This window comes from Stenotrophomonas sp. SORGH_AS_0321 (assembly GCF_031453215.1).
Classification (GTDB): domain Bacteria; phylum Pseudomonadota; class Gammaproteobacteria; order Xanthomonadales; family Xanthomonadaceae; genus Stenotrophomonas; species Stenotrophomonas chelatiphaga.
The window spans coordinates 1,478,380-1,592,111 of record NZ_JAVIZG010000001.1 but is presented as its reverse complement, the minus strand read 5'-3'; the positions used below and the strand labels follow the sequence as shown (position 1 = coordinate 1,592,111).

102 protein-coding genes, 7 tRNA genes and 2 pseudogenes (2 of these 111 only partly in view) are annotated in these 113,732 nt (G+C 65.1%); 43 read left to right on the top strand and 68 right to left on the bottom strand.

The features are described from left to right. Positions 1–60, bottom strand: the 5' portion of a protein-coding gene (locus QE373_RS06925; RefSeq protein ID WP_309689607.1) for a phosphate/phosphite/phosphonate ABC transporter substrate-binding protein. It extends 822 nt beyond the left edge of the window; 60 of the gene's 882 nt are visible here — the first part of the coding sequence; it begins with the start codon at positions 58–60; its stop codon lies beyond the left edge, outside the window. A gap of 129 nt (positions 61–189) precedes the next feature. Further along, positions 190–954, bottom strand: a complete 765-nt coding sequence (locus QE373_RS06920) for an RNA methyltransferase (protein WP_057506867.1) — start codon at positions 952–954, stop codon at positions 190–192. Between the two features lie 115 nt (positions 955–1,069). On the opposite strand from QE373_RS06920, the gene QE373_RS06915 reads away from it, so the two are divergent. Then, positions 1,070–1,897: an inositol monophosphatase family protein gene (locus tag QE373_RS06915; protein ID WP_042615229.1), complete on the top strand. Its 828-nt coding sequence runs from the start codon at positions 1,070–1,072 to the stop codon at positions 1,895–1,897. Between the two features lie 432 nt (positions 1,898–2,329). On the opposite strand, the gene htpX is transcribed toward QE373_RS06915, so the two are convergent. Next, positions 2,330–3,205, bottom strand: a complete 876-nt coding sequence (htpX, locus tag QE373_RS06910) for a protease HtpX (RefSeq protein WP_042612066.1) — start codon at positions 3,203–3,205, stop codon at positions 2,330–2,332. 93 nt (positions 3,206–3,298) lie between these two features. Here htpX and gluQRS point away from each other — a divergent pair. The 3 genes and pseudogenes from gluQRS (at position 3,299) to phaR (ending at position 5,771) form a co-directional block, all read left to right on the top strand. Further along, positions 3,299–4,236: pseudogene (gene gluQRS, locus QE373_RS06905) on the top strand (tRNA glutamyl-Q(34) synthetase GluQRS). Further along, positions 4,233–4,973: an acetoacetyl-CoA reductase gene (phbB, locus tag QE373_RS06900; protein ID WP_309684989.1), complete on the top strand. Its 741-nt coding sequence runs from the start codon at positions 4,233–4,235 to the stop codon at positions 4,971–4,973. Before gluQRS ends, phbB begins: the two are co-directional and overlap by 4 nt. Before the next feature lie 207 nt (positions 4,974–5,180). After that, positions 5,181–5,771, top strand: a complete 591-nt coding sequence (phaR, locus tag QE373_RS06895) for a polyhydroxyalkanoate synthesis repressor PhaR (RefSeq protein WP_309684987.1) — start codon at positions 5,181–5,183, stop codon at positions 5,769–5,771. 83 nt (positions 5,772–5,854) lie between these two features. On the opposite strand, the gene QE373_RS06890 is transcribed toward phaR, so the two are convergent. The 6 genes from QE373_RS06890 to QE373_RS06865 form a co-directional block, all read right to left on the bottom strand. Continuing rightward, entirely contained in the window at positions 5,855–6,796 is a 942-nt protein-coding gene (locus QE373_RS06890; protein WP_309684985.1) for a TraB/GumN family protein, read from the bottom strand. Continuing rightward, complete coding sequence (locus tag QE373_RS06885; protein WP_309689604.1) at positions 6,793–7,701, bottom strand: DUF1684 domain-containing protein; 909 nt, start codon at positions 7,699–7,701, stop codon at positions 6,793–6,795. Before QE373_RS06885 ends, QE373_RS06890 begins: the two co-directional genes overlap by 4 nt. A 41-nt stretch (positions 7,702–7,742) precedes the next feature. Further along, complete coding sequence (gene mutL, locus QE373_RS06880; RefSeq protein ID WP_309684984.1) at positions 7,743–9,617, bottom strand: DNA mismatch repair endonuclease MutL; 1,875 nt, start codon at positions 9,615–9,617, stop codon at positions 7,743–7,745. A gap of 287 nt (positions 9,618–9,904) precedes the next feature. Continuing rightward, entirely contained in the window at positions 9,905–11,518 is a 1,614-nt protein-coding gene (locus QE373_RS06875; RefSeq protein ID WP_309684982.1) for an N-acetylmuramoyl-L-alanine amidase, read from the bottom strand. A 75-nt stretch (positions 11,519–11,593) separates the two neighbouring features. Continuing rightward, positions 11,594–12,082: a tRNA (adenosine(37)-N6)-threonylcarbamoyltransferase complex ATPase subunit type 1 TsaE gene (gene tsaE / locus QE373_RS06870; RefSeq protein ID WP_309684980.1), complete on the bottom strand. Its 489-nt coding sequence runs from the start codon at positions 12,080–12,082 to the stop codon at positions 11,594–11,596. Further along, positions 12,075–13,562: an NAD(P)H-hydrate dehydratase gene (locus tag QE373_RS06865; protein WP_057507989.1), complete on the bottom strand. Its 1,488-nt coding sequence runs from the start codon at positions 13,560–13,562 to the stop codon at positions 12,075–12,077. The genes tsaE and QE373_RS06865 overlap by 8 nt, the downstream gene beginning before the upstream one ends. Before the next feature lie 23 nt (positions 13,563–13,585). Here QE373_RS06865 and queG point away from each other — a divergent pair, with 23 nt between their 5' ends. After that, the gene (queG, locus tag QE373_RS06860; RefSeq protein WP_309684976.1) at positions 13,586–14,668 is read left to right on the top strand and encodes a tRNA epoxyqueuosine(34) reductase QueG; all 1,083 of its coding nucleotides are present in this window, start codon (positions 13,586–13,588) and stop codon (positions 14,666–14,668) included. Positions 14,669–14,727: 59 nt separating this feature from the next. Continuing rightward, positions 14,728–16,068, top strand: a complete 1,341-nt coding sequence (gene xseA / locus QE373_RS06855) for an exodeoxyribonuclease VII large subunit (protein WP_309684974.1) — start codon at positions 14,728–14,730, stop codon at positions 16,066–16,068. 194 nt (positions 16,069–16,262) lie between these two features. On the opposite strand, the gene QE373_RS06850 is transcribed toward xseA, so the two are convergent. Together QE373_RS06850 and QE373_RS06845 are read right to left on the bottom strand one after the other, a co-directional pair. Then, positions 16,263–17,165: a M48 family metallopeptidase gene (locus QE373_RS06850; protein ID WP_309684972.1), complete on the bottom strand. Its 903-nt coding sequence runs from the start codon at positions 17,163–17,165 to the stop codon at positions 16,263–16,265. 71 nt (positions 17,166–17,236) lie between these two features. Beyond that, positions 17,237–18,961 (bottom strand): formylglycine-generating enzyme family protein, encoded by a 1,725-nt coding sequence (locus QE373_RS06845; RefSeq protein ID WP_309689602.1) that lies wholly within the window; start codon positions 18,959–18,961, stop codon positions 17,237–17,239. 239 nt (positions 18,962–19,200) lie between these two features. Here QE373_RS06845 and rnd point away from each other — a divergent pair, with 239 nt between their 5' ends. Further along, positions 19,201–20,274: a ribonuclease D gene (gene rnd / locus QE373_RS06840; RefSeq protein WP_309684970.1), complete on the top strand. Its 1,074-nt coding sequence runs from the start codon at positions 19,201–19,203 to the stop codon at positions 20,272–20,274. A gap of 188 nt (positions 20,275–20,462) precedes the next feature. Here rnd and QE373_RS06835 read toward each other — a convergent pair whose 3' ends face one another. The 3 genes from QE373_RS06835 to QE373_RS06825 form a co-directional block, all read right to left on the bottom strand. Next, positions 20,463–22,763, bottom strand: a complete 2,301-nt coding sequence (locus QE373_RS06835) for a TonB-dependent receptor (RefSeq protein ID WP_309684968.1) — start codon at positions 22,761–22,763, stop codon at positions 20,463–20,465. Between the two features lie 130 nt (positions 22,764–22,893). Then, the gene (locus QE373_RS06830; RefSeq protein WP_309684966.1) at positions 22,894–25,428 is read right to left on the bottom strand and encodes a Cache 3/Cache 2 fusion domain-containing protein; all 2,535 of its coding nucleotides are present in this window, start codon (positions 25,426–25,428) and stop codon (positions 22,894–22,896) included. A gap of 166 nt (positions 25,429–25,594) precedes the next feature. Beyond that, positions 25,595–25,858: a Rho-binding antiterminator gene (locus QE373_RS06825; protein WP_309684964.1), complete on the bottom strand. Its 264-nt coding sequence runs from the start codon at positions 25,856–25,858 to the stop codon at positions 25,595–25,597. Between the two features lie 103 nt (positions 25,859–25,961). Between QE373_RS06825 and QE373_RS06820 the strand changes: the two genes are divergently transcribed. Then, positions 25,962–26,037 (top strand) — tRNA-Ala (locus QE373_RS06820). 47 nt (positions 26,038–26,084) lie between these two features. Here QE373_RS06820 and QE373_RS06815 read toward each other — a convergent pair. Both QE373_RS06815 and QE373_RS06810 read right to left on the bottom strand, forming a co-directional pair. Next, positions 26,085–26,255: a hypothetical protein gene (locus tag QE373_RS06815; RefSeq protein ID WP_170184005.1), complete on the bottom strand. Its 171-nt coding sequence runs from the start codon at positions 26,253–26,255 to the stop codon at positions 26,085–26,087. A 150-nt stretch (positions 26,256–26,405) separates the two neighbouring features. After that, positions 26,406–27,434, bottom strand: a complete 1,029-nt coding sequence (locus tag QE373_RS06810) for an NADP-dependent oxidoreductase (RefSeq protein ID WP_309684962.1) — start codon at positions 27,432–27,434, stop codon at positions 26,406–26,408. Positions 27,435–27,681: 247 nt separating this feature from the next. On the opposite strand from QE373_RS06810, the gene QE373_RS06805 reads away from it, so the two are divergent. Further along, positions 27,682–27,757: transfer RNA gene (locus tag QE373_RS06805), tRNA-Phe, on the top strand. Positions 27,758–28,271: 514 nt separating this feature from the next. Continuing rightward, positions 28,272–28,454, top strand: coding sequence for a hypothetical protein (locus QE373_RS06800; protein WP_309684960.1), 183 nt, complete (start codon positions 28,272–28,274; stop codon positions 28,452–28,454). 545 nt (positions 28,455–28,999) lie between these two features. Here QE373_RS06800 and QE373_RS06795 read toward each other — a convergent pair. After that, positions 29,000–29,587 carry a phage regulatory CII family protein gene (locus QE373_RS06795; RefSeq protein ID WP_309684958.1) on the bottom strand — a complete coding sequence of 196 codons (588 nt, stop codon included), beginning with the start codon at positions 29,585–29,587 and terminating at the stop codon, positions 29,000–29,002. A 142-nt stretch (positions 29,588–29,729) separates the two neighbouring features. Between QE373_RS06795 and QE373_RS06790 the strand changes: the two genes are divergently transcribed. After that, complete coding sequence (locus QE373_RS06790) at positions 29,730–29,996, top strand: hypothetical protein (protein WP_309684956.1); 267 nt, start codon at positions 29,730–29,732, stop codon at positions 29,994–29,996. Between the two features lie 65 nt (positions 29,997–30,061). On the opposite strand, the gene QE373_RS06785 is transcribed toward QE373_RS06790, so the two are convergent. After that, positions 30,062–30,286: a hypothetical protein gene (locus QE373_RS06785; RefSeq protein ID WP_309684954.1), complete on the bottom strand. Its 225-nt coding sequence runs from the start codon at positions 30,284–30,286 to the stop codon at positions 30,062–30,064. Between the two features lie 199 nt (positions 30,287–30,485). On the opposite strand from QE373_RS06785, the gene QE373_RS06780 reads away from it, so the two are divergent. The 6 genes from QE373_RS06780 (at position 30,486) to QE373_RS06755 (ending at position 35,977) form a co-directional block, all read left to right on the top strand. Next, on the top strand, positions 30,486–30,818 hold the full coding sequence (locus QE373_RS06780; protein ID WP_309684952.1) for a hypothetical protein: 333 nt from the start codon (positions 30,486–30,488) through the stop codon (positions 30,816–30,818). Positions 30,819–31,174: 356 nt separating this feature from the next. Then, entirely contained in the window at positions 31,175–31,900 is a 726-nt protein-coding gene (locus tag QE373_RS06775) for a S24 family peptidase (RefSeq protein ID WP_309684950.1), read from the top strand. Positions 31,901–31,918: 18 nt separating this feature from the next. Further along, positions 31,919–32,674, top strand: coding sequence for a HipA family kinase (locus QE373_RS06770; protein WP_309684948.1), 756 nt, complete (start codon positions 31,919–31,921; stop codon positions 32,672–32,674). After that, entirely contained in the window at positions 32,671–33,510 is an 840-nt protein-coding gene (locus QE373_RS06765; RefSeq protein WP_309684946.1) for a DUF3037 domain-containing protein, read from the top strand. Before QE373_RS06770 ends, QE373_RS06765 begins: the two co-directional genes overlap by 4 nt. Positions 33,511–33,808: 298 nt before the next feature. After that, positions 33,809–34,492 (top strand): site-specific integrase, encoded by a 684-nt coding sequence (locus QE373_RS06760; RefSeq protein WP_309684944.1) that lies wholly within the window; start codon positions 33,809–33,811, stop codon positions 34,490–34,492. 264 nt (positions 34,493–34,756) lie between these two features. Beyond that, complete coding sequence (locus QE373_RS06755) at positions 34,757–35,977, top strand: ISL3 family transposase (protein WP_309683344.1); 1,221 nt, start codon at positions 34,757–34,759, stop codon at positions 35,975–35,977. A gap of 74 nt (positions 35,978–36,051) precedes the next feature. On the opposite strand, the gene QE373_RS06750 is transcribed toward QE373_RS06755, so the two are convergent. After that, positions 36,052–36,354 carry a hypothetical protein gene (locus QE373_RS06750; RefSeq protein ID WP_309684943.1) on the bottom strand — a complete coding sequence of 101 codons (303 nt, stop codon included), beginning with the start codon at positions 36,352–36,354 and terminating at the stop codon, positions 36,052–36,054. After that, positions 36,351–36,767 carry a hypothetical protein gene (locus QE373_RS06745; RefSeq protein ID WP_309684941.1) on the bottom strand — a complete coding sequence of 139 codons (417 nt, stop codon included), beginning with the start codon at positions 36,765–36,767 and terminating at the stop codon, positions 36,351–36,353. Before QE373_RS06745 ends, QE373_RS06750 begins: the two co-directional genes overlap by 4 nt. Positions 36,768–37,162: 395 nt before the next feature. On the opposite strand from QE373_RS06745, the gene QE373_RS06740 reads away from it, so the two are divergent. The 7 genes from QE373_RS06740 (at position 37,163) to dxs (ending at position 44,378) form a co-directional block, all read left to right on the top strand. Next, positions 37,163–37,375, top strand: a complete 213-nt coding sequence (locus tag QE373_RS06740; protein WP_057507978.1) for a ParD-like family protein — start codon at positions 37,163–37,165, stop codon at positions 37,373–37,375. Beyond that, a complete protein-coding gene (map, locus tag QE373_RS06735) occupies positions 37,372–38,139 on the top strand; it encodes a type I methionyl aminopeptidase (RefSeq protein ID WP_309684937.1) in 768 nt (255 codons plus the stop codon). Before QE373_RS06740 ends, map begins: the two co-directional genes overlap by 4 nt. A gap of 348 nt (positions 38,140–38,487) precedes the next feature. Beyond that, entirely contained in the window at positions 38,488–39,039 is a 552-nt protein-coding gene (locus QE373_RS06730; RefSeq protein ID WP_309684935.1) for a lipocalin family protein, read from the top strand. Positions 39,040–39,209: 170 nt separating this feature from the next. Next, positions 39,210–39,686 carry an LEA type 2 family protein gene (locus tag QE373_RS06725; protein ID WP_309684933.1) on the top strand — a complete coding sequence of 159 codons (477 nt, stop codon included), beginning with the start codon at positions 39,210–39,212 and terminating at the stop codon, positions 39,684–39,686. A 58-nt stretch (positions 39,687–39,744) separates the two neighbouring features. Next, the gene (locus QE373_RS06720) at positions 39,745–41,535 is read left to right on the top strand and encodes an acyl-CoA dehydrogenase C-terminal domain-containing protein (protein ID WP_309684931.1); all 1,791 of its coding nucleotides are present in this window, start codon (positions 39,745–39,747) and stop codon (positions 41,533–41,535) included. A gap of 165 nt (positions 41,536–41,700) precedes the next feature. Continuing rightward, entirely contained in the window at positions 41,701–42,366 is a 666-nt protein-coding gene (locus QE373_RS06715) for an HNH endonuclease (protein WP_309684929.1), read from the top strand. Positions 42,367–42,470: 104 nt separating this feature from the next. After that, positions 42,471–44,378, top strand: coding sequence for a 1-deoxy-D-xylulose-5-phosphate synthase (gene dxs, locus QE373_RS06710; protein ID WP_309684927.1), 1,908 nt, complete (start codon positions 42,471–42,473; stop codon positions 44,376–44,378). Between the two features lie 272 nt (positions 44,379–44,650). Here dxs and QE373_RS06705 read toward each other — a convergent pair whose 3' ends face one another. The 3 genes from QE373_RS06705 to QE373_RS06695 form a co-directional block, all read right to left on the bottom strand. Continuing rightward, complete coding sequence (locus QE373_RS06705) at positions 44,651–45,232, bottom strand: DUF3011 domain-containing protein (protein WP_259170498.1); 582 nt, start codon at positions 45,230–45,232, stop codon at positions 44,651–44,653. Between the two features lie 151 nt (positions 45,233–45,383). Further along, positions 45,384–45,587, bottom strand: coding sequence for a hypothetical protein (locus tag QE373_RS06700; RefSeq protein ID WP_057507971.1), 204 nt, complete (start codon positions 45,585–45,587; stop codon positions 45,384–45,386). Between the two features lie 163 nt (positions 45,588–45,750). Beyond that, positions 45,751–45,954, bottom strand: a complete 204-nt coding sequence (locus tag QE373_RS06695) for a hypothetical protein (RefSeq protein ID WP_309684924.1) — start codon at positions 45,952–45,954, stop codon at positions 45,751–45,753. 380 nt (positions 45,955–46,334) lie between these two features. On the opposite strand from QE373_RS06695, the gene QE373_RS06690 reads away from it, so the two are divergent. Next, on the top strand, positions 46,335–46,568 hold the full coding sequence (locus tag QE373_RS06690; protein ID WP_309684922.1) for a DUF1653 domain-containing protein: 234 nt from the start codon (positions 46,335–46,337) through the stop codon (positions 46,566–46,568). 52 nt (positions 46,569–46,620) lie between these two features. Continuing rightward, the gene (locus tag QE373_RS06685; protein ID WP_309684920.1) at positions 46,621–47,397 is read left to right on the top strand and encodes a transporter; all 777 of its coding nucleotides are present in this window, start codon (positions 46,621–46,623) and stop codon (positions 47,395–47,397) included. Between the two features lie 381 nt (positions 47,398–47,778). Here QE373_RS06685 and QE373_RS06680 read toward each other — a convergent pair whose 3' ends face one another. Further along, entirely contained in the window at positions 47,779–49,116 is a 1,338-nt protein-coding gene (locus QE373_RS06680; RefSeq protein ID WP_057507967.1) for an MFS transporter, read from the bottom strand. A gap of 327 nt (positions 49,117–49,443) precedes the next feature. Here QE373_RS06680 and QE373_RS06675 point away from each other — a divergent pair, with 327 nt between their 5' ends. The 7 genes from QE373_RS06675 (at position 49,444) to QE373_RS06645 (ending at position 55,939) form a co-directional block, all read left to right on the top strand. Beyond that, entirely contained in the window at positions 49,444–51,168 is a 1,725-nt protein-coding gene (locus QE373_RS06675) for a sensor domain-containing phosphodiesterase (protein WP_083491966.1), read from the top strand. Positions 51,169–51,460: 292 nt separating this feature from the next. After that, on the top strand, positions 51,461–52,423 hold the full coding sequence (locus tag QE373_RS06670; protein ID WP_309684915.1) for an IS110 family transposase: 963 nt from the start codon (positions 51,461–51,463) through the stop codon (positions 52,421–52,423). A 546-nt stretch (positions 52,424–52,969) separates the two neighbouring features. Further along, a complete protein-coding gene (locus QE373_RS06665; protein WP_309684913.1) occupies positions 52,970–53,335 on the top strand; it encodes a hypothetical protein in 366 nt (121 codons plus the stop codon). Positions 53,336–53,611: 276 nt separating this feature from the next. Next, complete coding sequence (locus QE373_RS06660; RefSeq protein WP_309684910.1) at positions 53,612–54,721, top strand: DUF4062 domain-containing protein; 1,110 nt, start codon at positions 53,612–53,614, stop codon at positions 54,719–54,721. Positions 54,722–55,204: 483 nt separating this feature from the next. Continuing rightward, a tRNA-Gly gene (locus tag QE373_RS06655) sits at positions 55,205–55,278 on the top strand. Further along, the gene (locus tag QE373_RS06650; protein WP_309684907.1) at positions 55,251–55,460 is read left to right on the top strand and encodes a hypothetical protein; all 210 of its coding nucleotides are present in this window, start codon (positions 55,251–55,253) and stop codon (positions 55,458–55,460) included. The genes QE373_RS06655 and QE373_RS06650 overlap by 28 nt, the downstream gene beginning before the upstream one ends. A 230-nt stretch (positions 55,461–55,690) precedes the next feature. After that, a complete protein-coding gene (locus QE373_RS06645; RefSeq protein ID WP_309684904.1) occupies positions 55,691–55,939 on the top strand; it encodes a hypothetical protein in 249 nt (82 codons plus the stop codon). A 244-nt stretch (positions 55,940–56,183) separates the two neighbouring features. Here the strand turns inward: QE373_RS06645 and QE373_RS06640 are convergent, their stop codons facing one another. After that, positions 56,184–56,720 carry a hypothetical protein gene (locus tag QE373_RS06640; RefSeq protein ID WP_309684901.1) on the bottom strand — a complete coding sequence of 179 codons (537 nt, stop codon included), beginning with the start codon at positions 56,718–56,720 and terminating at the stop codon, positions 56,184–56,186. A gap of 431 nt (positions 56,721–57,151) precedes the next feature. Between QE373_RS06640 and QE373_RS06635 the strand changes: the two genes are divergently transcribed. After that, on the top strand, positions 57,152–58,249 hold the full coding sequence (locus QE373_RS06635; RefSeq protein WP_309684897.1) for a tyrosine-type recombinase/integrase: 1,098 nt from the start codon (positions 57,152–57,154) through the stop codon (positions 58,247–58,249). A gap of 310 nt (positions 58,250–58,559) precedes the next feature. After that, positions 58,560–58,826, top strand: a complete 267-nt coding sequence (locus tag QE373_RS06630; RefSeq protein WP_309684894.1) for a hypothetical protein — start codon at positions 58,560–58,562, stop codon at positions 58,824–58,826. Positions 58,827–59,103: 277 nt separating this feature from the next. On the opposite strand, the gene QE373_RS06625 is transcribed toward QE373_RS06630, so the two are convergent. The 11 genes from QE373_RS06625 to thrS all read right to left on the bottom strand — a co-directional run bounded on the left by QE373_RS06625 (position 59,104) and on the right by thrS (position 70,137). After that, the gene (locus QE373_RS06625; protein WP_309684891.1) at positions 59,104–60,885 is read right to left on the bottom strand and encodes a DUF2326 domain-containing protein; all 1,782 of its coding nucleotides are present in this window, start codon (positions 60,883–60,885) and stop codon (positions 59,104–59,106) included. A gap of 204 nt (positions 60,886–61,089) precedes the next feature. Then, positions 61,090–62,076: an ABC-three component system protein gene (locus tag QE373_RS06620; protein ID WP_309684888.1), complete on the bottom strand. Its 987-nt coding sequence runs from the start codon at positions 62,074–62,076 to the stop codon at positions 61,090–61,092. A 313-nt stretch (positions 62,077–62,389) separates the two neighbouring features. Continuing rightward, positions 62,390–62,466 (bottom strand) — tRNA-Pro (locus QE373_RS06615). A 68-nt stretch (positions 62,467–62,534) separates the two neighbouring features. After that, complete coding sequence (locus QE373_RS06610; RefSeq protein WP_042612987.1) at positions 62,535–62,891, bottom strand: MerR family transcriptional regulator; 357 nt, start codon at positions 62,889–62,891, stop codon at positions 62,535–62,537. Then, positions 62,872–63,171, bottom strand: a complete 300-nt coding sequence (locus QE373_RS06605; RefSeq protein WP_042612988.1) for an integration host factor subunit alpha — start codon at positions 63,169–63,171, stop codon at positions 62,872–62,874. The genes QE373_RS06610 and QE373_RS06605 overlap by 20 nt, the downstream gene beginning before the upstream one ends. A 28-nt stretch (positions 63,172–63,199) precedes the next feature. Further along, complete coding sequence (gene pheT, locus QE373_RS06600) at positions 63,200–65,581, bottom strand: phenylalanine--tRNA ligase subunit beta (protein ID WP_309684878.1); 2,382 nt, start codon at positions 65,579–65,581, stop codon at positions 63,200–63,202. A 48-nt stretch (positions 65,582–65,629) separates the two neighbouring features. Further along, the gene (locus QE373_RS06595) at positions 65,630–66,625 is read right to left on the bottom strand and encodes a phenylalanine--tRNA ligase subunit alpha (protein WP_309684875.1); all 996 of its coding nucleotides are present in this window, start codon (positions 66,623–66,625) and stop codon (positions 65,630–65,632) included. Between the two features lie 189 nt (positions 66,626–66,814). Further along, on the bottom strand, positions 66,815–67,174 hold the full coding sequence (rplT, locus tag QE373_RS06590; protein WP_003484828.1) for a 50S ribosomal protein L20: 360 nt from the start codon (positions 67,172–67,174) through the stop codon (positions 66,815–66,817). An 11-nt stretch (positions 67,175–67,185) separates the two neighbouring features. Beyond that, a complete protein-coding gene (rpmI, locus tag QE373_RS06585) occupies positions 67,186–67,383 on the bottom strand; it encodes a 50S ribosomal protein L35 (protein ID WP_002811096.1) in 198 nt (65 codons plus the stop codon). A gap of 261 nt (positions 67,384–67,644) precedes the next feature. Beyond that, complete coding sequence (gene infC, locus QE373_RS06580; RefSeq protein ID WP_309689600.1) at positions 67,645–68,172, bottom strand: translation initiation factor IF-3; 528 nt, start codon at positions 68,170–68,172, stop codon at positions 67,645–67,647. Between the two features lie 63 nt (positions 68,173–68,235). Then, entirely contained in the window at positions 68,236–70,137 is a 1,902-nt protein-coding gene (gene thrS, locus QE373_RS06575) for a threonine--tRNA ligase (RefSeq protein ID WP_057507964.1), read from the bottom strand. Positions 70,138–70,524: 387 nt separating this feature from the next. Here thrS and QE373_RS06570 point away from each other — a divergent pair, with 387 nt between their 5' ends. The 4 genes from QE373_RS06570 to QE373_RS06555 are packed head-to-tail and all read left to right on the top strand — an operon-like array spanning position 70,525 to position 73,652. Continuing rightward, positions 70,525–70,839 (top strand): hypothetical protein, encoded by a 315-nt coding sequence (locus QE373_RS06570; RefSeq protein ID WP_057507963.1) that lies wholly within the window; start codon positions 70,525–70,527, stop codon positions 70,837–70,839. After that, positions 70,839–71,102: a hypothetical protein gene (locus QE373_RS06565; protein WP_057507962.1), complete on the top strand. Its 264-nt coding sequence runs from the start codon at positions 70,839–70,841 to the stop codon at positions 71,100–71,102. Before QE373_RS06570 ends, QE373_RS06565 begins: the two co-directional genes overlap by 1 nt. A gap of 10 nt (positions 71,103–71,112) precedes the next feature. Continuing rightward, a complete protein-coding gene (locus tag QE373_RS06560; protein ID WP_123699672.1) occupies positions 71,113–72,678 on the top strand; it encodes a PepSY-associated TM helix domain-containing protein in 1,566 nt (521 codons plus the stop codon). Then, positions 72,675–73,652 (top strand): hypothetical protein, encoded by a 978-nt coding sequence (locus QE373_RS06555; RefSeq protein ID WP_309684869.1) that lies wholly within the window; start codon positions 72,675–72,677, stop codon positions 73,650–73,652. The genes QE373_RS06560 and QE373_RS06555 overlap by 4 nt, the downstream gene beginning before the upstream one ends. A 51-nt stretch (positions 73,653–73,703) precedes the next feature. On the opposite strand, the gene QE373_RS06550 is transcribed toward QE373_RS06555, so the two are convergent. The 28 genes and pseudogenes from QE373_RS06550 to QE373_RS06415 all read right to left on the bottom strand — a co-directional run bounded on the left by QE373_RS06550 (position 73,704) and on the right by QE373_RS06415 (position 103,915). Further along, a complete protein-coding gene (locus QE373_RS06550; protein ID WP_309684866.1) occupies positions 73,704–75,134 on the bottom strand; it encodes an insecticidal delta-endotoxin Cry8Ea1 family protein in 1,431 nt (476 codons plus the stop codon). 312 nt (positions 75,135–75,446) lie between these two features. Next, on the bottom strand, positions 75,447–77,555 hold the full coding sequence (gene pnp / locus QE373_RS06545; protein WP_057507958.1) for a polyribonucleotide nucleotidyltransferase: 2,109 nt from the start codon (positions 77,553–77,555) through the stop codon (positions 75,447–75,449). A 151-nt stretch (positions 77,556–77,706) separates the two neighbouring features. Beyond that, positions 77,707–77,967, bottom strand: coding sequence for a 30S ribosomal protein S15 (gene rpsO / locus QE373_RS06540; RefSeq protein WP_057507957.1), 261 nt, complete (start codon positions 77,965–77,967; stop codon positions 77,707–77,709). A gap of 171 nt (positions 77,968–78,138) precedes the next feature. After that, the gene (gene truB, locus QE373_RS06535; RefSeq protein ID WP_309684860.1) at positions 78,139–79,050 is read right to left on the bottom strand and encodes a tRNA pseudouridine(55) synthase TruB; all 912 of its coding nucleotides are present in this window, start codon (positions 79,048–79,050) and stop codon (positions 78,139–78,141) included. A 98-nt stretch (positions 79,051–79,148) separates the two neighbouring features. Next, positions 79,149–79,532, bottom strand: coding sequence for a 30S ribosome-binding factor RbfA (gene rbfA / locus QE373_RS06530; RefSeq protein WP_123699669.1), 384 nt, complete (start codon positions 79,530–79,532; stop codon positions 79,149–79,151). An 89-nt stretch (positions 79,533–79,621) separates the two neighbouring features. Further along, positions 79,622–82,270 carry a translation initiation factor IF-2 gene (gene infB / locus QE373_RS06525; protein ID WP_057507954.1) on the bottom strand — a complete coding sequence of 883 codons (2,649 nt, stop codon included), beginning with the start codon at positions 82,268–82,270 and terminating at the stop codon, positions 79,622–79,624. 92 nt (positions 82,271–82,362) lie between these two features. Beyond that, positions 82,363–83,874, bottom strand: a complete 1,512-nt coding sequence (nusA, locus tag QE373_RS06520) for a transcription termination factor NusA (protein WP_042613002.1) — start codon at positions 83,872–83,874, stop codon at positions 82,363–82,365. Positions 83,875–83,878: 4 nt separating this feature from the next. Further along, complete coding sequence (gene rimP, locus QE373_RS06515; protein ID WP_042613003.1) at positions 83,879–84,463, bottom strand: ribosome maturation factor RimP; 585 nt, start codon at positions 84,461–84,463, stop codon at positions 83,879–83,881. 333 nt (positions 84,464–84,796) lie between these two features. Next, positions 84,797–84,873: transfer RNA gene (locus tag QE373_RS06510), tRNA-Met, on the bottom strand. Positions 84,874–85,679: 806 nt separating this feature from the next. Next, positions 85,680–85,756 (bottom strand) — tRNA-Met (locus QE373_RS06505). A 122-nt stretch (positions 85,757–85,878) separates the two neighbouring features. Continuing rightward, on the bottom strand, positions 85,879–87,339 hold the full coding sequence (gene nuoN / locus QE373_RS06500; RefSeq protein WP_057508458.1) for an NADH-quinone oxidoreductase subunit NuoN: 1,461 nt from the start codon (positions 87,337–87,339) through the stop codon (positions 85,879–85,881). A gap of 36 nt (positions 87,340–87,375) precedes the next feature. After that, positions 87,376–88,884, bottom strand: coding sequence for an NADH-quinone oxidoreductase subunit M (locus tag QE373_RS06495; RefSeq protein ID WP_057508457.1), 1,509 nt, complete (start codon positions 88,882–88,884; stop codon positions 87,376–87,378). A gap of 23 nt (positions 88,885–88,907) precedes the next feature. Then, a complete protein-coding gene (nuoL, locus tag QE373_RS06490; RefSeq protein WP_309684849.1) occupies positions 88,908–91,109 on the bottom strand; it encodes an NADH-quinone oxidoreductase subunit L in 2,202 nt (733 codons plus the stop codon). Positions 91,110–91,116: 7 nt separating this feature from the next. Next, entirely contained in the window at positions 91,117–91,422 is a 306-nt protein-coding gene (gene nuoK / locus QE373_RS06485; protein WP_042614969.1) for an NADH-quinone oxidoreductase subunit NuoK, read from the bottom strand. Continuing rightward, on the bottom strand, positions 91,419–92,090 hold the full coding sequence (locus tag QE373_RS06480) for an NADH-quinone oxidoreductase subunit J (protein WP_057508455.1): 672 nt from the start codon (positions 92,088–92,090) through the stop codon (positions 91,419–91,421). Before QE373_RS06480 ends, nuoK begins: the two co-directional genes overlap by 4 nt. Before the next feature lie 9 nt (positions 92,091–92,099). Then, positions 92,100–92,588, bottom strand: a complete 489-nt coding sequence (gene nuoI / locus QE373_RS06475) for an NADH-quinone oxidoreductase subunit NuoI (protein ID WP_042614967.1) — start codon at positions 92,586–92,588, stop codon at positions 92,100–92,102. Between the two features lie 4 nt (positions 92,589–92,592). Further along, complete coding sequence (nuoH, locus tag QE373_RS06470; RefSeq protein ID WP_123699667.1) at positions 92,593–93,687, bottom strand: NADH-quinone oxidoreductase subunit NuoH; 1,095 nt, start codon at positions 93,685–93,687, stop codon at positions 92,593–92,595. Beyond that, positions 93,684–95,918: an NADH-quinone oxidoreductase subunit NuoG gene (gene nuoG, locus QE373_RS06465; RefSeq protein WP_309684841.1), complete on the bottom strand. Its 2,235-nt coding sequence runs from the start codon at positions 95,916–95,918 to the stop codon at positions 93,684–93,686. Before nuoG ends, nuoH begins: the two co-directional genes overlap by 4 nt. Next, entirely contained in the window at positions 95,915–97,255 is a 1,341-nt protein-coding gene (gene nuoF, locus QE373_RS06460) for an NADH-quinone oxidoreductase subunit NuoF (protein WP_309684838.1), read from the bottom strand. Before nuoF ends, nuoG begins: the two co-directional genes overlap by 4 nt. Before the next feature lie 3 nt (positions 97,256–97,258). Next, entirely contained in the window at positions 97,259–97,786 is a 528-nt protein-coding gene (nuoE, locus tag QE373_RS06455) for an NADH-quinone oxidoreductase subunit NuoE (RefSeq protein ID WP_042614963.1), read from the bottom strand. A gap of 97 nt (positions 97,787–97,883) precedes the next feature. Further along, complete coding sequence (locus QE373_RS06450) at positions 97,884–99,113, bottom strand: NADH-quinone oxidoreductase subunit D (RefSeq protein ID WP_197974278.1); 1,230 nt, start codon at positions 99,111–99,113, stop codon at positions 97,884–97,886. 89 nt (positions 99,114–99,202) lie between these two features. Continuing rightward, positions 99,203–99,949 carry an NADH-quinone oxidoreductase subunit C gene (locus tag QE373_RS06445; RefSeq protein WP_309684831.1) on the bottom strand — a complete coding sequence of 249 codons (747 nt, stop codon included), beginning with the start codon at positions 99,947–99,949 and terminating at the stop codon, positions 99,203–99,205. A 33-nt stretch (positions 99,950–99,982) separates the two neighbouring features. Beyond that, positions 99,983–100,537 carry an NADH-quinone oxidoreductase subunit B gene (locus tag QE373_RS06440; RefSeq protein ID WP_057508450.1) on the bottom strand — a complete coding sequence of 185 codons (555 nt, stop codon included), beginning with the start codon at positions 100,535–100,537 and terminating at the stop codon, positions 99,983–99,985. After that, entirely contained in the window at positions 100,528–100,884 is a 357-nt protein-coding gene (locus tag QE373_RS06435; protein ID WP_042614960.1) for an NADH-quinone oxidoreductase subunit A, read from the bottom strand. The genes QE373_RS06440 and QE373_RS06435 overlap by 10 nt, the downstream gene beginning before the upstream one ends. A 115-nt stretch (positions 100,885–100,999) precedes the next feature. Beyond that, a tRNA-Leu gene (locus QE373_RS06430) sits at positions 101,000–101,084 on the bottom strand. 51 nt (positions 101,085–101,135) lie between these two features. Beyond that, positions 101,136–101,591 carry a preprotein translocase subunit SecG gene (secG, locus tag QE373_RS06425; RefSeq protein WP_309684825.1) on the bottom strand — a complete coding sequence of 152 codons (456 nt, stop codon included), beginning with the start codon at positions 101,589–101,591 and terminating at the stop codon, positions 101,136–101,138. Between the two features lie 29 nt (positions 101,592–101,620). After that, positions 101,621–102,376, bottom strand: coding sequence for a triose-phosphate isomerase (gene tpiA / locus QE373_RS06420; protein WP_309684823.1), 756 nt, complete (start codon positions 102,374–102,376; stop codon positions 101,621–101,623). Positions 102,377–102,978: 602 nt separating this feature from the next. After that, positions 102,979–103,915, bottom strand: a pseudogene (locus tag QE373_RS06415) (2-oxoglutarate and iron-dependent oxygenase domain-containing protein). Positions 103,916–104,219: 304 nt separating this feature from the next. On the opposite strand from QE373_RS06415, the gene QE373_RS06410 reads away from it, so the two are divergent. From QE373_RS06410 to QE373_RS06400, 3 genes are all read left to right on the top strand, one after another. Next, positions 104,220–105,365, top strand: a complete 1,146-nt coding sequence (locus QE373_RS06410; protein ID WP_309684820.1) for a glycosyltransferase family 4 protein — start codon at positions 104,220–104,222, stop codon at positions 105,363–105,365. Further along, positions 105,358–106,215 (top strand): polysaccharide deacetylase family protein, encoded by an 858-nt coding sequence (locus QE373_RS06405; RefSeq protein WP_309684818.1) that lies wholly within the window; start codon positions 105,358–105,360, stop codon positions 106,213–106,215. Before QE373_RS06410 ends, QE373_RS06405 begins: the two co-directional genes overlap by 8 nt. 117 nt (positions 106,216–106,332) lie before the next feature. Continuing rightward, positions 106,333–108,201: a sulfatase-like hydrolase/transferase gene (locus QE373_RS06400; RefSeq protein WP_309684814.1), complete on the top strand. Its 1,869-nt coding sequence runs from the start codon at positions 106,333–106,335 to the stop codon at positions 108,199–108,201. Positions 108,202–108,260: 59 nt separating this feature from the next. Here the strand turns inward: QE373_RS06400 and glmM are convergent, their stop codons facing one another. The 4 genes from glmM to trpB form a co-directional block, all read right to left on the bottom strand. Continuing rightward, positions 108,261–109,625, bottom strand: coding sequence for a phosphoglucosamine mutase (gene glmM / locus QE373_RS06395; protein ID WP_309684810.1), 1,365 nt, complete (start codon positions 109,623–109,625; stop codon positions 108,261–108,263). Further along, complete coding sequence (gene accD / locus QE373_RS06390) at positions 109,625–110,500, bottom strand: acetyl-CoA carboxylase, carboxyltransferase subunit beta (protein ID WP_309684808.1); 876 nt, start codon at positions 110,498–110,500, stop codon at positions 109,625–109,627. Before accD ends, glmM begins: the two co-directional genes overlap by 1 nt. A 356-nt stretch (positions 110,501–110,856) precedes the next feature. Continuing rightward, positions 110,857–111,666: a tryptophan synthase subunit alpha gene (gene trpA, locus QE373_RS06385; RefSeq protein ID WP_309684806.1), complete on the bottom strand. Its 810-nt coding sequence runs from the start codon at positions 111,664–111,666 to the stop codon at positions 110,857–110,859. A gap of 39 nt (positions 111,667–111,705) precedes the next feature. After that, positions 111,706–112,923 carry a tryptophan synthase subunit beta gene (trpB, locus tag QE373_RS06380; RefSeq protein WP_309684803.1) on the bottom strand — a complete coding sequence of 406 codons (1,218 nt, stop codon included), beginning with the start codon at positions 112,921–112,923 and terminating at the stop codon, positions 111,706–111,708. Positions 112,924–113,019: 96 nt separating this feature from the next. Between trpB and QE373_RS06375 the strand changes: the two genes are divergently transcribed. Further along, on the top strand, positions 113,020–113,732 hold the 5' portion of the coding sequence (locus QE373_RS06375) for a LysR family transcriptional regulator (RefSeq protein WP_123699661.1). It continues 181 nt past the right edge of the window; 713 of the gene's 894 nt are visible here — the first part of the coding sequence; it begins with the start codon at positions 113,020–113,022; the stop codon falls past the right edge of the window.

The following is a 113,732-nucleotide window of genomic DNA, read 5'->3' as shown; positions in this document are numbered from 1 at the left end:
CAGCACCAGCACGTGACGCTGGTCCGGCCGCCCACTGCCGGGCACCGGCGACGCGGCCATGCACGCGCCTGCCAGCAGCAGGCACGCCAGGCCCAGCAGTCCCCACTGCATGCGTCCCAGCCAAGCGTTCACGATGTTCCCCCTTGATGTAAGGGAAAGACTACCCGAAAAAGTGAGAACTGCGTCAGGCTATTTTTTGTCGCCGTGTGCCAGACGGGCCATGCGCTGGGCGTCGGCCAGGATGCCGCGCAGCAGGCGGACTTCCTGCTCGCTGGGCTCGCTGCGCAGGAACAACCGGCGCAGTTTGCGCATCGCCGATTCCGGCGCCCTGCCCTTGTGGAACTCGATCTCGTCCAGGGTCTCGCCGAGCTGGCCGAAGAAGCTTTCCATCTGCTCATGGCTGGCCGGCTGTTCACGCAGGCCCGGCTCGACCACCGGCGTAGCGGCATCGCCGAGCAGGCGCATGCGCACCTCGTAGGCCAGCACCTGCACCGCCGCGGCCAGGTTCAACGAACTGAACGCGGGATCGGACGGAATGTGCACCGCGGCATGGCACAGCTGCAGCTCTTCGTTGGTCAGGCCGGTGCGCTCACGACCGAACACGATGGCCACTTCGGCGCCTTCGCCCGCCTTGGCGGCGACCCGGGCGGCGGCCACGGTGGGCAGCAGCTCTTCCAGCTGCACCCGGCGCGCACGCGCGGTGCAGCCCAGCACGAGGGTGCAGTCGGCCACGGCGTCGGCCAGGGTCGCCACTACCGGGGCATCGCCCAGCACGTCTTCGGCGCCGGCCGAACGCCGGAAGGCATCTTCGTCCAGCGGCTTTTCCGGGGCGACCAGCACCAGCCGGGCCAGGCCCATGGTTTTCATGGCACGCGCGGCGGCGCCCATGTTGCCGGGATGCTGGGTCCCGACCAGGACGAAACGGATACGGGGAGCAATGGATGGATCGGACATGAACGCGGTAGTCGAGCTGGACGGCCTGCAATGGTAAACTGTGCGGCCGGCCACTGCGCCGGACCTGCTCTTTTCCCCCGCCGATCCCCCCTCTGCCCTCCCGGGAGCTACCGCCATGCAGAAACCCGCCGTCACCGTCATGGTCAAGGCCGCCCGCCTCGCCGGCAACGTATTGTTGCGCAACATCAACAAGCTCGAGGCGCTCAACGTGGTGCAGAAGGGCCGCATGGACTATGCCAGCGAGGTCGATGCGGACGCGGAAAAGGTCATCGTCAAGGAACTCAAGCGCGCCTACCCGGAATACGGGGTGATCGGCGAGGAAGGTGGCACCCAGGGGGCCAACCGGTACATGTGGGTCATCGATCCGCTGGACGGCACCAGCAACTACCTGCGCGGCTTCCCGCACTACTGCGTGTCCATCGCGCTGGTGGAAAACGGCGAGCCGACCGATGCGGTGATCTTCGATCCGCTGCGCAATGAACTGTTCACTGCCAGCCGCGGTGCCGGCGCGGTGTTCAACGACCGCCGCATCCGCGTGTCCGACCGCAAGGACCTGGAAGGCACGATGATCCACACCGGCTTCGCCCCGCGTGAGCGCGCCCGCGCCAGCGCGCAGCTGAAGGCGGTCGACACGCTGCTGGTGCAGGCCGAAGACGTGCGTCGCACTGGTTCGGCTGCGCTGGACCTGGCCTACGTGGCCTGTGGCCGCGCCGATGCCTACTTCGAGGCCGGGGTGAAGTCCTGGGACATCGCCGCGGGCATCCTGCTGGTCCGCGAAGCGGGCGGCAAGGTCTGCGATTACAAGGGCGCCACGTTGGGGCGGATGGACAACCGCGGCCCGGAAAACCACCAGGTGGTGGCGGGCAACCTGAAGGTGGCCGAGTCGCTGCAGAAGGTGCTGGTCAACACCGGCTACGCCGCCGAGTTCGACGCGAAGTTCTGATTTCGCTTGAATCAGGTGGGTCGGACGGCGCCTTTGGGCGCCGTTCTGCTTTGTGCGGCAACGGCAACGGCAATGGCAAAGTCAAAAGCTGGGGGCCGCGTGCTGGCGGGGCGGGGTGGCCATGGAGCCTTCGGTAGCGCCGACCCATGGTCGGCGGAATGTTCGCGCCAACGGCCCGCTGCGCTCGCCGACCATGGGTCGGCGCTACCGCTTTTCTTTTTTCTTACGCGGCGGGCGGCCCCCGGAACCTGTCAGGGGGTCGGGCGGTGGGGCTGGGCGGGGGCGTTGAGCGCCATGGATGGCGCGAAACGAGGCACGCATGGACGCAGTCGTTGCCGTCCCCCGACCAGCCCCACCGCCCGGCCCACCCGAGCTGCGGCTTCAAAAAAGCCGCCATCCGCGAGGGGGTCCCACCCGTTCGACCAACCCGCTTCAGACCACGGTAGAAGAACGCAGCGCGGCAATCCGCTCATCCAGCGGCGGATGGCTCATCATCAACTTGCGCAGGCCCTGCCCCATGCCGCCGGCGATACCGAAGGCAGCCACCTGGCTCGGCAGCGTGCTCTGCCCGTGGTTGACCTTCAACCGCTCCAGCGCGGCGATCATCTTCTGCCGACCGGCCAGCTGGGCACCACCGGTATCCGCGCGGAACTCACGATGACGCGAGAACCACATCGCGATCATGGTGGCGAAGATGCCGAACACCATTTCCAGCACGAACACGATCACGAAATAGCCGATACCGCGGCCGCCACCTTCGCGGTTGCCGGACATCGCACTATCGATCACCCCACCGACCACCCGGGCCAGCACGATGACGAAGGTGTTGAGCACGCCCTGCAGCAGCGCCATGGTGATCATGTCACCGTTGGCGACGTGGGCGATTTCATGGCCTAGCACCGCCTCGGCTTCATCTTCGCTCATGTGGTGCAACAGGCCGGTGGAAACCGCGACCAACGCCTTGTTGCGGTTGGCACCGGTGGCGAAGGCATTGATCTCCGGACCGTCATACACCGCGACCTCCGGCATGCCGATGCCGGCTTCGCGCGCCTGGCGCTCGACCGTCTTCAACAACCAGCGCTCGGTGTCGTTGCGCGGCTCGGTGATCACCACCGCACCGGTGGAGCGCTTGGCCATCCACTTGGACAGCAGCAGCGAAATGAAAGAGCCGCCGAAACCGAAGATCGCCGCCATCACCAGCAGGCCGCTCATCTGGCCGGGATTGACCCCCAGCACCGACATCACGATACCGGCGAGGACCAGCACCGCAAGGTTGGTAAGGAGGAACAGGGCTATGCGACTGAACATGGGGAAAGTTGGCTCTGGAGAGGGTAACGGTGCTAAATCTGCGGTGACTTCAGCTTGAATTCAAGCGCCAACCTGACCGACGATTCAGCCAGCATGATTTCCCCCATTCATTGCGGCCGGTTCGCGCCCTCACCCACCGGCCCGCTGCACGCCGGTTCGCTGCTCGCTGCCTTCGCCAGTTGGCTGTTCGCCCATCACCAGGGCGGGCGCTGGCTGCTGCGCGTGGAAGACGTGGATCCGCCCCGTACCGTGCCCGGCGCGGCCCAGTCCCAGCTCGACCTGCTGCACTTCCTGGGCCTGGAACCGGACGGTCCGGTGCTGTGGCAGAGCCAGCGCAGTGACGTCTACCAGCGCGCACTGGACGCCCTGCTTGCCAGCGGCCGGGCCTTCGCCTGCCATTGCAGCCGCAGTGAACTGGCCGCCAGCGGCGGTATCCACCACCAGTGCGTGGCACGCCAGGCGCGTCCGGACCCTGCCATCCGCCTGCGCGTGGCGCCCGGCAGCGTGGTGACGTTCGACGATGCGCTGCGTGGCCCACAGCGGCAGGACGTGCACGCCGATGTCGGCGATTTCGTCCTGCGCCGTGCCGATGGCTGCTGGGCCTACCAGCTTGCCGTGGTGGTGGATGACGCGGCGCAGGGCATCACCGACGTGGTGCGCGGCGCGGACCTGCTCGATTCAACCGCGCGCCAGATCCTGCTGCAGCGCGCGCTCGGGCTGCCCCCCCCCCGCTATGCGCACCTGCCGCTGCTGCTGGCTGACGACGGCCGCAAACTGTCCAAGTCTGAAGCCGCACCGACGGTCGACGGGGGCGATCCAATGGCCGTGCTGCGGCAGCTCTGGCGGCTGCTCGGCCAGCCGGCCGCTGCACTGGACGGCGCGTCCACCCAGGCCGACCTGCTGCAACGCGCCGCGGCTGCATTTGATCGCACCCGGGTGCCCCTGCATGACATTTCATCGCGGCAGGCGCACAGCGGCCCATGATGTTGCAGAATCCCCCTTCCCCCCTGATTTACGGAAGCGCAGCATGACTCCACGCGTCGCACTGGTCACCGGCGGCACCGGCGGCATCGGTACCGCCATCTGCCAACGCCTGGCCGACCAGGGCCATCGGGTCGCCACCAACTACCGTGACCATGCCAAGGCGCTGGCCTGGCAGCAGGCCATGGCAGCGCGCGGCCTGGCGATCGCGATCTTCCCCGGCGACGTGTCCACCCCGGAGAGTGCCGAGGCGATGGTGCGTGCGGTGGAAGCCGAACTGGGCCCGGTGGAAATCCTGGTCAACAACGCCGGCATCACCCGCGACACCACCTTCCACCGGATGCGTGCCGAGCAATGGCATGAGGTGATCAACACCAACCTCAATTCGGTCTTCAACGTGACCCGGCCGGTGATCGAAGGCATGCGCCGCCGCGGCTGGGGGCGGGTGATCCAGATCAGCTCGATCAATGGCCTGAAGGGCCAGTACGGGCAGGCCAACTACGCGGCGGCCAAGGCCGGCATGCACGGCTTCACCATCTCCCTGGCGCGCGAAAACGCCGGCTTCGGGATCACCGTCAACACCATTTCCCCCGGCTACGTGGCCACCGACATGGTCATGGCGGTGCCGGAGGAGGTGCGCGCCAAGATCATCTCCGACATCCCCACCGGACGGCTCGGCAAGCCGGAAGAAATCGCTTACGGGGTGTCCTTCCTGGTCAACGAGGAAGCGGCCTGGATCACCGGCAGCAACCTGGACATCAACGGCGGCCATCACATGGGCTGGTGAGCGGCACCCGCCCCGCCCGCGCAGTGTGGCGTCCGCCGCACGCGCGGGGCCCGAAAGGCTGAACCGCAGCGAAAATGCTGCGCAACATGAAAAGCCTTGCTGCGCAACATGATCACCCCCGCAGCCCCCGCCACAAGGGCGTCTGGGCGTTGCAACGGGTGCTGCGCTGCGCCATGCTGCGCGTCTACTGTGACGAGTGCTTGCTTCATGGCTGCTACCCGCATCATCAAGAAGTATCCCAACCGCCGTCTGTACGACACCGAGATCTCCAGCTACATCACGATAGAGGATGTGCGCCAGCTGATCCTGGACGGCGAAGACTTCGAGGTCCGCGACGCCAAGAGTGGCGATGACCTGACCCGATCGGTCCTGCTGCAGATCATCGCCGACCAGGAACAGGACGGCGAGCCGATGCTCTCCACCCAGCTGCTCAGCCAGCTGATCCGCTTCTATGGCGATTCCCTGCAGGGCTTCATGGGCAACTACCTGGAGCGCAGCATGCAGGTCTTCCTCGACCAGCAGCAGCAGTTCCGCCAGCAGATGGGCAACCTGCTCGGGCAGACGCCGTGGGCGATGATGAACCAGCTGACCGAACGCAACATGGAGCTCTGGCAGGAGTTCCAGCGCAGCATGGGCAATGGCTTCGGGCCGCGCCCGGGCGGCACGTCCACCGGTACCGGCCCGCGACCGGGCAGCACGCCGGGCGGTGCCGCGCCACGTGCGGGCACCGGTCCCGGCGCTGCGCACAAGCCGACCGAAACCGCCGGCAGCACCGGCGGCAAGGGTCGCTCGCGCTGAGTTTGGCGCGGCCGCTGGCCTGAAGCAGAACGGCGCGCCCCTGCGGACGCGCCGTTTTTCGTTGTGGCAACCGCAGTCGGGCGTCAGCGCTTGGCGCGCACCCGCTCCACCTTGTAGCCCTTGGCCTTGAGCTTCTCCACCACGCCATCGCTGCCCAGCAGGTGCAGCGCGCCGACCACCACCAGCGTGCCGCCCTGCCCGGCCTGCAGGTGCGGCTCCAGCTTCGGCAGCCAGGCGTCGTTGCGGTCGCTGTTGATGCGCTGGTAAAGCTGCGGGTACTGGCGCTTCATGTCCACCGCCATGCGGTTCCACATCAGCACATCGTCACCGCGCCGCCACGCATCGTGCAGCGCGCGGATTTCCGCATCGCCCTTGTCGGACTGTTCCAGTGCTTCTTCCACCATCTGGCGCTGTTCGGCGATGCTCATGCCGGCCAGCACGCCGATCTGCGTATCGATGGTTTCCAGGCCGAGGATCGGTTTGCCCGCCTTGGCCGCCCGGTCCATGAAGTGCTTGTCCAGCCCCAGCGCGGGGTCCAGTCCCATTTTCTGCATCTGCGCGATGCTGATGCTCAGTCCGACGAACCACGGCTTGAGGCCCTGCATCTGCGCCAACGGCAGGGGATTGTTCGTGGCGTACTGCTGCAGCCTGGCCCACGTTGCATCGCCGAGATCCCGGCGCAGTTCGCTGCCATCGGTGCGCATTGCCGCCTGCACCATCTTGCCGGCCAGTTCCGGCGATTCCATGTCCTGGGCCGACAGTTCGAACACCACGCGCTGCGCTGCATCGAAGGCCTTTTCCGCCTCTGCCGCCAGCGGGTAATCCTCCGGCCGCAGCAGGTGGAAGGAACCCAGCAGGTAGACGCGGGCATCACCGGCGCCGGTCACCTTCCACAGCAGCGGTACCGGCGCCGAGCGCGTGGCCGCCGGCTTCGGCGTGGCAGCGGGCGTCGCCGCGACGGTGCCGAAGGCGGTGGCGAGCAGCAACAGCGGGGCGATCATCCAGCGGGTGACGGAACGCTTCATGGCGCACTTTCCTTGGGCGGGTGGTAAGCGCGTTCGCCGGCCTCGATACGCAGGTCCAGCCGGTTTTCCGGCGGTGCCAGCGGGCAGGTCGCGAACGGAGTGAACGCGCAGGGAGGATTGTAGGCGTGGTTGAAATCCACCAGCACATAGCCATCGGCGCCGGGCGCCTCGGTGTCCAGGTAGCGCCCCGCCGGATAACTGCCGTGGCCGCTGGTGCGGTCGGCGAAGATCAGGAACAGCGGCGCACCGGGCTCGGCGATGGCCTCGATCCGGTAGGTCGTGCCGCCCTGCTGGAACTCCAGCAGGCCGGCGTTGGGCATGGCGGTGGTCAGGCCGGTGATGTCCACGATGGGCAGGGTCCTGCCCGCCGGGTGCGGCAGGAAGCGCGCGCGTACCTGCCACTGCGGCCCACCGGGCCAGTACTCCAGCCCGCTGAAGCTGCTGCGCGACGCGGCGTCGGCATGCTTGATGCGCAACGCGAAACGTTGGCCGCGCTGCAACAGGCTCAGCTGCCCTTTCCCCTCGTCGAAGGCGATGCGGGTCGGCTGCGGGTCGTGGTCGCTGTTGAACGCGATCCGCCCGGTGACCGCCGTCCCGTCAACGCTCAGCGGCACGCCGCGTTCGGGAGTGAACGACCAGCGCTCGCCCTGCCGGCTGACCATGCCCAGCTTGTCCGGCCCGACGGCCAGGCGGATGCCACTGCCCGGCCCGCGTCCGATGTAATGGGCCTTGTGCTCCAGCCAATGCAGGCCGACCAGCGTGGTCCAGCCATCCGGCGCGGTCAGCTCCTGGTAACGCTGCATCCGCCATTGCTGCTGTTGCTGGGCGAATGCCGGATCGTCCTGCACGGCCGGCGCCACCTCCGGCGACTTGCCGCCACACCCGCCCAGTGCCAGTGCCAGCATCAAGGCCGCGCCGTAGTACCCCTTCCCCATGATCTTCCCCTTCAGCGTCCGCGCAGGAACCAGCGGTCGATCTCCGCCAGCGAAAAACGTGCCCAGGTCGGGCGCCCGTGGTTGCACTGGCCGGACCGTTCAGTGATCTCCATGTCGCGCAGCAGCGCGTTCATTTCCGGCACCGTCAATCGCCGGTTGGCGCGCACCGCGCCATGGCAGGCCATCGTGGACAACAGTTCATCGCGCGCGGTTGCCACGCGCCGCGACTGGCCATGTTCGCGCAGGTCGCCCAGCACATCGCGCAGCAGGCCTTCCGGCTCGGCGTTGGCGAGCAGTGCCGGGATGCTGCGCACATGCAGTGCGCCGGGGCCGGCGCGGGTCACGTCGAAGCCCAGTGCAATCAACGTCTCGGCTTCGCGTTCGGCGGTGTCGGCGTCGCGCTCGCCCACCGCCAGAGTGATCGGTACCAGCAGCGGCTGGGCATGCAGGCCGATGCCATCGTGGGCATTCTTCAGCCGTTCGTAGCCGATGCGCTCATGCGCGGCATGCATGTCCACCACGATCAGGCCTTCGGCATTTTCAGCCAGGATGTAGATGCCATGCAGCTGTGCCACCGCGTAGCCCAGCGGCGGCACCCCGGCATCGGCGCTGGTCACCGGCAATCCGTATTCGGACGGCATCGGCGGCAACGACTGCTGGCTGCCCGCAGGCCCTGCGTACAGCGCGGCGTAGGCCGCCGGCGCATCGGCCACCTGCAGGCCCAGCGGCGATTGCTGCGCGCCCCAATTACCGTAGCCGCCCCCGCCACCACTGCTACCGCCGCCGGGCTGTCCGCCCGACCAGTGCGTCGCGGCCTGCGCAGGCGCCCCCCCTTCCGTACCCGTACCCGCACCGGCACCAGCACCAATGTCATGCGCGGCCATGCCGGCACGCGTGTCGGCCAGTGCATCCTTCAGGGTGCGGTAGACGAAGTCATGCACCAGCCGCGAATCACGGAAGCGCACCTCGTGCTTGGCCGGATGCACGTTGACATCCACCCGTGTCGGATCCAGTTCCAGGAACAGCACATAGGCCGGCTGCCTGCCATGGAACAGCACATCGCCGTAGGCCATCTTGACCGCGTGCGCCACGCTGCGATCGCGCACCGAACGACCGTTGACATACAGGTACTGCTGGTCGGTACTGGCGCGCGAATAATGCGGCTGCGCGATCCAGCCGTGCAGGCGCAGGCCGGCACCGCTGTGGTCCACGCGCACGGCCTGGTTCGCGAAATCCTCGCCCAGCGTCTCACCCAGCCGCGCATCGGAATACAGATCCCCCGGCTTGTAGCGGCGCGATGCCTTGCCGTTGTGTGAAACGCGCAGCTCCACATCCGGACGGGCCAACGCCAGCGAGCGCAGCCACTCTTCGATATGCCCCAGCTCGGTACGTTCGGCGCGCAGGAACTTGCGCCGTGCCGGCACGTTGTAGAACAGTTCGCGGACTTCCACGGTGGTTCCCGGCGCATGCGCACGCGGCAGCACCTCGCCGAGCTTGCCGCCTTCGATCTGCAGCGCCGAGCCGTGTTCGTCCTGCGCGCGCCGGGAGGCGAGCGTGAAGCGGCTCACCGATGCGATGGACGGCAGGGCTTCGCCGCGGAAGCCGAGCGTGGCCACCGCTTCCAGGTCATCCAGGCTGGCGATCTTGCTGGTGGCATGGCGGGAAACCGCCAGCGGCAACTGCTCGGCGGCGATGCCACTGCCGTTGTCGCGGATCCGGATCAGCCGCACACCGCCTTCTTCCAGTTCGATATCGACGCGGGTGGCGCCGGCATCGATGGCATTCTCGACCAGCTCCTTGACCACCGATGCGGGCCGCTCGACCACTTCGCCGGCGGCGATCTGGTTGATCAGGATCTCCGGCAGCGGACGGATGGTGGCGCTCATGCGCCACCCCACGGACAGGCAATGGAGGCGGGAGGGTTGGGGAGGGAAACGAGTGCTGACTTCATCCGCCGATGATAGCGGATGGCTGGCTCCCGCCGTTCGCCTGCGGTAGTGACGGCCGCTGGCCGTCAATGCTTCACCGCTTTGCCGCTGCGCTCGCCGAGCGTGGCTCGGCGCTACCGCTTCGCCGTTCGCCTGCGGTAGTGACGGCCGCTGGCCGTCAATGCTTCACCGCTTTGCCGCTGCGCTCGCCGAGCGTGGCTCGGCGCTACCGTGTCCCGGCGGGATTACTTGCTGCCGCCGGCCACGGTGCTGGCCGCTTCCATCTCTGCCTGCGCGCGCGCGGCGTACAGCGTTCCCGGCGGCGGCTGGCGGGTGAAGAACACATTGACGCCATCCAGCACGGCCGCCGCGATCTTGCGCTGGTAGGCAGGATCCATCAGCCGGCGCTCTTCGTCCGGATTGGAAATAAAGGCGGTTTCCACCAGCATCGCCGGCATGTCCGAGGTGCGCAGCACGGCGAAGTTGGCGCGTTCGATGTTCGGCTTGTGGTTGTTGCCGATCCGCTTCAGCCCGCCCAGCACATGGCTGGCGGCATCTTCGGACGCCTTCATGTAACCGCTCTGGGCCAGGTCCAGCAGCACGTTGGCCAGCGTGCCTTCGGTGCGCTGCAGGCTGACGCCACCGATCAGGTCGGCCGCGTTTTCCTTGTCCGCCAGCCAGCGGGCGCGCTGCGAGGACGCGCCCTTGGTCGACAGCACATACACCGACGAACCCCGCGCAGCGCGGTTTTCCGCGGCGTCGGCGTGGATCGAAATGAAGATGTCCGCCTTCGCCGCACGCGCTTTCTGCGCGCGCATCGGCAGGGGAATGAACACATCGCTGTCGCGGGTCAGGTAGGCCTTCAGGCCGGGGGTCGAGTTGACCTGGCGTGCGAGTTCGCGCGCCACCGACAGGGTGATGTCTTTCTCACGCTTGCCGCTGGGACCGACGGCGCCCGGATCCTGGCCGCCATGGCCGGGATCGATGGCCACCACCAGCGACCGCATGCCCGGCTTCATGCTCACGCGCGCAACGTCGCTCGGCAGGCTGGGGCGTGGCGCGACAGGGGCCGCTTCGGGCGGCTGCGACGTGTTGCCCGAAGGCGCCGCAACGGCGGCAGCACCGGTCCGGGTCGGCAGGGTGCCGGCGATGGTGGTGCGCACGGGTGCCTGGGTCGGCTGGCCGGCCAGGATGGCCGCCGGTGACGGCGTGGCGGCTTCGGTGCCGGCGCCGGTTCCGGCGACGGTGGCCGTGGTGGTGCTCGGCAGTGTGGCCGGTGCGGCCGGCGCAACGGCGACAGCCGTGGCCTGCTGCTGGACCTGCGCGGTGAGCAGTGCGGTGGCCCGCGCCGCGTCGCTGCGGGTCTGCGCGATATTTACTGCCGTAGCCGGTGGCGGCGCGGCGACCGGCGTGGCTGGCGTAGGCGCGGTCGCCGGGGACGGCGTGTTGGTTGCCGTGGCCGGCGCATCGCCGGGCCATTCGATGACCAGCTTGGACTGTCCGCCCTGCTGCTGCATCTGCGGCTTGAACGGCGCCACCTTGTCGGCCAGGTCGAACACCACCCGGAACGTGCCCGGGACCGGCTGTCCGGTACGCACCGCAGTGACCACGCCCTGCGCGGCCGGCAGCTTCAGTCCGCGCACCGCGGAGGAGTCCGGGAAATCCACCACCAGCCGGTTGGGACCGGACAACGCGATGGTCTTGTAGCCGCCGGCACCGGCCAGTGAAATCTCGGCCCGGGTACCGGTGGCCCCGGCATCCAGGCGCACCTGGTTGATCTCACCCGCCCACGCATCGGCACCCGCCAGGGCGAGTCCGGCGGCAGTACACAGAGCAAGGGTTCGGATGGTTAAGGGCATGGCTCAGGATTCAATCACTGCGCTGAACAGATTGCAAACCTTTTCCCTTAATAATCCGTAACTTTCATCGGTTTGTTATGGTCGATCTACAGAAAGCGAACCTAACTCGCCTCCCTCACACAGTCGCTTCACCCAGGCTTCACCAGAATCGCTCAAGGGAATGAGACTGGCGCGGCGACCCGTGCCCGACATCTGCAGTTCCAGGCGCAGATCGGTCGCCGGCAGCGCCCCTGCCCCGCGTTCCGGCCACTCCACGAGCCACAGCGAAGCGGTGCCCTCGTCCAGGCCCAGGAAGTCCAGTTCCGCCGCGCCCCCGATCCGGTACAGGTCCATGTGCCACGCCTCGCTGCCATCGGCCAGCGGATAGCGCTCCACCAGCGTGTAGGTGGGGCTGCGGATCGCACCGGTGACGCCGAGTGCGCGCAGCAGCGCGCGGGCGGTGGTGGATTTACCCGCGCCCAGGTCACCCTGCAGTTCCAGCAGCGCCTGCGCCGGGCGGGTGGCCGCCAGCGCCTGGCCCAGCAGGTCGGTGTGTTCGGGGGTGGGGAGATGCAGTTCAAGCATGGACAGGATCCGGATTGCAGAGCCGGCGCAGCGGCGCCAGCAGGTCGGTGGGAAGCAGGCCGCGCTGGCCGTCGGCGGCAGCCACGTCGCCAGCCAGCCCGTGCAGCAGGGCGCCGCCGGCTGCTGCCTCGAACGGCGCCAGCCCCTGGGCACGCAGGGCCGCAATGATGCCGGTGAGCAGGTCGCCCATGCCACCGACCGCCATGCCGGGATTGCCGGCGCCGATCACTGCGGTCCGCCTGCCCGGCGCTGCCACCAGGCTGCCAGCGCCCTTCAACACCACCACCGCATGGAAGCGATCGGCCAGTGCAGTGGCGGCGGCGAACCGGTCGGCCTGTACGGCAGCCGTGGTGGTGTCCAGCAGGCGTGCTGCCTCACCGGGGTGCGGGGTGAGGATCGCCTGCGGCAGAGCCTGCGGAGCGCGCGCCAGCAGGTTCAACGCATCGGCGTCCACCACCAGCGGCTTGCCGCTGTCACGTGCATCGTGCCATAGCGCCTGCGCCCACTCGTCCTGCCCCAGCCCGGGACCGATCGCCACCACGCTGGCCCGTTGCAGCAGTGCCTGCAGGTCCGCCTTGCAGTCCACCGCATGGCTCATCGCTTCGGGTAGCCGAACCAGCGCCGCACCGATGTGGTCGGCACGCGTGGCCAAGCTGGCAAGGCCCGCACCGGCTCGCAACGCGGCGTGTGCGGTCATCAACAGTGCACCGCCGCTGCCATGGTTGCCGCCCACGCACAGCACGTGTCCGGAGGTTCCTTTGTGCGCGTTGCGGCGACGCGGCGGCAGCAACGCCGGCAGGCGGTCGCTCTGCCAAAGGTCGGCCGACGCCTGCATGCCGTCCCATGCGGACGCCGGGACCGGCAAGGGCGCCAGGGCGCACTGGCCGGCATGTTCGAGTCCGCCGCCGGTATGCAGGCCACGATGGGCAGCCAGGAACTGCAGCGTCACCGTGGCGCGCACCGCCACGCCCGGCGCACTGCCGCGGTCGGCATCGATGCCACTGGGCACATCCAGCGCCAGCACCGGCGCGGCCTGCGCGTTGATCGCTTCGATCAGCGCCTGGGCCGCGGGCCGCGGCGCCTGCCGCAGGCCGAGTCCGAACAGCGCATCGACCAGCACATCGGCCGTCGGCAGGCTGCCATCGAATACGCTGCTGTGCCCGCCCGCCTGCTGGAACCCGGCGGCCGCCTGCATGCACAGGGCCGTCGCCGGCGCCGTGCCCGGCAGGGTCAGCACGCTGACCTGGCGGCCGGCCTGCAGCGCGTGCAGCGCCAGCACGTAGCCATCGCCGCCGTTGTTGCCCGGCCCCACCACCACGGCGATGTGCCGGGCATCGGGCCAGTGCTGCAGCAGGCAGTGCCACGCCGCCTTGCCGGCGGCGGCCATCAGCGACCAACCGCCGTCAGCGGCCAGCGCGGAAGCGCGCGCATCCAATGAACGGGCGGCAGCGGAATCGAACAGAGCGGAAGGGTCCAGCATGCAGGGATTCTATACTTGTGCGCATGCATCCCGATTCCCCCACCCTGCCCGCCGGCCTGGATCCGGCGCTCGCCGTCCAGCGCATCCGTGCACTGGCGCGTGCGCATGGCTTCCAGCGCTGCGGCATCGCCGGGGTGGACCTGGCCGAAGACGAGGCGCACCTGGCCGACTGGCTGGGCCAGGGGCTGTACGGCACGATGGACTGGATGGCGCGGCACGGCACGTTGCGTGCGCGGCCGGCCGAGCTGCTGCCCGGCACCGTGCGGGTGATCTCGCTGGGCATGGACTACAGCCACAAGGACGACACCGAAGCCTGGGCCACGCTGGCCGATCCCGGCCGGGCCTACGTCGCGCGCTACGCGCTGGGCCGCGATTACCACAAGCTGATGCGCAACCGGCTGCAGAAGCTGGCCGCGCAGATCAGCGATGAAGTGGCCCCGCTCGGCTTCCGGGTGTTCGTCGATTCGGCGCCGGTGCTGGAACGTGCGCTCGGTCGCGATGCCGGCCTGGGCTGGATCGGCAAGCACACCTGCCTGATCGATCGCCACGGCGGCTCGTGGTTTTTCCTCGGCGAGATCTACATCGACCTGCCGCTGCCGATCGACCAGCCGGCCAGCGCGCACTGCGGCACCTGCACCCGCTGCATCGACGTCTGCCCCACCCAGGCGATCATCGCCCCGCAGCGGCTGGATGCGCGCCGCTGCATTTCCTACCTCACCATCGAACATGAGGGCGCCATTCCCGAGCCGATGCGTGCGCTGATCGGCAACCGCATCTACGGCTGCGATGACTGCCAACTGGTGTGCCCCTGGAACAAGTTCGCAAAGCGCACCGACGAAGCGGATTTCCGCGCGCGCAACAACCTGGACCGTGCGCGCCTGGATGAGCTGTTCAGCTGGGACGAAGCGGAGTTCCTGCAGCGCACCGAAGGCAGCCCGATCCGCCGCAGTGGCCATGAGCGCTGGCTGCGCAACATCGCCGTGGCGCTGGGCAATGCGCCCACCTCAGCGCAGGTGGTGGAGGCGCTGACGACCCGCAGCACGCACGATTCGGCGCTGGTGCGCGAACACGTGCAATGGGCGCTGGAGCAGCACGGCGCGGGGTGATCGCCTGCGTCCGACGTGCGACCATGGTGGCCTGATCCGGATTGACCCGTTGAGTGCCCATGCAGCAGCGCAGCATCGATGTCCTTACCCCCAGCCAGCTCAACACGCTGGCGCGTGACCTGCTGGAAGGCAGTTTCCCGGCGATCTGGGTAGAGGCCGAACTGGGCAGCGTGGCGCGTCCCTCGTCGGGCCATATGTACTTCACCCTGAAGGACGCGCGCGCGCAGCTGCGCGCGGCGATGTTCCGGATGAAGGCGTCCACGCTGCGCTTCGTGCCGCGCGAAGGCATGCGCGTGCTGGTGCGCGGCCGGGTCACGCTGTACGACGCACGGGGCGAGTACCAGATGGTGCTCGACCACATGGAAGAAGCCGGCGAAGGTGCACTGCGCCGCGCCTTCGAAGAGCTGAAGGCACGGCTGGAAGCCGAGGGCCTGTTCGACCCGGCGCGCAAGCGCCCGCTGCCCGCCCACGTGCAACGCCTTGCAGTGATCACGTCGCCGACCGGCGCGGCGGTGCGCGACGTATTGAGCGTGCTGGCGCGCCGCTTCCCGCTGCTGGACGTCGACCTGCTGCCGTCGCTGGTACAGGGCGATTCGGCAGCGCCGCAGCTCACCCGCCTGCTGCAGGCCGCCGATGCCAGCGGCCGCTACGACGTGATCCTGCTGACCCGCGGTGGCGGCTCGCTGGAAGACCTGTGGGCGTTCAACGATGAAGCGCTGACCCGCGCGGTGGCCGGCAGCCGCACGCCGGTGGTGTCCGCGGTGGGTCACGAAACCGACTTCAGCCTCACTGATTTCGCTGCCGACCTGCGCGCCCCGACCCCGTCGGTGGCCGCCGAACTGCTGGTGCCCGACCAGCAGGACCTGGCACGCCGCCTGCGCCGTGACGCCGCGCGCCTGCAGCAGCTGCACCGGCATGCGCTGGGCCAGGCGATGCAGCGCGCCGACCGCCTGCTGCTGCGGCTCAACGCCTGCAGTCCGCAGGCCCGGCTGCAGCTGCTGCAGCGGCGTCACGCCGACCTCGGCCGGCGCCTGCAGGCGGTCCGCCAGCAGCAGGCGCAGCAACGCACGGCGCGCCTGCGACATGCAGCAGCGGTGCTGCGAGGCTTCCATCCGCAACGCCAGCTGGAAGGCCTGCAGCGCCGCCTGCTGGCCCTGCGCGGCCGCTCCGAGGCGGCAATGCAGCGCCAACTGCAGAACGACGCGCTGCGCCTGCGTGGCCTGGCCCGTTCAATGGAAGCGGTCAGCCCGCTGGCGACGGTATCGCGTGGCTACAGCATCCTGACCCGCACCGACGATGGCCAGCTGGTCCGCAGCGTCGGCCAGGTCCAGCCCGGCGACGCCCTGCAGGCCAAGGTCGGCGATGGGGTCATCGACCTGCAGGTCACCCGCACCCGCTGATCACGGCCGCCGGCCATCTGCCTGGTAGTGACGGCCGCTGGCCGTCTTGCCCTCAATGACCGCCCCCGGCCATCTTCCCGGTAGTGACGGCCGCTGGCCGTCTGCCTGGTAATGACGGCCCCCGGGCCATCTGCTTGGTAGTGACGGCCGCTGGCCGTCTTGTCCTCAATGACGGTCCCCGGCCGTCTGCCGCCCTACTGCCGCGCCTGCTCGCAGAACCGCTCGCGGTATTCCATCGCCTTCGGCATCAGCGCCTGCAGGTTCTGGATGCGCGTGCCCGGATTGGGATGGGTCGAAGAGAACTCCGGCTGCGACTGCCCGCCGCTGGCCTGGCCCATCCGCTCCCACAGCGGTACCGCTTCGCGCGGATCGAAACACGCCGCCGCCGCCAGCATCAGGCCCACTTCATCGGCCTGCGTTTCATGGCCGCGTGCATACGGCAGCAGGTAGCCGTAGCCCATCGCCGCCATCACCATCTGCTGCTGTTGCGGGTCCATGCCACTGGCCGCACCGGCCATCTGGCCGATCTGCGTCAGCTTCTGCTGCGCCATGCGCTGCGCACCATGGCGCAGCAGCGCATGGGCGATCTCATGCCCCATCACCACGGCCATCGCATCGCGGGTCTGCGCCACCGGCACCAGTCCGGTATACACCGCCATCTTGCCGCCCGGCAGGCAGAATGCATTGGCCTGGTCGGACTGGATCACGTTGACTTCCCAATCGAACCCGCGCGAAAAATGCCCCGGCTGCAGCCCATGCTCTTCGGCCAGCGCGGTTTCCACCACGTCCACCTTGGCAATCAGCCGCTGGGCGATCTCACGCACGTCGCGCGACACCGGCGCGTTCGGGTCCAGCGGGCGTTCCTGCGCGAGGATCTCCTGGTAGGCCTGCAGGCCCAGGGCCTTTTCCTGGTCCACGTCCAGGGTGCTGTCGATCAACACCGACTCGCCGGTGTACGGATCCACCGACCGGTTGGAAAACCAGTAGAAGGCGGCATAGCCGGCGAAGGCCAGCAGCACCAGCCAGCGGACATTGCCGAACAGGCCGCCGCGGCGCCGGCCCTGCTGCGAAGAACGGGAGAAAGGATCGTTGCGCATCGACGTGCGTCCTGGCCAGGCCCGCCGGGGCCGGCGGGTAACGGCTCATCCTAGCCCAGATGCGGTGCAGCTCAGATGCCGCGCACCAGTCGGAAGCCGATCCGCCCGCTGGTGGTGTCTGAATCCTGCGATTGCCGCCAGGCCGCGCGGGTCTGCTCGGGGGCATTGGCCCAGTTGCCGCCGCGGATCACCCGCGCGCGGCAGCCCGGATTGAACCAGGCCGCGCCGTCGGACGGCGCACGCCGGTAACTGGCATGCCAGCAGTCGGCGACCCATTCGCTGAGGTTGCCGCCCATGTCATGCAGGCCCCAGGCATTGGGCTTGAACATGCCGACCGGCGCAGCGCCCCAGTAGCCGTCGCCATAGCCGATGAAGGCATTGGCCCAGCGCCGCCCGGTGGGCGAAACGTCCAGGCTGCCGGTGAAGTTGCCTGAATCCGGCGGCGGCACCCCGGCATTACCCCAAGGATAACGGCCGGAGGACCCGGCCCGCATCGCATATTCGAATTCCGCCTCGCTGGGCAGCCGGTAAGAGCGCCCGGTCTGCTCGGACAACCAGTTCGCATAGGCTTCGGCGTCACGCACGCTGACATGCATCACCGGCTGGTTGGCCAGCGCGCGTGCGCCGTCGTAGTCCGATTGCCAGTCGACCCCGCTGCGGCGGATGAAATTGCCGCTGCGCTCGTCGTAGACGATCGAATGGCCGCGCCGGGTGGCCCGCGGGCGCGCATTGGCGGCCTTCACGAAGCGCGCGAAATCGGCCACGGTCACCTCGGTCATGGCCATCGCGAAGCCACGTTCGAAGCGCACGTAATGCGAAGGCCGCTCGGCATCGCTGGCACCGGGTTCGTGCAGCCCGGCGCCCATCTGGAAGCCACCGTGCGGCACCACTTTCATCTGCGGTCCGCGCCCGCCATCGCGCAGCGGATCACTGAACACCTGCCCGGGGCGGAAACTGCCGTAATGCGTGGCCAGCTCGATGCGCTCGCGCAGCAGCGCCACGTCGGCGTTGCCCGGCAAGGCGATGCGCATGGCCTGCTCCAGCTTCTCACCGGCCGGTTTCAGGCCCTGCGGTGTCGCCAGGTCACGCAGTCCCTGCGCACGCAGGGTGGCAAGCGTCGCCGCACGGATCGCCTCGATGCGTTCGAAGGCATCGGCAATGGTCGGGGCGGCATCGCGCACTTTGCTGGCTTCGGCCAGCCAGGTACCGGCGGCGGCAAAATCGCCCGCCCGTGCGGCGATCTCGGCCCGCCCGATCAGTCCACTTTCAGCCGCTGCCAAGCCCTGTCGGGCCCGGGCATTGTCTTCATCCAGGGCGAGTGCTTCACGGAAATTGACCAGTGCACCGTCGCCATCCTCGCCGATGCGCCCGGCGCGCAGGTCGTCTTCGCCCGCGCGGTTGAATGCCACCGCGCGCTGGGCAACCTCGACCTGGCCCTGCAGCGCACGCGCCTGCGCGTTGTCCGGGGCGATGGTCAGCAGCACCAGCGCGATCTGCGCCGCTTCGGCCAGCGCCACCCGCTGTTGCTGCGGTTGCGCCAGCAACGCCCTGCCCTGCCCCAGCAGCTGGCGCTGCGCCCGCTGCAGGCCATCGCGGGCACGACGGTCCTGCGGATCCTGCTCCAGCAGCGCCAGCCACAGCGGAATCGCCGATTCGCTGGTTTCGAACAGCTGGCCCTCGCGCAGGGCCTGTTCGGCGCGTCGGCGCGCATCGGCGCGCTCGCCGGGGTCAAGGGTCACCGGGGGCGGCGTCCAGCGCTGTATGGTTTCGGCTTCATCCTCGCCGCCGATGGTCACCGTGGCTTCGCCACCGGCCCGGGCATTCTGCGCACGCGGCGCCGGTTCGGCCGCTGCGGCCGCCGGTGCGCGGGCCCCCGGCGATGGCTCTCCGCAGCCGGTCGCCCCCAGCAGGCACAGGGCGGGCAACAGCAGGTACGGGGCGCAGCAGACGCAAAACCAACTCCTTCAGGCCGGGGTGCCGGCCGACGTTAGGCTATTCTCCCCTTCCTGAGCAAACGCGAGAAGTCGAACGCCCCGTGGCAACCTGGATCAACACCCCCGCAGAACTGCAGGCGCGGCAACAGCTGCGTCCCTCCCGCATCGGCCTGGACACCGAGTTCATCCGCGAGCGCACCTTCTGGCCGCAACTGGCCTTGGTGCAGATGGCCGTCGGCGACGAGGTCCTGCTGATCGATCCGCTGATCCCGGGCATGCCCGAAGCGCTGGCGCCGTGGCTGACCGATACCTCCATCATCAAGGTGATGCACAGCGCCAGCGAAGACCTGGTGGCGTTCAAGCACACCTGCGGCGTGCTGCCGCGGCCGCTGTTCGACACCCAGATCGGCGCCTCGCTGGCCGGTATCGGCGGTGGCATGGGCTACCAGAAGCTGGTGCAGGAAATCACCGGCGTGACCCTGGAAAAGGGAGAAACGCGCTCTGACTGGATGCGCAGGCCGCTGTCGGATTCGCAGCTGCAGTATGCCGCCGACGACGTCGAACACCTGTTCGCGCTGCACGATGCCATCGTGGCGAAGCTCGGGGCGCTGGATCGCCAGCAGTGGCTGGCCGACGATGCCGAACGCCTGCTGGCCAGCGTGGAGCATGACGAAGACCGCTGGCCGCACCTGGGCATGCGCTCGGCGCAGTTCCTGGATGCACCGGCACAGCGCCGGCTGCTGCGCCTGCTGCGCTGGCGCGACCAGCAGGCACGCAGCAGCGACCGTCCGCGCAGCTGGATCCTGGACAATGAACTGGCGGCCACCCTCGCCCGCGTCCCGCCGGTGGACGAAGCGGCGTTGGGCAAGCTGTTCGACCAGTTCCCGAAAGCACCGCGCAAGCTGGCAGGTGCGGTGTGGCAGGCATTGAACACCCCGCTGGACGATGAAGCCGATGCGCCGCAGCTGCTGCAGGCCACCGATGCCAACAAAAAGGCGTTGAAGAAGCTGCAGGAAGCGGTTGCGCAGGTGAGCCAGTCACTGGGCCTGCCCGATGGCGTGCTGGCCTCGCGCAAGCACCTGGAAAGCTACCTGGAAAACCGCACCTGGCCCGCTCCGTTGGCCGGCTGGCGGCAGCAGGTGCTGGAGCCGAAGCTGCAGCCGCTGCTGCCCTGACTGTTCTGCCGGATGACGGCCAGCGGCCATCACTACCGGGCAGCCAAGCATCTGCTGGATGACGGCCAGCGGCCGTCACTACCGGGCAACCATGCATCTGCTGGATGACGGCCAGCGGCCGTCACTACCGGGCAACGAGCCCCTGGTAGTGACGGCCGCTGGCCGTCAACCTCACTGCCGGTGCCGCGTCACCAGTTCACGTTCACCGAAACACCCACGGTGCGCGGCTCGTTGTACACCGCCGCCATGTAGTTCTCGATCACGCCCTTGAGGTTCTTCTCGTTGGTGATGTTGCGCGCGAACAGCGCCACTTCGTAGGCGCCGTAGCCGCCGGAGTAGCCCAACTTCAGGCCGCCTTCGAAATCGCCCTTGGAATTGAACTCGGCCGTGTCGTACAGCACGAAGCTGGTATAGCCCTGCTTGTTCCAGTCGGTGGACACGAACACGGTGGCTGCATCGCTGACCGGGAAATCGTAGCGGGCCGCCAGGTTGATGCCGTACTTCGGCGCGTTCGGCAGCGGGTTGCCGTTGATCTGCGCGAAGGTATTGGCACCGACCTTGATGGTCGGGTCGTTCACGGTACACACCACCACGCCGTTCAGCGCACACACCTGGGCGTACACCCGGTCATCCTGGATCTCGCTGTGCAACAGGCTGACGCCCGCACTCAGGGTCAGGTTCGGAATCGGACGCAGTTCCATGTCCGCTTCCAGGCCGTAGGCACGCGCCTTGTCCGCGTTGAACAACACGCCATTGCCATCGGAATCATTGCCGTTGAGCTGGATGTCGTTGACCTGGTAGGTGAAGGCGGTCGCGTTCAGGCGCAGGCGGTTGTCCCACAGCGTGCTTTTGACGCCGGCTTCCCAGGACAGGATGGTCTCCGAATCGGCGGTGGTGAAGTCTGAGTTGAACACCGCCGAGCGGCCCTGGATGGTCGGTCCGCGGAAGCCGCGCGCGACCTTGGCGTACACGCCCACCTGGTCGTTGATCTGGTACATCGCGCTCAGGTCCCAGCTCGGCGTGGTGTCGCTCATTTCCACATCCGTGCGGCCGCGATAGGTCACCGCACCGGCCGCGGTGTCGGCGGTCTTCAGCAGGCGCGTGCGCTTCTCATCGCGGGTCTGGCGCAGGCCCGCGGTCAGCGTCAACTGGTCGGTGGCCTTGTAGCTCAGCTGGCCGAAGCCGGCAACGGAGGTATTGGTATTGCGCAGGCGCACCCAGTTGTTGGGATTGCGCGCAGCACCCTGCAGGAACCAGCCGCGCTGGTAGAAGTCGGTGATATCACGGCCGTCGAAGTAGAACAGGCCTGCCTGCCAGCTCAGGCGATCATCGCCCACGCTGGCCAGACGGACTTCCTGGGTCCACTGGTCGAGGTCGCGCACCTGGCCCATCGACTGGCCGAAACCATTGGCCACGCCGTTGACCGGGAAGTTGGCCGCCGCGCCGCCGTCGGTGTCACCGCGGCTGTAGCCGGACGTGGTTTCGTAGGCGGTGATCGAGGTCAGTTCCACCGCGCCGAAATCGTAGGTCGCCTTGAGCGAGCCACCATAGGTCTTGTAGGCCTGCGGGTTGTTGGCGGCCTCGTCGTAGGCCACGCGGTCGCGCGCGGCGATCGGCTGGTTGGAGCCCTTGACCATGCCACCACGCAGGAACAGCGTGGAGGTGCCTTCGTAGTCCCGCGCATGCGCGGAGGCCAGCACGGAGAAGTTGTCGGTGGGGGTCAGCAGCAGCTGGGCGCGCACGTTGCGGTCGTCGAAGCCGCCCATGGCATCCTTGCGCGGCGCCATCGCGCCATCGGCACTGGGACCGGCATAGGTGTTGTCCACGTAATCATCGCGGTGCTGGTACAGCGCCGACACGCGGAACGCGGCGACCTCGTTGATCGGGCCGCCCAGGCCGGCATCCACGGCGACGCTGTTGTGGGTTCCGTAGCTGGCATTGACCCGGCCGCTGGCCTCCTGGCTCGGCTTGATGCTGTCGAACTTGACGATGCCGGCGGTGGTGTTGCGCCCGAACAGCGTACCCTGCGGGCCACGCAGCACTTCGATCTGGTCCACGTCGTAGACCGGGTTGGACTTCAGCACCACGTGTTCCAGCACCACCTCGTCCTGGATGATGGACACCGGCTGCGAGGCACCCAGATAGAAATCGATGTTGCCCAGGCCACGGATGTAGAAGCGCGGGAAGATGCGCCCGGTGGTGGTCTCGGCATAGAAGCCCGGCACCCGGCCGGACAGTGCCAGCAGCGTGTCATCGCCGCCGGCGGTGTAGTCGCGCAGCTGCTCGCCCTGCAGCACGCCGACCGACACCGGCACGTCCTGCAGGTTCTGCTCGCGGCGTTCGGCGGTCACGGTGATGGCATCCAGCGCGGTGGCGCTGGCCGGCGTGGCAGCCTGCTGCGCGAAGGCCGGGGCGACCAGGCCCACGGACAACGCGGCGCATGCCAGCGCCAACGGATGACGACGGAAGATTCGGTGGTTCAGATGCATGTACGGGGACTCGCGGGAGCGTCCGTGCGGCCTGCGCGAGCCGGGCGGATCAGGAAATCAAAGCGCGCAGGCGCACAGTATGGCGGCCACGTTGCAATCCCGTGGCAGCCGCTCCCCCTTGCCGCCGACCTTACGCTGCCACCACCGCCGCGCGCGCCAGCACGAAGCGCGCCGCCGCTTCGCGCAGCGACGCCGCCTGGGCGGTCATCGACTGCGCCGAGGCAGACGTCTCTTCCACCAGCGCCGCGTTCTGCTGGGTGACCCCGTCCATCTGCACGATGCTCTGGTTGACCAGTTCGATGCCGGCGGCCTGCTCGCGCGATGCCAGCGCGATGCCGCCGATCGCCGTGCCCAGTTCTCCGACCGCGGTCACCACCTGCTGGATCGTCTCGCCGGCGCGCGCCGCCAGCGCACTGCCGGTGCCGACCTGCTCCACCGATTCGTCGATCAGGCCCTTGATCTCACGCGCGGCCTGCGCCGAGCGCTGCGCCAGGGTGCGCACTTCACTGGCCACCACCGCGAAACCACGCCCTTCTTCGCCCGCACGGGCCGCTTCAACCGCCGCGTTCAGCGCCAGGATGTTGGTCTGGAAGGCAATGCCATCGATCACCGTGGTGATGTCGGCGATACGCCGCGAAGACGCCTCGATCAGGCGCATGGTGCGCTCCACCTCGGCCACCGCCTCACCGCCCTGCGATGCCACGCCGGTGGCCTGCACCGCCAGCTTGTCCGCACGCACCGCGTGGTCCGCGCTCTGGCGAACCGCGGCGGTCATTTCTTCCATCGATGCGGCCGACTCTTCCAGGTTGGCCGCCTGCTGTTCGGTCCGGCGCGACAGGTCTTCGCTGGCCGAGGCGATTTCCGCCGCCGCCGCCGACACGCCATCGGCCGAGCGCTGGATGCCAGCGATGATCGTGCCCAGGCTGGACACGGTCTGGTTGGCGTCGTCGCGCATTTCGGCGAACACGCCCTGGAAATCACCTTCGATACGGCTGCGCAGGTCGCCCCGCGCCAGGTTGCGCAGCAGGTCCGACAGCGCCGCCAGGTTGTGGTCGGCCGTGGTCATCAGGGTGTTCAGCCCTTCCACCATGACCCGGAAATCATTGTCGAACGCTTCGGCGTCACCACGCGCACTGAAGTCACCGGCCGCAGCGGCCGCGACCAGGCGCTTGATCTCGCCATTGATGGCCTGCAGGCGGGCGCGCACGCCGTTGACCGACGCACTGATCCGGGCCTTCTCGCCCGGCAGTTCCGGCATCGAAGCCGACAGGTCACCGGCAGCATATTCCTGCACCAGTTCGACCATCTCCAGCGTGGTGCGCACGTGTGCATCGACCAGCGCATTGGTGCCCTCCACCATGCCGCGGAACGCGCCCTGGAACGCGCTGGCATCGATGCGGTGGCTGATGGCGCCTTCGGCGTGGTGCTGGGCCATGCGGTCCTGCGCGGCGGTGACATCGCGCAGGGTCGACTGCATCTGACGCATGGACGACAGCAGGCGCCCCACTTCATCCGGGCGACGCTGCGGGATCTCGCGGTCCAGCCGGCCCGCCGCCACGTCCAGTGCCACCTGTTCGGCCTGCTGCAAGGGACGAGCCAGCAACCGGCGCATGGCCAGCACGGTCGCGCCGATCACCGCCAGCAGCGCCAGCGCGGAAATGCCGGCGATCTGCAGCAGCAGCGTGCGCAGCACGTCCTGCAGCACCGACACCGGCTCCATGCCCAGCACCATCCAGCGCCACGGCGCATGCGCCTGCGCGGAAACGAAATAGCCGCGCGTGTCCTTGCCATCGGCGCTGCGCACCTGCAGCGTGGCCGATGCCTGGCGGCCTTCCAGCAGCGCCTGCAGCAGCGGCAGGTCTTCGGCCACCACGCGCTCGCTGATCTTGCCGCCTTCACCGGCGGGCGCTGCGATCACCTTGCCAAAGCCCTCGCCGGGCCGCGTGTCGATGGCCATGAAGTAGCCATCCTTGCCCAGCGTGGAATCACGCAGGCTGGCCTTCAGCGCGGCCAGCCCGGCGGACTGGTCCTGACCGACGAAGGCGATGCCCACCACCGCACCGGCCGCATCCTTCAGCGGCATGTAGTGCGTCATGTAGTCCGTGCCGAACAGGTGCGCCGGGCCACTGAAGGCTTCGCCGGCGATGATCTTCGGATACGCCAGGTGGGCGCGATCGAGCTTGGTGCCCAGCACGCGCTCACCGGCGGCATTGCGCAGCGAGGTCGCCACCCGCACGAAGTCATCGCCATCGCGCACGAACACCGTCGCCACGCCGCCGGTGGAGGTGGCAAAGCGATCCACCGCCGCATCGTCCAGCGCCAGCGGGCTGCCACCGAACATCAGCTGCGGGGCAACCTGGCCGGCCACCTCCACGCTGCGCGCGGCATCCACGGCGGCATCGCCGGCCGGCAGCGAGGCGCGGAACAGTTCAGCCATGTGGGCGGTGCTCTGGCTCAGGCTGCGGTCGTACAGCGCCACCGAGTCCCGCATCAGGCTGGCCGAGGTGCCCAGCCCGGCCTGCACGCGTGTCTGGTAACTGGCGGCGGTCTGCCGGTAGATCAGCAGGGCCAGCAGCACGAAGGCAGCGGCGGTGATGGCCGCAAGCAGGATCGCCAGACGGGAAGAAATGGACAGCGTGGAACCGGTGGCGGCAGAAGTCGTCATCGAGAGGCACTTGATAGGAAGGGGGGACGCGTGTCGGGCGTCACACTTTTAACGGCACCGAAGTGGTCCTCTTTAGGCTGGATCGATCAAATTTTCGGCAGCGTTCAGCCTCCAAGCGATTGATTTTTCGCATGAAGGTGCTGAAAACGGTTACATCGCGCCACCATCAAGCCGAGAGGACGACCCGCCCGAAGCCGCTTTCTTCATCTAGCGCGGTGATCGCGTGCAGCTGATCCAGCCGCAGGTCACGCAGCCCATCGGCGCTTTCAAGGCGCAGGAACTCTTCCTTGCTCGGCGTGCTCACGGTGGTCAACGCACGGCCTTCCACCTGGGTGCCGTCGGTCAGCTCCACCTGCAGGCGAAGCCGGCGCAGGCAGGCGATCTCCAGATGGTCATGCAGGTCGCAGGAGATCGGGCGGTAAGGTTCCATCGGCTTCCAAGCGTTGGCTGCACGGGTGCGTGACGTCACACTTTCGATCCGCACGCGCGGGCTTGGCAAGCATCCGGCAGTTGGATAGACTCAGGTCCACTGTGGGGCCATAGCTCAGCTGGGAGAGCGCGTCGTTCGCATCGACGAGGTCAGGAGTTCGATCCTCCTTGGCTCCACCACGAATTGAAACAGAAAGCCCCGGGATCGCTCCCGGGGCTTTTTTCGTTCAGGCCGGCTCGCCGCTGCCATCCTTGCGCACCGGCTTCTTCGAGTGCGCATCACGGATCTGCTCGTCCTGCTGGCCGGGACGCTGCTTGGCCACATCATCCTGGCGCTGGTCCTGCTGGCTTTCTTCTACGCCGGCGCGGTCTTGCTGGCTGTTCTTTTCGGTACCCATGCTGCGTGCCTGCTCGTTGTGGTGTGTCGTGGTACTCCACGCTATCGGCGCCGCCGTGATGCGCAGATCACGAGCCCGCGGCCGCCCGTTCAGCCCGGTTGGCCCTGTCACCTGCGCGCGGCACCGTGGCGGCGCTCACTGGAACGCCGCTCAGTCCAGCTTGACCACCAGTTTGCCGAAGTTGCGCCCCTGCAGCAGGCCGAAGAACGCCTCCGGCGCTGCCTCCAGACCGTCCACGATGTCTTCGCGGTACTGGATGCGCCCGTCGCGCAGCCATTGCGCCATCTCTATCTCGAAGCGGGGGAACAGCGCGGCGAAATCGGTCTGGATGAAGCCCCGCACGGTCAGCCGCTGGCGCAGCACCTGGCTGAAGAAGCCCGGCAGGCGGTCCGGCCCCGGCAGCAGCGCACCCCGCGCGTTGTAGGTGGCGATGGTGCCGCACACCGGCACGCGCGCGAAGTCATTCAGCAGCGGCAGCACGGCATCGAAGACCTTGCCGCCGACGTTTTCGAAATAGACGTCGATGCCCCCGGGAGCCGCTGCACGCAGTTGCTCGGCGAAGCCGTCGGCGCGATGGTCCAGCGCCACATCGGCACCCAGCGTTTCCACGTACGCACGCTTGTCCGGGCCACCGGCAATGCCAACCACGCGCGCACCCTGCTGCTTGGCCAGCTGCAGCACGGTGGCGCCTACCGGACCACTGGCTGCGGCCACCACCAGCGTTTCGCCCGGCTGCACGCGGCCAATCTCCTGCAGGCCCGCGTAGGCGGTGAAACCCGGCATGCCATGCACGCCCAGCGCCGTGCTGAGCGGCAGTCCGTGCGCCTGCAGGCGGCGGCTGATGCCAGCGCCGTCCACCACTGCGTGGGTCTGCCAACCACCCGATGCCACCACCAGCGCGCCCGGCTCCAGCCCATCATGGCGCGAGGCCAGCACTTCACTCACCGTGCGCCCTTCCATCACCGCATCCAGGGCCACCGGCGCAGCATAGGACGGGCCTTCTTCCATGCGCCCACGCATATAGGGGTCCAGTGACAGGTAGCGGTTGCGCAGCAGCACCTGGCCCGGCTGCAGTTCGGGCAACGCAGCCTGCTCGCGGCGGAAGTTCGCGGCGGTCGGTGCCCCCTGCGGGCGCGAGGCGAGGACAATGCGATCGGTGGTGAGGGACGAGTAGCACATGCGCTGCATCCGTTCGGTAAAGGAAGTAGCCTTCGACGGTACGCGCAACGCAGCCCGCACGGGGCCCTGAAAAACCAGCGTCCCATTGCCGTGCACGCTGGCGGCAACGGAGGATCAAGCACTTGCACGCGCATGGGCAGTGCGGAGACACCATTGTGAAGTTTTTTGTTCAAAAGGCTTGCCGAAACCGCGCGACCTCCGTAATATGCGCCTCCTCGGCAGCGACATCGCTGCCAACGAAACAAGTGGCCGAGTAGCTCAGTTGGTAGAGCAGGGGATTGAAAATCCCCGTGTCGGCGGTTCGATTCCGTCCTCGGCCACCATTTCTAAAGGGTCTGCGAACTTGCAGGCCCTTTCTTTTTTTCAGTTGCACGGATTTTGCACGGATTTCATTCGGCGCTGTCGCTCATGCTGCTTCGTCATCGAGTGCAGGGCAGAGACGACGCGCAATGTTTTCGAATCGTGCGGCCTCGGTGCGGAGGCGATCGGCGGCGCGGCGGCGGCGTGCCCTTTCCTCCCAACTTCCTGCGCGATCACGGTCCAACTCGGCGGCTTGCTGCCACAGGCCAGCAGCCTTGGTACGCGCCCAGCGCGCCTTACCCGCATTTGTCTTCGTCATGGCAGCTATGGTGCCGGCGACGCGTCGCAGGGGCCGATACGCAGGCAACGCCAGCTGACTGCCTCAGCCCTGCCCTGTAGGTCGTCAGAGTCCACTGCCGGCCGCGAACTGCGCGGGTCGAAGCATCGGCATTCCACATCGCGGATGCGCGACCGTTATACGAAATCGTATGGTCCGGTGTCGGTGAAACACTCGGCGCAAATGAACGGGAGCCGAACATGACCAACCAGTTCAAGGCCGAGATCGAGCGCATGGTGGAAGAGTGGGACCGTGAAGCAGTGACCAGGCATCAAGAAGGGATGACGGCCTCCGCCGACACGCTTCGTGACTGCTCTGATGAAGTGTTGCGGATCATCCTGAGGTACGGGCGAAACGTACCGCGCGTAGGGCGCAGCCAGTGAGGCTGCGCGATGTTCAGACGCGTTCGATATGAACGTTTTTTGCAAGCCGCCTTCCCTATCCTTCTCGCACTACCTGCGCTATACGGACATGCGAGGCTCCTCAGTTCATTGATATAGGCCTGATTGTCGATCAGGTCATCGCCCGAGCCGTAGGTCTCGTGGAAGTTTCGCGAGCCGTCCATCAGGCTCGGGCCGTAGATCTCGCATCCGGGCAAAGTTCTTGCCTTCCATGGGCACCCGTATGTGATGCCATTTACACAGGACGAAGCCGAACGCGTGGCCGCGGCGGATGGTCCTACTCTTGGCGTGGTTGTAGTCGCAGCCGTAGACCACCTGCCACGGCGCCGGCAGCCGCTGCTCGACCAGCGCTAGGCACGCCATGCACGGGCCGACACCTTGGCCAACTCAATCCGGGCGGCCTCTTCCTTCGTCGACGGAGGCGCTTTCGATCACATTAGCGCGCGCCCCTGTCAGCCTGGGCAGGCTGCTCCGGCACACCGTCCGGGATCGGCCCGGCATAGCCGGGGATCGGGATCTGCCGGCAGTCATCGCGCCACACGGTCTGGCCGCGTGACGCGTACAACACGAGCGGTTTCACCCGGTAGCCGTAGCCCTGCACGGCGCCGGACGATGCGATCTGCAGCGACGTGGCTGCCGCTGAAGTCGGTGTTGCGGGCAAGCTGGGCGCTCATGGCACGTACCTCACTGCGGCGGCAGATGCGTGCTGGGAAAACTGGGCGACTATGGCCTGCAGCGTCGTGGAGTGGTGCGCGATAGCCGCAGCCTCGTTCGGGGGTGATGCGGCAGTCTTGTATGGCGTCGGCGATGACCTCGGCGAGGTCGCCCTTGGCGCCGCTGGCGGCCAGCAACGAGCCGATCAGGCTGCCGCTCTCCGGCACCTCCGTGCGCGACAGCGCGTAGCCGTGCTGCGACGCCATGGCGTGGAGGATGCTGTCATCTCCGGTCACGCCCATCACCTCGCTACCTTCGGCCAGCGTTAAGTGGTGCGTGGTGTTGTTCGGGTTGACCTTGTTCCGCTGCACCGCGGCGGACATGCCGATGCGCGGAGACAGCGACTCGCTACCACTCGGATAGGCGTGGACGGTCTTGTGGGCGGCATCTGCGGCGTTCATTGGATGGCCTCGGAAACGTGGATTCGGGCACTACTGCGGCGCAACTTGTGCGTCATGGACATCAGCAACTCATGGACGACAGGCGCCGCCCCCCTTCCGTTACGCTGCAGGCATCACACGAACAGCCCGCAAGGAGGGCGGCATGACGGACGAAAGCAACGCGGTAGCGGAAACCTTCAAAGACATGCACCTGCGCATAGCTCGACTCGAGACATTTGCGCTCACTCTCATGGACGAACTGGTTGCGTCAGGCACCATTACCCGCGGCCTTCCATCGAAGATGAGCTCGAACGCGGAGCAGCACGCAGCGCGCGTGCAAGGGACGGATTACTTCCAGCGCCTGCCGTCTCTGGTTCAGGAGTGGTCAGGGCACATGGAAGATCTGCAGAAGAAGTACGCAGGCCAGTGATTGAAAGCGCCAAGGTGGCGTCCTGCGCCGCCTTGGTTTTGATGAAGCAGGCGGGCGCGCGCATCTCAGGCCACCTCCAGGGTGACGATACGGTCGGCGTCCGGGTCCTGCGAGCCGCGCTGCTGGGCCGGCTGTTCCTCATGGCCCAGCAGCGTCATCACCTGCGGCAGCGCCGGGATGGTGTCCGTCTCGCCCCACCCCTCCACCTGCTCCAGCGGCAGGCCCAGCACCTTTGCCAGGTGCGCGTCCGTCTTGAAGCCGAATTTTTGGCGTAGCGCGCGCTTGCTCATCCGGCGTCGACCAGTGCGGAAATGGCCTGACCCTCAGCTTGGATCGCCATCCTTGCCACCAGCGAGCGTCCGGTCCAGGCGCAAGCCATCAACGCCGCTCCCTTGCAGCAAACATGTAATCGGCAAGTTCCCCCGGTTGATAAGCTGGGGTTTCCACGCCTCCAACCATCAACCGCAACGGGCCACAAGGAAGGGAGACATGAAAATCGCGCGCATCAACGACGGCCTGTACAAGGCCGTTGCAGAAGACAGGTGCATATTCCTGATCGTTGCCCCCATCAGCGGGGACGCACGAAAAGATCCCCTGGCCGAAGCCGCACGCTTGGCGCAACTCCTTGAGCTTCAGGAGAAGCTGCATGACAACTGGAGCCTCAGCGTCGCTATGCCCAGTTCCGGCCTCACCCTCAAAGACGATTTCAGGGAAGCAGTCGATGACGCAGCAGACGGCGCAATCGTCGTGATCTTGTGCAAGAACGAGGGGATCCACAGGGCAGCCCTCCACCTGGTGGAAGCGAGCCATGCAGCCAAATGACGTTGAGGCCTGCACCAACACCCGCCAGTTGCTAGGCAGCACGGTGCACCTCCTGGGCTGGCATCGGCCGAACACCGCCGGCAGGAGCTCGAACCGGCTTACAGCGCCTTCGGTAGCGAGATCGATCTGGATTGCTCGCTCCGCCCTGATGGCGTTAGTTCCCCTCTCCCATTGGGAGACGAGGCCCTGCGTGGCGGGCGTGCCCGTTGCCGTCAGGAGAGCAGCGGACGCCGCCTGAGACAGACCCTTCTCTTTCCGGTAGGTGGCGTTGTTCATGATCTGATAAGCGCCCCTGATATATCAGTCAATAGCGCCACTACTGGTCAACGATGAACGCATTAATTAGCGTTACTCATATGAACACGCCTCGCAAAGCCAAGCCAACGAAGTTCGACGTGGCAGCAGCCATCAAACTGAAAGCAGCTTGGGACGGGCGTGCGCGTGGGCTGGGCATCACCCAGGAGAAGATGGCTCACGAACTTGGTATCACCCAAGGCGCTGTGAGCCAGTACCTCAACGGAAAAATACCTATGAATTACAGGACGTTGAAGGCTTTCACCTCAGCCCTCGGCATCGAGGATGTGGAGGTTAGGACAGATCTTCCCGAGCAACAGTATTCTTCACCTGCCCCGCATGATGATCAGTACGCAGACGTAATCGGCTATTCCCAGGCCGTGGGGCTGGGCGCAGCAGGCGTAGAGGCTGAAGAGTATGCCGAGACCCATAGCCTGAAGTTCAAGAAGACCAGCCTTCGTCGGCGCGGGATATATAACCACCCGTTGGCGATCTACTACGGCAAAGGCGACTCCATGGAGCCCGTCATCCAGGACGGTGATGCGATCCTCTTCGACACATCGGACACACGGGTGGTGGATGGCGTGCTGTACCTGGTTCAGATGCATGGTGCATGCAATGCCGAGTACTTCGTGAAGCGGGCGATGATCTTGGACGGCATCGTCTACTTCACCAGCGACAATCCGAATGGAGACCACCAGTGGCAAAAGCCGCGACGTATGGACTCAGAACGGAATCCGATCACCGTAGTCGGCCGTGTTCACTGGATCGGCGGATGGGCTGACTGAGGCCATGGGAGGCCGAACATGAACGCGCAGGTCGCCGGCAATTTTCTGCCGATTGTTGAGATCACGGATAGGAGCACCGACGGCCGGACAATGCCATTCAAGTGCCGGGCTGAAGATGGACATCTCTACTATGTCAAGGGAAGGTCGGCGACACACGAGAGCCTGATTTGCGAATGGATGGCCGGGCACCTCGCCGCGAGGATGGGATTGAACCTCCCCCGCGTTGCCATCGCCACGGCTCCCGCTGGGTTGGTGCGGCTGCATCCCGAAGGCCGGGAGCTGGGCACCGGGCCAGTGTTCGCATCAAGGGCAGTTGAAGGGCTAAGTTGGATCACCTACGCCTCCAAGTCGCGGGTCCCGTTGCCGATGCGCCGGGATATCCTGGTGTTTGACTGGTGGGTCCACAATGCAGATCGGACCTTGACAGAGACTGGCGGGAACCCAAATCTCCTATTCAACGCTGAGTCCGGAGATCTTGTCGTCATCGATCACAATCTGGCATTCGACGCTGAGTTCGATGAGACGACGTTCTTCCAGACACATATCTTTGGAGATGAATGGAACCCGCTTTGCCAAGACCTGGTAGAGATGGCAAATTATCAGGCTAGGCTCAGCGAGGTGTTGGCAGATTCGTGGGATACTGCTTGGGCTACCGTACCAAGCGAGTGGATTTTTCATGATGATGAACGGACCATACCCGTAAATTTCGACGAGCCGGCATGCAAGACGCTGCTGGCCCGCTGCGCCCATCAAGACTTCTGGAGGCTGGCATGAAGACTAAGGTCGCCTGCCAATACGCGATCGTGAGGTTCATCCCTTACGCCGAAACAGGCGAGTTCGCCAACATCGGGGTGGTTCTCGCGTGCCCGGAGCTTGGGTTGCTGAGGGCCAAATTGGCACCCACGAACCGCACCCAGCGCGTTACCGACTTCTTCCAAGGTCTCGGGGCGAGGATCTATCGCGAGGCAATGAAGTATGTAAAGGCTGAAATTTTCCGTGTTGCTAAGGCAGTGGAAGATGGTCAATTGCAAGCATATTACGCATTTGACTCGATCACTCGCCCAAGAGAGGCATTGATGACCTTCAGTGCCACGCGTGTGATCTTGGCTGAAAGCCCGGACGAAGCTCTGGCTGAGCTGTATGAACGGTTCATTGAGCGCGACTTTGCGACGAAGGAATACCACGAGCAGATCCTGACCAAGGGAGTCGGCAGAATCCTTAGCGGCGCGCGCCTCAAGGCATACTTTGATGACCTCGCAGTAGGCGACGACAGCTTCAGTGTGAAGTTCCCGTTCGTTTCTACCAGTCCTGACACGCCGAAAGTTGCGATCAAACCCCTCTTTCTTGGCCAGGACGAGCCAAACAAGATCTTCGAGCATGGTGGGTTCTGGGTTCACAAAATTGCTCGCTTGAAAAAGCACAATTTGCTTCCCGCGCACACGCTTTTTGCAATTGAAGCTCCCCCTACCGGTGCGGGGATAAGCCTCAAGCGCGTGAACGCGACGCGCGAGATCACCGATGAGCTGCGAGACCTAGATGTTGAGGTGGTCGACGCGACTGACAGGCCGGCTATTCTTAACTTCGCGGAACAGGCCGTACCTAATTACTGAAACTACCCCGCTCCGGCGGGGTTTTTCTTTGCAAGCGTACCGGAGCAACAGCCCAGACGATGAACGCGCTCACTAATCACGCAGACAAATATAAGCGCCACTATTTAATCGGAAATAAGCGTCGCTAATCTTTCCTAGCGCCGAAGACGTCTCATTCTGGGGCCGGGCGCAGGAGACCCGACCATGCCGACGCATGAGCGCCCCATCCGGGCGATGACCGTCGCAATGCGCTGCATCAGCGCCTTCGCTGCGGCTTCATCGCTACCTTCGTCAGCAGCTTCAACAAGGGCCGCTGAGCATGGCCGCCCTCACCCTCGCCTCCCAAGGCCCTATCACCGCTGAGGCCCGCCCCCGCGCCGGCGTCGTCTGCATCCAGCTGCCGAGCGGCGGATACCTGCACGCCAATCCTGAGGAAGCCGCACGGCTTACCCAGGCTGAGGCCAAGCGTCTGCACGACGAACTGGCCGAACACCTGCGACCGCCCTTCCTCTTCGCCTTGGCGACGGGTTGGCGTGAGCAGAACGTGCTGCGGCTGCAGTGGGCGCAGGTCGACCTTGATCGGCGCGTGGCTTGGATCAAGGGCCTGCAGGCCAAAGCGAAGAAGGCCATCGGCGCCCCGCTCAACCGCAATGCCATGGACATCCTGCTGGCACAGCGCGCGAAGCGGGTCCAAGGAAATCCATGGGTGTTCCCCAGTGGATCGGAGAAAGACAGCCAGCCCTACGTGCGAGCCAGCAATACCGGCTGGTACGCAGCGCAGCGCCGGGCGCGGATAGATGACCTGACCTGGCACGACCTGAGGCACACCTGGGCAAGCTGGCACGTCATGGCCGGGACCAGCCTGCGTAGCCTGATGGAGCTAGGCGGATGGCGCTCCTACCAGTCTGTGCTGAGGTACGCTCACCTGTCACCTGAACACCTCGCCGCAGACGCTGAGCGCATCGAAGAAGTTGCACGGAATTTGCACGGGCGGGGTGGGTAGGCTCCGCTATGAATCAAACACTTATCGCTACGGCGTTCCGTTAGCAGGGCTACTAAAGTGCTTGATTTATTGGAGTTTTTTTTCTGGGGAATCGGATTGAAAATCCCCGTGTCGGCGGTTCGATTCCGTCCTCGGCCACCATTGTTTTTGAAGGGTCTGCAGAAATGCAGGCCTTTTTTTTGGTTCTTCTCCCATCTGAGGGGAGAAGGCGCACGGCCGACCAGCTAGATTTGTAGTTGTCGAGACAACAAACCGAGGCCGGCCGTGGCCAAGCTGGATTGTATGCCGTTGCTGGGAGGCTGGGCGGGGTATCGCCTGGATGGGTGGCGCCGCGAGGCACGTGGCGCAGCCACGTGGCTGGTGCTTTCGCTGGTGCCCGATTCACGCCGCCGCCGACGCTGCAGCGGATGCGACAAGTGGGTCGTGGCCGTCCACGACCAGACGCTCCGGCGGGTTCGTGACCTGCCTGTGTTCGATGCGCCGGTCGAGTTGGAGATCCAGCGACAGCGACTGGCCTGTCCTCGCTGCGGGCCAAAGCTGGAGCATCTGGATTGGTTGGAGCGGCATGCCCGGGTAACGCAACGGCTTGCGCAGAGCGTGGCACGCATGTGTGCCACGACCTCGATCCATGCCACCGCAAAGTGGCATGGCTTGGACTGGAAGACGGTCAAGGCACTTGATTTCAGGCATCTGGTGCAGACGCTGGGGCCGGTGGACCTATCGGACGTAAGAGTGATCGCGATGGACGAGTTTGCGATCCAGAAGGGCCATCGCTACGCCACCGTGGTGGTCGAGCCATCACGCAAGCGCGTGCTTTGGGTCGGTCGAGGACGCAGTCGCGCTGACGTGCGCCCCTTCTTCGAGTTACTCGGAAGGGACGGCTGCGAACGCATCCAAGCGGTCGCCATGGACATGAATTCGGCATTCGACCTGGAAGTGAAAGCCCAATGCCCCAACGCCGAGGTGGTCTACGACCTCTTCCATGTCGTGGCCAAGTACGGGCGCGAAGTCATTGATCGGGTGCGGGTTGACGAGGCCAATCGCCTACGCACCGACAAGCCCGCGCGACGGGTGGTGAAGACCTCGCGCTGGCTCCTGCTGCGCAATCGGCAAAACGTCCCAGCCGAGCAGCGCGTCCAACTCGAGGAGCTGCTGGCCGCCAACAAAGCCCTGCTGACCACGTATCTGCTCAAAGACGACCTGAAGCAGCTGTGGCGCTACCGAAGCCAGAGCTGGGCGGAGAAGGCTTGGCGGTCATGGAAGCATCGCGCCCTGCGAAGCGGGCTGGAGCCGCTGCGCATCTTTGTCCGCCGTCTGCAACCATATCTCCCGGGCATCCTGGCCCACTGCCGATGGCCGCTCGGGACGAACCTGGTGGAAGGCATCAATAACAAGATCAAGGTCATCAAGCGCGTCGCCTACGGATACCGAGACGACGCGTATTTCTTCCTGAAGATCCGGGCGGCCTTCCCCGGAGTTGGGTGAAGAACCTTTTTTTTTGCCTGTTGCGCAGCGTCTGCACGGGTGGGCAGTGCGACCCGCCCTCCCCGCCCAGGTCGTCAGGCGGAGCCGCGTTGAATCGGCTCCACCCGCAACTGGATGCCCAGCGCGCGCACCACGCCCAGCACGTTGTCCAAGTACAACGGACGCGACCCGCTCAGCTGCCGTCGCAGGGCATCGTCGCTCAGCCCGCATTCGCGCGCCACGTGGCCGATGCCATGCAGTTCGGACACCAGCAACAGCGAACGCGCGAAGGTCGTTTCATCGTAGTGGATCATGTGCAGGCGATCGTCCAAGTAGTCGGCCATTTCTGCTGCACGCCGGTTTTCCAATTGCGCCTTTGCGGACTCGTAGGGCGTCATGCCTGCCTCCACATCGCATCGGCCGACGAGCGCACCAGTTCGCGTCCGGAGACGATCAGCTCTTCGATCATGAACATGCCGAATCCTGCGTCCGACTGCATTTCCTGACGGCTCAGGTGCACCGCATGCAGCACTTCGAAGATCGACGCCAGCGCCTGCAGGGTACGGATGGACACGGCGACCTGCGCGGTGCCTTTGAGCTCTGGATGGCAGCCGCCTCCCGTCTGCGGCGAATCGGACGACGTGCGCGGCAGAAGCCGCAGGTGCCTCACACAGTGTTGGTTGGTGCGCGAGGTTTCGAACGCTTCCAGCCGCCGTTCGAGGCGTTCGATGAAGTGCGGCGGGAAGTGCTGCATCCGCTCGCCCATCAGGGCGTACAAGCGCTTCGCGCTGAGGGGATAGTGCGATTCCATTGCATACCTCACAAGGCTTGAGGCCACCTGCGCCAAGGCGGCAGGTGGCGGGCGATGCGGGTTGGCATACCGGAGAAGATTTCAAAAAAGCCGGCGGATCAGGGATCCCCCACATCGCCCGCCGTATGACCGGCGCGCGATGCAGTGCATTCTCCGCCGTGCCCAAGGGGCAAAACAGAGCCAAATAAAATCTTCTTGCGGGATGCCAATCCCGGCTGGCGCTCTTCGTCGCCAGCAGCTCCATAGCAGCAGCGACGGCCGCCTGCGTACATGGGCGAAGCTGCAAAAGCGTCGCGATGCGAGCACATCAGTCGAACCATCGGCCGCGTTCCGGGCCAGTTGCGCCACCTATACGCAACGTATACGATTCGTATATTCCCCAGAGAGTCCCGTCCATGGGCATCGTCAACATCGACGACGAACTGCATGACCAGCTTCGCCGCGCCTGCACCGTCAGCCATCGCTCGATCAACGCCCAGGCCAACTTCTGGATCAGGATCGGCATGCTCTGCGAGTTGCACCCGGAACTGAGCTACCAGCAGATCGTCGCCGAGCAGCTGCGCAGCGCCGGCGTGCAGACACCGCGGCTGGCCGAGCGGCACACATGATCAAGTCCGCGCAGGAAATCGAATTGATGGCGCAATCCGGCGCATTGCTGGCCCAGGTGTTCGACCACCTGGACACGCTGGACCTGCGCGGCCGCAGCACGATGGACATCAATGAGCTGGTCGAGCGGATGATCGTCGACGACCTGCAGGCGCGCCCGGCCAGCAAGGGCCAGTACGACTTCCCGTACGTGCTCAATACTTCCATCGACGACGTGGTCTGCCATGGCGTGCCCTCGGCCGACGACGTGCTGCGCGAAGGGCAGATCGTCAACCTGGACATCACGCTGGAGAAGAACGGGTTCATCGCCGACTCCAGCACCACCTACCTGGTCGGCGAGGTTCCCTACCCTGCACGTCGGCTGGTGCAGGCCACCTACCAGGCGATGTGGAAAGGCATCGCCGCGGTACGTCCCGGCGCGCATACCGGCGACATCGGCCATGCCATCGCACGTTTCGCGCGCGAACAGGGCTATACCGTGGTCAAGGAATACTGCGGCCACGGCATTGGCCGTGACATGCACGAAGAGCCGCAGATCCTGCACTACGGGCATCGCGGTAGCGGCGTGGAGCTGCAGGAAGGCATGGTGTTCACCATCGAACCGATGCTCAACCAGGGCAAGGCGGCGATCCGCCACCAGCCGGACGCATGGCCGGTGCATACCCGCGACGGCAAGCTGTCGGCACAGTTCGAACACACCGTGGCGGTTACCGCGACCGGCGTACGTGTGCTGACGCTGCGCAAGGGCGAGCGCGCGCCGAAGTAAGTGCAGAGTGCAGTCAGCGGCAGCGCCGCTGCATTGGTTTCCCGCGTGTCCCCGCCCGGGGCGACGACACGCAGCGGCCCTGGATCAAGCCGGACCGAACCCGCGGGTGGTCTTCTTCTCGTTCTTGTCCGCCTTCTTTTCCTTGGCGGTCTTGGCAGGCTTTTTCTTCTGCTCTTTCTTCTTGTCCAGACCCTTGCTCATTGCGGCATTCCTTTTGTCGGTAGCGACGGCGCGAGCATGCCACATCTGCCACCTGCCAAGGCGCCGGGCCCCCTTTCGCGACGTGCTTCACGTCACCCTCGACGCGGCAACCGCTAAGCTCGGTCCGTCGCCACACGAGCCATGCCGATGCCAACCCTGCCTGCCCTTCGCCGCGCCTGTGCCCTTGCCCTGCTGCTGCCCCTGGCCAGCCTCGCCCACGCCGCCGAACCGGTGCGCGCGGTGGCCGCGCTGGACATCGACCGCTATGCAGGGCAGTGGCACGAAATCGCCCATCTTCCGGTGTCCTTCCAGAAGAAATGCGTCGGCGACATCACCGCGACCTACGGGCTGCGCAGCGATGGCCGGATCTCGGTGCTCAACGGCTGCCGGGTCGAAGACGGCACGCGCATCCAGGCCGAAGGCGTCGCGCGCCCGGTCAAAGGCGAACCGGGTCAGCTGGAGGTCCGCTTCGCACCGGACTGGCTGTCGTGGGTGCCGCTGGTATGGGCCGATTACTGGGTGATCGCGCTGGACCCGGACTACCAGTGGGCCGTGGTCGGCGAACCGGATCGCAAGTACCTGTGGATCCTGTCGCGCTCGCCAAGCATGGAGCACGGGCAGTTCGAAGCGCTCAAGGCCCGCGCCGAAGCGATGGGCTACGACCTCGCCCCACTGAAGGTCCTCGCGCCCCTGCGCTGATCCAGCGGCCAACGCAGCACGCGGCCCAACCGCGCCTGACGCCCCTGCGCCCGCCCGCTGCCCCTGGCTGCGGCGCGCGTTAATCTTGGCGTTCAGGTGAATGCCTGTGCACGCCACCATACGCCGTAGTATCTTTCCCTCCACGCACCCCTTCCGCGAGGACCTGCGCCATGCTCCGCCGCTTCCGTTCCACCCTGATCGTCCTGACCGTCCTCGCCCTTGCCGCCTGTGGCGAAGGGGTGGTCAAGCGCGTTTCCGAACCCGCCAGCAGCCTGCAGCAGCTGACCGTCAACGCCGATGGCAGCTGGAAGGTCGCCCTACGCCTGCAGAACTTCAGCTCCATGCCGATGCGCTTCGATGACATCGCGCTGAAGCTTTCGGTCGGCGATGCCGAGGCCGGCACCCTGACCGCCAAGCCCGGCGTGTCGATCGGCGGCGCATCTGCCGATGTGATCGAACTGCAGCTGCAGCCGGCCGCCCAAGCCCGCCTGATCGTGGCCGACGCGCTGGCCAGCAACCACACGCTGGCCTACACGCTGGAAGGTTCGGTCGCGGCCACGCCCGAAGAAAAGAAGCAACGCACGTTCCAGATCAACAACCGCAGCACCCTCAACCACGCCCCGGGCCTGCCGGGCGTGCTGCGCTGAGGCGACGCCCCGTCATCGCCCCGCCACGCCCCTGCCCCCTGATCGAGATGCTTCAACGATGAGCAGCTATACCGCCCCGCTTTCCGACCTGCGTTTCGCCCTGCATGACGTGCTCAAGGTCGAACCGCTGTTCACCCGCCTGGGCTTCACCGACGCCACCGCCGATGTGGTCGATGCCGTGCTGGAAGAAGCTGGCCGCTTCAGCGCCTCGGTGCTGGCACCGCTGAACAGCGTGGGCGATGAAGTGGGGTGCGTGCTCGACCAGGCCAGCGGCGAGGTCACTACCCCGCCCGGTTTCAAGGCCGCCTACGACCAGTTCGTCGAAGGCGGCTGGACCGGCCTGACCGCCTCGCCGGAGGTGGGTGGACAGGGCCTGCCGCACACCCTGGGCGTGCCGCTGAACGAAATGATCAACGGCGCCAACCTGGCCTGGGGCAACTTCCCGCTGCTGTCGCATGGCGCGATCGAGGCGCTGAAGCAGCATGGCGAAGCCTGGCAGCACGAGGCCTTCCTGAAGCCGCTGATCGAAGGCCGCTGGACCGGCACCATGTGCCTGACCGAACCGCATTGCGGCACCGACCTTGGCCTGCTGAAGACCAAGGCCGAGCCGAACCCGGACGGCAGCTACCGCATCACCGGCACCAAGATCTTCATCACCGCCGGCGAGCACGACCTGACCGACAACATCGTGCACCTGGTGCTGGCCAAGCTGCCCGATGCGCCCCCGGGGGCGAAGGGCATTTCGCTGTTCGTCACCCCGAAGTTCAAGGTCGACCGCGAGGGCACCGTCGGCGAGCGCAATGCACTGCGCTGCGGTTCCATCGAGCACAAGATGGGGATCAAGGGGTCGGTCACCTGCGTGATGAACTTCGATGGCGCCGAAGGCTATCTGGTCGGCCAGCCGCACAAGGGCCTGCAGGCGATGTTTACCATGATGAATACCGCACGCCTGGGGGTGGGCCTGCAGGGTATCGGCCTGTCCGAGCGCGCGTACCAGAACGCGCTGAAGTATTCGCGCGAGCGCCTGCAGTCGCGTTCGCTGAGCGGGGCCAAGTTCCCGGACAAGCCGGCGGACCCGATCCTGGTACATCCGGATGTGCGCCGCATGCTGCTGACGATCAAATCGCTGGTGGAAGGCAGCCGCCTGCTGGCACTGCACGCGGCGACCCTGATCGACGTGGCGCACAGCGCGCAGGATGCGGCCGAACGCGAGCGTGCCGACACCCTGGTGAGCTTCCTGACCCCGATTTCCAAGGCCTGCCAGACCGAGTGGGGTATCGAAAACACCTACAACGCGCTGCAGTGCTTTGGTGGCCACGGCTATATCCGCGAACACGGCATGGAGCAGCTGGCCCGCGATGCGCGCATCACTACGCTGTATGAAGGCACCACGGGCATCCAGGCGCTGGACCTGATCGGCCGCAAGACCGCGTCCAGCCAGGGCGCCGGACTGAAGCTGTTCCTGGCCGAGATCGAGGCGTTCGCCAAGGCGCACGAAGGCGATGAGGCACTGGCCGAGTTCATCGCACCGCTGCGGATCAAGGCGGCCGAATGGGGCGGCCTGACGCTGGACGTGCTGAAGCGCGCGGCGGCCAACCCGGACGAACTGGGCGCCGCCAGCCATGATTACCTGTTCTATTCCGGGTATGTGGTGCTGGCGTACTGGTGGGCCCGCAGCGTGGCGGCGGCCGATGCCAGCGGCCAGACGGCCGCGTTCAAGCAGGCCAAGCGGGAGACCGCGCGGTTCTATTTCGCGCGCGTATTGCCGCGCACGCTGGGCCACGCCGCCGCCATCCAGGCCGGCGCGGATTCGTTGATGGCGATGGACGACGCGCGCTTCGGCGCCTGAGCCGAAGCAACGGCGTGACGGCCAGCGGCCGTCACTACCGGGGATCGGTAGCGCCGAGCCGTGCTCGGCGAGCGCAGCGGCAAGGAACATGACGGCCAGCGGCCGTCACTACCGGGTTGGGGGAATACACAAAATGCAAACATTCGGGTATAAGCTGTTATCCCGATGGAGACAGACACTACACGCTTAGGTCTGATCACTACCGGAGCTGCCTTTCCCGCTCCGGACGCCGGGTCATCGCCCGAGCCCAGCCCCCTGCACCGCCCCGGCAGCGTCCGCCTGCTGTCCCTTGATGCCCATGGCCGGGTCCTTGACTGGATCAACTGGCAGGATGCGTCCTGCCTGTATGCACGTGACGCGGTGGCCTGGACCCTCGGCGATCCCTGCCTGCACATCCACGGCGGCACCAACCGGCTCAGCGGGCTGCGCAGCGGGCTGGACCTGCATCCGATCATCGCCACCCGCGGCCACGCCCGTTCGCGCGCCCCCGATCCCACCCCCAATCTCACCAATGCGGCGCTGTTCGCGCGCGACGCGCATCTTTGCCTGTACTGCGGCCAACAGCATTCGCGACCCGTTCTCACCCGCGACCACGTGATGCCGCTGTCCAAGGGCGGGCTGGATGTGTGGGAAAACGTGGTCACCGCCTGCTTCCACTGCAACTCGCGAAAGAGCAACCGGACCCCGCAGCAGGCCGGCATGCCCTTGCTGGCCGTGCCTTTCCGGCCGAGCTGGATCGAACACCTGATCCTTTCCAACCGCAACATCCTGGCCGACCAGATGACGTTCCTGAAGGCGCAGCTGCCGAAGAAGTCCAAGCTTTCGGCCTGACTGCGCGCGGCTGCAAACTCACTGCGCGATCACGCGTGTCGGGGTCTGCTTGCTCCACCCCGGTTTGAGCGCGAAAATAGCCGGTCAGCACAAGTACGAACATGATGATCGACTCTGCCCGCTATCCCCGCCTCTCGCGCATCCAGACACCGGAAGAACTGCGCACGTTCGACGAATCCGAACTGAGGGCCATCGCCGACGAATTGCGCGCCTACCTGATCGAATCGGTCGGCCGCAGCGGGGGGCACTTTGCTGCCGGCCTGGGCGTCATCGAACTCACCGTGGCGCTGCACTACCTGTACCAGACGCCGCACGACCAGCTGGTCTGGGACGTAGGACACCAGACCTACCCGCACAAGATCCTCACCGGCCGTCGCGACCAGATCCACACGGTCAAGCAGAAGGACGGTGTGGCCCCGTTCCCCAAGCGCGAGGAGAGCGAGTACGACACCTTCGGCGTCGGCCATTCGTCCACCTCCATTTCCGCCGCGCTGGGCATGGCGATCGCACGCCAGCGCGAAGGCGATGACCGCCGCGTGGTGGCGGTGATCGGTGATGGCGCGATGACCGCCGGCATGGCCTTCGAAGCGCTGATGCACGCCGGTGGCATGGAGCCGGAGCCGAACCTGCTGGTGATCCTCAACGACAACAACATGTCGATCTCCGAGGCCGTCGGCGGGCTGACCAAAGTACTCGGCCGCGCCACCGGCAGCCGCACGCTCAACGCGCTGCGCGAAGGTGGCAAGAAGATCCTCGGCGACAAGCGCAACAACCCGGCGCGCTTCGTCAAGCGCTGGGAAGAACACTGGAAGGGCATGTTCGTGCCCTCCACCATGTTCGAAGAGATGGGCTTCCACTACACCGGCCCGATCGACGGCCATGACATGCCGGCGCTGTTGTCCACGCTGAAGACGCTGCGGACGCTGAAGGGCCCGAAGCTGCTGCACGTGCTGACCACCAAGGGCAAGGGCTACGAGCCGGCCGAAGGCGACCAGATCGGCTACCACGCGGTCGGGCCGTTCGACCCGGTCAAGGGCCTGGTGGCCAAGGGCGGCGCCAAGAAGCCGACCTACACCGATGTCTTCAGCGACTGGCTGTGCGACGCCGCCGCCGCCGAACCGCGCCTGCACGGGATCACCCCGGCGATGCGCGAAGGCTCCGGCCTGGTACGCTTCAGCCGCGAATACCCGGAGCGCTACTTCGACGTGGCCATCGCCGAACAGCACGCGGTGACCCTGGCCGCCGGCATGGCGACCCAGGGCGCCAAGCCAGTGGTGGCGATCTACTCGACCTTCCTGCAGCGCGCCTACGACCAGCTGGTGCACGACGTGGCGATCCAGAAGCTGGACGTGCTGTTCGCCATCGACCGCGCCGGCGTCGTCGGCCCGGACGGCGCCACCCATGCCGGCAACCTGGACCTGAGCTTCCTGCGCTGCGTGCCGAACATGGTGCTGATGGCTCCGTCCAACGAAGCCGAATGCCGCCAGATGCTCAGCACCGGCCTGCAGTACGCCGGCCCGGCTGCGGTGCGCTATCCGCGCGGCAGTGGCACCGGCGTCGACGCTGGCACCGATCTGTCCACCCTGCCGGTCGGCAAGGGTGAGATCCGCGTGGAAGGCAGTCGCGTGGCCCTGTTGGCCTTCGGCAGCACCGTGCCGGCGGCCGAGGAAGTGGGCCGTGCACTCGGCCTGAGCGTGGTCAACATGCGCTTCATCAAGCCGCTGGACCGCGAGCTGATCCTGCAGTTGGCCGCACGCCACGAGGGCTTCGTCACCATCGAAGACAACGTGGTGGCCGGCGGTGCCGGTTCGGCCGTGGCCGAACTGCTGAGCGCCGAGGACGTGCTGAAGTCGATCCTGCACCTTGGCCTGCCCGATGGCTTCCAGCACCACGCCAGCCGCGAAGACCTGCTGGGCGAAGCCGGCATCGATGCGGCGGGGATTCGTGCAGCCGTACTGAAGCGCTGGCCGACCCTGCAGGCCGGCAGCGCGCCGCTGAGCGCGGCCGGCTGACCCCGGCCGCGACGGCCGCTGGCCCCGGTAGTGACGGCCGCTGGCCGTCATGCCTTGCCAGGTGGGTGACGACCGTTGGTCGTCACGTTGTTGCCGCTGCGCTCGCCGAGCACGGCTCGGCGCTACCCAGCCGTAAGGGCCGCTGGCCCCGGTAGTGACGGCCGCTGGCCGTCATGCCTTGCCAGGTAGGTGACGACCGTTGGTCGTCACGCGCTGCCGCTGCGCTCGCCGAGCACGGCTCGGCGCTACCTACAACCACGTCAGCCGCGCGATCAGCGCACCATGAACTGCCCACGGCAGCCGTTGCTGACCCACACGCCGTTGCGGTCCCAGCCCCAGCTCTGGCCTTCTATGCAGGCCGTGCCGGACTTCTGCTTCACCAGGCGCGCGTCCTGGCGGATGGTGACATTGCAGCGACGCTGGCGACGGTCGTTGGAATCGCAGTCGATCACCTGCCCCGCCGAACCCCAGCCATTGCCATTACCGCCATGGCCACCGCCCCAGTTGCCGCCGCCATGCCCGGGACGCGACGGACGTCCACGTTCGCCGACGAACTCCGCACGACAGCCATTGCTGACCCACACCCCGCCCCGCGACTGACCCCAGCTGCGGCCTTCCACGCAGGCGGCGCCGGAGAGCTGGCGCACCAGGCGCGGACGCCCGTCCAGGCGGCATTCCTGATTGCGGTTCTTCACCGACTCACAGCGGATCGTGCCGCCGTTGTCGCCGTAGTAGCGATCGTTGTCACGGTACTGCGCACTCGCGGTTCCGGCAGCGCCGGCGCCCAGCAGCAGCGGAAGACAAACGGCCCACAGCATCGAAGGGCGGCGCGAAACAGACAGTTCCTGGGTCATCGTGGTGCGTCCTGGTGTGGCGGTGTGAGCCGAGCATGGCGCAAGTCCGTCGCGCCGCAAAGATGGCGCGCGCGGTCTCGGTCGCCGCCCATTCAAGTAGGCAAGCGAAAGCTGAATGGGTTCACTGGATTCCGGCTCCGATGCCCCGGCGTCAGCCGTAGCTGACGGTATCGACGAAGGTGTCGCTGACCTCCACACGCACCGAGCAGGTCTGGCCGGTACGGGTGTGCAGCTCACGGGCCAGCGCATCGGCGAAATCGAACGCCGCACTGCCCTCGTGGAAGGAAATGGATTCCGGCTTCTGCGGATGCAGCACGCGCCAATGGCGCTGCTCGTTCTGGACGCGGATCAACATAGGGTCTCTCTCCATGATCGGACGGGTTGCCATGAAGGCCGACGATTGCGGGCAGCTACCTTGCCACCGCTGTGCTTCGCCTGACCCATGACACCAATGGCCCCCGCCAGTCAGTGAGGCTAGGGCATATCCGGCGCCTGTGGCATCAGGGTTTTCTGAATTTTCAGCCCAACTGCAGGGCGTCCACGGCTCCGCCGAACGCACCTACCTGCACCGTTACGCGTGCGCCCGTCCGGCCGTGGTGCTCCAGGGCGAGCGCTGCGGCGGCGTCGAAGGCTTCCCGGCCGCAGGGGAAATCCCGCGACAGTCCGTCGTGGGGGTGGACGAGGCGCCAGTGGCGACTGATGTTCTGGACAAGGATGACCATGGCAGGGCTCCAACGGGGCAGGAACGGAGGCGCCGATTGCGACAGCGCCGGTGGAATCCAGCCTAGGTGGCACACCCCTGCGGCCCCATCGGTCCGGTCTGAATTGCCCCGCCCTCACATGACTGACGCTGTTCACAACCGCGCTTCCGTGACGCTTGTCACGGCGCGTTAACCATTTCACACTACGTACACCTTAGGGGGCCCCTTCCACATGCGCACCTTTCTGTACCAGCGTCCTTCCCTGCTCAAGTTCTACTTCGGCGCCAGCTATGTGATCCTCGTCGAGGAGCTGATCCGCGCCACGCTGTTCTGACATGGCGGTGGACGCCGCGCCCGGCGCATTGAACAATCACCGGCTTTCCTGCCTGCGTGAGTGTTCCATGTCCGACCTGCCTGCCCTGCCCGTCCTGCAACCCGGCCGCTACCGCCACTTCAAGGGCGGCCTTTACGAGGTCGTGGACGTGGTCCGCAGCAGCGAGACCCTGCAGCCGATGGTGCTGTACCGGGCGCTGTATGGCGAAGGTGGCCTGTGGGTGCGCCCCTACGCGATGTTCGTCGAGCACGTGCAAGGCGTGGACGGCAGCCAGCCGCGCTTCGCCCGGCTGGACGATTGACCGGCCGGCCACCGCAGCCGCATGATCCGCCCAACTCCTGTTGGATGCTCCGATGCGAAGCACATACCTGGCCGCGGTGGTGTGTGCCGCTCTCTTCGCCAGCAGTCCGCTGAAGGCCCAGCAGGCCGACGAACCGCCGTCGTTTGACCGCCCGGGGATCGGCCTGGGCACTGGAATCGTGCCGCGCGGCGCGTTGGCACTGGAGTTGGGCCTGCCCTCCCATGAGCGCGACCGCGATGCCGATGGGCTTCGCACCGAGCAGATCTCCGGCGATGTCACTCTGCGCACCGGCCTGTTTGAACATTGGGAAGTGCAGTTGTCCGGCTCGCCCTGGCAGCGCCAGCGCAGCCGCCTGCCCGGCACGGACAGCACGCGCACGCGCGGCGGCGGCGATACTCAACTCGCCCTGAAGTGGGCAGTGCCGACCCGCCGCGATACCGACCGTTGGGCACTGCTGGCGTCGGCCACGGTGGCGCGCGGCGATGCAGCGTTCAGCGACGGGCGCCAGTACGCGCTGGCGGGCAGCTATGAACACGACTTCAGCGAGCAATGGACCGGCGCGCTGTATGCCAGTCACAGCCGCGGAGACGGCGAGCGCAGCACGGTATGGTCGCCCAGCGTGTCGCTGGCCCTCACGCCGCGCCTGTCCGCTTTCCTGGAGGCCGGTGTGACCAAGGCGCGCGGAGCACCACGGGAATCGGTGGCCGGTGGCGGGCTGACCTGGATGTGGACCGATCGGGTCCAGTTGGATGCATCGGTGGATGCCGGGCTGGATAATGACAGCCCGGACCTGCAGGCCGGGCTCGGGATTTCCGCCTACTTCGATTGAGAATGAAGCCGACGCGCAGCGCGTCTGCCGTCGGCTGTTCTCCCGCGGTACCGATCAAGGTCGGCACCGACGGGGCGTCAGACAGGCTTATGGTTCCCGGTGATTTACCACGGTGCGAACAGCGTGATCCCTACGATCACCAGCACCACGGCCAACGCAATCATCAGGTAATGGCTCTGGCGCCAGGACGGTTTCTGTTTTCCAGGGGTATTCATCGGTGCTGCTCCAGTGCGTTGGCTTACATGCCCAGAGTGCGGCAACGCCAGCATCGGCACAGTGCACGTCGCGTGCAGGCCGCGTCAGCATGGTGCGCTCCACCGTCGCAATGAAAAGGCCCGCGTCTTTCGGCGCGGGCCTCGTGTTCAACGCATCACGTGCGTGTTACTTGCGGGTACCGTCCAGCCAATTCGGTCCCTTGTTCTTCAGGAAGAAGATGTAGACCACCAGCGACACGGCGATGACCGCCGTGATGTAGATGACGAACTCATCGACGCGCCCGGCCTTCAGCGCGCCCTGGTACAGCAGCGGCGCGGTGCCGCCGAACAGCGAGTTGGCCAGCGCGTAGCCCAGGCCGACACCGAGGGCGCGGATGTGGGCCGGGAACAGTTCCGCCTTGACCACCGCATTGATCGACGTATAGCCGGTCAGGATCACGAAACCGGTCGCCAGGATCAGGAACGCCGACAGCGCCGAAGTCTGCTGCGGCAAGGCAGTGACCAGGTACCACGTGTACAGCACGCCACCCACGCCGAAGAACACCAGCAGGCTCTTGCGGCCGATGCGGTCGGACAGCAGTCCGCCCAGCGGCTGCAGCAGCATCAGGAAGGTCAGCACGCCCAGGTTGATCCAGGTACCGGTGATCACGTCGTCGCCGGCGAAGGCGGTCTGGATCATCTTCGGGCCGTTGATGGTGTAGGTGTAGAACGCCACCGTACCGCCGGCGGTGATCAGGAAGCACAGCAGCAGCGGACGCCACTGGTTGACGAACAGTTCGCGCATCGAACCGCTGGCCTTGGCCTTGCCGTCCTTCGCCGCTTCAATGGACTCCGCGCTCAGCGATTCATCCATCGTGCGACGCAGCCAGAACACCACCAGCGCACCAATGCCGCCGATGCCGAACGCCACGCGCCAGCCCCACTCGGACACGTGCGAGGTATCCCACGACAGCAGCATCACCAGCAGCACGGCCTGCGCCAGCACATGGCCACCGACCAGGGTGACGTAGTGGAACGAGGACAGGAAGCCGCGCCAGCCGGGGACGGCCGCTTCGGACATGTAGGTCGCACTGGCGCCGTACTCGCCGCCGGTGGCAAAGCCCTGCAGCAGGCGTGCGAATAGCAGGATCACCGCCGCCCAGATGCCGATGGACGCCGCGGTGGGTGCGATGGCGATCAGGAAGGAGCAGGCGGCCATCACGCTGACCGACACGGTGAGCGCCAGGCGACGGCCGTAGCGGTCGGCGAAGCGGCCGAAGTACCACGCACCGATCGGGCGCATCAGGAAGGTCGCGGCGAAGATGCCCCAGATGTACATCGTTGAGTTCTTGTCGTCGGCCGAGAAGAACTGCGATTCGAAGTACTTGGCGAACACCGAGTACACGTAGACGTCGTACCACTCGACCAGGTTGCCGGCCGAGCCTTTCAGCGTGTTGGACACCGAGCGTTTCAGCGCAGCGCGCTCCGAAACCGGCGATGCCGCAGTGGATTGGGAAATACTCATGGGGGGAAACGGCCCTCAGGTTGAGCCCCCGGGAGGGGCATTGGATCCGGCACCCATCAACGACGCACCATGGCGCGGTTGGCAGGGTTACCGAGGCAAGTACCTTACCTGAGGACGAGGTGAAGCGCCGTTACACCTTCGGGCTATGGCGTTTCCTGCCGATGCCGTCCGCGCAGCGCATGCGATTCGGCTGAATACGCGACAGATCAACGCGTGGACACCACGTTGATGCGTAAAGGCGCATTCTGTCGTTCGTTACCACCGCGTGAGCACCGAGCCTCTCTGCCCATGACGCAGCTGTCAGAGGAACTGAAAGCCCAGGAAAGAATGACGGCTGTCGGCGCGTTGCAGGTGCTGGATGCGGCAGCGGGCGCATCACTGGACCGCATCACCCAGCTGGCGGCGTTCGCCTTCGACGCTCCCGTCGCCTTCGTATCGATCGTCGGCGTGGATACGCAGCGCTTCATATCGCAGGTTGGCCTGCAGATCACCGGCACCGATATCCGCTCTTCGATCTGCTCTTACACGATCGCATCGCCGGACGTCATGGTTGTACCCGACCTGGCCGCTGACCCGCGGTTCGCACACAATGAACTGGTCTGCGGCGCTCCGCACCTGCGGTTCTACGCCGGGGCACCGCTGATCGCGAAGAACGGTGTCGCCATCGGCGCTGTGTGCGTCATGGGGCCGACGCCGCGCGATCTGAGCGAAGACGATCGCCAGCACCTGAAGACGTTGGCGGCGATGGCGATGAGCCAACTGGAACTGCGGCGCCTGTCCGGTCGCCAGGACCCGGTCAGCGGGTTGTCGAACCGCCATCAGTTCCATATCGATTATGACGGCCTGGTAGCGCGCGCCAGCGCAGGCACCATGTACGCGGTGATGCTGGACGTACTGGATGTGCCGCGGCTGGACGAAGCCGGCCAGGCGCTGGGCATGCCGCCACTGGAAGCGATGCTGCATCGTTCTGGCGTGCGCCTGCGCGTCGCGCTGGAAGACATCACCGATGTCTACCATGTTGGCGTGAGCCGCTTTGCTTTTCTCATCGACCTGCCGACGCAGGACGACGTCGAAGCCCTGCTGCTGGAGCTGAAGCAGCGCATCATCCGCCCGGTGATGGCCGCAGCGGTACCGATGTCGCCGCAGTTCCATGCCGGCATCTGCGCCTTCGATCCCACGACCGACAGCAGCAACGACGTGCTGCGCAAGCTGCTGGTCGGCGTGCAGGCGGCGATCAGCACGCGCAAGGATTTCTGCTGGTATTCCGAGCGCCGCGACGAACTGCTGCGGCGTGGCTACCGGCTGGCGGCCGATGCCGAACGTGGCCTGCGCCGCGAAGAGTTCTACCTGCTGTTCCAGCCCCGCGTGGACACCCTGACCGGCAAGGTGGTGTCCGCCGAAGCATTGATCCGCTGGAACCATCCGCGGCTGGGTCCGGTCGGGCCGGCCGAGTTCATTCCGGTGTTCGAGCGCACTGCGCTGATGCCGGCGGTCAGTGGCTGGGTGGTGGATGCGGCGCTGGACCAGTTGGCGGCCTGGCAGCGCGATGGCATACCGCTGTGCCTGTCGATCAACCTGGCCGCTTCGGACCTGTCCACCGAAGGCATGGCCGAACGCCTGCTGCAGAAGCTGGCCGCACGTGACCTGCCGGCGTCCCTGCTGGAAATCGAGATCACCGAGGGCGAATGGCTGCGTGCCAATACCGTCGCCGGTGAGCAGCTGGCGCGCCTGGCCGGCGTGGGCGTGCGCGTGGCGATCGATGACTTCGGCAGTGGTTACAGCAACTTCGGCTACCTTTCGCGTCTGCCGATTTCCACCATCAAGATGGACAAGTCACTGGTGGACCACCTGGCCGATGATCCGGGCGCGCGGTTGAAAGCCAAAGCCATCATCGAACTGGCCAAGGGGCTGGGTTACACCACCGTCGCCGAAGGCGTGGAAAGCATGGAGCAACGGCAGGTGCTGACCGAACTGGGCTGCGACCAACTGCAGGGGTATCTGTTCGCCGAACCATTGGCGGCGGAGGCCCTGGCGGCGATGGTCGACGCCTGACCGCCCCGCCGCGGTAGTGACGGCCGCTGGCCGTCATGCTCCTGCTGCCCGGCCGCTGCGCTCGCCGGGCATGGCTTGTATGTTCCTTCCGGGCCCTAGCTGGTTAAGTAGGGCCAGGGTGGAGGGACCGTCAACATGACATCTGCGGATCGCAGCCGACAGACGCGCCGAGCGATCCCCATCCCGCACCTTAACGTCGATAAAGGATCTAGCGGCCTTGACCGCCGATGTAGGCAAGCCAACGTGGTGCGGTACCACCCCAGCCCTTCAACCATAGCTGGGAGTTGCGGAAATGTCAGATCATTTGGATGTCGGAGTCAATGTCGACTCAAAGACCTTGATGGTGGCGGTGCACGGCGTGGAAGGTAGTCGCCGGATCGACAATTCAGCTACAAGCATCAAGGCGTGGCTGGCTGAGCTGCCGGCCGGTTGCCGGATCGGGCTGGAGGCAACCAACCGGTACCACGAGGTGCTGGTTCAGCACGCCCAGCACGCCGGCCACACGGTATTTGTGCTCAATCCCCGTGATATCAAGCATTACGCTACAGGCGTTGCTCAGCGGGGCAAGACCGATGCCGGTGATGCCCAGGTCATTGCCCGCTATGTGGCCAAGGAAGGCGACGAGCTTCATGAATACGTATCGCGCAGCCCCCAGCAGGAGCGGCTGCATGTGCTGCTCCAGCAGCGCCAGGCCTTGATCAAGGCCAGGACACAAATCCAGCTTTCGCTGGATGCCAAGTCCACGAAGACGGGCAGGTTTTCCGGCATTTTTCGCGCCATCGATGAGGCGATCAAGGCCCAGGACCGCGCTATCCAGCAGACATCCAGCGCTGGTGAACATGGCGATCTGTATCGCCAGATGCTCACCATTCCAGGCGTCGGTCCAACCGTAGCGGCCTGCCTGACCCATCACATCACGCGCTGGAAATTGGCCAGTGCTGATGCATGGGTTGCCTGCACCGGGCTGGATCCTCGCCCCAATCAATCAGGTGCCCGGGTCGGACGGTGTCACCTGTCCAAACGCGGTAACGCGGGCCTGCGCCAGACGCTGTACATGGCGGCCATGGGCCTGACCCGGGCCAAGGGGGGCAGGCCTTTGTATGAAGCGCTCCAGGCACGCGGCCACAGCAGCACGGCTGCCTTCAACATTCTTGCGCGCAAACTGGACCGGATAAGCTGGGGCGTGTTCAAAAGCGGGCGGGATTTTAATCCCGCCCTGATGGGAATTGGCGACATCCGCTTCGGGAGTGCTTGACCCAGAACATAGGATCTCGGCGCTACCGATGATCCATCACGTTTTCGAACCACAAAAAAGGACCGCGCATTGCTGCACGAGCCTCCTCTTTCATCACAGTGGTCGGGACGGCCGGATTCGAACCGAGCGGGATCATAGCGAGTAGCTATCTGCCTCATCCCCGCGGCCTCGGTACGCAGGCGATCGCCGCATGAACCAGCTCATCCAATGTGCCAACTGCGGCGAACGTCGAGTTGGTGCGCGAGTGCACGCGGCAAGGCGCGGTGCATCGACCGCCCAGGTGGCGTGCGCCATGTGCGGGGCTAAGGGACCGCTGATCACCTCAAACGACGGCACCGCCGTCGATGAGGCAGCCCGGCAGTGCTACCTGAGGTGTCACCGCGCGCTGGAGCCCAGCCCATTAAGTGGCCCGGACCCGAAAGCACGCGTGATCCGCTGGAACTGCTGACACGCATGGTCGTATCGAGCAGCCACCGCATGCCCGTAGAGGGCAGGGTGACAATGCCCCCGTTGAGTTCGGCCGACGTTGCCGGTGCATTGGGGATGATGCGCGATCCGCTGGCGAAGGCGGCGGCATTGGCGGTGGCGTTGCGCGCCGACGGGGTGGACTTGGCCCGGTTTGGTCGGCTGGCACTGCAGCGGGTGATGCGCGCACTGCGCCGTTATGACGGCCACGTGTCACTGCGGCTGGAATGCCCGGCAGATCGGTGGCGACTGCGGCTGGTGCTGCAGGACGCAGCCGATGACCTGGTGTGGCCAGAGCGCAAGCGTCCCTCAGCGGAGGCAGCTCGAGCAGTAAAAATGCGTAAGGGTGACTATCTACTTGTTTATAGAATCGCAACGATCACCGTCCGGCAAGGTCTTGAAGACAGGCGCCGGGAATTCCGAAATCGACTCTTCCTAGATGCATAGTCCGTCGATTAGCTTGTCTAGTCAGACTAAGAGATTGGCTCCATCCAGGCTGCGCGTTTGTTAGGCTCTTAACGTTTGCGAGCACCTCGGCCGCCGCCATAACCTGGGGCGCGACGTTCGGCGCCACCTCTTTGATCTTCTCAGGAGCAAGCTTGTTACAGGGGTCCACTCGCCCTAATATCTAGTCGCATCAAGGAAGAAGTTCGTCGTGCGACGGCTTGTTGACAAGACTAGCTGTCGGACCCGGATTCCGTTGCCAGGCAAACAGGGGGACCTATGGCTAGACCACGCGTATTCGTAAGCTCAACGTATTATGACTTGAAACATCTCCGATCATCGCTGGAGAATTTTATCGAGAGTATGGGCTACGAGCCCGTGCTTGCGGAGAAAGACAATATCGCCTATGCGCCAGATTCACCGCTTGATGAATCTTGTTCTCGCGAGGCGAGAAATAGCGATATATATGTGCTAATAATTGGCGGTAGATACGGATCTGAGGTCAGTGCATCCCGTAACGATGAGGGCAGGCAGAAAGAGTTCTTTGATCGTTACGAGTCAGTAACGAAGTACGAGTACCTTAATGCAGTGGAACGCAACATCCCTATCTACATATTGATTGAGTCGTCCGTTGATGCTGAATATCAGACGTACTTGAAGAACAAGGATAGTGAGGGCATCAAGTATGCGCATGTGGATTCGATAAACGTATTCGTTCTGATCGAAGAGATTCGGCAGCGTAAGCAGAACAATCCGATAAAGCTGTTTTCTCGTTATGCTGAGATCGAAAACTGGCTTCGCGAGCAGTGGGCTGGTCTCTTTCAAGAATTCATTCACCGCCTCTCGACGACGCAGCAGATCCATGACCTCAGCACCAAGATTGAGGAACTTGGGCAGACAACCGAAACTTTGAAAAGATACCTCGAACAGATTGTTGAGAGCGTGTCTGCGAAGAAGCCTGATGCTCTCGAGATGATCAAACAAGAGAACGCGCGCTTAATCGAAGCGAAGCGGGACGCGGAACTCTTAAGCTTCGGTTATGTAAAGCATATCAATAACATCCACAATGTGGATCTTGAGGCTATCCGCAGTTCCTTGCGACGCAGCCAAAACTACTCGCAATTTGTTGAAAGCCTATTTCCAAATCGGAGGCCCATGTGCCTTGGTAGTAGCAGAGCTTTCTCGGAAATAAACGAGGCGCGACTCTTCCTCGATTTACCTATGTTCGAAGATGCGGAGCTCGACATTGTTCGAGAGCAGATTGACGCGGCTAAGCGGCTAATCAAGAACACTGCGGAGCCAAAGTTAGCGCGCAAGCCGCCAGCTAAGCGTCAGTCTGTGGCAAGCTCGGTCCCTTCTCGAAAATCCGTGAAGCCTAAAGCTCACTAGGTGTGTAGCAACACTAGACTGAATTCAAGGTCGGTCGAGCGCTGAGTATTTCGAATCAACGCGAGTGCGCTCGAGTGATCCAATGCAAACGTTGCGGCGATCAGTGACGACTTGGTACCCGCTTTCTTCCCGTGTAGCACTAAACTCGCAGAGTATCTCGTTAGCGCACTGCGTTAAGCAACATTCCCGCAGTTGATTCGGGAACCAGAAGTAGTTCAATCTTGCTACGGTGGGCGAAGGAAGTAACCCGCCATATGAAGCCGTAGGTTCGAGCTCGGGAGGCTCGATCACCTGCGGCTTCTTTCTTTTCGTGCGCTAGCACAGGGGCGAGCTGCCAGATTGGCGCTGGGCCGGACTGTAAATCCGGCGACTAAGCCTCGCGTGGTTCGACTCCACGTAACCCCACCATTCCGAACTACGGGAATTCCCGTAATTTCGACAAGATGACGATCAGGGCCCGGCCACCGGCAGGTTCTTCCATCTGCGGGCTTGGCCGATTGGTCAGGCATCACCCTTCCAAGGTGACCAGGTGGGTTCGATTCCCACGGCCCGCTCCACCATCAAGCAGGGCGGCGTGACCTCGGCAGACGTGCAAGGCGGATATGGAGATGTCTGCAGCATTGCCGAATCGCAAGAAGCTGCTGCGCTTCAAGCCCTCGCACTGATCCAGCAGCACGGGTTCTCCAACCGGCCCTGCTCGCATGCCAGCCCGCATCGCATCAGCGATTGCCCGATCTGAACACACTTGAATCGTGGCTCCTGGCGAAAGCTCTCCAACGAGTACCGCCGGCTGCGGTGCAGTTCGCTCCCAGATCTACGCGAACCGACCAGCTGATCTGAGGAAGAAGAGAAACGCTCGGGCAGCTGCAACGCGCTTCCAGTCGGAGCTGGATCGAGCAGTGAAGACAGAGAACTTCGAGCGAGCCATCGTGTTGCGCTGCGTGAAAGCACTGCGCGCGGAGTCGGCCCATGGCTAACTTCACCAGCCATTTTCACCTGGACGTGCGTGGCGCCCTCTCCAACATGAGCCGTAGGGAGCTGGCCGGCATGTTCACCGAATCCAGCGCCGGCCGGAAGCTCAGCGCTGACGAGGCGCGAGAAGTGCTGATGGATCACCTTGAGGCCGGCCGTAGGGTTATCCCGATTGGCGCGGCCTGCGAGGGTTTCGACTACAGCGGCGGCGGCTGCCCCGGCCATGAGGTGACGGACAATGCGTGAGCCACCCATCCTGTTCAGCGGCGCCATGGTGCGCGCCATCCTGACGGGCGTGAAGACGCAGACCCGGCGGACGATCAGACTGCCTCACCACAACCCGCTGGGACAGTGGGAGGCGTGCGCCTCCGGCGGGCATGGCGCGCGTGACCGCAAAGGCTGCCGTGATCCTGCGCCGCGCGCGCAAGTTCGTGCGGGACAACGTGGACGACATCGACCTGTTTGTGATGAGGGTGGCGGCGTGAATCGTCTAGATCGGGTCTCCGAACACGTGTCGCTCCCGGTCGGGTCCAGCGAGGCCGGTGATGGAACTCATGTTGATCTCCGACATGCGCAGATACTTCCTCAGCCCTTCCAGCTTTTCTCGGAATTCATTCTCAATTTCGTCGGCTTCCTCCTGAGGAAAGATGTCGCCTCGAAGAGCGTCGCGAACCGGGACAAGAGCCAGTTGGCGCGCCATCCAAACAGCGTCGGCGATCGGCGCTGCATCGTCGCCCAGGTGATGCAGCTGATCGTAGAGAGCCAGAAGTTCCTTCGGTACCACCGTCGGATCACGGTACTCATTGTCATCAAGCAAAAAGTACAAGTCTGGCCCGCTCGCGGATTTGGCTCTTACAACCCTGACGCGCCATGCAGCCAGGATCTGGCGCAGTTCGAGTGCGATCCACCGGCCGCGCGAGCGCTCCGCCTTCCGGTCCTTCCTTCCTTGGCCACGGGCGAGCCCGAGCGAAACGACCACCGCCCCAACGGTTCCGATAGCCGACAGAGCGTCCCAGTTCACGTCCATAACGCACCTCACCCCTCGTTAGAGCTGATTCTGCCATGACCTACATCCATCCGAACGACCTGGTCAGCGAGGCCGATGCGATGGCCGAGGGGGGAGTGGGAATCTTTGGCTGTTTCACCCAAAACGGTGGCAAGTACGAGTGCCGATCGCCCCGTGGCGCCTTCGTCCAACGGTAGGACAGCACAGGCGGCGATTGGGACGGCAGCCCATGGGTGTGCGCGATCAGCTTCCGTCAGAACGAGGAACCCAAATGCTCCTGATGACCACACAGCTCTGGCCGGAGAAGTAATTCGAAGAGAGCAGCCGCCCCTCGGAGATCACCTTGTTGCGCTGGCTTAGCGCCGGCAAAATCCCGGGCAAGAAGGTGGGCGAACACGCATGGCTCGCCGATGGGGATTCCCTAGTGGAAGCCGTAGTGAGGGCAGGCTGAGATGGCACCACGACCCCGTAGCAAGAGCCAACAAGGCTGGCCACCCTACCTGTACCCCAACCGGGACGGGTACAAGCACCGCCACCGGGTGACACGGAAAGAGACGTGGATGGGCACCGACAAGGCAAAGGCGTTCGCCGCGGCCAAGAAGCTCAACGCGTTGCTGATGCCCACCAACGATCTGGTCGATCGCGTCGTCGGCTCGAAGGAAACCGTCGCAGATGCGATCGCCGTGTTCCGGCAGGATGACGTGCCAGCGCGTGGCTGGGCGCCGAAAACCGCCGAGGTCTACGAGAGCGTCATCAGGCGCATCGAGGCCGGCCTTGGCCAGCGGGCGGTCGAAGGCGTCACGGTGAAGGATTGCGCCGAGTTCATCCGCGGCGTCACGCCCCCTGATCGTGCCCGGCAGCAGTTCCGTCTGGTCTTGGACTGGATCATGGCTTGCGCTGTTCAGGAGGGGGGGATCGATGCCAACCCGGTTCATGCCACGCGCCGGTTCACCCACGAACGGAAGCGCACGCGCCTGACGAAGGAAATCTACGACGCCATCTGGGCGAAGGCCGAACCCTGGTTGCGGCTGGCGATGGACCTGTCCCTCGTAACCCTGCTCCGCCGGGAGGACATCGTCTCCCTGAAGCTCGCCGACGTGCGTGACGGCTTTCTCTGGGTCGTGCCTCAGAAAACTGAGGGCACCTCACTGGTGAAGCTTAAGATCAAGGTTGGCGACCAACTGGCCACCCTGCTGTCACAGGCCCGCGATTCTGTGGTTTCCCCGTTTGTGGTCCACCGCCTCCCCGATCGGGCGCGGCCATCAGATAAGCGCGCCACAGCGCGCGTGCACCACACCCAGGTGCTGCCGGAGCAGCTGACACGGGCGTTCCAGGATGCCCGCGATGCTGCAGGCGTGGGCGGCGACAGCCCACCAAGCTTCCATGAGATCCGAAGCCTGGGCGGCGCATTGGTCCGCGAAGCCGGCTGGACGACGGAGGAAGTGCAGGCCCTAATGGGACACGCCTCAAAATCCATGACAGAGCATTACGTGGATGGGCACGATGCGCCGTGGACTGAGGTCACCCCGACGCTCACGCTCGGCCGGTGACGCCGCGCCGCGGCAGGCTTGGCTAGCCTCTTGTCGGCCACCCGAGACCGCGCTACAAGTGAGACTCACAACAACGCAAGGAGGCAATATAGAAGTCAATCCACCGTGGACGTGCGACCAGTGTGGGCAACCGATTCTCAGCGTCGAATCTGGATACGTTGAATGGCTTAGCGGGCCCAGTGCCGGCCAGTTTGAGAGTGGGCTCCACGAACTCCGATTGGTACACGATCGCCACGCGTCACCCCGGCCTGACCACAGAAATGCCTGCGGCCACGATGAAGCAAATTGGCGCGCGACCAAAGGCTACTCGTTGGCAGACCTGCCTCTTTCGAGTTTTGTCGGCCCTGACGGTCTGGTGACGCTCCTTGCTTGGCTGGCAGATAAGCGTTTTTCGGATCCCAATCAGGTGCTGGAGTTGATCAAGCGCTTGCATGTCCCTAACTACGAAGCAGTCCGACTGTCGTTCGATGCTGCCATCGCAGACGGTGCTTTTGACGTGCGATCAACGCCGAGGTACTGCGATCAGCACGAGTTGGCCGCGATTCTTGCTTGGCAGGAGCAGCAGAAGAACCATTGAGTCTTACGCGTGAAGCGCTACCCCGCTAGACAAGTCCGGTCTGACTTGGGCGGGGCGCGCCATTATTCGCAATCGACGAGACGGCGGCCATTAACGTCGACTCGGTATTTTTCCACCACCACAGTCGATGGTGTCGCTGCCCCATCGTGGGCAGACCGCGAAACCTTCGGTCGTCTGCCCATTCCGCGCCCTCCTCGACCAATGCGATCACACCTGCCGAATTAGATAACTGCTCGACTTAGACTTAGCTCCGCGTAAGTCAGTCGGACGCACTTCGTTACGGATACTGCCCATTGCCTTCGCCTCCGCTGACCACTTCATCTGGGTCCGCACCATGGGTCTCAACTCGAAGAAGCTTGTCGTCCTGAGATAGTTTCACGACGATGTACTCTTCCTTGTTAAGCGCCTCAGGGAGCTTGTCGCGAAGTATAGATGCCACAAATTGGACATGGTCAGATTGGCGTTCTACTAGATTTCCAATTCGCTCGAGCTGATGGTCATGCATCAGCTCCTTCTTATCGTTCAGAAGGAAGTGATAACAAGGAATACCCTCCTCGTCGGCGAAAAGAGCGTAAGCAATGTCAAAGCATGTAATCTCGCCCTGCTTTTTTCCAGAGCTAAAGTTTGTATTAAAACAGCTGAACTTGAAAATCTGCTGACCACTGCGGTTCTTTGATCGATCTACCTTTAGCGCATACTTCTCGCCATAAAGCTCGTCGGAAACGGCCGAAAAATGTCGATTAAACTTCGCCAATTGCTCTTGAATTTTCGCCCAAGAAGCATCTGAAAAAAGCATGGCATCTAGTTCGTTCAGACGATTTCTCACGTCGTATATAGAAAAGTCGACCGCTGAAATTTGGTCTATCACCGTCTCGTACTCGCCCCTTAGGCGGTGCCGGTCATTTAATGCAGCGACGATATTCTCTAGCTCACCAACGACACCGCTCTGCGATATTTCTTTGACGTACATGGCTTCGGTGGCCGCCAGCGAACGCAGCTCCGACTCCTTGTCAGCCAACTCGTGCTCAAGACGGGGCAAGTCCTTCGCAATGTAGCGAATCTTCTCATCTATCATGCGATTGTGAAAGACAACAAGCTTATCGAACGACTTAACTAGCGGACCGAGCTGTTCCGAGACAGCTGCATAAAGCGCCTCAAGCTCTGGAACATCCACGCCACTCCTGCGCGTGTCCATTTGCTGCGCGGCGTCCTTTACAAGCTCTCGCCGTAGGCGCACGCGGGCGGCCTCTGCGGCAACGACGTTCTTCCTGTATTTTACAGTGCCCAGCGCCGCGATCTTGGCGTCGAGATCAGAACTTTCTGTGAATCTGGATCTCTTTACCTCAAGGTCCCTGATGTCATCAAGAAGAAGACGAAGAGATATCTCGTATGCTGAGCGAGTCTGCTTACTTTCCAGCCGAGCTTTAAAGGCTAGCTCAATTCTGAGTCGCGTAAGCAACTCCTGCTTCTCGTTGCCATGGACGAAATTGCAGCCGAGTAGAAATAGGTAAAGCGCCTCATATTCATCATCACGCGTGTAATCGTGCAACGTACGAAGCGTATTACTTACTGCAGGCTCTCGGTATCTGACGTTATGGGACGTAATCTGAGGGAACGTCGGCTTCTGGCCGAAATGCCCAGGGAACAGATGCTCAGTCAGATATGACTCGAAACCTTCCTCAGTCATCGACTGACCATTTATCCTACGAATCATCTTCTTTCGTGGCAAAAAATTCCGTTCAATTACGAGGTCTCGATCTGATGCATTTGTGAGAGATTCGCACAGTGCCAGCGTGACAACAACGTTCGTATCGAACAAGAACCTCTTAATTTCACCATACTCTACCTTAGGATTCTCGAGATCCGTATAGACACGCTTTGGGTCTGCCCCAAGACACACGTCGATCAACTTGAGAACAGTGGTCTTGCCGACGTTATTTCCCGTGCTCGAAAGCTCGCCCTCCGGCGTCTCGTCGACAATAAGATTGAGCCCCGCATGGAAGGTTATCTCCCGAATGACTCGGTGGTCGTTCTGTATCTTAAGGGACCTTAGGAACATAAAACCAAATCCCCTTGGCCATTGATTTCTACGCAGCTCGCTAAATACAACCAGTCTAGCGAGAGCACAAAGATAGGCATTGTCATACCACCGTATTGCCGTGCCTCGAAGTAGAGCTCTAGAAGGCCAGCGGACCCCAGCTCCTTCAAGGCCTTAATGATCATTGCACCGTTGAAGACCAGCGTGTTCTCTGGACGCACGTTGTCAGGAAGCAGCATTTGTAGCTCCACTAGGCTTCTTGAAGATCTTACATCTGACAAAGGCGTCTACCGCGAGAACATTGACACACAGCTGAAGCTCATCAAGCGGAACCTCTACGTAATTGGCACTCTTTTGCACTTGCGCAATCACATGCTCTGTAATCTGGAAAAAAAGCTCATCACCTGAGTACTGTTTACTGAGCTGGAGGTAAGTGGCACGGAATGCATCAAGTACCGAGCGACTTCTATTGCATCCCGCGTTGTCAAACTCAGCATAGATCCTATCAACCTTGGGATGGAAAATAATGTAATCGTCGATTACACCCGATGCACCATCAAGGCCGTTAAACGCAACCTTATCATCGACGTTGAACGCAGCGACAAGCTCACTGCTCGCACCTTCACTGAGGTCCTCCTTCGCAATGATGTTGATCACGGACGCAAGGTTGGTTTCCACCAGCGCGTGTCCAGATTCCCCAAGTTCCTCTCGAAGAAGCTCATATACTGCATTCTGCTCAGAAAGGCCAAGACCTTGGATCACTTTAAGGAGGTGCGGGACATCGTAAACGTGAAGCGCTGGATCAAATAGGAGCTTATGCGGATTCGTGTACGAGCCAGATCTAAGCTTAGAGGCATCCTTGGAGATGGACATGAATCGAAATCCGTGACCTGCGTACATGGCCAGATCCTTCCCAAGCGCGGAGTTCACCTTCGCTCGAGACGCCGTGGCAGACACTTGTAGCAACAGTTTCGCAACGTCGTCGACCAGATCGACGCCGGCAGCATTTTGCACGCTTGCGTTCAAATTCTTGAGCTGATGCCCAAATAAGAGGTTGAGTAGAGTCGCGTAGAAGTTTTCACAGTGCACGTGGAGATTCAAGACATTGAGCTTGCCTTGCATCTCTACTTTCGTGCATAGAACGGCAAGGTGATGCGAGCAAAGCTCGAACAAGTGACTCCGTTTCACCAGCAGCCTCTCCTGCAGATCCATGGTGCTATCAAGGGGTTCCCAGCATCACCTGGAGAGTCCCGCCCGCATCCTTTGCACCCCGAAGGGCAGCTCCACTCCCGATTCTATCACTTGTTCTGAGGAAGTCCGGATAGTGCGAGTAGTCGTTCAAGTGCTCTCATGTCCCACGTACCGAAAAATACGCTCCTTTGACAGCGCGCTTGTTGTCACCGCTGGCCTGAGCGCGAGGTCCAAGCTTGAAGGCACTAAAGGGTGGGAATAGGGTGGTAATAGGGTGTAAAAAGAAAAAAGGCCCGCACTAGAAAGTGCAAGCCCTTGTTCTTTCATCACAAATTGGTCGGGACGGCCGGATTCGAACCGACGACCCTCTGCCCCCCAGGCAGATGCGCTACCAGGCTGCGCTACGCCCCGAATATCTGCGATGTTGCCCCGCCGTTGAAGCGGGCCGTGAAGTATAGCGGATCAACGCGAAAAAAGAATCAGCGGCGAAGCAGTTGCAGCACTTCTTCCAGTTCCACGCGGACCTGCTTGATGATCTGCTGGCTGAGCGCGGCTTCGCCACGCGCATCGGCGCCATCCAGCCGCAACCGCGCACCGCCGATCGTGTAGCCCTGTTCGTACAGCAAGCTGCGGATCTGCCGGATCATCAGCACGTCATGGCGCTGGTAATAGCGACGGTTGCCGCGGCGTTTGGCCGGCTCCAGGCTGGGAAACTCGGTCTCCCAGTAGCGCAGCACGTGCGGCTTGACGTCGCACAGTTCACTGACCTCACCGATGGTGAAGTAGCGCTTGGCCGGTATCGGCGGAAGCTCTCTGTTACTGCCCGGATCCAGCATACGCTTCCACCCTTTCCTTGAGCTTCTGGCCCGGACGGAAGGTGACTACCGTGCGGGCGGAAATCGGAATTTCCTCACCGGTCTTCGGGTTGCGACCCGGGCGCTGGTTCTTGCGCCGCAGGTCGAAGTTGCCAAAGCCGGACAGCTTTACCTGACGTCCATGTTGCAATGCTTCACGCAGCACATCGAAGAACGCGTCGACGAATTCCTTGGCTTCACGCTTGTTCAAGCCGACTTCGTCGAACAGTTTTTCGGCCATTTCAGCCTTGGTCAGTGCCATCGCCTGCTTACCCCTGGGTGCTGCCCGCTCAACCGCGGATCCGGGCGTGGTGTTCACGCTCGATGGCGGCGACCACCTCGGTCACCACCGCGTCCACGTCGCGGTCCGTCAGAGTGCGCGACTTGTCCTGCAAAATCAAGCCCATAGCGAGACTCTTGAAGCCCGGCTCGACCCCCTGCCCGACGTACCGGTCGAACAGGTTCAGTTCGCGCAGCAGCGGCCCGGCGGCCAGCCTGACCGTGGCCGCCAGATCGGTCCAGGCAACCGCATCGGGGGCCAGCACGGCCAGGTCGCGGCGCACGGCCGGGAACCGCGACAGCTCGCTGGCACGCGGCAGTTCACGGGCAGCCAACGGCGCCAGGTCGAGCTCCAGCGCGTACACGTCCACGTCGATGTCCATCGCCTTGGCCAGGCGCGGGTGGATCTGGCCGATCCAGCCCAGGCGCACCTCGCCGCGGTACACATCGGCCGAACGCGCCGGGTGCCCGTACGGCTGCGCCGAGGGCTTGAAGGTCAGCTCGGCACCGCTGGCGGCGGCCAGGGCTTCCAGGTCGCCCTTCAGGTCGTGGAAGTCCACCTTGCGCGCGGCCAGGCCCCACTGCTCGGCATCGGCATCACCACACACCACGGCGGCCACGCGCTGGGTTTCCAGCGGCGCCGGCGCCCCCTCACCGGCCTGCGCGGCGAACGCACGGCCGATCTCGAACAGGCGCACGCGACCGGCCTGGCGGGCCACGTTGCGGCCCAGCGTGGCGACCAGGCCCGGCAGCAGCGCCGGACGCATCACCGCCAGTTCGGCCGACAGCGGATTGGCCAGCGGCACCAGGTTGTCGACCAGCTGCCACTGCTGCAGCAGCTGCGCATCGACGAAGGCGAAATTGATGGTTTCCTGCAGCTCGCGCGCCAGCAGCTGGCGACGCACGCTGAGCTCTTCCAGGCGGGTTTCGGTGGGCATCGCCACGCGCGCGGCACCGCCGGGCAGCGTGGTCGGGATCTGTTCGTAGCCGTGGATACGGGCCAGTTCTTCGATCAGGTCTTCTTCGATGGCGATGTCGAAACGACGGCTCGGCGCGGTGACCTGCCAGCCTTCGCCCGCTGCCACCACGTCCATGCCCAGCGCGCGCAGGATGCGCTCCACTTCGGCGTCGTCGATGGTGATGCCCAGCACGCGGGTGATGCGTGCACGGCGCAGCGCGATCGGCGACGGCGACGGCAGGTCTTCCGCGCGCAGTGCTTCGGTCACCGGTGCGGCGGTGCCACCGGCCAGTTCCAGCACCAGCGCGGTCGCGTGCTCGATGGCCGCGCGCGGCAGCGCCGGATCCACGCCACGTTCGAAGCGATGGCCGGCATCGGTGTGCAGGCCCAGCTTGCGGCCGCGGCCCATGATCGCCGCCGGCGCGAAGTGCGCCGCTTCCAGGAACACATCGGTGGTGGCATCGGTGACGCGGGTGTCGAAGCCGCCCATCAGGCCGGCCAGGCCGACCGGACGGTCGGCATCGGTGACCACCAGGAAGCTGTCGTCCAGCGCGGCATCGCGGCCATCGAGCAGCTTCAAGCTTTCGCCCGCGCGCGAACGGCGCACGCCGATCGGTCCGCTCAGCGTGCCAAGGTCATAGGCGTGCATCGGCTGGCCCAGGTCCAGCATCACGTATTGGGTGATGTCCACCAGCAGCGACACCGGACGCACGCCGCTGCGGCGCAGGCGTTCGGCCATCCACAGCGGGGTCCTGGCGGCAGCGTTGACGCCTTCGATCACACGGCCCAGGTAGCGCGGCGCTTCGGCGCCGGCATTGAGCTCGATCGCCAGTTCACGCGCGCCGGTGGCCGGCACCGCATCGGCGGCGAACGGCACCACCTGGCTGCGGGTGGCGGCCGCCACATCGAAGGCAATGCCACGCACGCTGAAGCAGTCGGCGCGGTTGGGGGTCAGCTTGATCTCGATGCTGGCGTCGGGCAGGCCGAGGTACTCCACCAGCCCCTGCCCCACCGGGGCATCATCAGGCAGTTCGAACAGGCCGGAGGCATCGGAATCCAGACCCAGCTCCTTGGCCGAACACAGCATGCCGTTGGAATCCACGCCGCGCAGCTTGGCCGCGCCGATCTTCAACGCACCGATCTGCGCACCGACCATCGCCAGCGGAGCGACCAGGCCCGGACGCGCGTTCGGCGCGCCGCAGACGATCTGCAGCAGTTCGCCGCGGCCGGCATCGACCTGGCAGATCTGCAGGCGGTCGGCTTCGGGGTGGCGCACGGCTTCCACGATGCGCGCGACCACCACGTGGTCCAGGCCACCGCCGAGTGCGTCGACCTCTTCCACTTCCAGGCCGATGGCAGTCAGCACGGCGCTGAGCTCATCGCGCGAGGCGGTGGTGGGGACGTGGCTGCGCAGCCAGTTTTCGGAGAATTTCATGTTGTTCCGTCCTCGTTGACGACCAGCGGTCGTCACTACCGATAGTGTTTACGCGAACTGGCGCAGCAAGCGCACGTCGTTCTCGAAGAACGCGCGCAGGTCGTTGACGCCATAGCGCAGCATCGCGAACCGCTCCACGCCCAGGCCGAAGGCGAAGCCGGTGTAGCGCTCCGGATCGATGCCGACGCTGCGCAGCACGTTCGGATGCACCATGCCGCAGCCCAGCACTTCCAGCCAGCGGGTGCTGCCATCGGGCTGCTGCCAGGCGATGTCCACTTCCGCGCCGGGTTCAACGAAGGGGAAGTAGCTGGGACGGAAACGCATCTCGAAATCGCGCTCGAAGAACGCGCGCACGAACTCGGACAGGGTGCCCTTGAGATCGGCGAAGGTGGAGTGCTCGTCCACCAGCAGGCCTTCGACCTGGTGGAACATCGGCGAGTGGGTCTGGTCGCTGTCGCTGCGGTAGACCTTGCCGGCGGCGATCATGCGCAGCGGCGGTGCGTGTTCGCCCATGTAGCGCACCTGCACCCCGGAGGTATGCGTGCGCAGCAGGCGGCCATCGCCGAAGTAGAAGGTGTCGTGCATCGCGCGCGCCGGATGGTGCGGCGGGAAGTTGAGCGCTTCGAAGTTGTGCCAGTCGTCTTCGATTTCCGGGCCTTCGGACAACTCATAGCCCAGGCGACCGAAGATTTCGGTGATGCGCTCCAGCGTGCGGGTCACCGGGTGCAGTCCACCGCGGCCCCCACGACGACCCGGCAGGGTGATGTCGATGGCTTCAGCGGACAGGCGCGCATCCAGGGCGGCGTCTTCGAGCACGGACTTGCGCTCGGCCAGCGCAGTGGTCAGCGTGTCGCGCGCGCGGTTGATGGCTTCGCCGGCGGCCTTGCGCTCGTCGGCCGGCAAGGCGCCAAGCTGCTTCAGCTGCGAGGTGATGCTGCCACTCTTGCCCAGCAGGGCCACGCGCAGCTGTTCCAGCGCATCGGGGCTCTGGGCGGCAGCCACATCGGCCAGTGCCTGGGCGGTCAGGGATTGGATGTCACTCATGGGGTGCCGGAACCTCGGGTCGGATATGCCCTCGCGATGCGCGAAGGGCCGACCCCCGTCGCCACCGCTGTCCGGCCGCCGCGCGCTGCGCTGGCCACCGCACAAAAAAGAATGGGGAAGGACTTGCGCCCTTCCCCATGCATTGCCTTACCTGCGGGCGTTGCGTCAACGGCAACGACCGAGGAGGACTTATGCCGCCAGAGCGCCCTTGGCCTTTTCAGCCAGCGCGGCAAAACCGGCCGCGTCGTGCACGGCGATGTCTGCCAGCACCTTGCGGTCCAGGGTGATGCCAGCCTTCAGCAGGCCGTTCATGAAACGGCTGTAGCTCAGGCCATTGATGCGGGCCGCGGCATTGATACGGGTGATCCACAGCGAGCGGAAATTACGCTTCTTCTGCTTACGACCGATGTACGCGTACTGCTGGGCCTTGATGACGGCCTGCTTGGCAACGCGGAAGACCTTGCGACGGGCATTGTAGTAGCCCTTCGCCAGAGTCAGGATTTTCTTGTGGCGGCGACGCGCCTGTACGCCACGCTTTACTCGTGCCATGTGTTAATTCCTCAGAGGTAAGGGAGCATGCGGTCCAGACGGCCGGCGTCTTCTGCGCGGACGTGATTCGTCTGACGCAGGTTACGCTTACGCTTGGTCGCTTTCTTCGTGAGGATGTGGCTACGGTTGGCGTGGCCGCACTTGTACTTGCCCGAGGCGGTCTTGCGGAAACGCTTGGCCGCCGCCCGGTTGGTCTTGATCTTGGGCATTGCTATGTCCTTGATGGGATTTGACCCTGGTTTCTGACTGATCTGGCGGTGGCCTGGGCCACTCTTTCCGTCCTGCCATGATCCGCGTACGACCCCTCCTGATGGGTCGAGCCGGCAATCATACAGGGGAAATGGGGCTTGGGCAACGCCCCGGCACGCCATGACGCTGGCCGGTGGCCGGAAAAGCAGAAAGGCGCCATCGGCGCCCTCCTCCCGTTGCATTCAGCTGCCAGGCGCCCGCGAAGGGCAGCCCGTGCGGCCTTATGTCTTCTTCTTCGGAGCAATCATCATCACCATCTGGCGGCCTTCCAGGCGCGGACGGGATTCGATCACGATGTCCTCGCCCAGATCGGTCTCGATCCGGTTGGCCATCTCGCGACCCAGTTCCTGGTGGCTCATTTCACGGCCACGGAAGCGGATGTTGACCTTGATCTTGTCGCCCTCTTCGAGGAAACCGCGCATCTTGCGCAGCTTGATCTGGTAGTCGCCCTCGTCCGTGACCGGACGGAACTTCACTTCCTTGATCTCGACCTGCTTGCTCTTCTTCTTGGCTTCGCTGGCTTTCTTCTGGGCTTCGAACTTGAACTTGCCGAAGTCCATCACCTTGCACACCGGCGGATCCGCCTGCGGCTGGATTTCAACCAGGTCCAGGCCTTCTTCCTCGGCCATCGCCAAGGCTTCGTCGCGCGTCAGCACGCCGATCATTTCGCCGTCGCTGCCGATCACGCGTACGCGCGGCACACGGATTTCCTGATTCTTGCGATTCTGTTTATTGTCAGGGGTACTGATATTGCAATCTCCCAAGGGTATCGAACCGGCCCGCGCGCCATTGCGCACGGACCGGACCTTTGATTACGCGCCCTCGGCCTGCAGCCGTTCAATGAAGGCCTGGAGACTCATGCTGCCCAGGTCCTCGCCGGAACGCGTACGCACCGCCACGGCGCCGTTTTCCTTTTCGCGGTCACCAATGACCAGCAGGTACGGCACGCGCTGAAGCGTGTGCTCGCGAATCTTATAACCGATCTTCTCATTACGCAAATCGGCGCTGACGCGGAAGCCTTGATCCGCAAGGCTTTTGGTCACCGCAGAGACGTATTCAGCCTGCGCATCGGTGATGTTGGCCACCACCACCTGGGTCGGCGCCAGCCAGGCCGGGAACTGGCCGGCGTGGTGTTCGATCAGGATGCCGATGAATCGCTCCATCGAACCGACGATCGCCCGGTGCAGCATCACCGGGTGCTTCTTCTGGCTGTTTTCATCCACGTACTCGGCGCCAAGGCGGCCGGGCATCATGAAATCGACCTGCATGGTGCCCAGCTGCCAGGTACGGCCGATGGCATCCTTCAGGTGGTACTCGATCTTCGGGCCGTAGAAGGCGCCCTCGCCCGGCAGTTCCTGCCATTCCACGCCGCAGCTGGACAGCGCCGAGCGCAGCGCGCCTTCGGCCTTGTCCCAGGTCGCGTCATCGCCCAGGCGCGATTCCGGGCGCAGCGCGATCTTGATCTGGATCTCTTCGAAGCCGAAGTGCTGGTACACCGCCAGCGCCTGCTGGTGGAAGGCGGTCACTTCCGCCTCGACCTGGTCTTCGGTACAGAACACGTGACCATCGTCCTGGGTGAAGCCACGCACGCGGAGGATGCCGTGCAGCGCGCCGGAGGGCTCGTTGCGGTGGCAGGCGCCGAACTCGCCGTAGCGGATCGGCAGGTCGCGGTAGCTGTGCAGCCCCTGGTTGAACACCTGCACGTGACCCGGGCAATTCATCGGCTTGAGCGCGTAGGTACGCTTCTCCGACTCGGTGAAGAACATCGCGTCCTGGTAGTTGTCCCAGTGGCCCGATTTCTGCCACAGCGACACGTCCAGGATCTGCGGGCAGCGCACTTCGCCGTAGCCGGTGCTGCGGTACACCTTGCGCATGTACTGCTCGACCACCTGCCACAGCGCCCAGCCCTTCGGGTGCCAGAACACCAGGCCCGGGGCCTCTTCCTGCAGGTGGAACAGGTCCTGCTGCTTGCCGATGCGGCGGTGGTCGCGCATTTCCGCTTCTTCGATGCGCTTGATGTAGGCGTCCAGCTGCTTCTTGTCGGCCCAGGCGGTGCCGTAGATGCGCTGCAGCTGCTCGTTCTGCGCATCGCCGCGCCAATAGGCGCCGGAAATGCGGGTCAGCTTGAAGGCCTTCAGGAAACGCGTGTTCGGCACGTGCGGGCCACGGCACATGTCCACGTATTCCTGGTGGTAGTACATGCCCATCGCCTGGATGTCATCGGACATGTCCTCGATCAGGCGCAGCTTGTAGTCCTCGCCACGGGCCTTGAAGATCTCCACGACTTCGGCGCGCGGGGTGACTTTCTTGACCACGTCGTAGTCCTGCGCGATCAGCTCGCCCATGCGCTTTTCGATCGCCGCCAGGTCATCCGGGGTGAACGGACGCTCGGACTGGATGTCGTAATAGAAACCTTCGGCGATGACCGGCCCGATCACCATCTTGGCGTCCGGGTACAGCTGCTTCACGGCATGACCGACCAGGTGCGCACTGGAGTGACGGATGATCTCCACGCCCTCCTCGTCCTTGGCGGTGATGATGCGCAGGGTGGCGTCCTTGGCGATCACGTCACTGGCATCGACCAGCACGCCATCGACCGAACCGGCGATGGTGGCCTTGGCCAGGCCGGCGCCGATCGACTGGGCCACCTCCATGACGCTGACGGGATGTTCGAATTCGCGGCGGCTGCCGTCGGGAAGGGTGATCGTGATCATCAGGATGGCTTCATGCTGTGCCCGCGCAGCGGGCTGGAATGCGGATCCGGGCTTGGCCCGGGCAATAAAAAAGCGCCACGACGGCGCCTGGAGGGGGCCTTCGGGTGCAGGTCAGCAGGGGGCGATGGTAGTGCTCATGTCACACGCTCGGCCGGCGCTTGGCGCGGGCCACCTGGATCCAGTGGGTTGGCTGTGGTCGATCTTAAACCAGCGCGGCACAAAGCCCAAGCGCAGCGCAGGCAGCCGCCTGAATAGCGGATACTGGATCGCGTAAAAGTCAATGATTACCATACGCGTGCGTTGTGTTGCCTCCCTGCCCTCCGGATCCCCGATGACCCCGCTTTCCGTTCGTCGTTCCACGTCATGCCCGGCCGGAGCTGCACGCTGATGCAGGTACCCACCATCGGACTGTCCTCGCTGGGCTTCTGCTCGCTGGCGCTGCTGGCCACCGCGCTGTCTTCGCTGGCGTTCTATGCCGCCTCCCCGCACTGCCGCTGGCCGCGCCTGCACCGCGCCGGCCGCCTGGGCCGCGAAATCGGCACCGTGGCCGCCGTGGCCGGGCTGTGGCTGTGGATGGCCAACCTGGGCGTCGGCGCCGGGCTGGTGGTCGCCCTGTGCGTGTGGATGGCCACCGCCATGCTGCTGCCCAGCCTGGCCGCCTGGCACCGTCCGGCCGCGTTGCCTGCCAGGAAGCCGCGCTGATGTGGCCGCGCGCGTTTGCCGGACTCATCGCCGGCCTGTTCGTGGCCGCGGCAGTCACCGGCCTGGCGGCGTGGTTGCCGCCCGGCCCGTGGGCCACCGCGCTGGTGCCGAGCCTGATCGCCTTCATCCCGCTGTGGATGCTGGCGGCGGTATGGGCCTTCAGCTTCCGCAGCGGGACGCGCGCCTGGATCGTGATGAGCGCCTGTGCCGCCGGCGGCTTCCTCCTGTTATGGCTGCTGCGCCTGACCGGCGCGGTGCAATGAGAATCACCGCATGAAGTTCAGCTCGCAGACCCTGCGCACCTTCACCACGCTGCATACCTGGGTCGGCCTGGTGGCCGGCTTCGCGCTGTTCGTGGCCTTCTACGCCGGCGCGCTGACGGTGTTCCACCACGACATCCCGCTGTGGCAGACGCCGGCATCGGTGGACCAGCCCGCTGCGACCCTGGCCGACGCGCAGCGCCTGCTGGACGGCGTGCTGGAGCGGCATCCCGCCGCGCGCGCGCACATGGGCATGACCTTCCCCGGCGGTGACCATCCGCAGCCGATCGCCTACTGGCAGGACGCCAAGGGGATCTGGCAATACGCCTGGCTGGACCACTACGACGGCAGCGTCACCCCGCCGCAGACCGGCCTGGCCGAACTGGTCAATGAACTGCATTACACGCTGGGCCTGCCGGTGGCCGGCATCTACCTGATGGGCATCGTCAGCCTGCTGTACGGCGTGGCGCTGCTCAGCGGGCTGGTGATCCACCTGCCGAAGCTGGCCGGCGACCTGTTCGCGCTGCGCCCGGGCCGCAACCTGAAACAGTTCTGGCAGGACGCGCACAACGTCATCGGCGTGCTCAGCCTGCCCTTCCACCTGATGTTCGCGGTCACCGGCGCGCTGCTGTGCCTGGTGTTCCTGCAGATGGCCCTGCTCAACCCGCTGATCTACGACGGCAAGCTGCTGCAGGCAGTGCCGTCGGCGATGGACACCGCGCCGGTACGCCCCGCCAGCGGCGCGCCGGGCACCGCGGTGAAGCTGGCCGACCTGCATGCACGTTCGCTGCAGGTGGCCCGCGACCAGGGCGTGCAGGGCTTCGAGCCGGCCTACCTGAAACTGGCCAATGCCGGCGACGCCAACGCCACGATCGAGATCACCGGCGAATCCGAAGGCACGCTGGGGCCGGCCGGCGCAGTCGCCTTCGATGTCGCCAGCGGCCGCCTGCTGGCCAGCCAGTTGCCGGGCCGCCGCGATGCCAACCACGCCACCCTGAGCGCGGCCTATGCGCTGCACTTCGGTGAGTTCGGCAACGGCGTGGTGGCCTGGCTGTACTTCCTGCTGGGCCTCGGCGGCGCCTTCCTGTTCTACTCCGGCAACCTGTTGTGGATTGAATCGCGGCGCAGGCGCCGGCAGCTCGAACAGGGCCGCGCGCAGGTCAACATGGCACGTGCCACGGTCGGGGTCTGCATCGGCCTGGTGGTGGCGATCTCGGCCGCGTTCGTGGCCGCACAGGTGCTGGAACGCGTGGCACCGCAAGCGGTGGATGCCGGCATCCGCTGGGTGTGCTTCCTGACCTGGGGCGCGTGCGCCGCATGGGCCGCGCTGCGTCGCCCGGCGCAGGCCGCGCGCGAGCTGCTCTGGGCGGCCGCCGTGGTCACTGCGCTGGTGCCACTGGCGCATGGCGCGCTGAGCGGCTGGTGGTGGTGGACCAGCGCCGGGCACGGTCACTGGGCGCTGTTCTGGGTGGATGCGGTGGCATTGGCGATGGCGGTCGGTCTGGCCGTCGTGGCGCGGGCCACCGCGCGCCGCGCCCGCGATGGCGAACCGAACAGCGTCTGGGCCGATCCGCGGTGAGTTCCTCAGCGGATCCGGGCGACGGTACCGCCAGCACGTTGCGCGAACACGCCCATGCGCTGTTCGACGCAGGCGAACTGCACGCTGCCGACGCTGCGTTCGCCCGCCTGGCCGCGCAGCATCCCGATGACGGCGCCCTGCACTACATGCGCGGGCTGGCCAACAAATATTTGCGCGACTGGAGTGCATCGCTGCAGCACAACCTGCGTGCGCAGGCCCTGGAATCCGACTTTGACCCTGCCAGTGCATGGAATGCCGCCATCGCCGCGACCGGGTGCGGCGATTGGGAACAGGCGCGGCGTCAGTGGGCCCGCTGTGGCATCGATTTTCCCGCCGGCGACGGTCCGATCAATGCGGATTTCGGCATTGCCTGCGTGCGCCTCAACCCGTGGGCCGATGGAGAAACGGTCTTCGTCCAGCGCATCGATCCGGTTCGTGCCCGCTTGTTGAATGTCCCGCTGCCGGAATCCGGCCATCGCTTCGCCGACATCGTGCTGCACGATGGCGCGTCCACCGGCACGCGCTGGTCGGGCGAGGCCGACGTACCGGTGTTCAATGCGCTGCAGGTTCTGGAACGCTCCGACCATCGCACCTTCGCGGTGTTCATCCAGTGCCCGGACGCCGATGCGCTTGAGCAGCTGCAGCAGGCCACCCTGCCCGGTATCGGTTACGTGGAAGACTGGACCCTGTCGGTCCGCCACCTGTGCCTGCGCTGCAGCTACGGCGCGCCGCACACCCACGAACGCGACGATGCCGACCTGGAGGAGGCCGGCAACGATGACTGGCACCCCGAGCGCAGTCTCGGCATCGGCGCACAGGGACGCACCGCGGTGATGCGCCTGCTGGGTGACTGGGCGGCGGCGGGAGTCGGCCGCCGCGTGGATTCGGTCAGCGCATGCGGGAACGACCTGCCGCTACCGGCCCAGGGCCGCGCATGGTGGCGCGGCATGGACGAAGACGACGCCCCGCCCTGACCCGCACCGCTGCCTGGCACGCAACCCATCTGGTTCATGACCACGCCGTGCTCAAGTACGCTCGTCGATCCAGTCCAGAAGATGCGGCGCGATCACCGGTGCCACCCGCGCACGCAGTGAGGCGCTGATGGGCCGGAAGGTGCGATTGACGAGGTGGAAGCCCAGAATGCACGCTCCGGCCGACCACTTCGCACTTGCCCGGCCCCGTCCGGTCGGCCGTATGGACGACAGCTGGTGAGATGCCTGACTGCAGGTGTCGATGACATCGAAGTTGTTCTCCCGTCCCACGACCTTGTACTGCCTGTTCCGGGATGTCCGCAACTGCATGGAAACAAGCCCCTGTATGGATCGCCAGTGCGTGGACACCTGCACCACCGCCTCGCCGTCGGCGAGGCGAAACGGACTGGACCGCTCGGCGAGCTGGCCTGCCACCAGTTCCTCGCCGCCGGCGTACTCCATCCGGACGCCATCGAGAAAACCAACCTCTATGTTCTGCACGCGCCGCAGCGTGATCTCCACCGAACGCAGCGGCGACGTCGGGGCTTTCCAGCCGGGAATGGCGTTGCGGTCGAGCTCACTGCCATCCCATACCCCGATGACGCGGCTGTAGAGTTCGCGATCAAGGGTGACCGGGCTGCGCTCGGGATGTTTTTCCGCATCGAAGGCGTGCCAGGTGTCGCGTTGGTCCAGCGCACCGAGCTGCAGCCTGGTGCGACGCTCCAGCAATTGGGAAAGCGGCGCATTGCCCGTTTTTGAATTTGCGCTGCGCACTCTCGCATAGGCTGCCTCTGCCTCACGATCCACGTAATCGGTGTACTGCGCGATTGCTTTCTTCTGCTGGCTCAGCAGCTGCTCGCGGAAGGCAGCGTTGAAACCCAGCGCATCTGCTTTCAGCACCATGTCGCGCAGCAGTGCAAGATGAAGGCTTGCGCCGGTCGCGTAAAGGGGCAGCAATGCCTCGCGCTCGCGGTCGAGCGTGAAGCGCGGCAACGTGGCCACAAAAAGGGAATTGGCCGCGATGCTTTGTGACCGGATCGCGTTCGGGTCACCCGACTTGACGGCATTGCCGTAGAGCTCGGCCACGTTGCTCAGCCCAATCAGATCGGCCCGGACCAGCGTGAACAGCGCTTTGGAGATGCTGCCATCCGTATAGGCGCGCCAGCGCTCTTCCGCGCTCTGGCCTGCGCCTGGAATGAACAGGGCACCAAGATAGGACAGGAATCCGCCCACCACGGGCACCAGGTTCAGCCCGGCCAGAAGCGCTTCACGGATGGGGCCCCACGGGTCGGCTTGGTCGGCAAGGCCTGATGCCTGCCGGTGACCCGCCGCAGGCACGGCGAGCAGCTCAGACTGGGCCCATGTCGCGGGAACCAGCAGACCCGTCGAGGCGGCGCCCGCGCACTGCAGCCACATGCGTCGGGAAGGGTCCTGCAGCCCCACCGGATGGGGAAGGGGAAGCCTGAAAGCAGGAAGTCGAGTCATGGAGATGCTCCGGTCTGGAGAGGTAGGTAGTGAGCCGTGAAGCACGTTGGTTCATGACGCGAGCCAGGGGATCGCCCCCAGACCGCGTGCTGACCAGCATCGGCGTTGCTGGCCCTCTACGGACACGATCAAGCTATCTGCTGGCTGCTGCGATTCCATCCGTCGCAGACGAATCACCAACCAGGCCGCTACGCACTTCCTGCATTGCCAGATACGCGAGCCGGACAGGCGCTGCGTTCCACGCCAGACGACAGGCAAAGAAAAAGCGGGCCGAAGCCCGCTTTTTCATTCCAGCAGTAGCGTGGCGACCGATTACTCGGCAGACACGCCCTCGCCTTCTTCGACGGCCTTCATCGACAGGCGGATACGGCCCTGCTTGTCGACTTCCAGCACCTTGACCTTGACCACATCGCCTTCCTTCAGCACGTCGCCGACCTTCTCGACGCGGTCGCTGGAGATCTGCGACACGTGCACCAGGCCATCCTTGCCCGGCAGGATGGTGACGAAGGCGCCGAAGTCCATGATCTTGGCGACCTTGCCTTCGTAGATGCGGCCCGGCTCGACGTCCGAGGTGATCTGTTCGATGCGGGCCTTGGCAGCCTGCGCAGCGATGGCATTGACCGAAGCGATGACGATGGTGCCGTCATCCTGGATGTCGATCTGGGTGCCGGTTTCCTTGGTGATGGCCTGGATGGTGGAACCACCCTTGCCGATCACTTCGCGGATCTTGTCCGGGTGGATCTTGATGGTCAGCAGGCGCGGCGCGTAGTCCGACAGCTCCTGGCGCGGTGCGGTCAGGCCGTGGGCCATCTCGCCCAGGATGTGCAGACGGCCGGCCTTGGCCTGCTGCAGTGCCTGCTTCATGATCTCTTCGGTGATGCCTTCGATCTTGATGTCCATCTGCAGGGCGGAGATGCCCTCAGCGGTACCGGCCACCTTGAAGTCCATGTCGCCCAGGTGATCTTCGTCACCCAGGATGTCGGACAGGACGACGAAGCGCTCGCCTTCCTTGACCAGGCCCATGGCGATACCGGCAACCGGCGACTTCACCGGCACGCCGGCGTCCATCAGGGCCAGCGAGGAACCGCAGACCGAGGCCATCGACGAGGAGCCGTTGGATTCGGTGATTTCCGACACCACGCGGATGGTGTACGGGAAGGATTCCAGCGACGGCATCACGGCGAGCACGCCGCGCTTGGCGAGACGGCCGTGGCCGATTTCGCGACGCTTCGGGCCCATCATGCGGCCGGTCTCACCCACCGAATAGGGGGGGAAGTTGTAATGGAACAGGAAGTTGTCCTTGTACTCACCGGACACGGCGTCGATCACCTGACCGTCGCGGGCGGTGCCCAGCGTGATGGTCACGATGGCCTGCGTTTCACCGCGGGTGAACAGCGAGGAACCGTGGACGCGCGGCAGGATGCCGGTCTTCACGGCGATCGGGCGGACGGTGTCCAGCGCACGGCCGTCGATGCGGACCTTGGTGTCCAGCACCGAGTTGCGCATGGTGCTGTATTCCAGCTCGCCGAATTCCTTCGACAGCTCGGCCGGGTTCCAGCCTTCAGCGGCCACGCGGCCAGCCAGCGACTCGACCACGTCCTTCTTGATCGCCGAGATGGCGTCACGGCGCTGCAGCTTGTCGCGCACCTGGAAGGCTTCGCCCAGGCGCGGGCCGATGGCTTCCTGCAGGGCGCTGATCAGCACGTCGTTCTTGGCCGGGGCGACCCAGGTCGACGGCTTGGTGCCGGCTTCCACGGTCAGCTCGTTGATCGCGTTGATGACCTTCTGCATTTCGCGGTGACCGAAGGTCACGGCGCCCAGCATCACTTCTTCGGACAGCAGCGCGGCTTCGGATTCCACCATCAGCACGGCATTGGCGGTACCGGCGACAACCAGTTCCAGCTCCGAATCCTTCAGTTCGGTCACGGTCGGGTTGAGGATGTACTCACCGTTCTTGTAACCGACCTTGGCAGCGGCGATCGGGCCCTTGAACGGGGTACCGGCCAGCGACAGCGCGGCCGAGGCACCGATCAGCGCGGCGATGTCGCCGTCGATGTCCGGGTTCAGCGACATCACCGTGGCGATGATCTGCACTTCGTTCTTGTAGTCTTCCGGGAACAGCGGACGGATCGGGCGATCGATCAGGCGCGAAATCAGCGTCTCTTTCTCGGTCGCACGGCCTTCACGCTTGAAGAAGCCACCCGGGATACGGCCACCGGCGTAGAACTTCTCCTGGTAGTCACAGGTCAGGGGGAAGAAGTCCTGGCCCTCACGCGCGCTCTTTGCGGCAACGGCGGAGACCAGCAGCACGGTATCGTCGAACTTGACGATGACGGCACCGCCGGCCTGGCGGGCGATTTCGCCGGTCTCAAGCGTGACGGTGTGTTTGCCGTACTGGAAGGTTTTGGTGATTTTTGCCACGGAGGGTGTCCTTGGGATGCTGTCTGCGAATGGACCGTCGGCGACCCGTGCCGCCTGCGGGTGACCGGTCGTTCCGGTCTGAATGCGATGGGTATTACGGTGCTACAAAACAAAACCGCGGCGCATCGCTGCGCCGCGGAGGATTCGTTGCTTAGCGACGCAGGCCAAGCTTTTCGATCAGACCCTTGTAGCGGGTCACGTCTTTCTTCTTCAGGTAGTCAAGCAGGCTGCGGCGACGGTTGACCATCTGCAGCAGGCCACGACGGCTGTGGTGATCCTTCTTGTGGGTCTTGAAGTGGCCGGTCAGCAGTTCGATGCGGGCGGTCAGCAGGGCGACCTGGACTTCCGGGGAACCGGTGTCGGCGGCGCTGCGCTTGTTGTCTTCAATAACCTTCTGGGTGTCGATCGACATTTTCTTTTCTCTTCTGATGCGGGGCCAGCAGGAACGTGTTCACGCACCGCTTGGCTCGCCGTAGGCTGATGATGATCCTGCACGACGCAGGTTGCCCGTGAAAGGGCCGCAAAATTGTAACGGGAGCGCCCTCCCGGAACAAGGTCCGGGACTGAATGGCCCCGGGCAATGTCACAGATTGAAGCGTCGCTGGGACGCCAGCAGGCCGCTTTCATCAACCTGCCCCAGCCCGCAGGCCGCGCCGTCGGCGCCATGCACCACCACCAGGCCTTGCGGCCAGCGGGTATCGCGCTGGCGCTGGCCGAGGCAGAAGCGTGCCGCCTGCTGTTCATCCAGGTCGACCCGGGGATAGTCCACCAGACCGGCCGAAAGCGGCAGCAACAGGGCATCCATGCCGGTTTCATCACCGGAATCGGCCAGGCTGCGCAGCTGGTCGAGGGTGACCATCGCCGGTTCAGCGAACGGCTCCACCCACAGGCGGCGCAATGCACTGATGTGCGCACCGCAGCCCAGCGCCTCGCCGAGGTCGCGGGCGATGCTGCGGATATACGTGCCGGACCCACAGGTCACGCGCAGCCGCAGGCGATCCGGCTGCTGCTCCAGTACCTCGATGGAGCGCACTTCCACCTCGCGCTCGGGTGCTTCGATGGCATCGCCGCGACGCGCCTTCACATACAGCGGTTCACCGCCCTGCTTGAGCGCCGAATAGATCGGGGCACGCTGGCGGATATGGCCAGTCAGCGCGGCAAGCGCGGCCTGCAGCGTGTCGGCACTGATCTGCGGTACCGGGCGCTGCAGCAGCACCTGGCCTTCGGCATCATCGGTGTCAGTGGTCTGGCCAAGCACGACGTCCGCGTCGTAGGCCTTTGCCGAGCCGAGCAGCAGCCCGGCGATCTTGGTGGCCTCGCCGAAACACAGCGGCAGCAGGCCGGTGGCCAGCGGATCCAGGCTACCGGTGTGGCCGCCCTTTTCAGCACGGAACAGGCGACGGGCGACCTGCAGGGCCGCGTTGGAGCTCATGCCGCTGGGCTTGTCGAGCAGCAGGATGCCGTCCAGGCGACGGAATTGAATGCGGGGTTTCATCGGGGAACGCCAACTTCGGTAGCGCCGAGCCACGCTCGGCGGTCATGATCCGGGAACGGCTGCGCAGTCACCGAGCAAGGCTCAGCGCCGCGCGGGGATCATTCTTCGTCGCTTTCGCGCTTCTTTTCCGCCGCGACGGTGTCGGGCAGTTCACGCAGCAGGTTGTCGATGCGCTCACCGCGATCGACCGAATCGTCGTAATGGAAATGCAGCTCGGGCACATGGCGCAGCTTCATCGCACGCGCCAGCTCCATGCGCAGGTGCCAGGCCAGTTCCTTCAGGCCCTTCATCGCTTCTTCGGAGCGCTCGGCCATCAGCGCGGTCACGAAGATCTTGGCATGGGACATGTCGCGGGTGATTTCCACATCGGACACGCTGACCGAGGGCAGCCCGTGTTCGCGCACGGCGTTGTGCACCAGGGTGCCAAGTTCGCGGCGGATCTGGGCGGAAACACGGTCGGTTCGATGGAAAGTCTTGGGCACGCGGCAGGGCTCTTTTATTTGGGGGGTGACACGGTACACGGTGATGCATTGAAGCAGGACCGGGCCTTTCGGCCCGGTCCCTTGCAGCCTTACAGGGTGCGCGGCACTTCGATACGCTCGAAGCACTCGATCTGGTCACCCGGCTTGACGTCGTTGTACGCCTTCACGCCGATACCGCACTCGGTACCATTGCGGACTTCGTCGACGTTTTCCTTGAAGCGACGCAGCGATTCCAGCTCGCCCTCGAACACCACGACGCTGTCGCGGAGCACGCGGATCGGCTTGTTCCGCTTGACGATGCCTTCCACGATCATGCAGCCGGCGACAGCGCCGAACTTCGAGCTGCGGAAGACGTCGCGGACATCGGCGATACCGATGATCTCTTCGCGGATCTCCACGCCCAGCAGACCGGAAGCCACCTGCTTCACCTGGTCGATCACGTCATAAATGATCGAGAAGTAACGCAGGTCCACGCCGTTGGATTCAATGATGCGACGGGCCGAAGCATCCGCACGCACGTTGAAGCCGATCACGGTGGCCTTCGAAGCGACCGCCGAGTTGGCGTCCGATTCGGTGATGCCGCCCACGCCGGAGTGGATCACGTTGATGCGGATGTCGTCGTTGGACAGACCGACCAGCGCCTGGCTGAGCGCCTGCACCGAACCCTGCACGTCGGCCTTGATGACCAGGTTGAGGACCTGCTGGCCCTCGCCCTTGCCGAGCGTGGCCATGATGTCTTCCATGCGGCTGCCGGCAGACTGCACCAGGCGCGATTCACGGCGCTTGGTTTCGCGCTGCTGCGCCACGTCCTTGGCCAGACGCTCGTCTTCGACCACCACGAAATCATCGCCTGCTTCCGGCACGCCGGACAGACCCAGCACCTGCACCGGAATCGACGGACCGGCCTGGTCCGGCTGCTTGCCGGTTTCGTCGAACAGCGCACGCACGCGGCCGTACTGGATGCCGCACACCAGGTAGTCGCCCTTCTTCAGCGAACCCTGCTGCACCAGCACCGTCGCGACCGGGCCACGGCCCTTGTCCAGCGAGGATTCGATGACCACGCCGCTGGCGCGGCCGTCGGCCACGGCCTTCAGTTCCAGCAGTTCGGCCTGCACGGAAATGGCTTCCAGCAGGTCGTCGATGCCGAGACCGGCCTTGGCCGAGATTTCGACCATCTGGATGTCACCACCGAAGTCTTCGGAGACGACCTGCTCGGTGAGCAGTTCGTTCTTCACGCGCATCGGGTCGGCACCGGACTTGTCGATCTTGTTGATCGCCACGATCAGCGGCACGTTCGCCGAACGCGCGTGCTGGATCGCTTCCTTGGTCTGCGGCATGACGCCGTCATCGGCAGCCACCACCAGCACCACGATATCGGTCAGCTTGGCGCCGCGGGCACGCATCGAGGTGAAGGCAGCATGGCCCGGGGTATCCAGGAAGCTGATCACGCCCTTCGGCGTTTCCACGTGGTACGCACCGATGTGCTGGGTGATGCCACCCGCTTCGCCGGTGGCGACCTTGGTGCGGCGGATGTAATCCAGCAGCGAGGTCTTGCCGTGGTCGACGTGGCCCATGATGGTGACCACCGGCGGACGCGAGACGGCTTCGCCGCGCTCTTCACCGGTAGCGGCCAGCAGTGCCTCTTCGACATCGTCATTGCCAGCGCGGACCACGACGTGGCCGAGCTCTTCGGTCACCAGTGCCGCGGTGTCGTGGTCGATGCTCATGGTGATGGTCGCCATGACGCCCATCTTGAACAGCGCCTTGACCACTTCGCCGCCCTTCAGGGCCAGCTTGGCGGCCAGGTCGGCGACGGTGATGCTGTCGCCGATCGCCACTTCACGCACGACCGGCGCCGTCGGCCGCTCGAAGGCGTGCGGACCACTGTTCTGGCTGCCGCGGCTGTCGCGACGACCCGGCTGCGGACGGCTGCCCGGACGGCCACGGTTGTTGTTGTTGTTGCTGTTGCCACGGCGCGCACGGTCGGCGGCGGACAGGTGCATCTGGCCGGCGAAACGATCGCCACCCGGACGGTCGGTACGGGCCGGACTGCGGTTGTTGCGGTCATCCGAACGCGGCGGAGCGGCGCCACGCGGCGGCGCGGACGGGCCACCGGCCGGCGGACGCGCGGCACGCGCTGCGGCCGGCGCGGCATCGGCAGCCGGACGCGCGGCAGCCGGACGGCTGGCAGCAGCGGCTTCGGCGGCCTTGGCGGCGATGGCGGCTTCTTCAGCGGCCTTCTTCTCGGCCTCGGCGCGTTCCTTGGCGGCAACTTCTTCCTCGCGCTTGCGCACGATGGCTTCATCGCGCAGGCGGTCCTTCTCCGCCAACGCTGCCTGTTCATCAAGATTGCGCTGGCGGGATTCCTCCAGCTTGCGCAGGATGTCGGCGCGCTCCTCATCCGGGGTCATGCGCGCGGCCGCCTTGTCGTAGGTGCGCTTCTGGCGCACTTCCACGTTCACGGTGGTCTTGCTGCGACCCGCGTTCACCGTCACTTCCTGGTGCTTGCGGCGGTTCAGGGTGATCTTCTTGGAAGCCTCGGTGGCTTCTTCGACGGCCTGCTCGGGCTTGCCGTGGGCACGACGAAGGAAGCCCAGGAGCTTCACCTTCTCGGTGCTGGTCACGACCTGTTCGGGACCGCTGAACTTCATGCCGGCACCCGCCAGCTGTTCCAGCAGTTTTTCAACCGGTGTATTGACCAGTTCGGCAAGCTTGCGGATGGTGGTTTGCTGCGACATTCGGATCCTATGATCTTGAGGGCGCCCCCCCGTTTGTGGAGGTAGCGCGGATTCTACGCCCTGATCGGCTCAGGGCCCTGTTCATTGCCGGCTCATTCGCCGCGTTCCAGTCGGGCGATCTCCTCGGCGCGGGCAGACAGGATCAGCGCCGCGGCGCGCTCCTGGTCCAACCCCTCGATGCCGAATTCAACCACCTCGTCGGCAGCCAGGTCCGACAGGTCCTCACCGGTGCGCACGCCATGGCTGGCCAGGGCGTAGGCGGTAACCTCGTCCATGCCTTCCAGGGCCAGCAGGTCGTCGGCAGGAACGCCGTCTTCCAGGCCTTCTTCAACGGCCAGCGCCTCGTTGAGCAGCGCGTCACGGGCACGTGCGCGCAGTTCTTCGACGATGTCTTCGTCGAAGCCTTCCACCGCCAGCAGTTCGCCGACGGGTACATAAGCGATTTCTTCGACGGTACCGAAGCCTTCGCTGACCAGGATGCCGGCGATTTCCTCGTCCACTTCCAGCTTGTCCATGAACAGCTGGCGGGCCGAGGTCTGCTCGGCTTCGGACTTGGCAGTGACCTGGTCCTGGGTCATCACGTTCAGCTGCCAACCGGTCAGTCGGCTGGCCAGGCGCACGTTCTGGCCGCCCTTGCCGATCGCCTGGGCCAGGCGGTCTTCGGCGACCGCCAGGTCCATCGAGTGCTTGTCTTCATCGACGATGATCGACTGCACTTCGGCCGGCGCCATCGCGTTGATGACGAAGTTGGCCGGGTTCTCGTTCCACAGCACGATGTCCACGCGCTCGCCATTGAGCTCGTTGGACACGGCCTGCACGCGCGAACCGCGCATGCCGATACACGCGCCGATCGGATCGGTACGGGTGTCGTGGGCCAGCACGGCGATCTTGGCGCGGTCGCCCGGATCACGTGCGCAGGCCATGATTTCCACCAAGCCCTGGCCGACTTCCGGCACTTCCAGCTTGAACAGCTCGATCATGAACTCCGGCGCGGCGCGGCTGATGAACAGCTGCGGGCCACGCGGTTCGGAGCGCACTTCGGCCAGGTAGCCGCGCACGCGGTCACCGGCACGCAGCACGTCGCGCGGAATGCCCTTGTCCTTCGGGATGAAGCCCTCGGCGTTGCCGCCCAGGTCGACGAAGATGTTGCCGCGCTCGGCGCGCTTGACCACACCGGTGATCAGTTCGCCCACGCGATCCTTCCAGGCATCGACGACCTGCTGGCGCTCGGCTTCGCGCACACGCTGCACGATGACCTGCTTGGCGGCCTGGGCGGCGATGCGGCCGAAGTCCGGGTTTTCGATCTGTTCTTCGACGTAGTCACCCACGTCGACGCCTTCGGCTTCGTCGATGGCGTCCATCAGGCGGATCTGGCGGTCCGGGGACTCCATGACCACGTCGTCGGCCACCACTTCCCAGCGGCGGAAGGTCTGGTAGGTGCCGTCCTTGTGGTCGATGACCACGCGCGCCAGCACTTCCTCGTCGGGGTAGCGCTTCTTCGCCGCCGAAGCCAGGGCGGCCTCGATCGCGTCGAAGATCACTTCACGCGGCACGCCTTTTTCATTGGCGACCGCGTCGACTACCAGCAGAAGTTCCTTGCTCATTGGCTCACTCCGCGCGCGGCTTCTTGGCCGCAGGCTCGTTGGATGGATTTTTGGTCGGCTTCGGACGCTTGGCCGGACCGGTCGGCTTGCTCGGGGCCAGCCCCAGCGCCACCCAGTCGGGCATGATGCGTGCCTTGTCGATGTTGTCAGCCGACACCACCAGGGTGGTCTTGTCGACGGTGAAGCTGATCGTGCCCTGCTCCGCATCGACCGAATCGATCCGGCCCTGCAGGCGGCGACGATTGTCCTGCGGCAGCTTCAACTGCACCTTGGCGTTCTGCCCCAGGTGCTGGCCGAACTGGGCCAGGTTGAACAGCGGGCGATCAACGCCCGGCGAAGACACTTCCAGCGTGTAATTGCCGCTGATCGGGTCTTCGACGTCCATCTGTGCGGACACTTCGCGACTGACGCGCTCGCAGTCCTCGACGTTGATGGTGCGCTCGTCCTGCTCGGCGATCAGCACGTCGATGTACAGACGCAGCGTGGCACCGCCGGGTGCGGGCAGATATTCGACGCCCAGCAGCTCCAGGCCCAGCGCATCGACGGTGGGGCCGAGCAGATTCGCGATTTCGGTTGCCTTGTCGCTCACAGCCTGCCTTGTTGTTGAATGTGGAAGAGATCCGGACCGCGGTGGGCCCGTTCCGGAAATGCAAAAGGGCCCGCTGGGCCCTTTGTCCGGTGAAATCCGGTCATTGGATTCCGGCCGCAGGGCGCGCTGACGCGATCCCCCTGCGAAGCCCAGCTTCTGGTCGAAGCCGGTGGCGGGATGGGTGCGCTCCATGCAGAGCCAACCATCAGATATACCGCCAGCCCGCTGATGATAGACCTTGCACCGCGTTGGTGCAAGCTGCGCGCGGCGTCGCGTGCCCTGAAACGAGAAAAGCGACTCCGTTTCCGGAATCGCTCTCGTCTGATGCCTAGTTGGTAGCGGGGGCAGGATTTGAACCTGCGACCTTCGGGTTATGAGCCCGACGAGCTGCCAGACTGCTCCACCCCGCACCAGAAGCGGAATTATGCAGCATTCTGCTGCGCTGCGCAAGCCCTGTTCGACTTTTCGTGCTGAGCCGGGTGGGCGAACGGGTGAGACCCCCCTCGCGGGTGGCTGCCATTGAGCTGGCTGCTTGGGGTGGGCCGGGCGGGGAGGCTATGCGGGGCACGCGCAAGTACATCCCTGTAGCTCTTCGCCGCTCCTGCGGCTCAAGGCCCCGCATAGCCTCCCCGCCCGCCCCCCTCGCAGATTCCGTTGTCCGCCACCCGCGCAATGAAAATAAAAAATCAAAGGCAGGGGTCAGAGTCCTTTCGCGTAGCGAAAGGACTCTGACCCCGTGGTTCCCCCACCCTTCCCTTCCCAGATCCGCCGACCATGGGTCGGCGCTACCAGGCCGCCATGAACCTGTCGGAGGTGGCACTGCGTGGGTTCGACGGCAGGGGTCAGAGTCCTTTCGCGTAGCGAAAGGACTCTGACCCCGTGGTTCCCCCACCCTTCCCTTCCCGGATCCGCCGACCACGGGTCGGCGCTACCAACGCCGCCAGGGATCTGTCGAAGGTGGGACGGGGTGGGTTGGCGGGACCGCTCATCCGCATGGATGCGGATGGCGAGCCTACACGGACGTATTCACGGCGATTCCCGCCAACCCACCCCGTCCCGCCCAACCAGCAGCCCTGCAGCTTTTGCCGTTGCCGTTGCCGTTGCCGTTGCCGTTGCCGTTGCCGTTGCCGTTGCTTTCGATTCTGCCTGCGCGGCCAGCGCACCCAACCCCCATAACGAAAAAAGCGACCCCGTTTCCGGAGTCGCTTGTTCGTCTTGGTAGCGGGGGCAGGATTTGAACCTGCGACCTTCGGGTTATGAGCCCGACGAGCTGCCAGACTGCTCCACCCCGCATCAGAAGTGGTTGAATTGCTGCCCCGCGAGGGACGCCTCTTGCAACGATGTTCTGGCAGAACCGCTGCAGTCACAACTCAGGAAACGAATATTACACTAATTGCGCAGCTTTGTATCGTTTTTCAGGAAATATGTGCAAATGCCTGCTGGCACCACACCATGATCGGGTTCCACGCCAGGCCCAGGGCCAGCAGCGCCAGCGCGTTCACGCCCAGCACCACACCCAGCACGCGGTCGTTGTTACGCGGCAGGGGCTCGCCCACCGGCTCATCGAAGTACATGACCTTGATCACGCGCAGGTAGTAGAACGCACCGATCACCGCGCACAGCACGCCCAGGATCGCCAGCCACAGCATGCCGCCGTTGACCGCCGCGCCCAGCACAGCCAGCTTGGTCCAGAAGCCCAGGAACGGCGGAATGCCCGCCATCGACGCCATGATGCACAGGATCAGCGCCGCCATCCACGGATTACGGGCATTCAGGCCCTTGTAGTCGTTGATGTTCTCGGCTTCGAAGCCATTGCGCGACATCGCGATGATCGCGCCGAAGCCGGCGGTCGACATGATCGCGTAGCTCAGCGCGTAGAACAGCGCAGCCGAATAGCCCTGCTGGCCACCACCGGCGATGCCCATCAGCAGGAAGCCGATGTGCGAAACCGTGGAGAAGGCCAGCATGCGCTTCAGGTTGTGCTGGGCGATCGCCATCAGGTTGCCGATCACCAGCGACAGCGCGGCCAGGCCACCGATCAGGATCTTCCACTCATCCGACAGCGGACCCACGCCGACTTCCAGCAGGCGGTAGGCCATGCCGAACGCGGCCAGCTTCGGGGCCGAGCTGATGAACAGCGCAACCGGTGCCGGTGCGCCCTGGTACACGTCCGGCAGCCACATGTGGAACGGGGCAGCACCGAGTTTGAAGGCCACGCCGGCAATCATGAACACCGCGCCCGTCAGAAGCAGCATGCGCTCTTCCGACTGCGGGATGGCCGCGTTGATCACGTCCAGGTGCAGCGAACCGGTCGCGCCGTAGATCAGCGACATGCCATACAGCAGCAGGCCGGAGGCCAGCGAACCCAGCACGATGTACTTCATCGCCGCTTCCGACGCCAGGCCGTTGTCACGGTTGCTGGCGACCAGGGCGTAGGAGCACAGCGCCAGCAGTTCCAGGCCCAGGTAGACCATCAGCAGGCTGCCGGCGGACACCAGGATCATCATGCCGGCGGTGGCGAACAGCACCAGCACCGGGATCTCGCCCTGGAACAGGTCGCGTTCGCGCAGGTAGCTCCAGCCGTACACCAGGCTCAGCCCGCTGCACAGCACGATCACCACCTTCATCACGTCGGCAGCGGTGTCACGCACGAACATGCCGTGGAAGACCTCCCCCTGCCCGCCCGTGCCGGTGGCCAGCATGACCAGCACCACCGCCAGTGCGGCGAGCGAGAACAGATGGGTGATCAGCTTGTTCTGCTTGCTGACGAACAGATCGAGGATCATCAGGGCGAAGGCGCTCGCGACCAGCACCAGCTCGGGAGCGAGCGGGGGCAGGTCAGCAGCGGTCAGTGGCAGCAACGGCGAGGTGGTCATTATCAAATCCTGGAATCAGTTCGCTCGGCAGGCCGATCAGAGCAATTTGCTGGAAGCAATCTGCATCGCCAGCTTGGCGATCGACGGCTCCATCAGGTCGGTCAGCGGCTTGGGGTAGATGCCCAGGGCCAGTACGCCAATGGCGAACACGCCCAGCACCAGCCACTCGCGGCCGTTGATGTCCTTCAGTTCGGCGACGTGGGCGTTGGCCACTTCACCGAAGAAGATGCGCTTGTACAGCCACAGCGTGTAGGCGGCGCCGATGATCAGGGTGGTGGCAGCGCCCAGTGCGATCCACGGATTACGCTGGAAGGCGGCCATGATGACCATGAACTCGCCTGCGAAACCGGAGGTACCCGGCAGGCCGGCGTTGGCCATGAAGAACAGCATCGCGAAGGTGGCGAACCACGGCATCACGTTGACCACGCCGCCGTAATCGGCGATGCGGCGGCTGTGCATGCGGTCGTACAGCACGCCCACGCAGGAGAACATCGCACCGGACACGAAGCCGTGCGAGATCATCTGCACCATCGCACCCTGCAGGCCCAGACGGGCGGCGTCGGCATTGCCGGCCTCACGCACCAGCCACAGGGCAATGAAGGTACCCAGGGTGACGAAGCCCATGTGTGCGATCGACGAATAGGCGATCAGCTTCTTCATGTCGTCCTGCACCAGCGCGACCAGGCCGACGTAGATCACCGCGATCAGCGACAGCGCGATCACCAGCCACGCCCATTCCTGCGACGCGTCCGGGACGATCGGCAGGTTGAAGCGCAGGAAGCCGTAGCCACCGATCTTCAGGGCGATGGCGGCCAGGATCACCGAACCGGCGGTCGGGGCTTCCACGTGGGCGTCCGGCAGCCAGGTGTGCACCGGGAACATCGGCACCTTGACCGCGAAGGCGATCAGGAAGGCGAAGAAGATCCAGGTCTGCTCGGTGGCGGTCAGTTGCAGCGCGTACAGGTCGGCCAGCTGGAAGCTGCCGCCCTTCAGGTACAGGTAGACCAGGGCCACCAGCATCAGCACCGAGCCGAGGAAGGTGTACAGGAAGAACTTCAGCGCGGCGTAGATGCGGCGCGGGCCGCCCCACACACCGATGATCAGGAACATCGGGATCAGCATCGCTTCGAAGAACACGTAGAACAGCATCGCGTCGGTGGCAGCGAAGATGCCGACGGTGACGCCTTCCAGGATCAGGAAGGCCGCCACGTACTGGTTCACGCGCTTGTCGATGGCGCTCCAGGCGCCGATCAGCGCGAGCACGCTGACCAGCGTGGTCAGGGCGATCAGCGCGATGGCGATGCCGTCCACGCCCAGGTTGTAACCGATGTCGTAGGCCGGGATCCAGGCGCGGGTTTCGACGAACTGCAGCGCGTCGATGCCCGGGTCGTAACCGGTGAGCAGCGGGATGCTCAGGGCGAAGGTCAGCAGCGCGACACCCAGCGACGCCCAGCGGGCGGTCTGCGCATCACGGATGGCAAGGACCAGGGCGCCACCGATGATCGGCAGCCAGATGAGGACACTAAGTAGGGGCCAGTTCGACACGTTTTCTTATTCCGTACAGGTCATCAACGCAGGTAATGCATCAGCAGGCCCAGAAGGGCAATCAGGCCGATGATCATCGCGAAGGCGTAGTGATAGAGGAAACCGGATTGGGTACGACGCAGCACATTGGCTGCCACGTCCGCCCCACGTGCGACCAGGTTGACGGTGCCGTCGACGATGTTGGTGTCGAGCCAGCGTGCCACCCTGCCCAGCTTGACGCTGCCGCCGGCAAAGCCGTCGATCCACAGCTTGTCCATGCCGTACTTGTTTTCCAGCACCGAAACGACCGGCGCAAAGGTCCTGCGCGCGCGGCCCGACAGGTCCGGCTTCCACAGGTAGAAGATCACCGCGAGCAGGAAGCCGGCCACGGTCAGGAAGAACGGCGGCAGGGTCATGCCGTGCAGCGCGAACTGCACCGGACCATGGAAGTGCTCGCTCAGGAAGCCCACGGTGTTCTTGGCCGGATCGTAGAAGTCCACGATGCCGGTGAAGAAGTTGGTGGCCTGGCCCTTGACGCCTTCATGCGCGTGATGACCTGCCCAGTCGGTGCCATGCAGCATCGGACCGATGCTGAAGAAACCGATGATGATCGACGGGATCGCCAGCAGGATCAGCGGCAGCGTCACCACCCACGGGGTTTCATGCGGCTCATGCGGACCATGGCCATGGCCGTGGTCGTCGTGGCCGGCATGCGCATCGGCGTGGTGCGCATCGGCGGCATGGGCATGGTCGTCATGCGCATGCGCATCGTGGCCATGGCCGTGGTAGCCATGCGCCACGTCGCGGAAGCGTTCCTTGCCGTGGAAGGTCATGAACAGCAGGCGGAAGCTGTAGAAGCTGGTCACCAGCACGCCACCGAGCACGGCCCAGTAAGCATAGGTTGCGACCCAGCTGCTGGACATGTGCGCGTGGATCTCGGCCGCCTCGATGATGGTGTCCTTCGAGTAGAAGCCGGAGAAGAACGGGGTGCCGACCAGGGCCAGCGTACCGATCCACATGGTGATGAAGGTGATCGGCATGTACTTGCGCAGGCCGCCCATCTTGCGCATGTCCTGCTCGTGGTGCATGGCGATGATCACCGAGCCCGCGCCGAGGAACAGCAGCGCCTTGAAGAAGGCGTGGGTCATCAGGTGGAACACCGCGGCCGAATACGCCGAGACGCCCAGCGCGACGGTCATGTAGCCCAGCTGGGACAGCGTGGAGTACGCGACGACGCGCTTGATGTCGTTCTGCACGATACCGATCAGGCCGGTGAAGAACGCGGTGGTGGCACCGATGAACAGCACGAAGTTCAGCGCGGTCGGCGACAGCTCGAACAGCGGCGACATGCGGGTCACCATGAAGATGCCGGCGGTGACCATGGTCGCGGCGTGGATCAGCGCCGAGATCGGGGTCGGGCCTTCCATCGAGTCCGGCAGCCAGACGTGCAGCGGCACCTGGGCGGACTTGCCCATCGCACCGATGAACAGGCAGATGCAGATAACCGTGGCGCTGGCCCAGACCACCGGCTGTTCCAGCACGCCGATGTGCAGGCCAAACAGGTCGATCGAACCGGACCACACCTGGATGGCGCCGTTGGCCAGTTCCGGATCCATGATCTTGGCGAACACGGTGGCGTAGTCCAGGGTGCCGAACACCCACAACACGCCGCCGATGCCCAGCAGGAAGCCGAAGTCACCGACACGGTTGACCAGGAAGGCCTTCATGTTGGCGAAGATCGCGGTCGGGCGCTTGAACCAGAAACCGATCAGCAGGTAGGACACCAGGCCCACCGCTTCCCAGCCGAAGAACAGCTGCAGGAAGTTGTTGCTCATCACCAGCGTGAGCATGGAGAAGGTGAACAGCGAGATGTAGCTGAAGAAGCGCTGGTAACCCGGGTCTTCTTCCATGTAGCCGATGGTGTAGACGTGCACCAGCAGCGACACGAAGGTCACCACCACCATCATCATTGCGGTCAGTTTGTCGACCATGAAGCCGACGTGTGCCGAGTACTGGCCCACTTCGAAGAAGGTGTACAGGTTTTCGTTGAACGGCTGCGCGCCGCCCCACAGCAGCTGGTAGAAGGTGTACATCGACAGGGCGCAGCTGACTGCCACGCCGAGGATGGTGATGGTCTGCGCGCCGAGGCGCCCGACCTGACGACCGAACAGGCCGGCGATGATGCTGCCGAACAGCGGTGCAAGCACCACTGCGATCAACAGACTCTTGGCGAGTGTGATTTCCATCTGTTAATCAGCCCTTCAACGAATCGACTTCGCCGACATTGATCGTTCGACGTGTACGGAACAGGGTCACCAGGATCGCCAGGCCGATGGCGGCCTCGGCAGCGGCGACGGTCAGGATGAAGAACACGAACAGCTGTCCGGCCGTGTCACCCAGTTCGCGCGAGAACCCGACGAAATTGATGTTCACCGACAGCAGCATCAGTTCGATGGACATCAGCAGGACGATGACGTTCTTCCGGTTGAGGAAGATGCCGGCCAGGCTGATGCAGAACAGCACCGCGCCCAGCGCCAGGATGTGGCCCAACGTGATCATGGCTTGGTCTCCTCGCCGGCGGCCGGCACATCGACGGCGGCCTTGGTGTTGCTGTGCACGAACGGCTGTTCGGCGTTCATCTTGACCACCGTCAGGCGGTCACGCGACTTGACCATGGTCTGCTCGCCCGGATTCTGCGTCTTCAGGCCGGTGCGGTGACGCAGGGTCAGCATGACTGCAGCGACCACCGCGACGGTCAGGATGACCGCGGCGAACTCGAACGGCAGCAGGTACTCGGTGAACAGGCTGCGCGCCAGCCAGGTGATGTTGGAGGTGTCGGCAGCCAGCGCGGCGGCGTTGTCGGCCGGGAACGGGTTGACCGCCCTGCCCCGCACGCCGATCAGGGTGACGATCTGCACCAGCATCACCACCGCGACGACCAGTCCGACCGGCAGGTAACGCACCCAGCCTTCGCGCAGGTTGTCGGTGTCGATGTCCAGCATCATCACCACGAACAGGAACAGCACCATCACCGCGCCGACATACACCAGCACCAGGGCCACGCCGAGGAACTCAGCGCCGACCAGGATCCAGATGCAGGCCACGGAGAAGAAGGTCAGCACCAGGCAGAGCACGGCGTTGACCGGGCTGCGCGCACTGATCACCGCCGCGGCCGAAACACCGGCTGCGATGGCGAAAACCCAGAAAGCGATATTTACCCAATCCATGTCTCGACCTCAGCGGTAAGCGGCGTCGGCGGCACGGCGCTCGGCGATTTCGGTTTCAAGCCGATCACCCAGGGCCAGCAGCTGCGGCTTGGTAACGATGTTTTCGCCACGATTCTCGAAGTGGTACTCGAGGATGTGGGTCTCGACGATCGAGTCCACCGGGCAGCTTTCTTCGCAGAAGCCACAGAAGATGCACTTGAACAGATCGATGTCGTAACGCGTGGTACGGCGGGTGCCGTCCTCGCGCTTGGCCGAATCGATGGTGATGGCCAGTGCCGGGCAGACCGCCTCGCACAGCTTGCAGGCGATGCAGCGCTCTTCACCGTTGGGGTAACGGCGCAGGGCGTGCAGGCCGCGGAAGCGCGGGGACTGCGGGAACTTTTCCATCGGGTACATCATGGTGTACTTCGGCTTGAAGCTGTACTTCAGCGTCAGCCACAGACCGGCCAACAGCTCCAGCAGCAACAGGCTCTTGAAGTAATGGGTAATCCTGTTCATTACGTTAGACACCCTTTTGAATCACGCCGAAGAACACCATCACGGCGGTAACCGCGATCCAGAAGATGGTGAGCGGGATGAAGACCTTCCAGCCCAGTCGCATGATCTGGTCATAGCGGAAGCGCGGGAAGCTGGCACGGAACCAGATGTAGGCGCTGGCGAAGAAGAAGACCTTGACGAACAGCCACGGCCAGCCACCGTTCCAGATCCAGTCGATGAACGGCGAGATCTCGCCCGGATTCACCCAGCCCTGGATCGGGCTCAACCAGCCACCGAGGAAGAAGATCGAGATCAGGAAGCTGATCAGGATCATGTTCGCGTATTCGGCCAGGAAGAACAGCGCGAAGGCACCGCCCGAGTATTCCACCATGTGGCCGGCGACGATTTCCGATTCGCCTTCCACCACGTCGAACGGCGCGCGGTTGGTTTCGGCCACGCCGGACACCCAGTACACGACGAACAGCGGGAACAGCGGCAGCAGGAACCAGTCGAAGAAGCCGGAATTACCGGCCTGCGCCATCACGATGCCGGTCAGGTTCAGGCTGCCCGAGGCGATCATCACACCGACCAGGGCAAAGCCCATCGCGATTTCGTAGCTGATCATCTGCGCCGAGGCGCGCATCGCACCCAGGAAGGCGTACTTCGAGTTGGATGCCCAGCCGGCCAGGATGATGCCGTACACACCCAGCGAGGTCATCGCCAGCAGGTACAACAGGCCGGCATTGGCATTGGACAGCACCAGCTGGGCGTCGAAGGGCACCACCGACCAGGCCGCGAAGGCCGGTGCCAGGGTGATCAACGGCGCCAGCAGGAACAGCACCTTGTGAGCGTTGGCCGGCTGCAGTACTTCCTTGAACAGCAGCTTGAAGACGTCGGCGAAGGCCTGGAAGATGCCCATGCCCACGTACATCGGGCCGTGGCGCACGTGCATCCAGCCGATCAGCTTGCGCTCCCAGACCACGTAGAAGGCCACCGAGATGATCACCGGCATGGTGATCACCAGGATCTTCAGGATGATCCACAGCAGGGCGCCGATTTCACCAAGGCCAAGCAGCCACTGGTGCAGCGGGTCCACTGCGTTCAACAGCAATTCGTTCATGCAGCCACCACCGTTACGCGTGCGGCGCCCAGCGGTGCGGTTGCACCGTGGCCCGATTCAATCCAGACCGAACCCGCGGCGACGCGGGCGTCGACCACCACCGGCAGCGTGGCGCGGCCGGCATCGGTGCCGACCTTGGCCATCTGGCCTTCCTGCAGCTGCAGGCGGGCGGCGTCTTCGGCATTGAGCACGATGCGCGGGGCCGTGTTGAGCGGATGCGACTGCAGCGCCGGTGCACGGCGGACCACCGCGTCGGTGCGGTAGATCGCAGCGGTCGAAGCCACTTCCAGGCCTTCGCTGGCAACGGCAGCAGCCGCCGAGGCAGCAACGGTCACGCTCACCGGCGCCAGACTGGCGCGCAGGCCGGCCAGGTCGGTGAACTCGAAACCGGCCAGCGCCATTTCGCCACCCAGGGCACGCAGCACGCGCCAGCCTTCGCGGGCCTCACCCGGCAGCTTGCCGCCGGCACGGGCCGACTGCGAGCGACCATCGAGATTGGTCAGCGTGGCGTCGATTTCCGGCAGCGCGCCGATCGGCAGGATCACATCGGCGACATCGCGGGTCGAAGCGCAGGCGAACTGGCTGAAGGCCACCACCTGGGCACCGGCCAGCGCCTTGCGGGCGGCGGGGGCGTCGGCGAAATCCAGGCCCGGCTCCAGGCCGTAGACCACGTAGGCCTGGCGCGGCTGGGCCAGCATGCCGGCCACGTCCTTGCCGGCCGGCAGCACGCCGGCGCGGGTCAGGCCGATGGCATTGGCGCCCTGCGGGATACGGCACAGCTTGGCACCGGTTGCAGCGGCGAAGTCACGCGCAGCGGCGCGGATCGCGGCGGCCTGCGGGTGGTTTTCGGCGATGCCACCGACGATCAGCACGGTGTTGCGACCGCCCTGCACCGCCGAACGCAGGTCTGCGTTTTCCAGCGCGCCGGCGAAGGTCGACGAAGCGACGATCTGCTTGCTGGCGATGCTGAAGGCGAAGTCGAAGTCGACCGGGTTGACCACGTGGATCTTCGCGCCGTTGCTGGTCTGCGCCTTGCGCAGGCGGGCATGCAGCAGCGGAAGTTCATGGCGGATGTTGCTGCCCAGCACCACGATCTGGTCGGCGCCTTCGATTTCGGCCAGCGGCAGCCCGAACACTTCGGCGGTCGCCGCGTCGGAGAAGTCGCGGTTGTTGATGCGGTGGTCGATGTGGGTCGAACCCAGGCCCGACGCCAGGCGGGCCAGCAGTGCGCCCTCCTCGTTCGAGGTCGACGGGTGCACCAGCACGCCCAGCGCGTCGCCCTGGTTGGCCTTGAGGATGTCGGCGGCAGCGGCCAGGCCTTCGGCCCAACTCACTTCCTTCCACTCGCCATTGACCTTGCGCAGCGGCTTGACCGCACGGTCTTCGCTGTACAGGCCCTGGTGCGAGTAGCGGTCACGATCGGACAGCCAGCATTCGTTGACCAGCTCGTTGTCGCGCGGCACGGTGCGCAGCACTTCGCCGCGACGCACGTGCAGGAACAGGTTCGAGCCCATCGCATCGTGGTAACCCAGCGATTCGCGCGCGGTCAGTTCCCACGGACGGGCGCGGAACTGGAACACCTTGTTGGTCAGCGCGCCGACCGGGCAGACATCGACCACGTTGCCGGACAGTTCGGTGGTCAACGGCTTGCCGTCGTAGGTACCGATCTGCAGGTTCTCGCCGCGGTACATGCCACCCAGTTCATAGGTGCCGGCCACGTCGGCGGTGAAGCGGACACAGCGGGTGCACTGGATGCAGCGGGTCATTTCGGTGGCCACCAGCGGCCCCATGTCCTCGTCCACCACCACGCGCTTGCGCTCGTTGAAGCGGCTGACCGAACGGCCATAGCCGAGCGACACGTCCTGCAGTTCGCACTCGCCGCCCTGGTCGCAGACCGGGCAGTCCAGCGGATGGTTGATGAGCAGGAACTCCATCACCGAACGCTGGAACTTGAGTGCCTTTTCGCTGCGGGTGGCGACCTTCATGCCATCCATCACCGGGGTCGCGCAGGCAGGCGCCGGCTTCGGCGACTTCTCCACGTCCACCAGGCACATGCGGCAGTTGGCGGCGATCGGCAGCTTCTCGTGGTAGCAGAAGCGCGGGATCGGGATGCCGGCCTTGTCGGCGGCCTGGATGATCATCGAGCCCTTCGGCACGACCAGCGACTGGCCGTCGATTTCGACGGTGACGTGGTCCGGTGGCACGTTGGGACTTACGGGTTGCGCGCTCATGCGGCAGCAGCCTCCACCTTCTTGCCGTCAACCATCGAATGACCGTTGACGATGTAGTACTCGAATTCGTCCCAGAACTGGCGCAGGAACCCCTGGATGGGCCATGCCGCCGCTTCACCGAACGCACAGATGGTGTGGCCTTCGATCTGGCCGGCCACGGCCTTCAACTGGTGCAGGTCTTCCATCGTGGCCTTGCCGGCGACGATGCGCTCCAGCACCCGGTGCATCCAGCCGGTACCTTCACGGCACGGGGTGCACTGGCCACAGGATTCCTTGTGGAAGAACTGGCTGATGCGGCAGGCGAACTTGACGCAGCACACGCTGTCGTCCAGCACCACGATGGCGCCCGACCCCAGCCCGGTGCCGAGGGCACGCAGGGTGTCGTAGTCCATCGGCAGGCCCTTCAGCTCTTCGGCCTTCAGCACCGGCATCGACACGCCGCCCGGGACGGCGCCCTTCAGCGTGCGGCCCGGCTTCAGGCCACCGGCCATTTCCAGCAGGTCGTCGAAGGTGGTGCCCAGCGGCACTTCGAAGTTGCCGCCCTGCTGCACGCAGCCGGACACCGAGAAGATCTTCGGACCGCCGTTCTTGGTCAGCGACAGGCCCTGGAACCATTCCGGTCCATTGCGGATGATCGCCGGCACCGAGGCATAGGTCTCGGTGTTGTTGATGGTGCTGGGCTTGCCGTACAGACCGAAGTTCGCCGGGAACGGCGGCTTGTAGCGCGGCTGGCCCTTCTTGCCTTCCAGCGATTCCATCAGCGCGGTTTCTTCGCCGCAGATGTAGGCGCCGGCGCCCAGCGCACCGTAGATGTCGATGTCCACGCCGCTGCCGAGGATGTCCTTGCCCAGCCAGCCGTTGGCGTACGCGTCGGCCAGGGCCTGTTCGAAGTTCTCGAACGGCTCGTGGTGGAACTCGCCGCGCAGGTAGTTGTAGCCCACGGTGCTGCCGGTGGCGTAGCAGGCGATCGCCATGCCTTCCACCACCGAATGCGGGTTGTAACGCAGGATGTCGCGGTCCTTGCAGGTACCCGGCTCGGATTCATCCGAATTGCACAGGATGTACTTCTGCATCGTGCCCTTGGGCATGAAGGACCACTTCAGGCCGGTCGGGAAACCGGCGCCGCCACGGCCGCGCAGGTTGGACTGCTTGACCATCTCGATGACCTGCTCCGGCGAGATCTTCTCTTCGAGGATCTTGCGCAGGGCGGCATAGCCACCGGTCTTGAGGTAGCTTTCATACGACCACGGAGTGTCGTAATGCAGGGTGGTGTAGACCACCTGGTGCGGCAACGGTGCGGGACCGACCGGACCACTGGGTGCGTGATGATGTGCCATGGCTTACTCCAACCCGTCCAGCAGCTCGTCGACTTTCTCGACGGTCAGGCGCTCGTGGTAATGGCCGTTGATGACCATCATCGGTGCACCGGCGCAACCGGCCAGGCACTCTTCTTCGCGCTTGAGGTAGATACGACCGTCCGCGGTGGACTGGCCGGTGCGGCAACCGAGCTTCTTCTCGGCGTGCGCGACCAGGTCTTCGGCACCGTTCAACCAGCAGCTGATGTTGGTGCAGAACGCCACGTTGTGGCGGCCGACCTTTTCCAGCTCGAACATCGAGTAGAAGCTGGCGACCTCGTAGGCCCACACCGGCGGCAGGTCCAGGTACTTGGCCACGCCGGCGATCAGCTCGTCGGTCAGCCAGCCTGCGTTCTGTTCCTGCGCGGCGTGCAGGCCCTGCAGCACGGCCGAGCGCTTGCGGTCCGGCGGGAACTTGGACAGCCAGTGATCGATGTGAGCACGGGTCTTGTCGCTCAGCACCACCATCGGATCGACGTCGCGCGCCGCCTCGAAATTACCTGTCGCCTTCATCGGCCGACCTCAGCGAAATGCATGTCTTGGAATTCCATATGCTGCGGCGCCGGCTTGCGCCGGCTGCCTGCAGGAAAGAGGGTCAGGTCGGCCGGATTCACCGGTCGACCTCGCCGAACACCAGGTCGTAGGTACCAATCATCGCCACCACGTCGGCCAGCATGTGGCCGCGCACGATCGAATCGATCGAGGACAGGTGGGCGAAGCCCGGCGCACGCAGGTGCACGCGGAACGGCTTGTTTGCACCGTCGGACATCAGGTAGCAGCCAAACTCACCCTTCGGCGCTTCGACGGCGGCGTAGGTTTCGCCGGCCGGCACGCAATAGCCTTCACTGAACAGCTTGAAGTGGTGGATCAGCGCTTCCATGTCGTCCTTCATCGCCTCGCGGCTCGGCGGTGCGACCTTGAAGTTGTTGACGATCACCGGACCCGGGTTGGCCTTCAGCCACGCCACGCACTGCTTGATGATGCGGTTGGACTCGCGCATTTCGGCCACGCGGCACAGGTAGCGGTCGTAGCAGTCGCCTTCCTTGCCCAGCGGAATGTCGAAATCGACCGCATCGTACTTGGCGTACGGACGCTTCTTGCGCAGGTCCCAGGCAACGCCGGAGCCGCGCAGCATCACGCCGGTCATGCCCCACTGGTGGGCCAGTTCCGGCGTCACCACGCCGATGCCGACGGTACGCTGCTTCCAGATGCGGTTGTCGGTGAGCAGGGTTTCGTACTCGTCGACGCGACCGGGGAATTCGTTGGTGAAGTTCTCGATGAAATCGAGCAGCGAGCCTTCGCGCGATGCATTCAGCTGCTTGAGGGCATTGCCCTTGTGCCAGCGCGATTCCTTGTACTTCGGCATGTGGTCCGGCAGGTCGCGGTAGACGCCGCCCGGACGGTAGTACGCCGCGTGCATGCGAGCGCCGGACACTGCCTCGTAGCAGTCCATCAGCTCTTCGCGTTCACGGAAGGCGTACAGCATCACCGCCATCGCGCCCAGGTCGAGCGCGTTGGAACCCAGCCACATCAGGTGGTTCAGGATGCGGGTGATTTCGTCGAACATGGTGCGGATGTACTGCGCACGCTCCGGCGCTTCGATCCCCATCAGCGTCTCGATGGCGCGCACGTAGGCGTGCTCGTTGCACATCATCGACACGTAATCCAGGCGGTCCATGTAACCGATGGACTGGTTGAACGGCTTGGACTCGGCGAGCTTTTCGGTACCACGGTGCAGCAGGCCGACATGCGGGTCGGCACGCATGATGGTTTCGCCGTCCATTTCCAGGATCAGGCGCAGCACACCGTGCGCGGCCGGATGCTGCGGACCGAAATTCATCGTGTAGTTGCGGATTTCCTGCCGGCTTTCGGCGGCATTGCTGGCGAAGGCGGAATGCGCCTGTTCGACCGGCTTGATCACTTCAGCACTCACTTCATTGCCTCCTGCGAACGCTCACCGGCTGCGGTCTGCAGGCGGGCGTCGTCACGGATCACGCGCGGCACGCCGACGCGCGGCTCCACCGAGGTGACCGGCTCATAGACCACGCGCTTCTTCTCTTCGTCGTAACGCACTTCGACGTTGCCGATCAGCGGGAAGTCCTTGCGGAACGGGTGGCCGACGAATCCGTAGTCGGTCAGGATGCGGCGCAGGTCCGGGTGGCCTTCGAAGATCACGCCGAACAGATCGAACGCTTCGCGCTCGAACCAGTTCAGCCCCGGCCACACGTCGGTCAGCGAACGCACGACCGGCAGGCCTTCGTTCGGGGCGAAGCAGCGCAGGTGCAGCATCAGGTTGTGCTGGTACGAACGCAGCTGCGCGACCACGGCGAAACGCTGGGCCGGCATGTGCTGCGGCTGGGCGCCACCGGCATCTTCTTCGCTGGGGAACTCGCCCCAGGCGAAGCGGCCGGCGCCCTTGCCTTCGACACCGCGGCTGAAGCCCTGCGAAGACACGTCAGCGGTGTCCCATTCGTCAGAGCCGTAACCGAGATAATCGACGCCGCACAGGTCGACGGATTGCTCGAAACCGAATTCGTCACGCAACGCGAGCGCGGTGGCGTGCCAATCGGAGGCAGGCACTTCCAGCGTCACTTCGCCGCGGGGTTCGACCACGATGACCTTGCCGCTGGTGAAGCGGGCGGAAAGTCGGTCGATGAAGGATGCTTGCTCTGCCATGGGGGCTTGGCGCGCTCTTGTAGTGTGGAAGGGTCAGCGGGCGATGGTCTGCGTACGCCAGATCTTCTTCTGCAGCTGCAGGATCCCGTACACCAGCGCTTCGGCGGTCGGCGGGCAGCCCGGGACATAGATGTCCACCGGCACCACGCGGTCGCAACCGCGGACAACCGAATAGGAATAATGGTAGTAGCCGCCACCGTTGGCGCAGCTGCCCATCGAAATGACCCACTTCGGGTCCGGCATCTGGTCGTAGACCTTGCGCAGCGCCGGGGCCATCTTGTTGACCAGCGTACCGGCCACGATCATCACGTCGGACTGGCGCGGCGACGGGCGGAACACTACGCCGTAACGGTCCAGGTCCAGGCGCGCGGCACCGGCATGCATCATTTCAACGGCACAGCAGGCCAGGCCGAAGGTCATCGGCCACATCGAACCGGTACGGGCCCAGTTCAACAGGGCATCGACGCTGGTGGTGACATAACCCTTGTCCAGCAGCGGATTATCGCCAGCCGGTCGCAGGATGTCGTCAACCCGCCCTTCCGGGCTCGGGTTGTTCATCAGGCCGTCGAGAGTTTGGATCACTCCCATTCCAGCGCTCCCTTCTTCCAGACGTAAATGAAGCCGAGGAACAGCATGCCCACGAACAGGCCCATGGTGACCAGCGAACGCGCGCCGAGCTCCATGAAGACCTGGGTCCAGGGCACGATGAAGATGATTTCCAGATCGAAGACGATGAACTGGATCGCGATCAGGTAATAGCGCACGTCGAACTTCATGCGTGCGTCTTCAAAAGCCTCGAAGCCGCATTCGTACGGCGAGAGCTTCTGCAGATCGGGACGGCGTGGGCCGAGGAATCGTCCAATCAGCATCAGCGTGATGCCGATACCGGTAGCGACGATCAGAAACAGCAGAGACGGCAAATATTCGGCCAGCACAGCGATTCTCTCTTGCCTCTGCCGCCGCGCCTGCAGGCGCTTTGGCATGGGGGAGTGGACGGGACAACGCTACCCGGCGCAGAGCGCGCCGGACGTACCCGCTTTACTTACTAAATGGTGCCCAAGAGGGGACTCGAACCCCTACGACCTAAGTCGCTACCACCTCAAGGTAGTGCGTCTACCAATTCCGCCACCTGGGCTTACGATCACGCTGGACTATCTATCCAGTGCGCGGCGTATTGTAACCGTCTTCAGTCTTTCTGGGAGCCTTCCGGCTGCTTTTCTTCACCAGAATTTGAAGATTCCGCCTGAGCCGGCACAGTCGCGGCCGGAACCGGCTGCTGGACAGGCTGCTGGACCGGCACCGGGTCTGCCGCCGGCACGCTGGCCGGGCGCTCACCCGCCGGAGCCACCGGGACGCTGGCGGCCGGTGCGGCCATCAGGCCGAGGTCCTGCTGCGCGGCCGGGCGGCTGCCGTGGCCGGCGTACCAGGCCATGAACAGGCTGATGCCGAAGAACACCACGGCCAGCCACTTGGTGGACTTGGACATGAAGTTGGACGCGCCGCGCGCGCCGAACACGGTGCCCGAGGCGCCGGCACCAAAGCCCGAACCCGCGGCGGCACCCGAACCACGCTGCATCAGGATCAGCGCGATCATGGCCACAGCGACCAGCACGTAAACGACATTGAGGATCAACATCAGCATCTGGAATCCGTCCTCGGACTACTTCTTCATCAGGTTGCGGCCGCCGCCTGGGCGATGGCCAGAAAATCGGCGGCCACCAACGAGGCGCCGCCTACCAGCCCGCCATCGACGTCGGGCTGTGCGAACAGCTCGGCGGCATTGTCGGGCTTCACGCTGCCACCGTAAAGGATGGTCAGGGAATCGGCGATTCTAGCATCCACCTTGGCCACTTCGCCACGGATGAAGGCATGCACCTGCTGCGCCTGCTCCTTGCTGGCGGTGCGGCCGGTGCCAATGGCCCAGACCGGCTCGTAGGCCACCACGGCGTTTTCAAAGCCCTGCCCGCCCACCAGAGCCAGCACCGGGGCCAGCTGGCTGGCAATCACCACCTCGGTCTGGCCGGCTTCGCGCTGTTCCAGGGTTTCGCCCACGCACAGCACCGGCACCAGGCCGGCGTGCAGCGCGGCGGCGAACTTGCGCGCGACCAGCTCGCTGCTTTCGTGGTGGTACTGGCGGCGTTCGGAATGCCCGACCAGGCCATAACGGGCCCCCACTTCATGCAGCATGCTGGCCGAGACTTCGCCGGTGTAGGCGCCTTTCTCGTTGCTGCTTACGTCCTGGGCGCCGAAGGAAACGGCGGTATCGGCGAAATCATCGGCGAGCTCGCCGAGGTACGGCAGCGGCGGCAGGATCACCAGCTCGACCCCCTGCTCCGGTGCGCCATTGGCGATGTCGGTGACCAGGGTGGTGGCGAACTCACGGGTTCCGTGCAGTTTCCAGTTTCCGGCGACGATCTTGCGGCGCATGGGCGATGGCTCCGTTTCGTATCAGCCGAACATGATAACGAATGAAATTATCCGCCGTTGGGCCGTAATCGGTTACATCTGGTTTGTGGGCCGTCGAACGGGTGATACCCCCTCGCGGCTGGCGGCGTGCAAGCTGCTGCTGGGGGCGGGCCGGGCGGGGAGGCTGTGCGGGGCACGCGCAAGTACGTCCATGTAGCTCTTCGCGGCTCCTGCCGCTCAAGGCCCCGCACAGCCTCCCCGCCCGCCCCCCCCCCCTGACAGGTTCCGAGGGCCGCCAGCCGCGTAAAAAATGAAAAAAAGCGGTAGCGCCGACCCATGGTCGGCGGCTGTTGGGGGAACAGGGTCTGATGGTTTCCGCCGACCATGGGTCGGCGCTACCGAAGATTCCATGGCCACCGCCGACCTGTCGAAGGTGGGGCGGGGTGGGTTGGCGGGGGCGTAGAGCGCCATGGATGGCGCGAATCGAGACCCGCAGGAGCGGCTCTTGCCGTCCCCCGCCAACCCACCCCGCCCCGCCAACCCAACAGCCATGCAGCTTTTGACGTTGCCGTTGCCGTTGCCCTTGCCCTTGCTTCAAAGCACGGCCGCAGGCCGGACACCCTTTACTTCAGCTTGATCTCGCGCAGGCGCTCTTCGAGGAAGCCATGGGCGGTGATCGGCTCCGGGTACCGGCTCGGGTTTTCCGGGGTGATGCACGAGGGCAGCACGTCGATCAGGTAATCCGGGGTTCGGATGCAGGAAGAACGGCACCGAGTAGCGCGGCTGGCGTGCCAGCTCACCCGGCGGATTGACCACGCGGTGGATGGTCGAGGGATACACATGGTTGGTCAGGCGCTGCAGCATGTCGCCGATGTTGACCACGATGGTATCCGCATCCGAAGTGAACGGCACCCACTTTCCATCATGCGACTGCACTTCCAGACCCGCCGCACTGGCACCGACCAGCAGCGTGATGAAGTTGATGTCGCCATGCGCGCCCGCACGCACGTTCGGAATGTCGTCGGTGGTGATCGGCGGGTAATGGATCGGACGCAGGATCGAATTGCCGTTGTTGGTCTTGTCGGCGAAGAAATCCTCCGGCAGGCCGATGTGCAGCGCCAATGCCGACAGCACGCGCGAGCCCAGGTGGTCCAACGCCTGGTACAGCGCGTAACCGCGCTCACGGAACTCCGGCACTTCGCTCGGCCACAGGTTCGGCGCCATCACCTCGCGGTACTTGGAATCATCGGGAATCTCGCGCCCGATGTGCCAGAACTCCTTCAGGTCGAAATGGCTGGAGCCCTTCGCCGTTTCCACGCCGAACTGGGTATAGCCACGTGCACCGCCGCTGCCCGCCACGTGGTAGCGGCGCTTGACCTCTTCGGGAAGCGCGAAGAACGCCTTGAAGACGTCGTACGCCGCGTCGATGTCGGCCTGCGGAATGCCATGGTTGCGGATGCCAGCGAAACCCCACTGACGATACGCGGCACCCAGCTCGGCGACGAATGCGTCACGGTCGGTGTCGAAGCGGGTGATGTCGAGGGTAGGGATCTGGCTCACAGCGGTACCTGGTTGGTCATGGGTCTGGGCAGCGGCACGCGCTGCCGACGGGCCGCGTTCCGTGCCTGCATTGTGACAGATCAGGCATGCGCTCGTTGCCCTCCAGGCTGCATCTGGAGCGCCCCCAGCGTGTCGCATCAGGCATTCCGGCGCACGCGGAACACCGCTCAGACCAGTCCGATGGCGTCCACGGACGTCGCAGTAGACCCTATTGACCTCGGGCCGACGCTACGGCGCTCAAACGCCCGCATCGTCCGCGTCACGCTGGCTTACCCACTCCGATCATTCATACCGGCCCCGTCTCATGCAACGTCCCCTGAGCATCCTGCATACCGAAGCGGCGATGGGCCTGGGTGGCCAGGAGATCTACATCTTCCGCCACATGATCGCGATGCGGGCACGCGGCCATGCTGTCTCGCTGCTGTGCCAGCCAGGCGCCCGCCTAGGTGCATTGGCGCAGGCGAATGGATTTACCGTGCACCGGCTGCGGATGGGCGGGCTGGTCCGGCTGCTTCGGGGAATCGGCCGGGTAGCCGCGCTGGTAAGAGCGCATCGCTTCGATGTCGTGAACACGACCAGCCGGCGCGACGCGCTGATCGCCGCCGCCGGTGCGCGCCTGGCGCGGGCTCCGCTGGTGATCCGCTCACGCCACCTGATGAGTCCGGTCAATTCGCTGCTGACCTACACCGGCCTGCCCCACCGCGTGCTGACCGTCAGCCGCTTCGTGAAGCAGCAGCTGGTGGAGCGCGGGATCCACGATGGGCATATCGGCGTGGTACCCCCCATCGCGATTCCACCGCAGTGGCATGGCGTGCGCGGTCCGGATCCGTGGCAGTGCCTGCAGGATACCCGCGCCCAGGTGCGCGCCGAGCTCGGATTCCATGCCTGCGACGTGGTGGTCGGCTGCGTCGCGGTGCTGCGTCGCCCGAAGGGCCACATGGACCTGCTGCACGCCATCGCCCCGCTCTGCCACGCCCACCCGTCGCTTCACCTTGCGGTGATCGGAGAGGGCGAGCCGGTCATGACCGAACTGCGCACCGCCCGCCAGCGCCTGGGACTGCAGCGACAGGTGCATCTGCTTGGTCACCGGGCCGATGCGCAGCGCCTGATGGCGGGACTGGACGTGTTCGCCCTTGCCACGCACAAGGAGGCGGCTGGCACCGTATTCCTGGAGGCCGCCTTCGTCGGCGTGCCCATCGTCGCCACGCGCGTTGGCGGCGTACCGGAGATGCTGCGCGAAGGTGACAACGCGCTGCTGGTCGAACCGGGTGATGCGGCCGCATTGACCACGGCGCTGCAACGCCTGGTCGAGCAGCCCGGCCTGCGCAGGAAGATGGGCCGTGCCGGCTGGGACTGGCTGCACAGCGACGAACGATTCAGCCCGGACGGGCACTGCCGCGCGACGGAAGCCTGCTACTACCACTGGCTGGAGGAACTTGGACATGCGTAAGGCCCGCAGCGTGCCGGTGTTGATGCACCATCATGTCAGCCCTTCCCCGGGGATGATCACCGTGTCCCCGGCGAACTTCGAAAGCCAGATCGCATGGCTGGCCGACACCGGCTGGACGTCGCTGACGCTTGATCAGTACGCCGGCTTCCTGGCCGGCAAGCCGGTCCCGCCCAAGTCCATCGTCATCACCTTCGACGACGGGTATCTGGACAACTGGGTGTATGCCCACCCGATCCTGCAGGCACATGGCATGCACGCGGTGGTCTTCGCCGTCACCGGCTGGATGGGCCAGGGACCGGCGCGTGCGCACGCCGGCCACGCTGGCGCGGTGCTGCCGGCCACGCCGGACCACCGTGGATGCGAAGACGCGATATTCCGCCAGGGGCAGGCCGACCGGGTGATGATGCGCTGGGACGAAGCACGCGCAGCCATCGCCGCCGGCACCTTCGAAGTGCATTGCCATACACACTCGCACACGCGCTGGCTGCAGCGCGCGGACCTGGACCGCGGCCAGCGCAGGGGCGGGCTGGACGCCGATCTGGCAACGGCGCGCCAGGTGCTGCAGCAGGAACTGGGCAGCGTCTCGGACACGCTGTGCTGGCCCTATGGTGACTTCGACGCGGACCACGTGGAGATCGCCCGTGCGCACGGATTCCGTTACCTGCATACAACACACCCGTTCGGCCGCAACCGGATCGGCGGCGACCCCGGGCACATCTACCGTTTCGCCGTGCGCGACCGCCCGGCCTCCTGGCTGCGCAGGCGCATCGCCTGCAGCTACCACCCGGCCCTGGCCCCCTTGTTCAACGGCTTCAAGGCCCGTCGCAGGGGCCTGCCCGCCGGCCCCTGAGCAGCGCCCAGCGGCAGCGGCCATCGGCGGAACGATTCAAGCCGACAAGCCGATACAATGCGCCCCCTCGATGACAGGCGCCTGCCTGTCGCCCTCCCCTGCACGATGAACCCTGCGATGCCTGCACCCCCTTCTTCCCCGAGCACACCCTCGCGGTGGCAACGCCTTGCATGGGCGAGCGTGATGACCGCCGTGGGCGCTGTGCTGGCAATCGGCATCAGCGCGGTCAATATCCCGTGGACGGCCAATCCCGGCGGAACGATCGGCAAGCTCTATCTGACACTGGCCGTACCCGGTCATTTCCTTGCCTTCGGCGCGCTGGCGATGCTGCCGGCGCTCCTGGTCGGGCTGTGGACACGCAGCACGCGTCCGCTCACGATCACTGCGGTGGTCATGCAGGGTGCCTGGCTGTGCCTGCTGCTGGTGGATGCCAAGGTCTTTGCGCTGTATCGCTTCCACCTCAATGCGATGGTGCTGAACATGGTGTTCGGCGGCGCCCTGCAGGACCAGGTCAGCCTGTCCTGGAGCAACTGGCTGCAGATCGCCGGCGTGGTCGCCGCGGTGTTCGCCGCGCAGGCGCTGCTGGCCTGGGGCTGCTGGCGGCTGCTGCCTCCGCGTCCGCGTCGCGCATGGGTGCTGGCGGGATGGACGACAGCGGCCGTGCTGATGGCTGCGGGCCAGATCGCCACGGCCTACTACGATGCACGCGGCGAGCGCGCGGTGGTCAGCCAATGGGCCTACTTGCCGTGGGCGCAGCCGATCACCGCCAAGCGGCAGATGCGTGCCATGGGCGTGCCGGTGGCCGACCGCGCCGCCCCGCTGACCGATCCGAAACTCAGTGAACTGGCCTACCCGAGCGCCCCGCTGCGCTGCCAGAGCCACCAGCGACCGAACGTGCTGGTGGTGGTGCTGGAGTCGCTGCGTGCCGATGCACTGGATCCGCGCACGATGCCCGGCACCTGGGCGCTGGCGCAGCGTTCGCAGGTGTACGACCACCACTACAGCACCGGCAACGCCACCCGCTTCGGCCTGTTCGGACTGCTGTACGGGCTGCCCGGCGGCTACTGGCAGCCGATGCTGGCCGAGCAGCGCGGATCGGTCCTGTTCGACGTGCTCAAGCAGCAGGGCTACGCGCTGTACCTGCATGGCAGCGCGCCGCTGTACAGCCCGGAGTTCGACCGCACCGCGTTCGCCGACGTGCGCGAACTGCTGCAGACGGCGCCTGCCGCGCTGAGCGTGGCCGAACGGGATCGCCACGTGGTCGACACGCTGCGCGCGGAGATCAGCTCGACCCCTGCCGGTACGCCGTGGTTCGGCTTTGCCTTCCTCGACGCCACCCACGCCCCGTACCACCTGCCCGAAGGCTACCCGGCGCTGGACACGCCGATGGCCGCGGACATCGACTTCCTGGCGCTGGACCAGGACCACGATGCCACCCCGGAGCGCAATCGCTACCGCACCGCCGTCCACTACGCGGACAGCCTGGTCAGCCAGTTGCTGCAGTCACTGCACGAAGCCGGCGTGGAGGACAACACCATCGTGCTGGTCACGGGCGACCACGCCGAGGAATTCAACGACCTCGGGCTCAACTACTGGGGCCACAACGGCAACTTCTCCGACCACCAGCTGCGGGTGCCGTTCGTGCTGCACTGGCCGGCGATGGCCGCCTCGCGCCAGGCCCGCACCAGTTCGCACGAAGACTGGGTGCCCACGCTGATGCGGCATGGACTGGGCTGCGAAAACCCGCTGGAAGACTTCAGTACCGGCCAGGACCTGCTGGCTCCGGCACCGCCGGCCCCGCGTTCGCTGCTGGTGGAAAGCTGGTCGCAGCGCGGCATCCGCCAGGGTCCGGACACCTATGTATTCGACAAGTTCGGCAACAGCACCGCACTGGGGCCTGACTACCTGCCGCTGCCCATGCAACAGCCGGACACCGCCGGCCTGCGCGAAGCCTGGGACGAGCTGACCCGCTTCCGCCGGCACTGAGGCAAACCCTGCGCACACCCGCAGGCGCCACCGTCGACCGGCGGCGCCGCGCAATAGGATCAGGCCGCTGCGGCGGCCTTCACTGCATCGGACAGGCGATCCAGCGTTTCCTGCATCAGCGTTGCCTCGTCGGCCTCCACGGTCACCCGCACCACCGGCTCGGTGCCGGACGGACGCAGGAACGCGCGGCCGCGGCCGGCCACCGCCTGCTGGGCCTGCACGAGCGCCTGCTGCACGCTTGCGGCCTGTACGGTGGCCTTGGCCGACACGTTGCCGAGCCGCACGTTGACCGTCTTCTGCGGCACCCGGGACAGCGGCTGCAGAGCCTCGCGCAGGCTCTGCCCGCTGCGGCGCAGTTCAACCAGCACCTGCAGCGCACTGACGATGGCATCGCCGGTAGTGGCGCGATCCAGGCACAGCAGATGGCCGGACGCTTCACCGCCGAGCACGCCGCCGCCTTCCACCAGCGCCTGGTGCACGTAGCGGTCGCCTACGTTGCTGCGCAGGAACGGAATCTGCAGCTTTTCCAGCGCCTGCTCCAGCCCGAAGTTGGTCATCAGCGTTCCGACCACGGGGCCGCGCAGGCGGCCATTGGCCTGCCAGGCGCGGGCCAGGATGAACAGCAGGTCATCGCCGTCCACCGGGCTGCCCTGGTCGTCGGCCATCAGCACCCGGTCACCGTCACCGTCGAAGGCGATGCCCAGGTCGGCACCGGTTTCGCGCACCTTGGCGGCGAGGTTGTCGATGTGGGTCGAGCCGACGCCGGCGTTGATGTTGACGCCGTCCGGCGCCGCGCCGATGGCGATCACGTCCGCCCCCAGCTCGCGGAACAGCAGCGGTGCGATGTGGTACGTGGCGCCATGCGCGCAATCCAGCACCAGCCGCATGCCGCGCAGGTCGAAGTTGCGCGGCACGCTGGCCTTGCAGAACTCGATGTAGCGACCGATCGCCTCGCGCGCGCGCATCGCCTTGCCCAGCTTCTCCGATTCGGCAGTGGTGAACGGCTCGTCGATGCCTGCTTCCAGCGCCAGTTCAGTGGCATCGTCCAGCTTCTCGCCCTGGGCGGAAAAGAACTTGATGCCGTTGTCGTAGTGCGGGTTGTGCGAGGCGCTGATCACGATGCCGGCGTCCGCGCCGAGCGTACGGGTCAGGAACGCGACCGCCGGCGTGGGCATCGGGCCGAGCAGCTGCACGTCGACCCCTGCGGCGACCAGCCCGGCCTCCAGCGCGGCTTCGAACATGTAGCCGGAAATGCGCGTGTCCTTGCCGATCACCACGATCGGGCGGCGGCCTGCCGCGGCCTGCTGGGCAACCAGCACGCGGCCGAATGCATTGCCCAGCCGCAGCACGAAATCAGCCGAGATCACGCCCTGGCCGACCCGCCCGCGGATGCCGTCGGTACCGAAATACCTGCGTGCACCCATCAGAGCACCTCCGGTGCAGGTTCGCGGCGCATCATCGCCAACAGGTCGGAGAGGCGGTCACGCAGTTCGCGACGGTCACAGATCTGGTCGATGGCGCCGTGTTCGAGCAGGAACTCCGAGCGCTGGAAACCTTCCGGCAGCTTCTCGCGCACGGTCTGTTCGATCACGCGGGGACCGGCGAAGCCGATCAGCGCCTGCGGCTCAGCGATGTTGATGTCACCGAGCATCGCGAACGATGCCGACACGCCACCGGTGGTGGGATGGGTCAGCACCGAAATGTACGGCAGCCCGGCGGCACGCAGCTTGCCCAGCGCCGCGGAGGTCTTGGCCATCTGCATCAGCGAGAACAGGCCTTCCTGCATGCGCGCCCCGCCGCTGGCGGAGAAGCAGACATAGGGTGCACCGATTTCCAGCGCGGTTTCCGCGGCCAGCGCGAAGCGCTCGCCGACCACCGAGCCCATCGAGCCACCCATGAAGGCGAAGTCGAACGACGACGCCACCAGAGGACGGCCCTTGAGCAGGCCGCGCATGGCGATCAGCGCGTCGTACTCGCCGGTGTTCTTCTGCGCGATCTTGATGCGCTCGGCGTACTTCTTCTGGTCCTTGAACTTCAGCAGGTCGTTCGGACCCAGCCGCGCGGCGATCTCGGTCATGCTGTCGGCGTCGAACAGCGAAGCCAGCCGCGCACGCGCGCGGATCGCCATGTGGTGCCCGCAGTTGGGGCAGACTTCCAGGTTCTTTTCCAGCTCCGGGCCGTAGAGCGCGCTGCCGCAGCTGCTGCACTTCTCCCACAGGCCTTCGGGGACGCTGCGCTTCTTGTTGGGGACGTTGTCGGTGCGGATGCCCGACGGCATCAACTTGCTGAGCCAACTCATGCGGGTTGCTACTTCCGTTCAGGGCGGCCCGAAGGCCGCAAAGGCCGACAGTCTAGCTCAGCCCCTCCCCACCCGTGCACCCCCACAAAACCGTGCCCCAGCGTACGTTTGCGGCGAAGCCGCCGGCCATGGCAGGTGTGCCGGTCGTCCTGACCCGCACCCTGCGGGCCGTCGCAAGCTCGGCGCTACCGAGGTCACCATGAACCTGTCGAAGGTGGGGCGGGGTGGGTTGGCGGGGGCGTTGAGCGCCATGGATGGCGCGAAACGAGGCCCGCAGGAGCGGCTCTTGCCGTCCCCCGCCAACCCACTCCGCACCGCCAGCCTGCAGACCAACAGACCAACAGCCCCGAAGCCGCTCAGGCATCCAGCGCCTGCCGCAGCGGCGCCAGGAACGCCCCCGCCGCCTGCACGGCATCCTCCACCGTGGTCGCCTGCGCCAGCACCGACACCAGCGCACTTCCCACCACCACGCCATCCGCCTGGCGCGCCATCGCCGCCGCACTGTCCGCATCCTTGATCCCGAACCCGGCCACCACCGGCACGCTGGCGCGAGCCCGCAGCGCCTGCAGCCGTGCACCCGCCGCATCATGGTCGAGCAGGTCCGACGCACCGGTCACGCCGGCGAAACTCACGTAGTACAGATAGCCGCGCGCCAGGCCCAGCAGCGTATCGGCACGCGCATCACTGGTGGTGGGCGAGGCCAGCAGCACCAGCGCCAGGCCTGCCGCATCGAAGGCCTCGTTGGCCTCGTGCGCTTCTTCCGGCGGCAGGTCCACCAGCAGGATCCCGTCCACGCCGGCCGCCACCGCTTCGGTGGCGAACCGCGCATAGCCGTGGATCTCCACCGGATTCAGGTAACCCATCAGCACCACCGGCGTATCGCTGTCGCGGATGCGGAATTCCGCGACCGCCTGCAGCACGTAACGCAGCCCTGCCCCGCGCGCCAGCGCACGTTCAGAACTGCGCTGGATGGTCGGCCCATCGGCCATCGGATCGGAAAACGGCACGCCCAGTTCCAGCACGTCGGCGCCGGCCTCGACCAGCGCGTGCATCACCGGCACGGTCGCCTCCAGCGACGGATCACCGGCGGTGATGAAGGGGATCAGCGCCTTGCGCTGCGCATCACGCAGTCGCTGGAAACGGGCATCAAGTCGGGATACAGGCATTTCAGGCACGTCCTTCAATCAATACAGTGGCGGCAGACATCACAGGATCAGGCCTTCGCGCGCGGCGATGGTGTGCACGTCCTTGTCACCGCGGCCGGACAGGTTGCACAGCACCAGCTGGTCGCGCGGGCGCTCACGGGCCAGCTTGATCGCCTGCGCCAGCGCGTGGCTGGACTCCAGCGCGGCCAGGATGCCCTCGGTGCGCGACAGCAGGTGGAAGGCCTGCAGGGCCTCCTCGTCGGTGATGCCCAGGTAGGTCGCGCGGCCACTGTCGGCCAGGAACGCGTGCTCCGGCCCGACGCCCGGATAATCCAGGCCGGCAGACACCGAATGCGTTTCGATGATCTGGCCGTCGTCGTCGCACAGCACATAGGTGCGGTTGCCGTGCAGCACGCCCGGGCGGCCTGCCGCGATGGAGGCGGCATGGCGGCCGGTCTCGATGCCATCACCGGCCGCTTCGGCGCCGAAGATCTGCACCTCACGGTCGTTCAGGAACGCATGGAACAGGCCGATGGCATTGCTGCCACCGCCCACGCAGGCGGTGATCGCATCGGGCAGGCGGCCATACTCAAGCAACATCTGTTCGCGTGCTTCACGGCCGACGATGGCATTGAAATCACGCACCATGCGCGGATACGGATCCGGGCCGGCCACGGTGCCGATGATGTAGAAGGTGTCCTGCACGTTGGTGACCCAGTCGCGCATCGCTTCGTTGAGGGCATCCTTCAGCGTGGCCGAACCGGAGGTCACCGGCACCACCGTGGCGCCCAGCAGTTTCATCCGGTAGACGTTGATCTTCTGCCGTTCGATGTCGGTGGCGCCCATGTACACCACGCATTCCAGGCCCAGCCGTGCGGCCACCGTCGCGCTGGCCACGCCATGCTGGCCGGCGCCGGTTTCGGCAATGATGCGCTTCTTGCCCATCCGCGAGGCCAACAGCGCCTGGCCGATGGTGTTGTTGATCTTGTGCGCGCCAGTGTGGTTCAAGTCTTCCCGCTTGAGCAGGATCTGCGCGCCGCCGACGTGGTCGCTGAGCCGCCGCGCATGGTAGATCGGGCTCGGACGACCCACGTAATGGGCCAGATCGTGATCGTATTCGGCGATGAAGGCCGGATCCTTGCGGGCCTGGTCGTAGGCCGCGGCGAGCTCCTGCAGCGGCCCGACCAGGGTCTCGGCGACGAAGCTGCCGCCGTAACGCCCGAAGTGCCCCTTGGCATCGGGATAGGCATGGAAGTCTGGAATCGGGGGGAGCGACATGAGGGCAACCGGGTCGAACAGGTGGACCGCCACTCTAGCGCACGGGTTATTACGGGAATATCGATATTTCTGCCACATCATGTCAGTATTTCTCACATGACAACGCGCCCGCTGCCGCCCCTCAATGCCCTGCGCGCCTTCGAAGCAACGGCCCGGCTCGGCGGCGTGGGACGTGCGGCGCAGGCACTGCATGTCACCCATGGCGCGATCAGCCGGCAGATCAAGCTGCTCGAGGCCGATCTCGGCCTGGCGCTGTTCGAACGCGACGGGCGCGGCCTGCGCCTGACCGCCAGCGGCCAGACCCTGCAGGCCGCCTGCAAGGACGCCTTTGAACGCCTGCACGCCGCGGTGGACCAGCTGCATCGCCCGGCCCTGCGCGATGCGCTGGTGCTGGGCTGCAGCAGCAGCGTGCTGGCACGCTGGATGATCCCGCGCCTGCCGCGGCTGCAGTCCGCCCTGCCCGCGCTCAGCGTGCACTGGTCGGCGCTGGATGGCAGCTTCAGCGACGCGCAGGCCCGGCTGGATGCCGTACTGCTGCTGGCGGAACCGCCGTGGCCGAGCGGCTGGGAGGTGATCGAACTGGCACCGGAACGGGTCGGCGCGGTGCTCTCGCCACAGCACCCGGCGGCAGCCCGCCTGCAGGGGCGGCCGGCGTCCGCCTTGCTGCCGGAGGAACTGCTGCATACCACCTCGCGGCCGCAGGCATGGCCGGCTTGGGCGGCTGCGCATGCGCTGGACGCGCGCGCACTACGGCCGGGCCAGGGTTTCGAACACCTGTATTACCTGTTGGAAGCGGCCGTGGCAGGGCT

Excerpts from the sequence above, each read along its gene's own strand:
- QE373_RS06765 (WP_309684946.1), top strand. The coding sequence starts at position 32,671 with ATGAAGACTAAGGTCGCCTGCCAATACGCGATCGTGAGGTTCATCCCT.
- QE373_RS06890 (WP_309684985.1), bottom strand. The coding sequence starts at position 6,796 with ATGAAGCGTTCCGTCACCCGCTGGATGATCGCCCCGCTGTTGCTGCTC.
- QE373_RS06695 (WP_309684924.1), bottom strand. The coding sequence starts at position 45,954 with ATGGTCATCCTTGTCCAGAACATCAGTCGCCACTGGCGCCTCGTCCAC.
- QE373_RS06640 (WP_309684901.1), bottom strand. The coding sequence starts at position 56,720 with ATGGACGTGAACTGGGACGCTCTGTCGGCTATCGGAACCGTTGGGGCG.
- nuoG (WP_309684841.1), bottom strand. The coding sequence starts at position 95,918 with ATGAGCGCGCAACCCGTAAGTCCCAACGTGCCACCGGACCACGTCACC.
- QE373_RS06760 (WP_309684944.1), top strand. The coding sequence starts at position 33,809 with ATGGCCGCCCTCACCCTCGCCTCCCAAGGCCCTATCACCGCTGAGGCC.
- QE373_RS06610 (WP_042612987.1), bottom strand. The coding sequence starts at position 62,891 with ATGCTGGATCCGGGCAGTAACAGAGAGCTTCCGCCGATACCGGCCAAG.
- QE373_RS06770 (WP_309684948.1), top strand. The coding sequence starts at position 31,919 with ATGAACGCGCAGGTCGCCGGCAATTTTCTGCCGATTGTTGAGATCACG.
- QE373_RS06920 (WP_057506867.1), bottom strand. The coding sequence starts at position 954 with ATGTCCGATCCATCCATTGCTCCCCGTATCCGTTTCGTCCTGGTCGGG.
- QE373_RS06560 (WP_123699672.1), top strand. The coding sequence starts at position 71,113 with ATGAAGTTCAGCTCGCAGACCCTGCGCACCTTCACCACGCTGCATACC.
- truB (WP_309684860.1), bottom strand. The coding sequence starts at position 79,050 with ATGAAACCCCGCATTCAATTCCGTCGCCTGGACGGCATCCTGCTGCTC.
- QE373_RS06645 (WP_309684904.1), top strand. The coding sequence starts at position 55,691 with ATGGCTAACTTCACCAGCCATTTTCACCTGGACGTGCGTGGCGCCCTC.
- QE373_RS06825 (WP_309684964.1), bottom strand. The coding sequence starts at position 25,858 with ATGGAACCTTACCGCCCGATCTCCTGCGACCTGCATGACCATCTGGAG.
- QE373_RS06675 (WP_083491966.1), top strand. The coding sequence starts at position 49,444 with ATGACGGCTGTCGGCGCGTTGCAGGTGCTGGATGCGGCAGCGGGCGCA.
- nusA (WP_042613002.1), bottom strand. The coding sequence starts at position 83,874 with ATGAGCAAGGAACTTCTGCTGGTAGTCGACGCGGTCGCCAATGAAAAA.
- QE373_RS06720 (WP_309684931.1), top strand. The coding sequence starts at position 39,745 with ATGAGCAGCTATACCGCCCCGCTTTCCGACCTGCGTTTCGCCCTGCAT.
- QE373_RS06550 (WP_309684866.1), bottom strand. The coding sequence starts at position 75,134 with ATGACTCGACTTCCTGCTTTCAGGCTTCCCCTTCCCCATCCGGTGGGG.
- pheT (WP_309684878.1), bottom strand. The coding sequence starts at position 65,581 with ATGAAATTCTCCGAAAACTGGCTGCGCAGCCACGTCCCCACCACCGCC.
- glmM (WP_309684810.1), bottom strand. The coding sequence starts at position 109,625 with ATGGGTGCACGCAGGTATTTCGGTACCGACGGCATCCGCGGGCGGGTC.
- QE373_RS06625 (WP_309684891.1), bottom strand. The coding sequence starts at position 60,885 with ATGTTCCTAAGGTCCCTTAAGATACAGAACGACCACCGAGTCATTCGG.
- rpsO (WP_057507957.1), bottom strand. The coding sequence starts at position 77,967 with ATGTCGATCGACACCCAGAAGGTTATTGAAGACAACAAGCGCAGCGCC.
- QE373_RS06915 (WP_042615229.1), top strand. The coding sequence starts at position 1,070 with ATGCAGAAACCCGCCGTCACCGTCATGGTCAAGGCCGCCCGCCTCGCC.
- phaR (WP_309684987.1), top strand. The coding sequence starts at position 5,181 with ATGGCTGCTACCCGCATCATCAAGAAGTATCCCAACCGCCGTCTGTAC.
- QE373_RS06885 (WP_309689604.1), bottom strand. The coding sequence starts at position 7,701 with ATGCTGGCACTGGCACTGGGCGGGTGTGGCGGCAAGTCGCCGGAGGTG.
- QE373_RS06450 (WP_197974278.1), bottom strand. The coding sequence starts at position 99,113 with ATGAATTTCGGTCCGCAGCATCCGGCCGCGCACGGTGTGCTGCGCCTG.
- mutL (WP_309684984.1), bottom strand. The coding sequence starts at position 9,617 with ATGAGCGCCACCATCCGTCCGCTGCCGGAGATCCTGATCAACCAGATC.
- rplT (WP_003484828.1), bottom strand. The coding sequence starts at position 67,174 with ATGGCACGAGTAAAGCGTGGCGTACAGGCGCGTCGCCGCCACAAGAAA.
- nuoL (WP_309684849.1), bottom strand. The coding sequence starts at position 91,109 with ATGGAAATCACACTCGCCAAGAGTCTGTTGATCGCAGTGGTGCTTGCA.
- QE373_RS06785 (WP_309684954.1), bottom strand. The coding sequence starts at position 30,286 with ATGAGCAAGCGCGCGCTACGCCAAAAATTCGGCTTCAAGACGGACGCG.
- QE373_RS06725 (WP_309684933.1), top strand. The coding sequence starts at position 39,210 with ATGCTCCGCCGCTTCCGTTCCACCCTGATCGTCCTGACCGTCCTCGCC.
- QE373_RS06775 (WP_309684950.1), top strand. The coding sequence starts at position 31,175 with ATGAACACGCCTCGCAAAGCCAAGCCAACGAAGTTCGACGTGGCAGCA.
- QE373_RS06705 (WP_259170498.1), bottom strand. The coding sequence starts at position 45,232 with ATGACCCAGGAACTGTCTGTTTCGCGCCGCCCTTCGATGCTGTGGGCC.
- QE373_RS06670 (WP_309684915.1), top strand. The coding sequence starts at position 51,461 with ATGTCAGATCATTTGGATGTCGGAGTCAATGTCGACTCAAAGACCTTG.
- QE373_RS06635 (WP_309684897.1), top strand. The coding sequence starts at position 57,152 with ATGGCACCACGACCCCGTAGCAAGAGCCAACAAGGCTGGCCACCCTAC.
- nuoE (WP_042614963.1), bottom strand. The coding sequence starts at position 97,786 with ATGAAGGCGACAGGTAATTTCGAGGCGGCGCGCGACGTCGATCCGATG.
- QE373_RS06605 (WP_042612988.1), bottom strand. The coding sequence starts at position 63,171 with ATGGCACTGACCAAGGCTGAAATGGCCGAAAAACTGTTCGACGAAGTC.
- queG (WP_309684976.1), top strand. The coding sequence starts at position 13,586 with ATGCATCCCGATTCCCCCACCCTGCCCGCCGGCCTGGATCCGGCGCTC.
- QE373_RS06740 (WP_057507978.1), top strand. The coding sequence starts at position 37,163 with ATGGGCATCGTCAACATCGACGACGAACTGCATGACCAGCTTCGCCGC.
- QE373_RS06750 (WP_309684943.1), bottom strand. The coding sequence starts at position 36,354 with ATGACGCCCTACGAGTCCGCAAAGGCGCAATTGGAAAACCGGCGTGCA.
- accD (WP_309684808.1), bottom strand. The coding sequence starts at position 110,500 with ATGAGTTGGCTCAGCAAGTTGATGCCGTCGGGCATCCGCACCGACAAC.
- nuoF (WP_309684838.1), bottom strand. The coding sequence starts at position 97,255 with ATGGCACATCATCACGCACCCAGTGGTCCGGTCGGTCCCGCACCGTTG.
- nuoN (WP_057508458.1), bottom strand. The coding sequence starts at position 87,339 with ATGACCACCTCGCCGTTGCTGCCACTGACCGCTGCTGACCTGCCCCCG.
- QE373_RS06795 (WP_309684958.1), bottom strand. The coding sequence starts at position 29,587 with ATGAACGCCGCAGATGCCGCCCACAAGACCGTCCACGCCTATCCGAGT.
- QE373_RS06850 (WP_309684972.1), bottom strand. The coding sequence starts at position 17,165 with ATGCGCAACGATCCTTTCTCCCGTTCTTCGCAGCAGGGCCGGCGCCGC.
- tpiA (WP_309684823.1), bottom strand. The coding sequence starts at position 102,376 with ATGCGCCGCAAGATCGTCGCCGGAAACTGGAAACTGCACGGAACCCGT.
- QE373_RS06400 (WP_309684814.1), top strand. The coding sequence starts at position 106,333 with ATGCCTGCACCCCCTTCTTCCCCGAGCACACCCTCGCGGTGGCAACGC.
- QE373_RS06685 (WP_309684920.1), top strand. The coding sequence starts at position 46,621 with ATGCGAAGCACATACCTGGCCGCGGTGGTGTGTGCCGCTCTCTTCGCC.
- QE373_RS06620 (WP_309684888.1), bottom strand. The coding sequence starts at position 62,076 with ATGGATCTGCAGGAGAGGCTGCTGGTGAAACGGAGTCACTTGTTCGAG.
- QE373_RS06405 (WP_309684818.1), top strand. The coding sequence starts at position 105,358 with ATGCGTAAGGCCCGCAGCGTGCCGGTGTTGATGCACCATCATGTCAGC.
- phbB (WP_309684989.1), top strand. The coding sequence starts at position 4,233 with ATGACTCCACGCGTCGCACTGGTCACCGGCGGCACCGGCGGCATCGGT.
- QE373_RS06780 (WP_309684952.1), top strand. The coding sequence starts at position 30,486 with ATGAAAATCGCGCGCATCAACGACGGCCTGTACAAGGCCGTTGCAGAA.
- QE373_RS06595 (WP_309684875.1), bottom strand. The coding sequence starts at position 66,625 with ATGAGTGACATCCAATCCCTGACCGCCCAGGCACTGGCCGATGTGGCT.
- map (WP_309684937.1), top strand. The coding sequence starts at position 37,372 with ATGATCAAGTCCGCGCAGGAAATCGAATTGATGGCGCAATCCGGCGCA.
- QE373_RS06810 (WP_309684962.1), bottom strand. The coding sequence starts at position 27,434 with ATGTGCTACTCGTCCCTCACCACCGATCGCATTGTCCTCGCCTCGCGC.
- QE373_RS06790 (WP_309684956.1), top strand. The coding sequence starts at position 29,730 with ATGACGGACGAAAGCAACGCGGTAGCGGAAACCTTCAAAGACATGCAC.
- QE373_RS06570 (WP_057507963.1), top strand. The coding sequence starts at position 70,525 with ATGCAGGTACCCACCATCGGACTGTCCTCGCTGGGCTTCTGCTCGCTG.
- xseA (WP_309684974.1), top strand. The coding sequence starts at position 14,728 with ATGCAGCAGCGCAGCATCGATGTCCTTACCCCCAGCCAGCTCAACACG.
- QE373_RS06690 (WP_309684922.1), top strand. The coding sequence starts at position 46,335 with ATGTCCGACCTGCCTGCCCTGCCCGTCCTGCAACCCGGCCGCTACCGC.
- secG (WP_309684825.1), bottom strand. The coding sequence starts at position 101,591 with ATGCTGATGTTGATCCTCAATGTCGTTTACGTGCTGGTCGCTGTGGCC.
- infB (WP_057507954.1), bottom strand. The coding sequence starts at position 82,270 with ATGTCGCAGCAAACCACCATCCGCAAGCTTGCCGAACTGGTCAATACA.
- QE373_RS06815 (WP_170184005.1), bottom strand. The coding sequence starts at position 26,255 with ATGGGTACCGAAAAGAACAGCCAGCAAGACCGCGCCGGCGTAGAAGAA.
- QE373_RS06800 (WP_309684960.1), top strand. The coding sequence starts at position 28,272 with ATGACCAACCAGTTCAAGGCCGAGATCGAGCGCATGGTGGAAGAGTGG.
- trpA (WP_309684806.1), bottom strand. The coding sequence starts at position 111,666 with ATGCCTGTATCCCGACTTGATGCCCGTTTCCAGCGACTGCGTGATGCG.
- tsaE (WP_309684980.1), bottom strand. The coding sequence starts at position 12,082 with ATGCTTGAACTGCATCTCCCCACCCCCGAACACACCGACCTGCTGGGC.
- rpmI (WP_002811096.1), bottom strand. The coding sequence starts at position 67,383 with ATGCCCAAGATCAAGACCAACCGGGCGGCGGCCAAGCGTTTCCGCAAG.
- QE373_RS06665 (WP_309684913.1), top strand. The coding sequence starts at position 52,970 with ATGCGCGATCCGCTGGCGAAGGCGGCGGCATTGGCGGTGGCGTTGCGC.
- QE373_RS06680 (WP_057507967.1), bottom strand. The coding sequence starts at position 49,116 with ATGAGTATTTCCCAATCCACTGCGGCATCGCCGGTTTCGGAGCGCGCT.
- nuoK (WP_042614969.1), bottom strand. The coding sequence starts at position 91,422 with ATGATCACGTTGGGCCACATCCTGGCGCTGGGCGCGGTGCTGTTCTGC.
- dxs (WP_309684927.1), top strand. The coding sequence starts at position 42,471 with ATGATCGACTCTGCCCGCTATCCCCGCCTCTCGCGCATCCAGACACCG.
- QE373_RS06730 (WP_309684935.1), top strand. The coding sequence starts at position 38,488 with ATGCCAACCCTGCCTGCCCTTCGCCGCGCCTGTGCCCTTGCCCTGCTG.
- trpB (WP_309684803.1), bottom strand. The coding sequence starts at position 112,923 with ATGTCGCTCCCCCCGATTCCAGACTTCCATGCCTATCCCGATGCCAAG.
- QE373_RS06440 (WP_057508450.1), bottom strand. The coding sequence starts at position 100,537 with ATGGGAGTGATCCAAACTCTCGACGGCCTGATGAACAACCCGAGCCCG.
- QE373_RS06700 (WP_057507971.1), bottom strand. The coding sequence starts at position 45,587 with ATGTTGATCCGCGTCCAGAACGAGCAGCGCCATTGGCGCGTGCTGCAT.
- QE373_RS06565 (WP_057507962.1), top strand. The coding sequence starts at position 70,839 with ATGTGGCCGCGCGCGTTTGCCGGACTCATCGCCGGCCTGTTCGTGGCC.
- QE373_RS06410 (WP_309684820.1), top strand. The coding sequence starts at position 104,220 with ATGCAACGTCCCCTGAGCATCCTGCATACCGAAGCGGCGATGGGCCTG.
- QE373_RS06745 (WP_309684941.1), bottom strand. The coding sequence starts at position 36,767 with ATGGAATCGCACTATCCCCTCAGCGCGAAGCGCTTGTACGCCCTGATG.
- QE373_RS06445 (WP_309684831.1), bottom strand. The coding sequence starts at position 99,949 with ATGGCAGAGCAAGCATCCTTCATCGACCGACTTTCCGCCCGCTTCACC.
- QE373_RS06480 (WP_057508455.1), bottom strand. The coding sequence starts at position 92,090 with ATGGATTGGGTAAATATCGCTTTCTGGGTTTTCGCCATCGCAGCCGGT.
- nuoI (WP_042614967.1), bottom strand. The coding sequence starts at position 92,588 with ATGAACAGGATTACCCATTACTTCAAGAGCCTGTTGCTGCTGGAGCTG.
- QE373_RS06830 (WP_309684966.1), bottom strand. The coding sequence starts at position 25,428 with ATGACGACTTCTGCCGCCACCGGTTCCACGCTGTCCATTTCTTCCCGT.
- QE373_RS06715 (WP_309684929.1), top strand. The coding sequence starts at position 41,701 with ATGGAGACAGACACTACACGCTTAGGTCTGATCACTACCGGAGCTGCC.
- QE373_RS06660 (WP_309684910.1), top strand. The coding sequence starts at position 53,612 with ATGGCTAGACCACGCGTATTCGTAAGCTCAACGTATTATGACTTGAAA.
- QE373_RS06865 (WP_057507989.1), bottom strand. The coding sequence starts at position 13,562 with ATGCTGGACCCTTCCGCTCTGTTCGATTCCGCTGCCGCCCGTTCATTG.
- thrS (WP_057507964.1), bottom strand. The coding sequence starts at position 70,137 with ATGATCACGATCACCCTTCCCGACGGCAGCCGCCGCGAATTCGAACAT.
- htpX (WP_042612066.1), bottom strand. The coding sequence starts at position 3,205 with ATGTTCAGTCGCATAGCCCTGTTCCTCCTTACCAACCTTGCGGTGCTG.
- QE373_RS06835 (WP_309684968.1), bottom strand. The coding sequence starts at position 22,763 with ATGCATCTGAACCACCGAATCTTCCGTCGTCATCCGTTGGCGCTGGCA.
- nuoH (WP_123699667.1), bottom strand. The coding sequence starts at position 93,687 with ATGAACGAATTGCTGTTGAACGCAGTGGACCCGCTGCACCAGTGGCTG.
- QE373_RS06875 (WP_309684982.1), bottom strand. The coding sequence starts at position 11,518 with ATGCCCTTAACCATCCGAACCCTTGCTCTGTGTACTGCCGCCGGACTC.